A 114,589-nucleotide genomic window follows, 5' to 3' on the forward strand; every position below is an offset into this window, starting at 1 on the left:
TGTGACAAGCCCTGCTGGCTACACCTTAATTACACCCATCGGGAGAGCGCGGAATGGCTGATGTCCACGCCGCTGATCCCGGACGCCGTGCGCGACGCGCTGGGCGGCGACAGTATGCGGCCAAGAGTCAACCGGCTGGGCGACGGCACGATGATTACCTTGCGCAGCGTCAACCTGAACAGCGAATCGCGTCCCGATCAGCTGGTGGTGGTGCGCGTCTTTATTAATGAAAAGCTGATTGTTTCCACTCGCCAGCGGAAAGTTTTCGCCATCGACGAGGTGTTAACCGATCTGCAAAACGGCAATGGGCCGGTTAATGGCGGCAGCTGGCTGGTGGACGTTTGCGACGCGCTGACCGACCACACCAGCGAATTTATCGAGGATCTGCACGATAAAATCATCGAGCTGGAGGATGCGGTGGTCGATCAGCAGGTGCCGCCAAGAGGCGAACTGGCGCTTATTCGCAAACAGCTGATTATCATGCGCCGCTATATGGCGCCGCAGCGCGACGTTTTTTCACGCATCGCCAGCGAAAGGCTGCCGTGGATGAGCGACGACGACCGGCGCCGTATGCAGGATATCGCCGACAGGCTGGGACGCGGACTGGACGATCTGGACGCCAGCGTAGCCCGTACGGCGGTGCTGGCGGATGAAATCAGCACCGTGATGGCGGAAGCGATGAATCGCCGCACCTATACCATGTCGCTGCTGGCGATGGTTTTCCTGCCGACGACCTTTCTCACCGGTCTGTTCGGCGTTAACCTGGGCGGCATTCCCGGCGGTAACTGGCGCTTCGGCTTCGCCACTTTCTGCTTTTTGTTAGTGGCGCTGGTGCTGGGTGTTGCCTGGTGGTTGCGTCGGCGTAAATGGCTGTAATTGCTTGCCGTACTGCGGCGATAAAGCGCAAAAAGGGGGCATAAAGCTGATCGATATCAATAAAATCAGCAGACGGCTGGGGCAAACTCTCTTTCGCAGGTGAATGCAACGTCAAGCGATGGGCGTTGCGCTCCATATTGTCTTACTTCCTTTTTTGAATTACTGCATAGCACTTTTAATTCATACGAGCCGGCGCAAGCCGGCTTTTTTTTGCGCGTTTGCCAGCAACGGCGACGCTGCCTATGCTTAAAGTTCACTACAGGCTTAAGGAGGAAGATATGCTGTCCGACTACGTAATGGATACACCGCGAGCTTCCGACCCGGTTCCAACCGATCCCGTTCCGATTCCGGATCCGATTCCAACACCGCAGCCGATGCCCGATCCGCCGCCGGACGTGCCGGATCCCATCACCGATCCGCCGCCGCATATGTAAAGGCCAGGCCGGTTAGCACAACCGGCCTTTTTGCACGCTTGCCGAATATTTCCACCTCAGTTAAAAACCCGTATAATCCGCGACAGTCCAACGCCCAACCAGGAAACCCGCCGCCGGTTTGACCGTACGGTGCAATAAGTATTTATGAATCAGACTGATACAAGAAAAGAGACGCTCGAGTTCAACAAACTGCAAAAGCGTCTCAGAAGAAACGTCGGCAACGCCATCATTGATTACAACATGATCGAAGAGAACGACGTGGTGATGGCCTGCATGAGCGGCGGCAAAGACTCCTTCGCTATGCTGGATATTCTGCTTAATCTGCAAAAGGTTGCGCCGATAAAGTTCGACGTGGTGGCGGTCAACCTCGACCAGAAACAGCCTGGCTTTCCCGAGCATATCCTACCGGACTATTTCGAAAGCCTGAACATTCCTTACTACATCGTGGATAAAGATACTTATTCCGTAGTAAAAGAAAAAATTCCGGAAGGTAAGACCACCTGCGGGCTCTGTTCTCGACTGCGTCGCGGCACGCTTTACTCGTTCGCAGAACGCATAGGCGCCACGAAAATCGCGCTGGGCCATCATCTGGACGATATCGTGGAAACGCTGTTTCTGAATATCTTCCACGGCGCGCGCATGAAAGCGATGCCGCCTAAGCTGCGCTCCGACGATGGCCGCAACGTTGTAATTCGGCCGCTGGCCTACTGCCGCGAAAAAGATCTTATCGCCTGGTCCGAGCAGAAAAATTTCCCGATTATTCCCTGCAATCTTTGCGGCTCGCAGGAGAACCTGCAGCGTCAGGCGATTAAAGCGATGCTCGCTGAATGGGACAAAAAAGAGCCGGGCCGCGTGGAGAGCGTGTTTAAGTCGCTGCAGAACGTCAGCCCAAGCCAGCTGGCGGATCGTAACCTGTTCGACTTTGTGAACCTGCCGCTGGATCGCGAAGGCGAGAGAGAAGAGTACGCCTTTACCGAGGCGACGGTTTCCTCTACCAATATCGATAAGTCGATGTTTATCGACGTCACTAATATTTGAAAATAAGGGAAGCTTGCTTCCCTTAAATCATATCATTTTTCACTAAAGTTTTAGGCTGATTTTCCCAGCTATCGATTTCCTGTATTTACTTATTAAATAAATTTAGGTGAGGCGAAGGCGATATAAAACTCCTTATCTATTCTTGAGTAGGAAAAATTAATTCAACAATTGTGTTGTCACGCGATAAAACTTGTTATAGAAATAGATGAGTGGATATATTAATCAATGGTGATGAAAGGAAATGGATTTTTATCGCAGACCTTGGGAAAAAACCAGCGAGCAGAATAATGCTTTTGCAGGCAATACCGAGTCTCCGGCGTGGCGGTTATGGGATTTGATGACCAGAATCTACGCCAACCGCTGGATCACAAAAAATGGCAATCGGCCCAGCCAACTGTGGGAAATTCAGATTGGTGCAATGAGTCCTGAACAGCTTTCTCTGGTGGGGAAAGCCTGCATAGAGCGCTGTGCGGGTGGCAATTCCTGGCCGCCTGATTTTGCCGAATTTGTCGCGCTAGTAGCCGAGGCGGGTGGCGGTATTTCAGGATTATCTACAAAAGATATCATGAGAGAATATAATCAATGGCGAAAAGATCAATGGCGTTATACCAGCACTGAAACATTCCCATGGCGTCATCCGGTGCTTTATCATATCTGTATCGAGTTAAAACGTATCGGTATCGAACAGAAATTAACGGAAAATGAATTAAAGAAGTTGGCTGCTTCGCTTTTACAGGAATGGGAAAAAAAGATTCGTGCTGGTGGTGTAGTACCTGCTATACGCGCGCAGATCGCACCACCTGTTAATATGAATGAGTTAACACCAGCACAGATATTAATAAACGCTTACCATAAAAAGAAAAAATAACAGTCAGCGTTTTATTTCGGAACTATCGTTAACGAAGACAATATCAAGCAGCTTTAACCGCTGCCGCCTGACACAGGCAGCATGGCGACGTACGCGGCAGTAACCTTCGCCAGCGCTTTTCTGCTACACTCAGCGCCAATCCCTCCTCCGGTTTTTCAGAGAGTAATTTGTGAGCGCTTTTTCAACCCTGACTTCCCTGCCAGCCAGCCAGATCGCCAACCTTAACGAGCTGGGCTACCACACCATGACGCCCATTCAGGCGGCGTCGCTGCCCGCCATCCTCGCAGGCCGCGACGTGCGTGCGCAGGCGAAAACGGGCAGCGGCAAAACGGCCGCTTTCGGCCTGGGCGTGATGCAGCATATCGACGCCGCGCAGTTTGTTACCCAGTCGCTGGTGCTTTGCCCAACGCGCGAGCTGGCCGATCAGGTGGCCAAAGAGCTGCGTCGCCTGGCGCGTTTTACCGCCAATATCAAAATCCTGACCCTGTGCGGCGGCCAGCCGATGGGCGCCCAGCGTGACTCGCTGGTGCATGCGCCACATATCGTTGTCGGCACGCCGGGACGTATTCTCGACCACCTCAAGCGCGAAACCCTGCAGCTGGATCGTCTGGCAACGCTGGTGCTGGATGAAGCCGATCGTATGCTGGAGATGGGCTTCCGTGAAGATATCGACGCGATTGTCAGCTACACGCCGCCTGAGCGACAGACGCTGCTTTTCTCTGCCACCTGGCCGCAGGACATTGCGCAGATTAGCCAGCGTATTCAGCGCGAACCGCTGAGCGTGGAAACAGATGTCGTCAGTGATCTGCCCGCAGTAGAGCAGCGCTTCTATGAGGCTGGCGCGCGTACAAAACTGTCGGCGCTAATCGGCTTGCTTAGCGACAAACAACCTTCATCCTGCGTGGTGTTTTGCAATACCAAACGCGAGTGCGACGATATCGCTGATGCGCTGTCAGCGCAGCAGATCAGCGCGCTGGCCCTGCATGGCGACCTGGAGCAGCGTGACCGCGATCAGGTGCTGATCCGCTTCGCCAACGGCAGCTGCCGTGTGCTGGTGGCGACGGACGTCGCCGCGCGCGGTCTGGATATCAAAGCGCTGGCGATGGTGGTCAACTATCAGCTTTCATACGACCCGGAAGTACACGTACATCGCATTGGCCGCACGGCGCGCGCGGGTGCGGAAGGGACGGCGGTCAGCCTGGTGGCGCCGGACGAGATGATCCGCGCCCATGCGCTGGAGGATTTTCTGCAGCAAAAGCTGAGCTGGCACAGCGTCTCAGAGCTGACCGGCGTCGCGTCGCGTCCGCTGCCGGCGGAAATGGTGACGTTAAGCCTTGATGGCGGCCGCAAGGCGAAAATTCGTCCGGGCGATATTCTGGGCGCGCTAACGGGTGAAGCGGGGCTGAGCGGCGAGGCTATCGGTAAAATCGATCTTGCGCCGACCCAGGCCTATGTTGCTATCCGTCATGAGAGCGCTCGTCAGGTAATGAAGCAGCTGCAACAGTTAAAAATTAAAGGCAAAAACTGCCGCGCGCGGCTGCTGAAATAACAAGGACTGTGGGCGGTGAAGCTGCCGCCCGCAAAGCGCGCCGGTACGTCAAGGCGCATTTGCTACGGGTTACATGCAGGCGGCATTCTTACAAAGGCTGGATTAAAACTTCACTACTTCCGGCGGCTGCGCCAGCAGCGGTTCGGCATCCGCCATCAGCGTCTTAAAGTGCGGCTGACTGCCGTGGATCTCTACGGCCTGCGCGTCCTGCCAGGTTTCATGAAAAAGATAGACGTTGCCGTCTTCCACGCTGCGATACAAATCGTAGTGGAGACAGCCTTCTTCCGCGCGCGCCGGTTTGACGCCTGCGTTCAGCACTTTCTTCAGCTCGTCCGCTTTACCCGCTCTGGCGGTAAATTTCGCCACGATACGCACATGTTTGTCGCTCATTTCGATCTCCTTAGATAAAACCTGGTTTAATCCGGCTGCTGTGACAGTTGTCGAAGAGTGAATAATATCATGCCACAGAATAACTGGCTGTTCAGGCCTTTACCGTTTTTATTCAGCGCCGCTTCAGCATTATCGCACGCAATGACAACCAGCAACAAAGGGCGTTAGTGACAACGTCACGCTACTCAGGCTGGTCATTAAGCCAAAAACGCGCTTGATGTGACACTGTCACTGATGGAGATTACCGAATAAAAATAAGAGCAGCAGCTATTGCCATTCATTATTTTTAATTTAGTAAATATTCGTGACTGCGCTCGACCCTGATAAAAACCTGGCTTATGCTGACCCACGCCTGTCCACCTTCCGGAGTTTTTTGATGAGAGCAGCGATTTTTCTGCTGGCTGGCTGCGTGCTGCTTGCCGGCTGCAGCAGCAGCAACGACGACAACGAACCGCCCCAGCAGGCGACCAGCGCCCACGTACCGGCCAAAGTAGTGATGTCCGATCTGGCGGCCAGCGCCTGTGAAAACGCCGGCGGCACGCTGGCGCTGTCGCGTCAGCTGGACGGCAGCGCCATAGGCATGTGTCAGCTGGCTAACGGACGCCGCTGCGGCGAAAGCGCGCTCGCCAGCGGCAGCTGCGCCCGTTAGCATTCCTTAGCCGGTCAGCTCGTTATCACAGTGTTCGCCGTTTTCCAGCTGCCGCAGATTTTGCAGCGTGGTGGCGGCGATGCTGGTCAGGGCTTCCGCCGTCAGAAAAGCCTGATGGCCGGTGAACAGCACGTTATGACAGGCGGAAAGGCGACGGAAGATATCGTCCTGAATCACATCGTTGGATTTATCTTCAAAAAAGAGGTCACGCTCGTTTTCATACACATCCATACCCAGCGAGCCGATTTTCTGCATTTTTAGCGCGTCAATTGCCGCCTGCGAGTCGATAAGGCCGCCCCGGCTGGTGTTGATAATCATCACGCCGTCTTTCATCTGCTGAAAAGCCGCCATATTGAGTAAGTGGTTGTTCTCTGGCGTTAGCGGGCAGTGCAGCGAAATCACGTCGGCTTCCCGGAACAGGGTTTTGAGATCGACATAGCTGGCGCCAAGCTCCAGCGCCTGCTGGCTGGGATAGGGGTCGAAAGCCAGCAGCCGCATACCAAATCCTTTCAGAATGCGCAGCGTGGCGATGCCGATTTTACCCGTGCCGATAATGCCGGCGGTACGGCCATGCATGTTAAAGCCGATCAGGCCTTCCAGTGAGAAGTTAGCGTCGCGGGTTCGCTGATAAGCCCGGTGAATGCGGCGGTTCAGTGTCATCATCAGGCCGACAGCATGTTCAGCGACCGCCTCGGGTGAATAAGCCGGTACGCGCACAACCTTCAGACCCAGCTCTTTTGCCGCTTCCAGGTCGACATTGTTAAAGCCAGCGCAGCGCAGGGCGATAAATTTCACGCCCAGCTCCGCCAGCTCTTCCAGCACTTCGCGACTGCCATCATCGTTAACGAAAATACAGACGCCATCGCAGCCGATCGCCGTTTTCGCCGTGCGCGCGGTCAGCAGGAAATCAAAATACTCCAGCTCGAATCCATAGCTTTCGTTCACCTGCTCCAGATATTTCCGATCGTACTGTTTGGTACTGTATACCGCGAGTTTCATGCCTTTCTCCTGTATCCGTCGGTCAAAGTAAGCATAACAAGAGTTCGCCTTTAGCGAGAGTCGGCCGCTGTCTTAAAATAGCGTTCTGACAGGGTTTTTACCGGCGAAAATCTTCTCGCGACGGGCAGGACGTGCCATGATTCATGGCCTTAACTTAAAAGGGACTGAAGTCATGACCCGTGGCTGGAAGCTTTTTATCATCGCTATTGCCGCCGCCGGCATGGTGAGCGGCGCGCTGCTGCTGACGCTAAGCTGGTGGCTGCCGCGCCTGGCGGGGCTATGGCTGCCTGCTGCGACTACCGTCAGTCTGGACGGTAATCCCGGCTGGCGAGACGGCGCCGTCTGGCTGCCCGGCATTCGCTACCGCACGGGCGAGTGCGAGCTGGCCACGGCAAGCGACGTGACGCTGGGGCGACACAACGGCCGTTGGGCGCTGGGCGCGCAAGCGCTGCAGATCGACAGCGCCTGTTTCAGCCGCCTTGCAGAGAGCAGCGATCAGCCCGCCGCGCCGCGTTCGCTGGCGGAATGGCAGGCGATGCTGCCAAAGGCGGAGGTTTCGATTGGCCAGGTCAGCCTGTTGCCGTGGCAGAGCTGGTCAGGCGCTTTGCGGCTCAGCCTCGATCCGCGCCAACAGCTTGTCCGCTGGCAGGGCGAAAATCTCTCTCTGCAGGCTAAGCTGACGGGGCGACAGCTGATGCTGGAGTCGCTTTCGCTGACCGCGCCGGGAGTAGCGCAGCCCATCAGCGTCAAAGGCTCGGCTTTGCTACCGGAAATCCCCGACGCTTTACCGGACAGCGGCGCGCTGACGGCCACGCTGGAAATGGAAAACAGACCGCTTTTAGCCAGCCTGCAGTGGCAGCAAAACAGCGGGACACTCTCGATAACGCCGCAGGCTCAGCAAGAGCCGCTGCTTCTTTTGCCGTGGCAGGTCACAGCGCAGCAAATCGCCATCACTCAGGGTAAGTGGCGCTGGCCCTATGCCGCGCAGCCGCTCTCTGGCGGGGTGAGCCTGACGCTGGACGGCTGGCAGCAGGGAATGCCGGCTATGAGCGTCGCCGGTCGTCTGAATGTCCTGACGCAGGGCCGCGGCGGCAAAGGCAACGTCGTGCTGTCGCTGGGGCCAGGCCATCTGGACTGGACGCAAAGCCAGCTGCCTTTCCGCCTGACGGGCGAAAGCAAACTGGCGCAGCTGCTCTTTTTCGCCGGCATTCCCGGCGAGCTGCAGGGGCCGCTGCTCGATCCGGTACTGCGGCTGAAACCCGGCGCGCTGCTGCGCATGCGCGGGCGGCTGCTTTCGACGCTGGAAGTGGACGAAGCGCGCTGGCCGCTTTCCGGCGTCGCCGTCTCTTCAGCAGGCATAGGCGGCCGTTTACAGGCGATCCTGAGCGCACACGATGCGCAGATGGGCCGATTCCGGCTTCATCTTGACGGGCAGGCTACGGACTTCTGGCCGGATAAAGGCCGCTGGCTGTGGCGCTACTGGGGCGACGGGCTGCTGGCGCCGCTGGCAGCGAAGTGGGATGTGAAAGGACGCGGCAGCTGGCAGGATCGCCAAATTGAACTGGCCTCGCTTTCCACGGGATTCGATCGCATCCGCTATAGCGGCGTCACGGTTGAGGCGCCCAGGCTGACGCTGGCGGAGCCGGTACGCTGGCAGCACGACAGCGAGAATCCCTCTTTTGTCGGCAAATTTTCACTGAACGCCAGGCGCACCAGCTTCGATTACGGTGGCTATTTGCCGCCTGCCGAGCTGGCTCTGGAGGTCAACGGCAGCGATCCCGCTCACTTTCTCTATAGCGGCAGTCTGGCGGCCGATCCCATTGGCCCGGTACGGCTACGAGGACGCTGGGACGGCGAGCGGCTGCGCGGCCAGGCCTGGTGGCCGCAACAGTCGCTGCAAGTTTTCCAGTCGCTGCTGAGCGAAGATCTGAAAATGGCGCTTCGCGACGGCACGCTTAAAGCACAGGCGGCTTTTTCAGCGGCGGCGGGCCAGGGATTAATCGCCGGTGGTCATTGGGTGGTCAGCGACGGCGCCGTACGCACGCCGGACAACCGGATTAGCGGCATCGATTTCTCTCTGCCGTTCAGGCTGCAGGCCGACCAGTGGTACTTTGGCGCCAAAGGTCCGGTTTCGCTGCGTATCCGTCAGATACAAAACCAGTTCGCGCTACAAAATATTCACGCCGATCTGCAGGGCTGGTATCCGTGGAGCGCCGCGCGACCGCTGCGCTTAAGCAACGTCGGCGTTGAGATGCTGGGCGGCGAGCTGAGCCTGGTCAGCCTGCAGCTGCCGCAAACCGAAGCGGCCACGCTGCGGCTGAGAAATATCAGCATGAGCGAGCTGGTTACGGCCATTCAGCCGAAAAAAATCGCCATGTCCGGCCATATCAACGGCGCGCTGCCGCTGTGGCTGGAAAACTCTCCCTGGCTGGTGAAAGAGGGCTGGGTCGCCAACAATGGCCCGTTAACGCTGCGGCTGGATAAAGAGTTTGCCGACGCGCTGGCCGCCGGCAATATCGCGGCGGGCGCGGCGATGGACTGGCTGCGCTATATGGAAATTACCCGCAGTCGGGCCACGCTGAATATCGACAACAAGGGCGAAATGCACATGACGGCCCAGGTTAACGGTACCAGTCGCTTCAACGATAAGAAGCAGCGCGTTTCGTTAAACTACAGCCAGCAGGAGAATCTTTTTCAGCTCTGGCGCAGCCTGCGCTTTGGCGATAATTTGCAATCCTGGACAGAGCAGCACGCCGCGCTCTCAGCACAAGGAAATATGAAATGAAAACAGCTCTGCCGCTCCTGGTCGCGATGCTGCTCTGCGGCTGCGTGCCGCGCATTGAGGTCGCCGCGCCCAAAGAGCCGATTACCATCAATATGAACGTCAAAATCGAGCATGAGATAGAGATCAAAGCGGATAAAAACGTGCAGACCTTACTGAAAAACGGCGAGGATGCGCCGCTGCGGCAATAAAAAAAGCAGCCTGGCGGCTGCTTTTCCGGGCTGAAGCTAAGCTCAGGCGCTAACCAGCTGCTGCAGCGCGGCTTTCGCCTCTTCGCTGGCTTTGGTGGCCGCTTCCGGGCCGTAGGCCATGCCTTCGGCGAAGACGAACTGCACGTCGGTCAGGCCCAGGAAGCCCAGGAACAGCTTCAGGTAAGGCGTCAGCAGATCGCTTGGGGTATCTTTATGAATGCCGCCGCGGCTGGTGATAATAATCACTTTTTTGCCGTTGATCAGGCCTTCCGGGCCTTTTTCGGTATAGCGGAAAGTCACGCCGGCGCGGGCGATGAGGTCAAAGTAGTTTTTTAACTGCGTTGGAATATTGAAATTGTACATCGGCGCCGTAATAACTACGGTATCCACAGACTGAATCTCAGCAATCAGCTCGTCGGAAAGCGCCAGCGCTTCCTGCTGACGTGGGGTCAGAGCGGCATCGGAAGGACGCAGCGCGCCAACCAGCTCACCGTCCAGTACCGGAATCGGGTTTGCAGCCAGATCGCGGATAACAATCTCATCGCCGCCGTGCGCCGCTTTCCACTCTGCGACAAAGTGATCGGCCAGCTGGTTGGACTGCGAGTAGCCTGCAAGGATGCTCGATTTCAGTACTAAAACTTTGCTCATAATGAATTTCCTGTGTTATGCGGAGAGGTATTCGCTCAATGACTTACACTCTATTGACAAATTTGCCGCAGAGATAGCGCAATATTCTGAAGCCGGCGTTCGAATTTACTGAACAAGCTTATTGCGTCGCGGCCAAAGCTAAGTAATTGAGTGTGCTACACTACGCAAAATTTTTTCACCCATACTTTATTCTCCGCCAGCCTGCTGGCGATTAGCGAGCTCTTTTATGTCTGATACTCCCCGTTCGCCTTTGACGACGCTGCTGCCGCGCCTGGACGCGCTGATGCTCAGAGATCGTCAGCGGCTGCAAAAGCGCCTGCAGGGCGCGAAAAAAGTCAAAAATCCCGCTGCGCAGCAGGCTATCGCCGAAGAGCTGAGCAATGACATCGCCGCGGCGGAACAGCGTGTGGCCATGCGCAAAGCCGCCACGCCCGCTATTCGTTATCCGGAAAACCTGCCGGTTAGCCAGAAAAAGCAGGAGATTGCCGAAGCCATCCGCGATCATCAGGTAGTGATTGTGGCGGGCGAAACCGGCTCGGGCAAAACCACCCAGCTGCCAAAAATCTGCATGGAGCTGGGGCGCGGCATCGTCGGGCTAATCGGCCACACACAGCCGCGCCGGCTGGCGGCAAGAACCGTGGCCGATCGCATCGCGGCAGAGCTGGAAACCTCGCTCGGCGGCTGCGTCGGCTACAAGGTGCGCTTTAACGACCAGGTCAGCGAAACCACGCAGGTAAAGCTGATGACCGACGGCATCCTGCTGGCGGAGATCCAGCAGGATCGCCTGCTGATGCAGTATGACACCATCATTATCGATGAGGCGCACGAACGCAGCCTGAATATCGACTTTCTGCTGGGCTACCTGCGCGAGCTGCTGCCGCGCCGTCCCGATTTAAAAGTCATCATCACCTCGGCCACCATAGATCCGCAGCGCTTCTCACGGCACTTCCACAACGCGCCGGTAATTGAAGTCTCGGGACGCACTTATCCGGTGGAGGTGCGTTACCGACCTGTAGTGGAAGAGGCTGACGACAGCGAACGCGATCAGCTGCAGGCGATTTTCGACGCGGTAGACGAGCTGGGACAGGAGAGCCGCGGCGATATCCTGATCTTTATGAGCGGCGAAAGAGAAATCCGCGATACCGCCGACGCGCTTAACCGTCGCGATCTGCCGCACACGGAAATTCTGCCGCTTTACGCGCGCCTCTCTAATGCTGAACAGAACCGCGTCTTTCAGCCGCACAGCGGCCGACGTATCGTGCTGGCGACCAACGTGGCGGAAACCTCGCTGACCGTGCCCGGCATCAAATACGTTATCGATCCCGGCACGGCGCGTATCAGTCGCTACAGTTTCCGCACTAAGGTGCAGCGGCTGCCCATCGAGCCCATTTCTCAGGCTTCGGCCAACCAGCGTAAAGGGCGCTGCGGCCGCGTCTCCGAAGGCATCTGTATCCGGCTTTACTCGGAAGAGGATTTTCTGAGTCGGCCAGCCTTTACCGATCCGGAAATTCTGCGCACCAACCTGGCTTCGGTGATCCTGCAGATGACCGCGCTGGGCCTGGGCGATATCGCCGCGTTTCCTTTTGTGGAAGCGCCGGACAAGCGCAATATTCAGGACGGCGTTAAGCTGCTGGAAGAGCTGGGCGCAATCACGCTGGATAACGAGCGTTACAGGCTGACGCCTTCCGGCCGCACGCTGGCGCAGCTGCCGGTCGATCCGCGCCTGGCGAAAATGGTGCTGGAGGCGCAGAAATACGCCTGTACTCGTGAAGTGATGATTATCGCCGCCGCGCTTTCCATTCAGGACCCGCGCGAGCGTCCGGTCGACAGGCAGCAGGCTTCGGACGAAAAACATCGCCGTTTCGCCGATAAAGAGTCCGATTTCCTCTCCTTCGTCAATCTCTGGAACTACCTGCAGGAGCAGCAAAAAGCGCTCTCTTCCAGCCAGTTCCGTCGGCTGTGTAAAACCGATTATCTGAACTATCTGCGCGTACGCGAATGGCAGGATATCTATACGCAGCTGCGCCAGGTGGTGCGGGAACAGGGCATTCCGCTGAACAGCGAGCCGGCGGATTTCAGGGGCGTGCATACCGCGCTGCTGACCGGCTTGCTCTCCCATATCGGCCAGAAAGATGTTGAAAAGCAGGAGTATTCCGGCGCGCGTAACGCCCGCTTCTCTATTTTTCCCGGTTCCGGCCTATTTAAAAAGCCGCCGAAATGGACGATGGTCGCCGAACTGGTGGAAACCAGCCGCCTTTGGGGTCGTATCGCCGCCCGTATCGAACCGGAATGGATCGAGCCGCTGGCGCAGCATCTGATCAAACGCAGCTACAGCGAACCGCACTGGGAGAAAAGCCAGGGCGCGGTGATGGCCAGCGAAAAAGTCACTCTCTACGGCTTGCCGATCGTCGCGGCGCGCAAGGTGAACTATGGCCCGATCGATCCGGTGCTGTCGCGCGAGCTGTTTATCCGCCACGCGCTGGTTGAGGGCGACTGGCAGACGCGCCACGCCTTTTTCCGCGCCAATCTCAAACTTCGCGAAGAAGTTGAGGAGCTGGAACATAAGTCGCGCCGTCGCGATATCCTGGTGGACGACGAAACGCTGTTCGCCTTTTACGACCAGCGCATTCCGCATGAGGTTATCTCTGCCCGCCATTTCGACAGCTGGTGGAAAAAAGCGAGCCGCGAGCAGCCCGAGCTGCTTAATTTCGCTAAAGAGATGCTAATCCGCGAGGGCGCGGAGAATATCAGCAAGCTCGACTATCCCAACTTCTGGCAGCAGGGCAACCTGAAACTCAAGCTGAGCTACCAGTTTGAACCGGGCACTGACGCGGATGGCGTTACCGTCCATATTCCGCTGCCGCTGCTGAATCAGGTAGAGGAGAAAGGCTTTGAGTGGCAAATCCCCGGCGTGCGTCGGGAGCTGATCGTCGCACTGATTAAGTCGCTGCCGAAACCGTTACGCCGTAACTTTGTGCCGGCGCCCAACTATGCGGACGCCTTCCTGGCGCGCGCCACGCCGCTGGAGCTGCCGCTAATGGAGGCGCTGGAACGGGAATTCCGTCGAATGAGCGGCGTCACTATCGAACGTGAAGCCTGGCAGTGGGATCAGGTGCCCGATCATCTGAAAATGACGTTCCGCGTTGTGGACGATCGCAACCGCAAGCTGGCTGAAGGGCGCGATCTGGCCGCGCTGAAAGAGCAGCTAAAGGCCAAAGTGCAGGAAACGCTGTCGCTGGTGGCGGATGACGGGCTGGAGCAGAGCGGCCTGCATATCTGGAGCTTTGGCGATCTGCCTGACCATTTCGAACAGAAGCGCGGCAGCTACAGCGTTAAGGCCTGGCCGGCGCTGGTGGATGAAAAAGAGAGCGTGGCGATTCGCCTGTTTGATTCCGAGCACGAGCAGAAAAAAGCGATGTGGCGCGGCCAGCGCAGGCTGCTGCTGCTGAACATTCCGTCGCCGATTAAATATCTGCATGAGAAGCTGCCCAACAAAGCCAAGCTGGGGCTCTATTTCAATCCTTACGGCAAGGTGCTGGATCTGATTGATGACTGTATCGCCTGCGGCGTGGACAAGCTGATTGCGGAATATGGCGGCCCAACCTGGCGTGAAGAGGGATTCCAGCAGCTGCATGAAAAAGTGCGGGCCGAGCTGAATGAAACGGTGGTGGATATTGCGAAAAAAGTCGAGCAGATCCTGACGGCGGTGTTCAATATCAACAAGCGGCTGAAAGGGCGCGTGGACATGACCATGGCGCTGGCGCTTTCCGATATCAAGGCGCAGATGAACGGCCTTGTCTATCGCGGTTTTGTGACCGGCAACGGCTGGAAAAAGCTTGGCGATACGCTGCGCTATCTGCAGGCGATTGAGCGGCGGCTGGAAAAGCTGCCGGTCGATCCGCATAGCGATCGCGCCAGAATGGTCAAGGTCGATAAAATCCAGCAGGCGTGGCAGACGTGGTTCAACAAGCTGCCGCCGGTGCGGCGCGATGACGAGGACGTGAAAGAAATACGCTGGATGATCGAGGAGCTGCGCGTTAGCTACTTCGCACAGCAGCTTGGAACGCCTTATCCGGTGTCGGAAAAGCGCATCCAGCAGGCGATGGACGAAATTGTGGTGTAACAACCGGCCAGGGAAGGCCGGTTAACGCGCGTTATTCCTGCGCCAGCGCCTGCAGATTGTCACGAAAAGCGGTCACGGCGATAGCGCGGTTGTCCGCTTCATAACGATCTTTTGCCGCCGGTGCGGAACTCTGTACCGCGATCAGTCGCCAGCCATCGTCGCTTTTCAGCAGCAGCGGCGAACCGCTGTCTCCGGGCAGGGTATCGCACTGGTGCGACAGCACATTCTTTTGCGCCCAGCCAGTAATCAGGCAGTTGCTGTGCGAGTAGAGCGTATCAAGATGATCTTCCGGATAGCCCGCCTGGGTAACACGGCGCTGCTGCGTTTTCAGGGCGGCGGTCAGATCGCTGCGGCTGCCGTCAAACAGCGGTACCGGCGTGATACCGGACGGTGGATTGTGCAGCACAACCAGCCCGTAATCATAAGGCGCGGCTGAAGAAGGGACGATCCAGCCGTCGCCGTCAGCCTTAAGCTTTTTACCTAAAGCGGGATCGACACGCGTTTCGACATCGTGAATTTCATAGCGCCAGTCGCCGTCATGACCGATAAAACGGAGCGCGACAACTTTATCGATCTTGCCCGGCGGCGCCAGCAAACAGTGTCCGGCGGTCAGGGCTAAATGGGGAGAAATCAGGGTAGCGCTGCATAAATTGCCGCTGAGGGTTTCCAGCTGGCCTATCGCTTCCCAGGGCTGGCTGGTGGTTTCGCTTACCGGATGGCGATCGTCTTTGCCGAAAAACAGCGTTCTGACATCCTGCTCGCTTTCGGCAGCGGCGCAAAATGAAAAGGCCAAACATCCCATTAAAAATACAGCTTTCAGGCGCATGTCTCTCTCTGAATGGAGAAGTAAAACCGCAGGTGGATATAACTATAGTCGGCTGGCGGTAAAAAGGAAGTTTAATTTAAAAATCAGCAGGCTACGGCTATTAAAGATAAAATGAAAAGGCGACAACGCCGCAGATAATCATCAGGCCCAGGATAATTTCGAATAAATAGCGACGCACCATCATCCGATACTCCAGGAAAGAAACACCCGGCTGAACCGGGTGTTTGAGTTAACAATCTAAGGGACTCGCTGAAGGCGATTAAGCTTTAGGTGCAGCGGCTTTAGCCGTTTTCTTGTGGTGCACTTTCTTAGCGGCCTGAGCTTTCTGCGCTACTGGCTTAGCGGCTTTCTTGTGGTGCACTTTCTTTGCAGCCTGAGCTTTCTGCGCTACTGGCTTAGCGGCTTTCTTGTGGTGTACTTTCTTGGCAGCCTGAGCTTTCTGTGCTGCTGGCTTAGCGGCTTTCTTGTGGTGAACTTTCTTGGCAGCCTGAGCTTTCTGAGCAGCTGGTTTAGCTACTTTTTTGTGAGCTTTTTTAGCAGCCTGCGCTTTCTGTGCTGCTGGCTTAGCGGCTTTTTTGTGCTTTTTAGCCGCCTGAGCTTTCTGAGCAACTTTCTTGTGCGCCTTGTGATGTTTGGCAGCGTGCGCTGGTGCAGCGGTAGTAGCAGCAGCTGGCGCAGTAGTGGCTGGCGCGGCGGTGGTTTCAGCGGCGAAAGCAGCTGAAGAGATACCCATAGCAGCGGCTACAACCAGAGCGAATAATTTTTTCATTTCACAACCCTCAAAGTGTTATTTCATTGTCAGCCCACTGCGGGGCCGGTGAAGAGACTATAAGGGAAGGGCGTACGGCTTTCCGTGAGTGATTGGTATCGGCGTGTTACCGAATGTACAAAGCCCGTCAGGGCGACGGGCTTCCAAACATCAGTTATGCAGATAGCGGTTTTCCAGATGCTGCCGGAAATAGCGTGGATTGAGGTCTTCGCCGGTAGCGTTTTCAATCAGCTGGCGCGTGCTGAAACGGCTGCCGTGCTGCCAGATATTCTGTTTTAACCAGTCGAAGATCGGCTGTAGATTACCTTCGCGGATATCGCTGTGCACCTGTGGCAGCGCCTTTTTCACGCTGTGGAAAAGCTGCGCCGCATACATCGCGCCCAGCGTGTAGGTCGGGAAGTAGCCGAACGAACCATCCGTCCAGTGGATATCCTGCATACAGCCGTCGCGGTAGTTGCCGCTGGTATCCAGGCCCAGCAGCGCCTGCATCTTCTCCTGCCACAGCGTCGGAATATCGTCGACTTCAATCTCGCCTTCCATCAGCGCGCGCTCGATTTCATAACGCAGGATAACGTGTGCCGGATAGCTTACCTCATCAGCGTCCACGCGGATCAGGCCTGGCTTAACGCGCTGGTTCAGCGCAATAAAGTTCGCTTCTTCCAGTTCCGCACAATCGCCCATCAGCGTCCTGACCTGCGGCAGCAGCAGACTTAAAAACTCGGCGCTGCGGCCCAGCTGCTTCTCAAAAAAAAGGCTCTGCGATTCATGAATGGCGGTCGAACGCGCCAGCGCCACCGGCTGACCAGCCCACTGCTTCGGCAGATTTTGCTCGTAGCAGGCGTGGCCGGTTTCATGGATCACGCCCATCATGGCGCTGATAAATTCGTTGGCGTTATAGCGGGTAGTGATACGGACATCTTCCGGCACGCCGCCGCAGAACGGATGCGCGCTGACGTCGAGACGACCGGCGTTGAAGTCGAAATTAAGCGTCTTCATCAGCGCCAGGCCCAGCTGCTGCTGTGACTCTACGGCGAACGGGCCGACCGGCACGGCGACCGGCTGCCGCGACTGCTTCTCCACAATGCGGCTCAGCAGCGACGGCAGCCACGTTTTCAGCTCGCCGAAAGTGCTGTCCAGCTTAGCGGCGGTCATGCCCGGCTCATAAAGATCCAACAGCGCGTCGTAGCGGGAACAGCCGTTTGCCTGCGCGCGCAGTTCGGCTTCCTGACGGCTCAGCTTCACAACCTCTTTCAGATTGGCAGCGAAACCCTGCCAGTCGTTGGCGGGACGCTGCTGGCGCCAGGCATGTTCGCAGCGGGCGCCCACGATCGACTTCTCCTCGACCAGCGAGGCGGGAAGCAGGGCAGCCTGGTCATAAGCGCGGCGCATCTCCAGCAGGTTGGCGCGCTCAACGTCGTTTAACTCTTCGCCTTCGGCCTGAGCCAGCCACTGGCCGACGCTTTTATCGGTCAGGATTTCGTGGCGCAACACGCTCAGTTCGGCCAGCGCCGCGCCGCGAGCGCTGCTGCCGCCCGGCGGCATCATGGTCATCATATCCCAGCCGGCGATGGCGGAGAGATGGCCGAAGCGGGAAAGACGGGTGAAGGTTTTGGTCAGATTGGCATAGGCGGATGACATAGATATCCTTTTAGTCATGGCGCTGTCAGACAGCGCGAGGAGGCGTTAAGGGTAAATCAACCGGCCAGCAAAAGCGAACGCTTGCGCCGCCGAGCGGGCTGGCGTCGATGGTAACGGAGCCGCCGAAAGCCTGGGCCACGGAATGCACTATCGCCAGCCCGAGTCCGCAGCCGCCGGTAGCGCGATCGCGGCTGGGGTCGAGACGGACAAAAGGCTCAAAAACCCGCTCGCGCTCCGCCAGCGGAATGCCCGGCCCGTCATCTTCCACCTGTAGACAGGCGGTATTGCCATCAAACCACAGACCGACGCGCAGGCGCCGATCGGCATAGCGCAGCGCGTTGTTGACCAGATTGTCCAGCACCCGCTCCATCAGGCGCGTATCGGCGACGCCGATATTCTGGCGCTGCGGAGTATCCAGCTCAATGGTGAAGTCAGGATGCACCAGGCGGATATCCTCCAGCCGCTCGCTCAGCCACGCCGCCAGATCCAGCGACTGCAAATGCAGATCGACTTTTGGCCGGTCCAGACGCGCATAGGTCAGCAGCTCCTCTATCAGCGATTCCAGCTGGCCAATATCGCGGTTCAGCGCCGCTGCTTCGCTGTCGCTAAGGTTATCGCTCATCTCCAGCCGATAGCGCAGCCGCACCAGCGGCGTCCGCAGTTCGTGCGCGATACCGTCAATCAACTGCTTTTTGCTTACCACCAGCGTGTTGATATTGTCGGCCATCTGGTTAAACGCCACGCCAAGCCGCAGCAGGCTGGAGGCATTATCGAAGTGGATACGCTCGTCCAGATGGCCCTGGCCGAAGCGCTGCGCCGCCGACTCCAGCCGCAGCATATCTTTCCAGTGCGGCCGCATCCAGATAAAAACCGGCAGCGCCAGCGAAATACCGATAAAGGCCAGCAGCGCAATATCCAGAATGCGCATCTCATGCAGGAAAAAGAGGTAAGGGATTGGGCCGACGGCCAGCACGTAATGGCTGCGCGGAATATGCTGTAGAAAGGTGTACTCGTCATCCAGCGCGACAATACCGCCGGCGCGCAGGCGACGCATAGTCGGCGCGTCGAGCTGATATTTACTCATTGGCTCGATATGCAGCTTAAAGGAGAGGTTAAGATCCAGGTTATCGATGGTCTTGTTCCAGTCGCGCGGCGGAATTTCCCGCAGCTCGCTGCGCATCAGGTAGAGCGAGCTTTTCATCAAATCGTCCATCGATTCGCGGCCAGCGCGCTCGGCGGTGAATTTATACACCAGCCCCACCAACATCGCCATTACCAGAAAGCAGACAAACAGCAGCAGATAAAACTGGATAAACAGTTTTTTCATTCCATAGCACCGTTAAAACAGCAGGTTAGTGGGTTAACGTTCAATTTTGAGTTCCCGGACGCTGTTGCCGCTACAGGCAAGAGTCAGTGCGACGGTGAATATTGCAGCAGTACTTTAAAACACCGCCGCTTTTTCTGAATAGTTTTTCCGAAATCATCGCTTTTTTATAAAGCGATTTAAAAGGTCGCGATTTAAATATTCCGGCACCGGCAGCAACTATTCCCAGGCATGAGGCGCAAACAGATAGCCTTTATTGCGGATAGTTTTAATTCGATAAGGTTCGGTGGCGCTGTCCAGCAGTTTTTTCCGCAGGCGGGAAATCGCCACGTCGATGCTGCGATCCATACCGTCATAGCTGACGCCGCGCAGGGTTTTCAGCAGCGCGTCGCGGTTAAGAATCGAACCCGCATGGGTCGCCAGCTCCCACAGCAAATCGAAATCGGCGGTGGAAAGCGCGATATTCTCGCCGCCCAGCGTTACCTGACGATTGACCGGATCGACGGAAAGCGTGCCGAAGCGCAGCGCTTTTTGCCCGCTGACGGCTGGCGCGATCGCCGCATCCTCGCCGCCGTTCGCCGCGGCCTGACGCAGATGTAGCCTCAAACGGGCGAGCAGAACGGCGGGCGGCGTGGTTTTCAGGATATAGTCATTGGCGCCCATTTCCAGCGACAGGATATGATTCATATCGCTGTCCAGCGAAGTCAGCAGCACAATTGGGCCAGACCAGCTCTGGCTGGCGCGCAGATCGCGACACAGCGTCATGCCGTCTTTGCCCGGCAGCATAATATCCAGCATCACCAAATCCGGCTTCTCGGCGGCGATGGTCGCCTCGGCGCGATCGCCACGGCTTTCAACGACAACTTCAATATCATGACGATTCAGATAGGCGGCGATTAATTCGCCCACGTCCCGATCGTCCTCAACGAATACGATTTTATTCATAGCGACATTTTTTAACGAAGGAATAACAAGATTACCCAATGTTTACGCTGACTACTATAAGTCAGGGCTAAATAACTCTCGATGTATAGTATAAATGGCGTAAAATATGCCATTATATTCGGCAGGGTTGTTGCCCGCCGGCGCGTCGCGTCGATTAACGGAGAAAGGAGAGAAAAGGGTGTCTGATAAAGAGCTGGCTATAACAGGAGCGGAAAGCCCTGTCTGCCTGAATTATATCGATTTTCTCGCGGCTTCCTGTAAAAAACGCTGGAGCTTCGTCGACGCTATATACGGCGTTATGCCCATCTTTGGCATGGTAACAAAAAACTCGCCCGATCTGCCCGGCGCGCCTTCGGAAAGGCTGAAAGCGCTGGCGCTGCAAATTATCTCCACCCAGGTCAGCGACGAGATAAATATCGCCCGATTGATAACCCTGGCTGAACAACAGCAGATAGAACGCTTTGAAATTCTGCTGCCTTATCCGCTCTCGGAACAGCAGCTTGCGGCCATCCGCGAAGAGTACGTCAAGCCGCTGTCGCTGGAGCAGCATGACGACCGCTTAACGATCGCCATGCCCGCGCTTTCGCACTAGCGCAGCAGCAGCCACATGGCCGGCGCGCTGCCTGCAATCAGCACGCCCATCGCTATTTTTTCCAGTTTATTCAGATAGCCTTCTCCCCGCCCGTTGCGGCGCGCCCACATAAACAGCAGCATGCCAGGTGCGTAAAGCACCACGGAAAGCAGCAGATGGAGCGGCCCGGAAGCGTAAAGCAGCCACAGACCATAGGCGCTGGCGCCCACGGCCACCGCCAGCGCTACGGGTTTTCGCTGCGCGCGCGCAATCTTAAACAGATAGGCGCCAACCAGGAAATAGGGCACCAGCACCATTTCGGAAGCAATAGTCAGCAGCGTGTTGTAATCGGAACCGGTCAGCCAGATCAGAATCAGACAGGCCTGCACGCTTAAATTAGTAAGCCAGAGCGAGGCGGAAGGCGCGCCGCGCGCGTTTTGCCTGGCCAGAGAACGTGGGAACGTCCCGTTTCCTGCCGCCAGCATAGGTACTTCCGCCGCCATAATCGTCCAGCTGAGATAGGCGCCGCTTACGGAAACAATCAGCCCCAGCGCGATAACCATATCCCCCCAGGAGCCGATCAAATGGTTCAGCAGGCCCGCCATCGAGGGATTGCGCATCTCTGCCAGCTCGGCGCGCGGCACGATGCCAAGAGAAAGCAGCGTCACCAGCAGATAAACCAGCAGCGCGGCGCTCACCGCCAGCAGCGTGGCGCGGCCCACATCCTTTTTGTTCCTTGCGCGCGCGGAAACCACCACCGCGCCTTCCACGCCGATAAACACCCAAAGCGTAATCAGCATGGTGTTTTTCACCTGCTCCCAAACCGGTACGCCCAGCTCAAGGCCGGAAAAATCGAAGCGAAAACGGTCGAGATGAAAGGCGGCGATCGCCAGCACGATAAACAGCCCCAGCGGCACCAGCTTGCCCAGCGTCGCGACAAGATTGATGCCTGCCGCCGTCTGTACGCCGCGCAGCACCAGCCAGTGCACCAGCCACAGCAGCACGGAAGCGCCGAGCACGGCCTGCCAGGTATTGCCGTCGCCAAACACCACGTGGCCCGGAGAGTCGGTAAAAAAGCTGAGGGCGGAAAAGACGATCACCAGATAGGAGACATTGGCGATCACCGCGCACAGCCAGTAGCCCCAGGCGGAGCAAAAGCCGACCAGCTCGCCGAAGCCGGCGCGAGCGTAAGTATAGATGCCGCCGTCCAGCTCGGGTTTAAGGCGGGTCAGCAGCAGCAGCGCCAGCGACAGCATAATAATGCCGACGCCGGTGATCGCCCAGCCAGCCAGCAGCGCCGCCGGGCCAGCCACGGCGGCCATATTCTGCGGCAGGCTAAAGACGCCGGCGCCCAGCATAGAACTCAGTACCAGCGCCGTCAGGGCGGTAAGACCTAATTTTTTGTCCAAAAATACATCCCGGGAACAGAATAAAAAACGCCATCAGGATGAATAGTTCGCGATTTATACGCCTTGAGCGGCTAAACCTGGAAAGCTCTCCTGAAACCGGCGGCGATTTTACGGAGAGGTTTTGCGAGATGCAATGCGCATGACGGTGAAAAGTGCTTGAGTATGCAAATTATGTTGGGAAGTTATGCAGGCAGCACGGCGGGCGAAGAGAATAAGGATGATTTATAATCTGCTGAATTGATGATTCCATGCTGTTAACAAAGGCGCAAAAAGCATCAATGACTGGCTACGTCTGAACCGCGCCTTCCGTGGCGCGGTTTGACCGCTGTTACTTAAACAGGTCTGCGGAGATGGTCAGGTTGCCACCGCTCTGGTTAGACCACTGGCGAGTGATGTGGTAATACTTCGCGCCTTTCTCGATAGCGGCGCGGCCTACGGCTTCGGAGATCTCCGTTGGCGTGCCGAAGTGGCCAGTAAAGGTTACGCTGTCGAAGGGCTGCATCTGCGCGGCGGTGATGGCGTTAACTTCCTGCACGCTTTTGCCTTCCGGCGTGCGCACGGTATAGCGCTGGCCGGTAGAAGACTGCGTCTCAAAGAAACGGCCAACGTTGTTGCTTGGCGTTTCGGAAGAGGCCACGCCCGGGATCTGCACATTTTTCGCCGCTGCGCCGCCCGCCGCTACCGCCGCTTTGCCCGCCTGTGAATCGGCCGGGATCAGATCTGGCGACTGCACCTTGCGCTCTTTGGCATCCGCCTTATAGATATAGGCGGTAATATACTGGTTGCCGCCGCTGTTAGCGTCAATCTGGCGGATAATAAAGAAGGAAGCCGCGCCTTTCTCTTTCGCTTTTTTGGTGATGGCGTCGTTAACATCCGGCTGGCTGTGATAGAAACCACTGATGGAAACCGTGTCAAACGGTTCCAGACGATAGGCTTCCGGTTTGGAGAGCTCGCGCACGCCGTTAATGATGCGATCCTGCTTTTTCGGCGCCGGCGGCGCGTCGTCGTGGTAGATATCCGCGACCACACGCCAGTTACCGCCGTTATTATTGCTGTCGTTGATGCTTTGCACGTAAAAAGCTTTTGCGCCCAGCTCGTCGGCACGTTTTGAGATCGCGTCGTTGGCCTCGCCGATAGCGTTAAAACGGCCGGTCACGCTGATGCGATCGAAAGGCTTCAGCGCGGCCGCTTTCTCCGGAGTCAGTTCCTGGGCCGCGGAAGCGGAAAGTGAGGTAAGCGACAACAGGGCTGATGCCAGAATGGTAATCTTCAGCTTCATAAAAATAATCCTTCGCCTTGCGCAAAAATAATGAGTACGAAAACGTGCTGGACTCTTGATGTGTAACAGATTAGCTCCCGATTATTGCATGTAATAATACATCCTGTCTCAGCCATTTTCAGCCTGACGGCAGCCTCATTGACAGCGGTAGCGGTATGAGTATTACAAAAATGTTAAATTGGGCCGTCGGCACAGGCTTTATCACTTAAGGCACTAAATCTTATCGTTTTAACAGTTAATTAACTGTTAAACAGCGCCTTTTGACGCGCTGGCTTTTCTGTTTTCCTCTTTGTCCTTAGCAGATTATACGCGGGGCATAGCGAGATAAGCGTGTAAAATCGCGTTTTTGCCGCCTGGGCCGGACTTTTCAGATATAAAAAAGTAAAACGTCCTGCTGATAGCTGGCGTGAGAACGCTATTTTCAGTAGTTTATAGGGCGTTTGCAGTAAAACCGGCGGCGCGCAGCAGACGGGCCGCCGCAGAAAAAAGATCGTCTTACCTCTGATGAAAGGGAACACTATGCTGATTGGAATTACCAAAGAGCGGTTGCCCAACGAAGCGCGAGTCGCCGCCACGCCGAAAACGGTTGAGCAGCTGCTGGCGCTGGGCTTTAGCGTCGCTGTCGAACAGGGCGCGGGCAAATTAGCCAGCTTTGACGACGCCGCCTACGCTGCGGCGGGCGCAGCGCTGGTCGATACCGCCGCCGTCTGGCAAGCCGATATCGTGCTGAAGGTCAATGCGCCGACGGATGACGAAATCGCGCAGACCCGCGAGGGCAGCACGCTGGTCAGCTTTATCTGGCCTGCGCAGAATCCGGCGCTGCTGGAGAAGCTGGCGGCGCGCAAGGTAACCGTGCTCTCTATGGACGCGGTGCCGCGTATCTCACGCGCGCAGTCGCTGGATGCGCTCAGCTCTATGGCCAATATCGCGGGCTATCGCGCCATCGTCGAGGCGGCGCATGAGTTCGGTCGCTTCTTTACCGGTCAGATCACCGCTGCGGGCAAGGTGCCACCAGCCAAAGTTATGGTGATTGGCGCGGGCGTAGCTGGCCTGGCCGCTATCGGCGCGGCGGGCAGTCTTGGCGCCATCGTGCGCGCTTTCGATACCCGCCCGGAAGTCAAAGAGCAGGTGCAGAGCATGGGCGCGGAATTCCTTGAACTTGATTTCGAGGAAGAAGCGGGCAGCGGCGATGGCTACGCCAAAGTGATGTCCGAAGCCTTTATCAAGGCAGAGATGGCGCTGTTCGCCGCGCAGGCGAAAGAGGTGGATATCATCGTCACCACCGCGCTCATTCCTGGCAAGCCAGCGCCAAAACTGATCACCGCAGAGATGGTAGCTTCCATGAAGCCGGGCAGCGTCATTGTCGACCTGGCGGCGCAGACCGGCGGCAACTGCGAGCTGACCGTAGCGGATCAAATCACCACCACGGAAAACGGCGTAAAAATTATCGGCTATACCGATCTGCCGAGCCGTTTGCCGACGCAATCCTCCCAGCTTTACGGCACCAATCTGGTTAACCTGCTTAAGCTGCTGTGCAAAGAGAAAAACGGCGAAATCGCTATCGACTTCGAAGACGTGGTCGTTCGCGGCGTAACCGTGGTGCGCGAAGGCGAAATCACCTGGCCTGCGCCGCCGATTCAGGTTTCCGCTGCGCCGAAAGCGGCGCCGGCTGCGGCTAAAGCGCCGGAGAAAGTCGAAGCAAAACCCGCTTCGCCCTGGCGTAAGTACGCGCTGTTCGCCCTGGCTATCGTGCTGTTCGGCTGGCTTGCCAACGTGGCGCCGCCCGCTTTTCTGACCCACTTTACCGTGTTCGCGCTCTCCTGCGTGGTGGGTTACTACGTGGTATGGAACGTCAGTCACTCTCTGCACACGCCGCTGATGTCGGTCACCAACGCTATTTCCGGCATCATCGTGGTTGGCGCAGTGCTGCAAATGGGACACGGCGGGTGGATAAGCTTCTTCTCCTTTATTGCCGTGCTGATTGCCAGCATCAATATATTTGGTGGTTTCACCGTGACTCAGCGCATGCTGAAAATGTTTCGTAAGAACTAAGGGGTAATCAATGTCTGGCGGATTAGTGACTGCAGCATACATTGTTGCCGCAATTCTTTTTATTTTCAGCCTGGCCGGGCTGTCAAAACATGAAACCTCCAAACAGGGCAACCTGTTCGGCATCAGCGGCATGGCGATTGCGCTGCTGGCGACCATGATGGGCCCCGACAGCAGCAGCGTTGGCTGGGTGCTGCTGGCGATGGTGATCGGCGGCGCAATCGGCATTCGACTGGCGAAAAAAGTCGAAATGACCGGAATGCCGGAGCTGGTGGCGGTGCTGCACAGCTTCGTTGGTCTGGCGGCGGTACTGGTGGGCTTTAACAGCTTTATCGACCATGCGCCGGGTATGGACGCGGTAATGGAAAATATCCATCTGACCGAGGTCTTTATCGGCATCTTTATCGGCGCGGTGACCTTCTCGGGCTCGCTGGTCGCCTGGGGCAAGCTGTGCGGAAAGATCTCTTCCAAACCGCTGGCGCTGCCGCATCGTCATCGCCTTAACCTGCTGGCATTAGTGGTATCGCTCTGCCTGCTGATTATTTTTGTGCGCACCGACAGCACCGGTCTGCAGGTCTTCTCGCTGCTGCTGATGACTATCATCGCGCTGGCGTTCGGCTGGCATCTGGTGGCCTCAATCGGCGGTGCGGATATGCCGGTCGTGGTTTCGATGCTCAACTCCTATTCGGGCTGGGCGGCAGCGGCGGCGGGCTTTATGCTCAGCAACGACCTGCTGATCGTCACCGGCGCGCTGGTCGGCTCCAGCGGCGCCATTCTCTCTTACATTATGTGTAAGGCGATGAACCGCTCTTTTATCAGCGTTATCGCGGGCGGCTTCGGCACCGACAGCAGTTCAACCGGCGAAGAGGTCGAGCAGGGCGAATACCGCGAGATCGACGTCCAGGGCACGGCGGAGCTGCTGAAAAACTCCCGCAGCGTCATCATCACGCCGGGCTACGGCATGGCGGTGGCACAGGCGCAGTATCCGGTGGCGGAAATCACCGAGAAGCTGCGCGCGCAGGGGATTAAAGTGCGTTTCGGCATTCATCCTGTAGCCGGTCGTCTGCCAGGCCATATGAACGTGCTGCTGGCGGAAGCGCGCGTGCCTTACGATATCGTGCTGGAAATGGACGAGATTAATGATGATTTCAGCGATACCGATACCGTGCTGGTGATAGGCGCCAACGATACCGTCAACCCGGCGGCGCAGGAAGATCCGCGCAGCCCGATTGCGGGGATGCCGGTGCTGGAAGTGTGGAAGGCGCAGAACGTGGTGGTGTTTAAGCGTTCAATGAATACCGGCTATGCTGGCGTGCAGAACCCGCTGTTCTTCCGCGAAAATACCCAGATGCTGTTCGGCGATGCGAAAGCGACCGTCGATGGAATCCTGAAAGCGCTGTAAGAGTGAATAAAACAAGGCCGGGAACTCCCGGCCTTTCTGCTTTAAACCTTCAGAAAATGACAATCAGTCCTCTTCATCATCATCCAGCGCAACCGGCGAGGTGAAGCCTTCCGGCTTAATCGCCAGCAGATCGCAGCGCAGATGATCGATAACCTGTTCCGCAGTATTGCCAAGAAAAGCCGCCGAAAGACCGGTACGACCGATAGTGCCCAGCACCACCACGCCCGCGTCCAGCCGCTCTGCCAGATCCGGGATAACCTCTTCAGGCAGACCTTTCTCTACGTGGGTAAACTTCTCGTCGATGCTGAAACTCTGCCGCAGGGCCTTCATCGCCAGCAGATGTTGACCGCGAATGGCGTCGTTATAGACGCTGGGATCAAAGTCTGGCAGCTCAATGGCGATATTGACGGGCGTGATGGGATAGGCGCCGACCAGATGCACCTCGGTATGGTTAACCTGTTCCGCCAGCTCCAGCGTCTCTTTAACCAGCCGGGTATTCAACGGGTCGTGATGCGGCTCTTCGCTGGCAAGGTTCACCGCCACCACGGCTTTGCCGCCTTCCGGCCAGGGCTGATCCTTGACCATCCAAACCGGGCAGGGACACTTGCGCAGCAGATGCCAGTCGGTTGGCGTAAAGACCACCGACTGCAGCCGATCGTGTTGATGGGTCATCTTGAGCAGCAGATCGTAGCCGCCATCCAGCACCTCCTGAATAATCGCCTCATAGGGCCGATTATGCCAGACCACCTTGATATCGATTTTTACGCCGGCGGCCAGATAGGCTTTCGCCTGCTCGCGGATCCATTCTGTGCGCTGGCTGATTACGCCTTTGCGCATGGTTACGCGCTCGTCGGGCGACAGCAACGTCGTCATTTCATAGGAAAAATCATAGATGGGCAGAAAGGCCGTGATCTGGCCACCGAGGCGCTGATTAAGATAGACAGCACGGCGCAGCGCTGGCTGGTCGTCCTGTTGCGCGTCGATCGCCACGAGAATGTTTTGATACTTAGCCATAACGGGTTCTCCATACGCTGGTTATCTTAAAAGATAGCCCAATCATGATGGGGAAAGAAAGAAAAAGTTATAGCCAGATCAATATTATAACAAATGAAAGCCTTACGATGGCCGGCCCGGTCGCCAGTGGTTTAAAAACGGAGAAAAGCAGGGAGAAGGGAGCAGAGAAAACGCCCGATAGCGGCATCGCGAGCGGAAGGAAAAAGCCGGATCGGCAGGCCGATCCGGCGTGGCATCAGGCGATCGCGCGGCTCTGACCGGCCAGCTGCGACAGCACCTCATGATTTTCGATGGTAATATATTTGCCTTTCACCGCCAGCATGCCGCTTTTCTGAAAGCGGCCCAGCAGACGGCTGATGGTTTCCACCGTCAGGCCAAGATAGTTCCCGATATCGCCGCGCGTCATGGTCAGGCGGAACTCACGCTGGGAGAAGCCGCGTTCGCCAAAGCGGCGTGACAGGCCGTAAATAAAGGCCGCCAGCCGCTCTTCCGCGTTTTTCTTCGACAGCAGCAGGATCATCTCCTGATCGCCTTTGATTTCGCCGCTCATCAATCGCATCATCTGCTGGCGCAGGCTGGGCATTTTGCCGGAGAGATCGTCGAGCGTTTCAAAAGGAATTTCGCAGACCATCGCGGTCTCCAGCGCCTGAGAGAAGCTGGGATGTTGACCGCCGCTGATGGCGTCGAAGCCCACCAAATCGCCCGCCAGGTGAAAACCAGTGATCTGTTCATCACCCTGTTCGGTGATGGTATAGCTCTTAATGGTCCCGGAACGAATGGCGTACAGTGATTTCAGCTCGTCGCCCGCTTTAAACAGCGTTTGCCCTTTTTGAATGGGCTTTTTCCGCTCGATGATATTATCCAGCTGATCGAGTTCGTGCTCGTTCAGCGTGAAAGGAATACAGAGCTGGCTAATGCTGCAATCCTGACAGTGAATCGCACAACCGCCAGACTGAATACGTCTGTTGATAACACGCTTTTCCGGGATCATAGTGTTGGCTCGAGTGATTATTGATTGAGGTCAATTTTAACATTTTTTGCTCAGCAAAGGGAACTCATCAATGCCTTTTTAGCCACATAAAAAACAGGGATGTCACTTCTGGTGACCTCCCGTTTAAAAAAGCGTCAAAAGTTAAATCCGGGATTTATCCGGCTCCGCAACCTTTACACCATAGCGATTAACCTTGTTTTCAGCGCTTTTTCTGGAAGGTTGTTCTACCTGAATAATCAGGGTCAGCGCGCCGGCGAACAGGTAGAGCGCGGTATAGGTCCAGACCACGCCTTTGATATCAAAAAAGGGCAGAACCAGCGAGGCGATAGCGGGCGCCAGGAAATTACTCAGCCCGGCGGAAAGGTTATAGATCGAGATGGCGGCGCCCTTGTGCTTCGGCTCCAGCACCGGGAAAACGGCGGTCATGGGAACAAAAGCGGCGACCGTAATGCCCAGCATGACGGCAGGCACCAGCGCCATCCAGAAGTTATGGCCAAAGGTTACCGGCAGATAATAGAAGGCCAGGCTTGAAAGCGCGCAGCCCAGGCAGCCAAACCAGCGCACCTGACGGATCCAGCCAATATACTCGCCCAGCACGCCCCACATAATGTTGGTGAAGATAGTGACGAAAAAGAATACCGCCCAGATTTGCAGCCACTCCGACATGGTAAAGCCCAGCCGGCCAACGAACAGCATCGGCATAATCACGGCAAAACCGAACAGCGACAGCGTATTGATAATACGGATCAGGCAGGCCAGGAAAATATTGCGATTGGTGAAAAGGATCGTTACCGCCCGCGACAGTTCGGTCAGCTTTTCACGGTTGGAGAGATGCGCTTTTTCGCTTTCGCCGCCGACGTTGCGCAGCAGGAACATGGCCATCAGTCCGCCAGCCGCTACCCAGGCGATAGCAAACCATAAGGTGCCGGTTTCGCCGAGCCACGGAATGGTAAAGCTGGGCAGATAGCTGCCGACGCAGCCGATGCCCACCGAGTACATCGCCCAGAACCAGCCCATAGCCGAGGAGAGCTGATGCTTAGGCACGTTCTGTACTACCAGCATCACAAAAGAGTAGATAAACAGCGGATAGGCAAGGCCGCGAATGCCATAGAACAGCAGCATCAGCGGATAGTTGCGCAGCCCCAGACCCAGCGTCATAAACAGAATATGCATTACCACCCACAGCAGAAAGCCGATACGCATCGCGCGCTGCGGCGTAATGATCTCCGCCACCACGCCAGAGCTCCAGGCAGCCAGCGCCGCGGCGGCGCCGTAGAGCGTAAAGACCAGCGCGGACTGCGCGGGCGAGAAGCCGAGGTCGGTAATATGTTTTGATAAAAAGGCCATTTCAAAACCGTCTCCGCTCATAAAGACGGCGATGGCGATATAGCCCCAAATCAAAGACACAGGCAGGCCGAACCAGTTATTGGCTGATTTCATCATATATCCTCTCAGGCGTACGGATGGCGAACGCTCAGCGCGTCCGCGTCACTGTTCAGAAACCGGCGGCGCGGGCATCGCGCTGCTGTTGATAGAGCAGGCGGAAATGGTCAAGCCGCCTTTGCAGAAGGTGATGACGGCGGGCGTCAGGCAGATAGCGTCTCAGCACTGCGGGCTTGCGGCAAACTTCTGCCGGATCGCCGCCATCGGCCAGCCAGCCCAGTCGAGCCGCGCCCAGCGCGCCGCCCGCTTCACCGCCCTGGTGGGTAACGATCGGCAAATCCAGCGTATCGGCAATCAGCTGCGCCCAGAAGGCGCTGCGCGCGCCGCCGCCGGTCAGCGAGCAGCTTTCCAGCGCCGTGCCCGCGTCCTGCAGCGCTTTCAGTCCGTCAGCAATGCCGAAAGCGACGCCTTCCAGCACGCTGTAGCCCAGCGCCGCGTGGCCGGTAGCATGCGTCAGACGATAAAAAGCGCCGGTCGCCTGCGGATCGTTATGCGGCGTGCGCTCGCCGGAAAGGTAAGGCAAAAACAGCGGGCCGCTCAGCTGTTCTGTCTCGTCCATCGCCGCTACATCGGCCAGCAGTACGGTTTCAGTCACGTTCAACAGCTCACACAGCCAGCGCAGACTGGAGGCCGCCGTCAGCATCACGCTCATCTGATGCCAGCGGTCGGGCAGTGCGTGACAAAAAGCGTGGACGGCGGAAGCAGGCGCGGGCCGAAAACGATCGTTAACCGCAAACAATACGCCAGAAGTGCCAAGCGAAATAAAAGCGTCGCCGGGGTCTACCGCGCCCAGCCCAACGGCGCTGGCCGCGTTATCGCCGCCGCCGCCCGCTATCGTGATGCCTTCCTGCAGGCCCCAGCGCTGTGCGACGGCCGCCAGCAGCCTGCCGGCAGGCTGAGCACCTTCCGTCAGCCGCGGCATCTGGTCGCGATTCAGACCGCAGGCCGCCAGTAAATTATCCGACCAGTCACGCTTCGCTACATCCAGCCATAGCGTACCCGCCGCGTCGGACATCTCGCTGATTTTCTCGCCGCACAGCTGCCAGCGCAGGTAATCTTTCGGCAGCAGTACGCTTTTGACTCTGGAAAACAGCTCGGGCTCATGCCGGGCTACCCACAACAGCTTCGGCGCGGTAAAGCCGGGCATGGCGAGATTGCCTGCCACGCTGTGCAGCTCTGGCGCGCGAGCGGTCAGTTCCTCGCATTCAGCGGCGCTGCGTGTGTCGTTCCACAAAATGCACGGACGCAGCACTTTATCCGTGCTATCCATCAGCACCGCGCCGTGCATCTGGCCGGAAAGTCCGATAGCGCGAATTTGACGCCAGCGTTGGCCCAGCTGTGGGCGCAGCTCTGCAATCGCCTGCTCCAGCGCCAGCCACCAGTTTTGCGGATCTTGCTCCGCGTAGTGAGGCTGCGGCCGCTGGACGCTGAGTCTGGCGCCGCTAACGGCCAGGATGTCGCCCGCGTCGTCGATCACCAGCGTTTTGATCTCCGATGTGCCCAGATCGATGCCAAGATACATTGCGGTCTCCTTACTCGCTGACCGGTTGCGGAACGTTGGCCCATTCGCCGAGCGCGGCGACTCTTTCCGTTAGCAGCGTGGCGAAAGCGGCATCGTAGGCAAGTGGTCCGAACAGGGTTTCATCGGCGGCAAAACGGGCCAGCGCGTCGGGCTTTTCCATAATGTCGTGCCAGCTTTCCGGCTCCAGCGCGCCATCCTGATAAGCATAAGGAAGCTCACCGCGATGCCAGCGCTGCAAAAACAGGAAGAACAGCGCGGGTAAAAGAGCCGTTGCGCGAGGCGTTTCGCCGCGTGCATAGCACTCCGTCAGCGTTGGGGTAATAAATCCCGGAATTTTGGACAGGCCATCCGCCGCGACCCGCTGGTTGGTATCACAGATATAGGGATTAGCGAAACGCGCCAGCACCACGTCGCGGTAGGCCTGCAGGTCAAGCGGGCTGGGCGACAGCGAAGGAATAACATCCTGGGTGACATATTCCCAGGCCATCTCTTTTATCACCTGCGTCTGCGTGCTCTGATGAATAAAACGCTGTCCGACCAGCGTACCCGCCCAGGCGATGCAGCTGTGGCTGGCGTTAAGAATACGGATTTTCGCCTCTTCCCAAGGCAGCACGGAGTCCACCAGCGTCACGCCAGCCTTCTCCAGCGCTGGCCGACCAGCGGCAAAATTATCTTCCACCACCCACTGAATAAAGGCTTCGCCCATCACAGGCGCGCGATCGGCAAAACCGGTGGCGGCCAGTACGCGTGGCGCGATATCCGCCGTCGGACGCGGCGTAATGCGGTCTACCATAGTGTTGGGCGAGGTGGTTTGCTGTGTTACCCAGGCCAGCAGCCTGGCGTCATCGCATAACCGCAAAAAGGCGAGAAATCCCTCACGGAAACGCTCGCCGTTATGGCGCAGATTATCGCAGTTAAGCAGCGTGACCGGCTGGCCGTGCGCCGTCACGCGCGCCTGGAGTACGCGGCGTAACGCACCGTAGATTGTGCGCGCTTCGCCGCGCAAATCCGCCTGAATATCGGGATGACGAGGATCGAGGCGGTGATCGCTGTCCAGGTAATAGCCACTTTCGGTAACGGTAAAGCTGATAACCCGCGTGGCGTCGTCTGCGCCGCGTGTAACCATCGCCCGGAGTTCAGCATCCCAGGGAACAATATGTTTAATCGAGGTGATTTTTTCATACTCGCGTTCGCCTTCCGGCGTTACCGTTTCCAGCACGTATTTGCCGTTTTGCTGCGCCAGCGCGTCAAGTAAAGGCACCGCATCGTCGCGGATGTTGCTGAGCGCGATCTCCCAGCGCGGGGTGTCCAGCTGTAACAGACGATGCAGGTACCAGGCCTGATGAGCGCGATGAAAGGAACCCGCGCCGATGTGCAGCCAGACAGAGGGGGAAGCAGCGTTCATCTTACTCTCCTGTAATTGGGCTTTTGCTCTCTTGTTGAGCTTTTGCTTGATTGTGTTACAGCCTGGTGAAATTCTTGCCTGACGTCTGCGGGAGAGATCACAAAATTTGCTTTTGCCCGATAATCGGGCAATTATTCATTCAGTGACAGGAGAGCGAAAGAGAACCATGAGCAAGCATGACAGAAAGCTGGATCTGGCGGCCCGGGCCGCCTGGATGTATTACGTGGCGGGAGAAACCCAGCAGGATATAGCTGAAAAGCTGGGCGTATCGCGCCAGGTGGCGCAACGGCTGGTGGCGCTGGCTTCCGAGCAAGGTCTGGTCAGCGTTACGGTGAATCACGCCGTGGCGGAGTGTATGACGCTGGCGCAGCAGCTGCAGGAGAAGTTTGGCCTGCGGCTTTGTCAGGTAGTGCCTTCAGCAGGGGTTGAATCGGCCGGCCTGCAGCAGATGATCGCCGTTGCCGGCGCGGAAGTGATGGCGCAAATGCTGAAAAACGAGCGGCCGCAGATTGTCGCCGTGGGTTCGGGCAGAACGCTGCGCGCCACCATCGGCGAGCTGCCGGAACTGGACAGGCCGCAGCACAGCTGCGTTTCACTGATTGGCGCTATCGCCAGCGACGGCTCCTGTACCCGCTACGACGTGCCGCTGTGGATGGCGGAAAAAACGCAGGGGCGTTATTTCATCCTGCCGGCGCCGCTCTATGCCGACAGCGCGCAGGATCGCGAGCTGTGGTGCAACCATCGCATCTATCGCACGGTAACGGAGAAAGCCGCCCAGGCGGACGTGATGTTTGTCGGCATCGGTCAGGTCGCGCCGGGCTGCCCGCTGAACGCGGATGGCTTTATCAGCGACGCGGAGGTCGACGCGCTGCTTGCCGATCGCGTGGCTGCGGAGATGATCGGCCATTTTATCAGTGAGAAGGGCGAAAGAGCGGCAAGCGAGCTGGATAGTCGCCTGACCAGCGTTCCGCTTACACCCCACAGCCAGCGTAACATTATCGCTTTTGCGGGCGGCAGCGAAAAACAGCGGGCTATCGCCGCCGTGCTGCGTGGCGGCTGGATAAGCGGCCTGGTGACGGATGAAGCGAGCGCCCGTTTCGCGCTGGCTCAGGCGGGATGAATCTTTGCCAGCGCGCCCCGGTGAAGATACCATTAGGCTATCCTTAATTGTGGCCACCGGGGGATCTGTATCATGAGCTTTAACGACGAAGACCTGTTTAAAGACGCGATGGAAGACGTCACGCCGCTCAAGGATTGCAGCAATATACTTTGGTTGAAATCCCCCTCAACCAAATCGCCTCGGCAGCGCCAGGAAGAGCAGCAGCTGGATAACCCGCTGACCAGCGGTTTTCTGAGCGTCATCCCTCGTGAAACGCCGCTGGAATACAGAGCGGAAGGGGTTCAGCAGGGCGTGCTGGACAAGCTGCGGCTGGGCAAATATCAGATTGACGCCAGCCTCAATCTGCTGCGCCAGCCGGTGGAGATCTGCCGTCAGTCGCTCTACAGCTTTATGCTGGAGGCGGAACGGCACAACTACCGTAATCTGTTGATCGTGCATGGTAAAGGCAAAGAGGATGAGTCACACGCTAATATCGTGCGCAGCTATCTGGCGCGCTGGCTGCAGCAGTTTGATCAGGTTCAGGCATATTGCAACGCTCAGCCGCATCATGGCGGCAGCGGCGCCTGTTATGTCGGCCTGCGCAAAAGCGAGCAGGCGCGGCTGGAAAACCGCGAGAGGCATGCGAAACGCAGTCGTTAGCCTGAATGGGATTTGCGGATGGTCGCCATCAGCAGTTCAGCGCTGCGGCTAACGGGTACGCCGGTGCGGGTAATAATGCCGACCGGCTCGCCCGGGCCATGCGAGGCGATGGGCAGCGCGGCCAGCGCATTATGAAGCAGGTCGTCTTTAATGGCGCCGGAAGGCACGAACCAGACGTAGTTATAGCGCAGCGCCAGTTGACGGGCGAGGGAAGTGGCAGAGGTTTCCACCAGCGTATCCGGCAGGTGGCAGCCGTGCGTTTTCAGCATGGCGTCAGCGATGCGGCGCGGCGCAGTGCCTTCCGGCGAAATCACCACAGGCCAGTTCATGGCGCGGGAAAGCGTGACGTTGTCACTTAAAAGCGGATGGTCGGGCCGCACCACCAGCCGCAGAGATTCCAGAAACAGCAGCTCGTAAGTCAGCCCGGTCATCATCTCTGTTTCAGCCATACGGCCAATGCCTACTTCAAACTCGCCCGCTCTTAGTCCCGCCAACAGCACGTTATTGTGCAGCGTGGCGACCTGTACCAGCGTTCTGGGCTGCTGCTGCTGAAAACGTTCCAGAATCGAGGGCAGCATACCCAGCGCGACCGTGGTAAGCACGCCGATACGCAGTAAAGCCGGATCGCGGGTAGCAACAGGCGTAAGCGACTGGCCCGCATGGTTGAGCGCGTCCAGTATACGGACTGCATGGGTCAAAAACTGTTCGCCTGCCGTGGTCAGCTGTGCGCCAAGACGACCCCTTTCAAAAAGTCGGGCGCCGGCCATCTCCTCCAGTTCATTCAGCGTCTTTGAGAGCGCCGGCTGGCTGAGCGACAGCACTTCCGCGGCGCGCCCCAGCGTACCCTGCTGAGCCACGGCGACGAAAGTATGTAAATGGCGCAGGCGAATGCGCTGATTAAACAGGTAATTTTTTTCCATAACTGCAGCGTAGTCAGCTGGGCGGCGCACAGGCAAGCAGCTTGTTGCAATATTGTTAACCTTATTGCAAAATTTCATTAACAAAAGCCCGCTTTTTCCTCTCTTTTTGTCGCGCCGAATGAAAAGCCCTGATAATTTTGCTGATAAAAGCCCCTTTTTTCCCTGCGGATGCTGGCCTTTTCAGAGGAAATCGCTACAGAAAAGCGCGCAATTCGCTGGGTGAAACGTATAACTTTCCGTTATGATAGCCGACACTTTTTTACCGGAACCGACGCCGGCCCGTTTGGGACAGGCTGGCCATGGAGCGTTATCGTGGAAAGTAGTGTTGCGACAGATGTTCGCGCCCTGATTAACGAAGGCAGCGTCACCCGCTATCAACAGCGCATTATTGCCCTTTGCTTCGCCGTCGTGGCGATGGACGGCATGGATATAGCCCTGATGGGCTTTATCGCGCCTGCGCTTAAAGTGTCGTGGGGCGTCACAACTCAACAGCTGGGCGCTATTATCAGCGCGGCGCTGATCGGCCTGGCGCTGGGCGCGCTGTTCGCCGGGCCGCTTGCCGATCGTTTCGGCCGCCGGGTGATTATTATCAGCAGCGTCTTTTTCTTTGGCCTGTGGACGCTGGCAACCGCTTTTTCGCAAAACGCCGAACAGATGATGCTGTTCCGCTTTTTAACCGGCTTAGGCCTGGGCGCGGCGATGCCGAATGTCGGCACGCTGGTGGCGGAATACTCTCCGGAGCGCAAGCGCGCATTTATTATCACTATCGTCTTTTGCGGCTTTACCTTTGGCGCGGCGGGCGGCGGTTTTGCCGCCTCCTGGCTGATCCCCAATTATGGCTGGCACGCGGTGCTGGTGCTGGGCGGCCTGCTGCCGCTGCTGATAGTGCCGTTGCTGCTGAAATGGCTGCCGGAATCGCTGCGTTTTCTGCTGTCGCGCCACGCGCCCGCAGAGCGCATCCGGCAAATCGTCGAGAAAATGGCGCCGGGCCAGGTTGGGCTGGGCAGCCAGTTTGCCATGTCGGAAAAAGCGCAGCGCGAAGGCGCGGTAAAGCTGGTGCTGACCCGTCCTTATCTCACCGGCAGCGTGCTGCTGTGGGGCAGCTATTTTATGGGGCTGTTCCTGGTTTATCTGATCGGTAGCTGGCTGCCGTCGCTGGTTAAAGATATGGGTATGACGGTGACCCAGGCTGCGCTGGTCACCGCGATGTATCAGGCTGGCGGCACCCTGGGCTCGCTGTTTGCCGGCTGGATGATGGATCGCTTCAACGCCAACCTGGCGCTTGCCGCCATCTATTTTACCGGCGCCATCGCCACGGTGGCGATTGGCTATGCGCCGGCGCATACGCTGATTTTAAGCCTCGTCGCCTTTAGCAGCGGCTTCTGCCTGAACGGCGCCAATACCGGCATGAACGCGCTTTCGGCCAGCTATTATCCCACGCGCGCGCGCGCCACGGGTTCCAGCTGGATGCACGGCGTAGGCCGCATGGGCGCTATACTCAGCGCTTTTGCCGGCGCGCAGATGCTGTCGATGGGCTGGCATATCACGGAAGTTTTCTCCAGCCTGGCAATCCCCGCCGTGCTGACCTCGCTTATGCTGCTGGCGAAATACCGTTTCGGCTACCAGCGCAGCGAAGAGTAGCGTTAAAGCCCGCTCGCTACCTCTCGCGAGCGCTGTAAATTTCCCCTTACGAACGGGAAGCCATGACGCTTCCCAGTCCGCAATTCTGCTACATCATCAGCCAAAAAACCAGGGCCGATGTTTATGCTAACCTTCTGTTTTTAAAGTCTGTTGCAACCACCTTATAGTCATTATTGTTAAGCTAACGTAAGCATTTTCTGTAAATAAGGCCGCCTGTTGGACTTTGCCGTAGCGCTTGCAAATAATAGTGAGCAGATTACTCAGGACGCAGCGATGAAAAACGAACGCTTGATAAGGATAAAGACGGCGGAAGGGACACTGTGCGGTACGCTGGATAAGGAGGTTTTTGTGTTCAGGGGCATTCCCTACGCTGCGCCACCGACGGGCGCTCGCCGCTGGCAGCCGCCGAAGCCGGTGACGCCGTGGCAGGGTGAGCGCGACGCGACGGCATGGGGCGCGGCCAGCTGGCAGAATCGCCAGTACTGCATGGCGGTCGGCGGCGGCGATCCGGGCGCTTTTAGCGAGGATTGTCTCTACCTGAACGTCTGGACGCCGGAAACCGAGCCGGCCGGGCCGATGCCGGTTATGGTCTGGATCCACGGCGGCGGCTTCACTATCGGCGCCGCAGGCCTGGCGCCCTATATCGGTCGGCCTCTTGCTTCTCAGGGCGTGGTGGTAGTGACCCTGAACTATCGCCTCGGCCATCTTGGCTTTTTCGCTCATCCGGCGCTGGATAAAGAGTATGCGCCGGGCGAGGTCGTCAACAACTTCGCGCTGCTGGATCAAATCGCGGCGCTGCAGTGGGTGCAGCGTAATATCGCCGCGTTTGGCGGTAATCCGCATAACGTCACTATTTTTGGCGAATCCTCCGGCGCGCGCAGCGTGCTCTCGCTTTTTTCCTCGCCGCTCTCTGCCGGACTGTTTCATAAAGGTATCGCTCAGAGCGCCTACGCGCTGCCCGATATTCCTCGCGAGAAAGCGCTGGCGAACGGCGAAAAGCTGGCCCGTCATTTTAATTTGCCCGACGCCACGGCAGAGCAGCTGCGCTCGTTGCCTGCGGACGCCTTCTGGCCGCTGGAAAGCTCCCTGGCCAACGGCCCGGTAGCGATAGCCGGCGACAGAGTACTGCCACAGCCGATGCTGACGGTCTTCAACAATGCCGCCCAGCATAAGCTGCCGCTGATGATCGGCAGCAACAGCGACGAAGCGAGCGTGCTCAGCTATTTTGGCGTGGACCCCGCGCTGATTATCAAACAGCTGCGCGAGACGCAGCGCCTGGGTCTGCGGCTGAAAATGATCCGCCTGCTTTATGACGGGCTCTACGATGACGACAAGCTGGGCAGGCAGGTCGCGCGCGACATGACCTTTACCGCTATGGGCTATATCGCCGCGCTGTCGCAGTGCCGCAACGGCGTGCCGGTCTGGCGCTATTACTTCGACTATGTATCAGAAAATTCGCGCGATCTCTATCCCGACGGCACCTGGCACGGCAACGAGATCCCCTATACCCTGAACACGCTCGACGAGCTGTCGGAACAGATGGGCGATCGGCCTTTCACTGACAGCGATCGCGAATTCGCCCGCAAGGTCAGCGGCTACTGGCTCAACTTCGCCCGTCATGCCAGCATCTTTTCGCACCGGCTGGAAGGGGAAACCGACTGGCCCGCCTGGCGGCCCGGCACGGATGTATTGATGCGCCTGGGCGACAAAGGCCCGATCCTGAAGCTGGAGAAAAACTTTATGCGCCGGCGTATGCAGCTGTTTCGCCTGCTGATGAAAGGTATGGTCAGGTTACGCGAATAATTTTTTAACATAGTCGTTATCTGATTATAACGGCCCGCAATAATAAAAACAGAGGCGCAGCAAGGACTTAACCCGGCGAATTGACTTCTAACTTAATGAATAAAAAGAAATAACTACTCATGCTTTTATCGTGCGTGCCGATAATCCCTGTCAGGCGTCCACCACTCAGGACGAGCACACGGGTTTTTACATCGTTACGGAGTAGTTATGAATTTGCTAAAAGACTTTACCATCCGCAGCGTAATGCTGTGGATACTCGGGCTGTTCTGTCTGTTGTGGACGGCGGTGGGTATCTATAGCGTCTGCGCGCTGAACTCGCTGGGCAAGGGCAATGAGGTCGATCGTCAGCTGGTAAACCAGATGACCACCTTAAGTAAAGGCAACGACCAGTATTTCCGCTTTATCACTCGCCTGACGCGCGCAGTGGAGTCCCGTCAGGCAGGCAGCCCGACCGCTGCCGCCGATATGGCTTCCGTGCAGAAAGCGCTGGATAACATGGCAAAGCTGCTGAACGATTTTAAAGCTGAAGCGCCGGGCCCAATGGAGCCAGGCTATGCCGCCGCGGTGATCGCCAGCTGGCAGAAGCTGCTGGATGAGGGCGTGCTGCCGCAGATGCGTCTGGCCCAGCAGCCGACGCTGGACGATTTTCGCCGTCATGCCGCCAGCGTTACGCCGCCGCTGAGCCGCGCTTTCGGCGCCAGCCTGGATAAGTTTAACGTTGCCGCCGGCGAAAAACTGGATGTCACCAGAGTCACCGTGGATCATCTGACCGATATGACTAAAATGATCATCGTGCTGGCGGTTATTGCCGGTCTGCTGATCCTGCTGTTCACCGATCGTTACCTGGTTAAAATGCTGGTTCGTCCGCTCGACGGCATGCGCGAGCACTTTCGCCGCATCGCTGAAGGCGATCTGAGCCATCCGCTGGAAGATATCGGCCGCAACTGCGTCGGTAAACTGGTGCCGCTGCTGCGCGCCATGCAGGACAGCCTGCGTGACGCGGTCAGCGCTATCCGCAGCGGTACGGACAATATCTATCGCGGCGCGACGGAAATTTCTTCCGGCAACAACGATCTCTCTTCACGTACTGAACAGCAGGCCGCCGCGCTGGAAGAAACCGCCGCGAGTATGGAGCAGCTGACGGCTACCGTAAAATTCAACGCCGACAACGCGCGTCAGGCCAGCGATCTGGCACAGAGCGCTTCGACGACGGCCAGCAAAGGCGGCAAGCTGGTGAAGGATGTGGTTGATACCATGCAGGGCATCTCCGGCAGCTCGCGCAAGATCGCCGAGATTACCAGCGTCATCAACAGTATCGCTTTCCAGACTAATATCCTGGCGCTGAACGCGGCCGTGGAAGCAGCGCGCGCAGGCGAGCAGGGTCGCGGTTTTGCCGTGGTAGCCAGCGAAGTGCGTAATCTGGCCCAGCGCAGCGCCGGCGCGGCCAAAGAGATTGAAACCTTGATTGCTGACTCCGTCACTCGCGTCAATCAGGGCTCGAAGCTGGTTGGCGAAGCCGGAAGCACTATGGACGAGATGCTGCAGGCGGTAGCGGAAGTGGTGGAGATCATGAAGCAGATCGCCTCCGCGTCGGAAGAGCAGAGCAAAGGCATTTCGCAGATCGGCACCGCCATTACCGAAATGGACAGCGTGACGCAGCAGAACGCATCGCTGGTTGAGGAAGTTTCCACGGCGGCCAGCGCGCTGGAGCGTCAGACCGAAGAGCTGACGCTCTCCGTGTCTAAGTTCCGTCTTTCAGCAGGTCAGGCCGCGTCGCCTTCGTATGTTAAAAGCGCGCCGGTAAGCGCGCGGCCGCTGGCGGCAAAAGCCAGCGCCGACGACTGGGTCTCTTTCTGATTTCGTTCACCTTAAGGTACAGGCTCTTTGAGCCTGCACCTTCGCAGTACGCTCTGGCGCCCTGAACGGGCGCTTTTTTTACGCCTGAATAGCGGCCAGCAGGCAGAGCTGCTCCGCTACCTGATAAGATTTCACGAAAGAGGAGACGGGCAGAAATTCAAATCGTGAGTGGAAGTTGTGCGCGCCGGTAAAAAAGTTAGGCGTTAACAATCCCTTTGCCGAGAGCGCCGCGCCATCCGTTCCACCCCGCATCGGCGTCACTTTCGCCGGAATAGCCAGCTTTTCCAGCGCGGCGAACAGCAGATCGATCGCTCGTCGATCTTCACCAATAGCATTGCTGATATTGCTGTAAATATCGTTAAGCTTTACCTCGACCTTACCGGTTGGATACTGCCCGGCGATCAGCGCAGCGACCTCATTAATCTGCTGTTTACGCTGCCCGAAACTCTGCAGGTCAAAATCACGGATTGAAGCTTTCATCCGAGCTTCGCTGGCATTGGCCGTCAGCTCGTTAAACCAGATATAGCCTTCACGGCCGGCGGTATGCTCCGGCGTCTGCTGCCGGTCGAAATGGCTGATAAAATCCCAGGCCATCAGCAAAGGGTTGACCAGCACGCCTTTGCCCGACATCGGATGGGCCGGCACGCCGGTAAAACGGATCTCCGCCGCCGCCGCGTTAAAGTTCTCAAACACGACTTCGCCCAGCTCGCAGCAGTCGATGGTATAGGCGAAATCCACCTTAAAACGCTTTTCCAGATCCAGCGCTTTGGCGCCGCGCAGGCCGATCTCTTCGTCGGGCACGAAGGCCACCACGATATCGCCATGCGCTGCCGACGCCCTGAGGTTTTCCAGCAGCGTCATCACCACGGTGACGGCGGCCTTGTTATCGGCGCCCAGCACGCTGGTGCCGTCGCTGAAAATAATCTCCTGGTCTTTATAGGGCAAGATTTCCGGATGTTCGTCCACACGCAGCCAGATAGCCTGTTCGCGGTTGAGACAAAGATCCTCACCGGTAAAGCGTAATATCTGCGGGTGAATTTGCGGCGAAAGTCCCACATCTACGGTGTCGATATGGGTAATAAAACCAATGCGCGGCGCGCCAGGCATGTTGCCGGGCAGCACGGCGGTCACGGTCGCGTGGTCGTCCACGACCACATCCTGTAGCCGCAGCACGCGCAGCTCTTCCGCCAGCAAATTAGCCAGCTCCTGCTGACCAGGCGTGCTGGGCAGGCTGGTTGCGGCGGCGTCGCTTTGACTGGTAACGGCAAGGTAGCGGAAAAAACGGTGGGTTAGCTGGCTGGCCAGTTGCTGAGACATAAACTTTCCTGTTAACGGCAGTGAAGGGGAAAAGGGCCGTCCGGCCCCCTGATCAGCAGACGCCGAAGTCGCCATCCTCATGGTAGAGATTGACCGAGCTGGCGGGCACCTCGATCTCTTTCTTCTCGGCGTCATCCACTCTGGCACAGTAGAGCGTTTCGCCTTTCACCTGCAGTACCAGCATCTTTGGGCCGCCGGTTTTACTCTGTACGATATCATCGGGTTTAAACATGGTTTTCTCCTCTCGACTCTTATCTATTAATGGTCAGCGAATGAGCATTTGCAAGCGTACGGCCAGCAAAGTGCCGGAAACTCACTATACTCTCTATTCACCATAAGCAAACGGGAGGATATTGATGACTATTCATAAGAAAGGTCAGGCACACTGGGAAGGCGATATCAAGAAAGGTAAGGGCACCATCAGCACCGAAAGCGGCGCGCTGAAAGAGCAGCCTTACGGTTTCAACACCCGCTTTGAAGGTCAGCCCGGCACCAACCCGGAAGAGCTGATCGGCGCGGCGCACGCCGCCTGCTTCTCTATGGCGCTCTCGCTGATGCTGGGAAATGAAGGTCTGACGCCGGAAAGCATCGACACCACGGCGGACGTTTCGCTGGATAAAGTCGGCGAAGGGTTCAAAATTACTAAAATCGCGCTGCAGAGCCAGATTAAACTGCCCGGCGCCGACAGCGCTAAATTTGATGAAATCATCAATAAAGCCAAAGCGGGCTGTCCGGTTTCGCAGCTGATGAATGCGGAAATCACTCTGGATTATAAACTGAATTAATCCGCTCTTATTCTGCCCTGCCATTCGGCAGGGTATTGACGCTTTCTCTTACTTACCTGTTAGATCTTCCGACTCTATTCGCCTGCAGAGGTCTGAAAATTCCGGTCTGTTATCTCTTCTGGCATCTTATCTATCCCCTGGATTCATTTCTTTTGCCAATCTTTAATCCCAATATAGCCTTAATTGTTTTTATATGATGCTAATAAGGAAAACGGTTTGATAAACCCGATTTTCTCGTCAGCAAAAGAGTAAAAATTCCAGCACCTCTATAAGTAAAAGTAATATCTGGTTGATTAAAAAAGGTTCCTTTTGCTATTTCACGCAAACAGGGTTAATAGTGATGGCTGATAAGTTTTTAGCAGGGCTGAATGATAATGGCAGGTATAACGGCAATAACAGAGATGTAATCTAACCAAAGGGGAAGGCAATGAAGCAAAGGGGAGTAAAAAGTATTATCGCTATGGCCTTGCTGGCGGCGGCAACGGGCGCTACGGCGAAAACGCTGGTGTTCTGCTCGGAAGGCTCACCGGAAAATTTTAATCCGCAGCTCTATACCTCGGGCACCAGCGTCGACGCCAGCGCCGCACCCATCTATAATCGGCTGGTGGATTTTAAGCCGGGCACCACGGAATTAGTGCCGAGCCTGGCGGAGCGCTGGGATATCAGTCCGGACGGCACCGTTTATACTTTCCATTTGCGTAAGGGCGTTAAGTTTCAAAGCAATCGTTATTTTCGGCCCACGCGCGACTTCGGCGCTGACGATGTCATCTTCTCGTTTATGCGGCAGAAAGATCCGCAGCACCCCTACCACAACGTTTCCGGCGGCACCTATGCTAACTTCGACAGCCTTGAGTTCGCCTCGCTGATTAAGAGTATCGAAAAGCTGGACGAGCATACCGTGCGCTTTACCCTGGCGCACGCCGAAGCGCCTTTTCTGGCGGATTTAGCCTGGTATTTCGCGTCGATTCTGCCTGCTGAATATGCCGATGCGATGCTAAAAGCGGGCACGCCGGAAAAAGTCGACAGCGATCCGATCGGCACCGGGCCTTTTATGCTGGCGCAGTATCAGAAAGATTCACGCATTCTCTATCGCGCCTTTCCCGACTACTGGCAGGGCAAAGCGAAGCTGGATCGGCTGGTGTTCTCCATTACCCCGGACGCTTCGGTGCGCCTGGCCAAGCTGAGCAAAAACGAATGCCAGGTGATGCCTTTCCCAAATCCGGCGGATCTGCCGAGGATGCGCGCGGATAAAAACATTACGCTGATGCAGAAATCGGGGCTGAATACCGGTTTCCTGGCCTTCAATACGCAGAAAGCGCCAACCGACAAGGTGCAGGTACGCCAGGCGTTGGCGATGGCTATTAATAAAAAGGCTATTATCGACGCCGTTTTTCAGGGCACCGGCACCGTGGCGAAAAATCTGCTGCCGCCCGATGTCTGGAGCGCCGCCAGCGATCTGCAGGATTACGCTTACGATCCAGCGCGGGCCAAAGCGCTGCTGAAAGAAGCGGGGATCGCGCCAGGCGCTACTATAGATCTGTGGGCGATGCCCGTGCAGCGGCCCTATAACCCTAACGCCCGCCGTATGGCGGAGATGATTCAGGCCGACTGGCAAAAAATAGGGATTAACGCCCGCATCGTCACCTATGAATGGGGCGAATATCTCCAGCGCGTGAAGAGCGGCGAGCATCAGGCGGCGCTGATGGGCTGGACCACCGCGACCGGCGATCCCGATAACTTTTTCGGCCCGCTGTTCAGCTGCACCGCGGCGGAGGGCGGTTCCAATTCGTCTAAGTGGTGCTATAAACCGTTCGACACGCTGATTACCGAGGCGCGCGCCGAACAGGATCACCAAAAGCGCGTCGTGCTTTATCGTCAGGCGCAGCAGATGATGCATGACCAGATGCCGGCGGTGATGATTGCGCACTCCACGATTTTCGAGCCGGTGCGCAAAGAGGTCACGGGCTATGAGATCGATCCCTTTGGCAAACATCTCTTCTGGCAGGTCGATCTGAAATAGCCTGTTAACCGATTACGGCGGAGAAGCACCGATTTTTAGCTGGCGCTCTCCGTCATGTTGGCCAACTCCTCACAGACGAAAGCAAGAAAAAGGTTCAGCGCCGCCGAGCGCTGACGGCCCGTTACCGTCTGTATCTGCAATGTGCGCTGGGTCAGCTGGTCGATACCCAAAGAACGCAGCGCAAGATCTTTTTCGCCGAGCTGTAACAGCACGGTAAAGCGGCTGCACAGCGTTATCGCCAGCGGGTTTTGCTGCAGAAACGCGTAGAGCGTGCTGAAATTATTGCAGGTCAACACTGGCTCAATCAGCGTGCCGCTCATCTGACAGGAGAGATCGAACAGCTGGCGCACCGTAGTCGCGCGGTCTGGCAGCGCCATCGGCCAGGCAGAGAGATCCTGTAGACGAATCGGCTTTTCTGCCAGCGGATGCGTTTTACGCATCACCATCAGCACCGGTGCAGGCCACGAACCCAATACCTCCACGCCGCGCTCCGGATGCAGGCTGAACTGAAAGGCGACATCGCATTCGCCCTGGCGCAGAATATCCGCCACTTCTTCAACGCTGCCCACGGTAAGCGTAAAGCTCACTGCCGGATTAAGCTGGCGAAACCGCGAGCAAAGCCCTGGCAGCAGGCTGAACGCCAGACCATCGGGACAGGCAATGCGCAGCGCCGTTCGCCGCACCGCTTTCAGTCCCTTAATCTCCGCACGAGCCTGTTCCATAGCCAGCATGCTGCGCCTGACATGGCTCTCAAAAATCCTTCCCGCGTCGTTAAGGATCATGCCGCGTGGGTGCCGTTCAAACAGCGGCACGCCGACTTCCGCCTCCAGCCGCTGGATCTGGCGGCTGATAGCCGAAACCGCCACAAATAGCTGCTGGCTGGCGGCACTCAGCGAACCCGTCGTGGCCACGGCAAGAAAATAACGAACTTCCGGACTTAGCATAGCGCTGCCTCTTATTGGTGCATGCCGCCTGATTGTGCAGAAAAGGTTTGCTATTAAAGCAAAGCTGGTTTGATATTTTTATCATTGTGGCAAAGCGGGATTTTAGCTTAGATGGAGGCGATAACAATATAAATCAGCACACACAGGGCGACTTATGACTATCGATCGGCTTTTAGCGCAGACCGCGGCATGGTTTGACAGCGGAGAGTTTAAACAGACACTGGCGAGACGCGTGGCGATTCGTTCCGAAAGCCAGCGCGAAGATCGCGACGCGGAAATTCAGCGCTATCTGCATCAGGAAATCGCGCCAGCTATGCAGGCGTTGGGTTTTGAGCTGAGGCCGATCGACAATCCTCAGGCGCCGCTGCGTCCTTTTCTGCTGGCATCGCGCATTGAAGACGCCGCTTTGCCAACGCTGCTCTGTTATGGGCACGGCGACGTGGTGTTTGGCGACGATGAAAACTGGCGTGAAGGGCTGACTCCCTGGCAGCTGACGGAAGAGGGCGATCGCTGGTATGGCCGAGGCAGCGCCGATAATAAAGGCCAGCATTCAGTGAATATCGCCGCGCTGGAGCAGGTTTTTCAGGCTCGCGGCGGCAGGCTGGGCTTTAACTGCAAATTTCTGTTTGAGATGGGCGAAGAAATCAGCTCGCCCGGACTGGCGCAGATTTGCCGCGACAACCAGGCATTACTGAGTGCGGATATTTTTATCGCCTCTGATGGCCCGAGGCTAAGCGCCGAAAGGCCGACGCTGTTTCTTGGCTCTCGCGGCGCGGTGAACGTGCAGCTGAGCATCAACGCCCGCGATCGCGACTATCACTCCGGCAACTGGGGCGGCCTGCTCAGCAATCCGGGCACCCAGCTGGCGAACGCTTTCGCTTCGCTGGTCAATCAACATGGCCAGCTACAGGTCGCCGCGCTAAAGCCGCCGGCGCTGACGGAAGAGGTGCGTGAAATCCTTAGCGACATTAGCGTGCAGCAGAGCGAGCAAGGGCCGCAGCTCGATCCGCACTGGGGCGAAGCGGGACTGACGCCGACCGAGCGGCTTTACGGCTGGAACACGCTGGAGCTGCTGTCGTTTCTGACCGGCAATCCGGCGCGGCCAATGAATGCCATTCCGGGCAGCGCTACGGCGGTTTGCCAGCTGCGTTTTGTGGTTGGCACCGACTGGGAAAATATTGAACATCATCTGCGCGAGCATCTTGCTGCCAGAGGCTTTGGCCAGGTTGAGGTGAAGCTGTTGCGCGGTTCACCGGCAACCCGGCTCGATCCACGTAGTCCGCTGGTAGGCTGGGCGCTGGAAGCGATGCGCCAGGTCAGCGGCAAAAAGCCTGCGCTGCTGCTGAACCTGGGCGGCTCGCTGCCGAACGACGTCTTCGCGCATATCCTCAACCTGCCGACGCTGTGGGTTCCGCACTCTTATCCCGCCTGCGGCCAGCACGCCGTGGATGAACACATGCTGCAATCTATCGCGCGCGAAGGATTATTGATGATGACGCGGCTGCTGTGGGATCTGGGTGAAAAGGGCGACGAACTGATCGCCGGCCACCGTCGTTTTCAGCAGCAAAGAGGAGCGGCGCAATGAGCACGTTAATTGAGCGGCAAAGTGCGGCTGGCGTCGCAGCGCCTAATCTTTATAAAACGCTGTTCGCCACCTGTATCGGCAACGCGCTGGAGTGGTTCGACATCGCGGTATACGGCTTCTTCGCCAGCTATATAGCGCACGCCTTTTTTCCAACGGCGGATCCGGCGGTGTCGCTGCTGCTGACCTTCGGCAGTTTCGGCGTCTCCTTTCTTATTCGCCCGCTTGGCGCGGTGGTGCTGGGCGCTTACGCCGATCGAGTGGGCCGTAAAAAAGCGCTGCTGCTTTCCATTTCGCTGATGATGCTGGGCGGCGCAATTATCGTGCTGATGCCTGCTTACGCCACCATCGGTCTGGCCGCGCCCGTGCTGGTACTGGTGGCGCGGCTGATTCAGGGCTTTTCGGCGGGCGGCGAGTTCGGCAGCTCGACGGCTTTTCTGGTGGAGCATTTTCCGGAGCGCCGCGCTTTTATCGCCAGCTGGCAATTTGCGACCCAGGGCGCCAGCACGCTGATGGCTTCGGCTTTCGGTCTTGGGCTGACCCACTTTTTGAGCGAGGAACAAATTGAGAGCTGGGGCTGGCGCATTCCTTTTGCTTTCGGCCTGCTGATTGGCCCGGTCGGGCTCTATATTCGTCGCCATCTGCACGAGCCGGAGAGCTTCAGCCGGGGCGAAAAAGTACGCTCGCCGCTCAGGCTGCTTGTCGGCCAGCAGAAAAACCTGATGCTGTTGGCGATGGGCCTGATGATTATTTCAACGGGCATCAACTACATGCTTAACTATGTGCCGACCTATGCCACTAAAAACCTGCATCTTTCCGGTACGGCGGCCTTCAGCGCCACGCTGCTGGCGGGCATTATTCTGACGGTCGTAACGCCGCTGATGGGGCTTTGGGCGGAAAAAATTGGCCGCGGGCCGCTGATGTGGGGATCGCTGGCGCTGCTGCTGCTGACCATCTATCCGGCCTTCGCACTGGTGGTCAACCAGCCGACCGCGGCCAGGCTGCTGATACTGGTTGGCTGGCTGGCGCTGTTGAAATCGGTCTACTTTTCCGTCGTACCTTCGATGATGGCCGATCTCTTTCCCGTGACCACGCGCGCCAGCGGCATGGCCATTAGTTACAACGTTGCTGTAACCCTGTTTGGCGGGTTCGCGCCGCTGATCTGTACGTTACTGATTAGCGCAACCGGAACCAGCCTGGCACCGGGCTGGTATCTGATTGCGCTGGCGCTTTGCAGCAGCTGGGCGCTGCTGAAAAGTCAAAGCAGGTTACAGGCGAAGTAACCTTTCGTCGCCGAAAGGTAAAGGCCGCGCCGGTAACGACGCGGCCTGGCCTGCTTTAGCGTGCCTGCAGATAAACCACGTGCGTTTGCAGATACTCTTCCAGGCCATGACGACCGTCCGCGCCGCCAATACCCGATTTACGCCAGCCCGCATGGAAACCCTGCATCGCCTCAAAATTCTCACGGTTGACGTAGGTTTCGCCAAACTTCAGTTTTTTCAGCGCCTGCATGGTGGTATTAAGGCTCTCGGTAAAAATCGAGGAGGTCAGGCCATATTCGCTGTCGTTAGCCAGCTCAATCGCCTCGTCCAGCGTGCTGAAGCGGATAACCGGCAGGACAGGGCCGAAAGTTTCTTCCTGCACGATCGCCATCTCCTGACGCACATTGGTAAGCAGCGTCGGCTCGAAGAAAAATCCGCGTGCGCCTTGCCGTTTGCCGCCGGTGACCAGGGTCGCGCCCTGTTGCAGGGCGAAAGCGACCTTGTGTTCAAGACGCGCCAGCGCGTCGGCCGAGATCAGCGGCCCCATATCCAGCGTATTGTCCTGCGCCGGATCGCCGCAGGTCACCGCGTTAAAGGCCTCAGTCAGTCGGCGTACCACCTCATCATACACGTCGTCCTGGACATAGAGGCGCTCCGTGCAGTTGCAGACCTGGCCGCTGTTAATCATGCGTGAAGCCACAATCGCCTTCACCGCCAGATCCAAATTGGCGTCGTTCATGACGATGGCTGGCGCTTTGCCGCCCAGCTCCAGCGCAACCTTGGTCACATTTTTCGCCGCCGCTTCCAGCGTGGCGATGCCGGCGTTGACGCTGCCGGTCAGGCTCACCATGCCGACATCCGGGCTGGCGGCTAAAGCCTGTCCCACTTCCGGCCCGTAGCCGGTCACCAGGTTGAACACGCCGGGCGGCAGGCCGACTTCCTCAACGATTTCAGCAAACACTATCGCGTTTTCCGGCGTCAGCTCGCTGGGCTTGATCACGATGGTATTGCCGGTTATCAGCGCCGGAGCGGCTTTGCGGGCGATCAGAAAGAAAGGGAAGTTCCAGGGTAAAATTCCGCTGGTCACGCCGATCGCTTTCTTAAAAACCATGATGGTTTCGTCTACGCGATCGCTTTGCACGATTTCACCCTCATAGCGGCGCGCCCATTCGGCCATATAGTCAAGATAGTCTGCGGTGAAAAGCACTTCGGTCTGCGCCAGCTGCTGCGTTTTGCCGCCTTCCGCTACGATGATCGCGGAGAGTTCCGCTTCCCGGCGGCGAATGCCTTCTGCAATCCGACGCAGCCAGCGACCACGTTCGACGGCGGGCAGCGCTTCCCACGCCGGCTGGGCGATTTTGGCGGCAGCGATGGCGCGATCGGCGTCCTCTTTCGTTCCCTGCGGGATCTGGCACAGCAGCGCTTCCGTTGCCGGATTGATAACGTCAATCCAGCGATCGCTGCGGTTTTCAACAAACTGACCGTTAATAAAACAATGATGCTGGCGCGTCACAGGCGGCTCCTTAGTGAAGAATAAATTGTTTTTTAGTTAACGTGATGTTGCTTTTAGGTTGGCGTAATGAAAACAATAACGCCTTTCTGCCAGCGCCATGCAGGATATGAACATGGCAAAAAAACAAAGGATTTCGGTCAGGACGCATCTGAAAAACAATAGTTTACAGGAAATTACAGGCGCTTGCGGTCGCCGGGAGAGGAGAAACGCTATCTGTGATCGCGGACAGGATAAGGTGCTGAATTTTGCCACTTTCACCGCGGACCAGGCAGCCAGCCTAAGGTGCGGGCGGAAGCAACCTTCGTAGACTCAGCCTACCGGGAATCTTACCCTCCTACGAAGGAAAACAATAATGAGCCAACTTATCTTTTCAGGCATTTTCTGGCATCTGGTCGGTGCCGCCAGTGCCGCCTGCTTCTACGCGCCGTTTAAAAAAGTGCGCCACTGGTCGTGGGAAACCATGTGGTCAGTCGGCGGGATCATGTCGTGGCTTATTCTGCCCTGGACGGTCAGCGCGCTGCTGCTGCCTGACTTCTGGGCTTTTTATGGGTCATTCTCATTCTCGCAGCTGCTGCCGGTCTTTCTGTTCGGCGCAATGTGGGGGATCGGCAATATCAACTATGGCCTGACCATGCGCTATCTCGGCATGTCGATGGGTATTGGTATCGCCATCGGCGTAACGCTGGTGGTCGGGACGCTGATGACGCCGTTGCTGCAGGGACGCTTCGTCGAGCTGTTCAGCTCCACCGGCGGCAGGCTGACGCTGCTGGGCGTGCTGGTCGCCGTAGCCGGCGTCGCCATCGTTTCACGCGCGGGACTGTTGAAAGAGCGGGCGATGGGCATTTCGGCAGAAGAGTTCAACCTGAAAAAAGGGCTGGTGCTGGCGATATTCTGCGGCGTCTTTTCCGCCGGCATGTCGTTTGCCATGAACGCCGCCAGGCCTATGCAGGATGCCGCGCTGGCGCTGGGCGTCAATCCGCTTTATGCCGCGTTGCCCAGCTATGTGGTGATCATGGGCGGCGGCGCGCTGGTTAACCTGGGCTACTGCTTTATTCGTCTGGCGACCCAGTCAAATCTGTCCGTCAAAGCGGATCTCTCCGTGGCGAAGCCGCTGTTAATCAGCAACCTGCTGCTGGCGCTGCTGGGCGGCACCATGTGGTATCTGCAGTTCTTCTTCTACGCCTGGGGACACGCCCGTATTCCGGCGCAGTATGATTTCATCAGCTGGATGCTGCATATGAGTTTCTACGTGCTTTGCGGCGGCATTGTCGGCCTGGTGCTGAAAGAGTGGAAGAACGTCGGCAAACGTCCGGTCAGCGTGCTGTGCGGCGGCTGTCTGGTAATCATACTCGCCGCCAATATCGTCGGGCTGGGAATGGTTTCCTGATGATAAAGCCACAGGGACGTGGCTATAGCGCGGCGGCTTTTAGCTGGCTGTGCTGCTCAAAGCGCTGGCGAAAGGCGCTTGGCGTCATCCCGGTTTCACGGGTAAACGCCACCGAGAAATAGTTGCTGTCCTCAAAGCCGCACAGAGCCGCCACGTCGCCAATTAGCGAAGGCGTACTGCGCAGCAGGAATTTCGCCTTACACATGCGCAGCTGCCGAATATACTGGCCTGGCGTCATGCCCGTCTGCTGGCGAAAAAGCTGCTTCAGCGCGCGCTCGGAAAGTTGATGCTGCCGACAAAAGTCGGTGAGATCGAAGTGAGCGAGCTGTCCCTGAATCGCCGACATCAGCAGATCCAGCTGTTCTCCTTCCGGCAGCTGCCACGCTTCGTCCGCCGCGTAGCGGTGACGCTGCAAAATCAGCACCAGCTGCAGAAACAGCGCTTCCGTCAGCTGACGCGACAGGCGGTCGCTTTTGGCGCTCTCCTGAGCCAGCTGCTGAATCACATTGCGCGCCAGCGCCATGCCGCGCGTGGTCAGCCGCCAGGCTTTTTGCTCCTGCGGTAAAAAGTTCGACCAGTCCAGGCCGAGTCGAAAGCGTTCCGGGCAGTAGATAATATTATCCAGCACCAGCTCGTTCACCGACTCATAGCTGTGGCAATCTTCCGGGCTGACGTAGAAAAGATCGCCGCAGGTCACCAGCCAGGGATGATCGTTCATGACATGCAGCCCGTTGCCGCGCCAGACGATCACCAGCTCGTTGAATTCATGAATATGGGGTGGAAACGATTGTTGAGGCGCACGGTCGGCAATGGCGACCGGCATCAGGTCGGATGGAAGATAGTCGGCTTTCGCCAGACGAAGTGGCTCGCTCACGGTTCACCTCACAGGTCAGTTTGCCTGATGGTACGCGGAGAAAAGCCAAATTCACGCTTAAATAGCGTGGAAAAGTGATTGCTGTCACCAAATCCGCAGTGGTAAGCGATATCGGTAATTCGCATTTCACTGTGGCGTAACAAATGCCGCGCCTGCAGTAGGCGCAGCCGGTTGAGATAGCGCTGCGGCGTGCTGCCGGTATGCTGTTTCAACTGACGGTGCAGCGTGCGCAGCGAAAGCGAAAAGCGATCCGCCAGCGCATCCCAGTCCACCTCTTCGCTGTAGTGTTCAGCCAGCCAGTCCAGCAGGCCGCGCATCCTTCCGCCCTGATCGTCTCCCGGCTCTTCGCTGCAGCCGCGGCGCAGCAGTACCAGTAGCTGCATAAAATGCAGCTCTTGCTCAGCGCGAGTCTCCAGCCGCGCCGGATCGGTCGGCGCCTGTAGCTCTTTAATCAACGCTTTCGCCTGCTCCATTACCCTGGTGCTGATCCGCCAGTGCGAAGGGTAGTTGCCGTCTTTCTCCTGCGGCAAAAGGTGCTGGAAATTGGTGATAAAGCGAAACGCTTCCGGGCCGCGATAGAGCACGTTGGTGAGGATCAGACTCTCTGTCTTTTCATACAGATGGCGATCGTGATCGCGAACGAAGCAGACGCAGCCGCCGCAGAGCGTGCGCGGCTCGCCGTTAAAGACGTGTACGCCGACGCCCTGTTCCACCAGCACGATTTCATGGAAATCCTCGTGGTGATGTTCAGGAAAAGCGCTCTGCGGTATACGGGGTTCGATAGCGACGGGCGCGCCGCCGCCTGGGAAAAAGTCCACGCTTTGCAAAAGGGTCATCATGCTGTCTCCTGGGCCGACTCAGCAGCAAGTCTACTGCCGCCGCCCGCTTTTCCGCCTTGATTTTTTGACAGGAAACCTCGGCAAAGCCGCTTGTTTTTCAAGAATATGCGGAAAGAAAACGGGAATTGCGCCTTGCGTCACATCGGCTTTTATTCTGCCTCCTGGCAAGAAATGTGAGCTGCTTCACGTTCACCTTTGTTCTGTTGCCAGCGGGCTATAGCGGCTGGCACTGTCAGGAAGGTGCCAAAAACAGCGGCTTCTAGACTAGTGGCACTATACAGACAGGAAGCCAATAGCCATGAGCATGCAAAATTGTGTTGCCGTTGACCTGGGCGCATCCAGCGGACGCGTGATGCTGGCCCGTTTTAACCCGCAAAATGGCGAACTGACGCTGGAAGAGGTCGCCCGCTGCGTAAATAACCTGGTCGTCAGGGAAGAGCGGCAATGCTGGGATGTGGACGCGCTGGAAGCGTTTATCCTTGATTCGCTGGCAAAGCTGCAGCAGCAGAATATTGTGCCGGACAGTATCGGTATCGATACCTGGGGCGTGGATTACGTGCTGCTGGACGAGCAGGGCGAGCGCATCGGCCTGCCGGTTTCCTACCGTGACGATCGCACCTGGGGCATCATGCAGAAAGCCTGCGCCGAACTGGGCCGCGAAACGATCTATCAGCGCACCGCGATTCAGTTTTTGCCTTTCAATACGCTTTATCAGCTGCGCGCGCTGTGCGCAGGGCAGCCTGAATGGCTGAAAGACGTTCGCCACGCTCTGCTGATCCCGGACTACTTTCACTACCGTCTGACCGGCAAGCTCAACTGGGAATACACCAACGCCACTACCACCCAACTGCTGAACAGCCGCAGCGGCGACTGGGATCGCGAGCTGCTGGCCTGGACAGGCGCCAGTCCGGCCTGGTTCGGCAAGCCTTCTGTGCCCGGCACCAAAGTGGGCGACTGGCAAACCGGCGCGGGCCTCTCCGTGCCGGTCATCGCCGTCGCCACGCACGATACGGCCAGCGCCGTGCTTGCCGCGCCGTTGAATAAAGAAAATGTCGCCTGGCTCAGCTCCGGCACCTGGTCGCTGATGGGCTTCGAAAGCCGACAGCCTTACAACAACGCCGAAGCGCTGGCGGCCAATATCACCAATGAAGGCGGCGCGGAAGGGCGCTACCGCGTATTGAAAAACATTATGGGCCTGTGGCTGCTGCAGCGCGTCTGCCGCGAGCTGGCGATAACCGATCTCACCGCGCTGGTTAAAGAGGCGGAAGCGGAGCCATCCTGCCGCTCGCTAATCAATCCCAACGACGACCGCTTTATCAACCCGGTCAATATGGTGCGCGAAATCCAGGACGCCTGCGCCGGACAAGGTATGCCGACGCCCGCAACGGCCGCGGCGCTCGCCCGCACTATTTTCGACAGCCTGGCGCTCTATTACCGCTTTGTACTGGAAGAGCTCTCGGCAGTACGCGGCGCGCCGTTCAGCCAGCTGCATATCGTCGGCGGCGGCTGTCAGAATCCGCTGTTGAACCAGCTTTGCGCCAACGCCTGCGGCATTCCGGTTATCGCCGGGCCGGTGGAAGCCTCCACGCTTGGCAACATTGGCAGCCAGCTTATTGCCCACGGCAGCGTCAGGGACGTCGCCCATTTCCGACAGCTGGTCGCACAGAATTTCCCGTTAACCACTTTTACCCCACAGGTCAGCGACGCCTACAGCCGCCACTGGGCGCTATTTCAGTCACTGACACATTCGGCTAAGGAGCTATGCGTATGACCCGAGCAATTGAGCAGGCATTTGAACTGGCGAGATCGCGCTTTGCAGAACATGGCGTGGACGTTGACGCCGCACTGGCGCAGCTGGATAAGCTGCCAATCTCAATGCACTGCTGGCAGGGCGACGACGTTCGCGGTTTTGAAAATCCTCAGGGCGCGCTGACCGGCGGCATCCAGGCGACCGGTAACTATCCCGGCAGAGCCACGACGCCTGCGGAACTGCGTGCCGATCTGGAACAGGCGCTGTCGCTGATCCCTGGCCCAAAAAGACTGAACCTGCACGCGATCTATCTGGAGAGCGACAGCCCGGTCGAGCGCAGCGAAATCAAGCCGCAGCACTTCGCCAACTGGGTGGAATGGGCGAAAGCGAATAATCTGGGTCTGGATTTCAACCCTTCCTGCTTCTCGCATCCGCTAAGCGAAAACGGCTTTACCCTGGCGAGCGCCAACAAGGAGATCCGCGATTTCTGGATTGAGCACTGCAAAGCCAGCCGTAAAATCTCCGCTTACTTCGGCGAGCAGCTGAACACGCCTTCCATTATGAACATCTGGATCCCGGATGGCATGAAAGATCTGCCGATCGACCGTTTTGCGCCGCGCGAGCGCCTGATGAACTCGCTGGACGAGATCATCAGCGAAAAACTGAACCCGGCGCACCATATCGACGCGGTCGAGAGCAAGCTCTTCGGCATCGGCGCGGAAAGCTATACCGTCGGCTCCAACGAGTTCTGCCTGGGCTATGCCGCCAGCCGCCAGACGGCGCTGACGCTGGATGCCGGCCATTTCCATCCAACGGAAGTGATCTCCGACAAGATCTCCACCGCGATGCTCTATGTGCCGCGCCTGCTGCTGCACGTCAGCCGTCCGGTACGCTGGGACAGCGATCACGTCGTGCTGCTGGATGATGAAACTCAGGCTATCGCGCATGAAATTGTGCGTCAGCGCCTGTTTGACAAGGTGCATATCGGCCTCGACTTCTTCGACGCCTCCATCAACCGTATCGCCGCCTGGGTTATCGGCACGCGCAACGCCAAAAAAGCGCTGCTGCGCGCGCTGCTGGAGCCGGTGGACAACCTGAAAAAGCTGGAGCTGGATGGCGACTACACTGCGCGCCTGGCCCTGCTGGAAGAACAGAAATCGCTGCCGTGGCAGGCCGTTTGGGAAGCTTACTGCGCGCGCCACGACGTACCTGCGGGAGCCAGCTGGCTTGACAGCGTCCGCCACTATGAACAACAAACTCTCAGCAAACGTTAAGGATGCAATATGCAACACATTCTGACTTCATGGTTCGTCCAGGGAATGGTCAAAGCCACCACTGATATGTGGCTGAAAGGGTGGGACGAGCGCAACGGCGGCAACGTCAGTTATCGTCTGCTTGATGAAGAAGTCCAGCCGTTTGCCCAGGATTTTTACCGCGAGCCGCGCACGGTTGAGCTGACTCAGCCGGTGCCGGATCTGGCTAACTGCTGGTTTATCGTCACCGGTTCCGGCAAGTTTTTCCGCAACGTGCAGCTCGATCCGGCCGACTGCCTGGTGCTGCTGCGGGTCAGCGCGGATGGCCGCGCCTACAGCATCTATTGGGGCCTGAGCAACGGCGGCCTGCCGACCTCCGAGCTGGCTTCGCACTTTCAGTCGCACAGCGTGCGCATGAAGGCGACCAACGGCGCGGATCGCGTGATTATGCACTGTCACGCCACCAACTTTATGTCGCTGAGCTACGTGGTTGAGCTGGACTCCGCTAAATTCACTCGTCTGCTGTGGGAAGGCAGCACCGAATGTCTGGTCGTCTTCCCGGACGGCGTGGGCATCGTGCCGTGGATGGTGCCGGGCACGGACGAAATCGGCGACGCGACGGCTAAGCAAATGGCGTCGCACAGCCTGGTGATGTGGCCTTTCCACGGCATCTTCGGCGCCGGCCCAACGCTGGACGAAACCTTCGGCCTGATCGATACGGCGGAAAAATCGTCTGAGGTAGTGGTGAAAGTGTTGTCGATGGGTGGAATGCGTCAGAGCATCACCACAGAAGAGCTGATCGCGCTGGGCAAACGCTTCAACGTCAAGCCGTGGCAGGCTGCGCTGGAAGCAAGGCATGACCATGTTGCGTAAGGCTTTTGTGATGCAGGTTCATCCTGATAAGCATCAGGAGTATGAGCAGCGCCACAATCCCATCTGGCCGGAGCTGGCGCAGACGCTGAAAGAGCACGGCGCGCATCACTACAGCATCTTTCTGGACGCCTCGCGCAACCTGCTGTTTGCGGTGGTCGAGATCGAATCGGAAGAGCGCTGGAACGCGGTGGCGCAAACGGAAGTTTGTCAGCGCTGGTGGCGATCAATGAGCGAGCTGATGCCGTCCAACGCGGACTTCAGCCCGGTCAGCGAAGAGCTGAAACCGGTATTTTACCTGGCATAAATTAAAAGGCTCATCGTTTGATGAGCCTTTCGCTTTTAATTGATTCTTAGCTGCGGATAACGCTTCATGCTCCAGGCGCACCAGGCCAGCGAAACGAGGCCGATAGCGCCGCCCGCGTAACCAATATGCGCCATACCCAGATGCAAACTCACCTGATTGCCCAGCAGCGCGCCGCCGCCAATACCCAGATTATAAATGCCGGACATCAGCGACATCGCCACGTCGGTAGCGTCCGGCGCCAGCGTCAGCACTCTGACCTGCACCGCCAGGCCGATAATCATCATCGCCATCCCCCAGATAACGCAAAGCGTGGCGATAGCTACGGTATGGCTGGCGGCGAAAAACAGCGCCAGCATACAGGCGGAAACCAGCGTAATTGCGCCTAACAGGAAAGTAGCCGGAAACTTATTGCCCAGCGAGCTGAACAAAACGCTGCCGATAATGCCCGCCGCGCCAAACAGCAGCAGGAGCAGCGTGGTGAAATTACCGCCCATCGACGCTACCACCTGCAGGAAGGGTTCGATATAGCTGTAGGCCGTATAGTGCGCCGTTACGATAATCACGATCAGCAGATAAAGCGAAACCAGAGCAGGGCGCCGGAACAGCATCGGTACGCTTTTCAGCGAGCCGGTATGTTCGCTGGGCAGCTTCGGCAGCAGTTTAGCCAGCGTCAGCATCGTCACCAGCGCCACTACGCCGATAACGGCAAACGTAATGCGCCAGCCAAGATATTGCCCAATCAGACGGCCAATCGGCAGGCCAAGCACCATCGCCAGCGCGGTTCCCGTCGCCAGCATACTCAGCGCCTGAGTCTTTTTACCTGGCGGCGCCACGCGGATCGCCAGCGAGGCGGTGATCGACCAGAAAATAGCGTGCGACAGCGCGATGCCGATACGCGAAGCGACCAGCACGGTAAAGTTCCAGGCGAAAGCGGAGAGCGCGTGACTGGCGATAAACAGCACAAAAATGGCAATCAGCAGAAAGCGCCGCTCGGTCTGCCGCGTCAGTAACATCATCGGCAGCGACATCAGCGCCACTATCCAGGCGTAAATCGTCAGCATCAGACCAACCTGCGCGGTAGGCATGGCAAAGCTGGCGGCGATATCGGAGAGAAGGCCAACCGGCGCGAATTCGGTGGTGTTGAAAATAAACGCGGCGATGGCCAGCATAACGACGCGTAGCCAGGCGGTCTTACGGGAAACGGTAATTGATTGCATCAGATTTAAGGACTTATTGGTGAATTAATCTCGCGTAAAGCGAAAACAGAAAAGTGCTCATATTGTGTTTTATTTATCCGACAGATGACATCGAAAAAATGCTGTTGTCGTGTAAATCAGCATAATCGGCGTATCGGGCGGGCTGTTTGCCGCATGACCGCCTTGATGATTGATTTAACGACGAAAAATCTGTCGGCCGATGAGTATAGTCAGAATTGAGGGATGCGCCAGGTCGGGATAAAGGCAAAAGCGGCGGCGCTTCGGCCCAGGGCGGCGGCCGCTGGCGGCTAAAGCATCTCCGGACGAAACAGGGAGCGGCGGCTGACGTGTTTTCCGGAAAGCATAAATTCGCCGTCGCCGCAGTAGTGCACCGTTTCCGGTTTTTTCGGTGAAGGCGCGACGTGTGCTTTTACCACTTCGAAAACAAAAAAATTCAGGCTGTCGACCAGCGCATCTTCAAAAAGGCGACATTCAAAACTGGCGTGGCACTCCGCTATCATCGGCGCGCTAACGTTACTGGCGGGCTGCGGCGTCAGGGAAAACTCCGCGAATTTATCGATCTCCTCTCCGCTGCAGTTACCAATGGCGACTACCGTATCCAGCAGTCCTGAAGTCGGCAGATTAATCACGCACTCCCGACTTTCCTTAATCAGCCGATGGCTATGGTTGCCGACGGAAATCATGCAGCCGATTAGCGAAGGCGAAAATTCCAGCACGGTATGCCAGCCCAGCGTCATAATATCGCGCTCGTTAGCCAGCGCTGAAGAGATCAGCATTACCGGGCCAGGCTCAAAAAAATGGCGCACGTTGGCCACGGGAAAATCAGCTTTTTTCATTAGCGTCATTTTTTGCTCCAGTGAAAACGGGTAACAACTTTTACATAATCTTTAGTGTAATTGCTGCAGGAAGTTCAGCACTTTGCCTGCCGTTGCGCTACCCTGGAGAGAGGCACGCTTTCACTACACTGAATAAGGAGTTCGTTATGAATCAACGTCCCGCAGTGGCCGTCCTGGGCTTGGGCGCAATGGGTCACGCCTTCGCCGCGAACCTGCTGAAAAACGGTTTTGCCGTCAGCGGCTGGAACCGTACCCGAGCGCGAGGCGAAGATTTGCAAAGCGCAGGGCTGCGGCTGACGGAAAAACCGGCTGAGGCGGTCAAAGAGGCCGAAGTGGTTATCTCCATGCTGGCGGACGCGCAGATCACCGAAGAAGTCCTGCAAAAGGCGCTATCCAGCCTGAAGCAGGGGGCGATTGTGATCCAGATGGGAACTATCGGCGTGGAATCCACGGAAAAGCTGATAGCGCTGTTTCGTCAGGATCGGCCGGATGTGGTGCTGCTGGACGCGCCGGTTTCCGGCACCAAAGCGCCAGCGGAAAACGCGCAAATTTTGGTGCTTGCCAGCGGCGATCGTGAAAAAGCGCAGGCCGCCGAGCCGGTTTTCGCTGCCATCTCGAAAGGGGTTAAATGGCTTGGCGAAGCGGGTGCGGCTTCGCGTATGAAGCTGGTGGTCAACGCCTGGCTTATCTCTTTGGTACAGGGACTGGCGGAAAGCACCCAAATGGCTAAAGAGTTCGGCTTCACCTCAGAGCAGTTCTGGGATGTACTGGATGGCGGCCCGCTGGCCGCGCCCTACGCTAAAGCGAAGCTGGGCATGATTGAAGAGGGCAGCTACGAGCCGCAAATGCAGCTTACCTGGGCGCTGAAAGATGCTCGTCTGGCGCTGGCTGCAGCAAAGCAGAGCCGTCTGCCAGGCCTGAACACTATTGCCGATCTCTGGCAGCAGGCAGTTGACGCGGGCTACGGTGAGAAGGATCTGGCGGTGATTTATCGCTATCTGCAGGAAAACAGGTAGCTTTCTGGTGAGAACAGAGGGAATAATCCCTCTGTTATTCAGGGTTATAGCGTAAATAGCAGGAACTGCTTAACAGCTTTCTTCTAAGATGCAACACTATTTGATATATTAATTCATTATCAGTTTTTTATTTGATTGATTTAAATGCTTTTTAAATCGCCGCCGACGCGGTGAAGCACACAAAAGCAAGGATCTGAACATGCTTGATATTCGTTTTCCTACGGCTTTACAAATGGTGCTCTGCATAGCCCAGGCGGAGCGGGAAGGTAAACGCAGCACCAGCAAAATTTTGGCGATGGGACTGGAAGCCAACCCCAGCTTCGTCCGCAAAATGATGGTACCGCTGACTCGAGACGGCATTATCGTCTCCACGCTGGGACGTACAGGCACTATCCGACTGGGGCGTCCGGCGGATGAGATTACGCTTTGCGATATCTATACCTCGGTACTGGAAGATAAACCGTTGCTGGCGGGGCGTCCGGAAGTGCCGGCGCGCTGCCTGGTCAGCGCCAATACCTGCTGGTTCTTTAAAGAGCTGGCGCACGAGGCCGAACAGGCATCGCTTAGCGTGCTGGCGAAACGTACGGTAGCCGATGCGCTGCGGGAAATTTACGAGCGCGACCGCCGTTACCCTGAAGGCAGCTGTGAAGCGATGAAAAATCGCGAAAGCGCCGAATCCTGATCGCATTAACCCCATAGAAAGCCGGGCCAGGTTGCCCGGTTTTTTTGTGGCCGCGATAAAGCAGCACCGCTTTCACCACTCTTTAGTCTGCCTTGCCGGCCGGTTCTGAGCAGCCTCAGTGAAATCGTGTTACTACTAAAAATTACCAGTCAGCAAAACCTTATATCAGTTAACGTCCCCAATCCCTAAAAGCCGCTGCGCCTCACAAAACTTCCCCTTTTTGCGCTTTAATCATCACCAAAAAATGCTGCCTGATGTACGATAAGCAATACTTAACCATTTTAAGTTCAGGGATAATGACATTGATATGGAAATCATTGGCGATAATACAACCGTTACCAGCCTGAAGCCTAAAACCAAAATTGTTTACTGTCGCGGCGAACCTCACAAATACTGGCATCACGGCAATACGGTAATATTTTTCCGGGCGCAGCAGTGCTCGTTATGGACGAACAGCCCTTATCAGAAAAGCCCGCTCGACGGACAGGTTTACAGTCAGCGTTTTGTGGCTGTTAAGCTGTTTCTGGTGCCTTCATTGAATAACGAGTGTCTGCAATCCACGGGCGAGCATCAGGCAGCGTTTATTCAGTGTCTGAATCCGGCCAGCCGGGCAAAAACTTTTCCGCAGCATACGAATCCGACACTGAACGGCATCGGTACCGATCCTCGCAGTCATTCGATGGCGCATCGCTATTTGCCCTATATCCATAATCAGGTGCTGGAACTGGCCGATCCCTCGCTGGAGATGGACAGAAAAGAGATGAGGGATATGTTCCGCAAGATTGTTGAGGGGAACGCACCTAACTGTAGTCCGGATGAGGTTAAGCGTAACCGGGAATTCCTGGCGCTTCAGGATATGCTGCCGGTTACGTTAAGCCGAATGCAGGCCGAGGTAACCGGAAAAAATGCTTTGCTCCGCTTTGCGGCGGTCACGGAGGAAGAAGTTGAACTCTCTCAGTAAAGCCGTCGTTATCGCTTCCGCTATGATATGGCTTTGCGGGTGTGATAAGCGGCCCGATCGGACGCTTTCACCTCCGGCGGAGGCTAAATGGGTAAACGTCACTTTTCGCGTGCCGGAGGGAATAATGCTTCAGCCTGCAGAGTTGCTCTATCGGTCGGTGCGGTGCAAGGCGGTCAGTTATAACTCCAGTAACGAACCTTATGATGTTCCCGGCTATAACAATGTTGAGCAGCCATTCAGTTCGCAGCAGGGGAGCGATCTCCGGCAGCTGCGCGTGGCCGTAGACGGTGGCGGCTCATGCCAGTGGCAGCTGAAATCGTTACGGGTAAGCTTCAGGATTGCCGCTGACAATCCGCTGGCGAAAGGCGAAGAGGTGATCAATACCAGCTATATTTTTGATTTTGGCAAGTATGGGCTTAGTGACGGCTACGGCACAGGAAAAGCCATAGCGTTTAGCGGTGAGCGCCTGGATTTAAATACAGAATTTTTTCCGATAATATTTAATCATCTCAACAACACCAGCAGTCTGAAGTTTTTTGGTGGAGATACCGCATCTGAAAAGTGGAGCAGAAGGTTTCGACTGAACAATATCCAACATATTGTGATTGAGCCTGTCGTTCACCTGAGGCAAGTCGTCATAATAAATCCGCCCGAACATCCGCCCGGAAATTTGATCGCGACTTATCCCGATGGCAGCAGGGAAGAAATACCTGACATTTCCCCTGATTATGACCGGCTGCGGTCACTAAAAAGCCAGGCCTCTGCCCGAAATTGAAAAGGGGAATTAACTGTGGCGCGCGACAGCGGTTCGTGAAGACGTGGCTAAAGTGCCGCCGCCTTTAAACTCCTGCAAGGAAAGGTTGGCCAAATCTTTGTTTTCGCCTGCCTGAAGACTGTTCCAAACGGCCAGATTTCGCTTCTCTGAAGGCCATTTTCTCTGTCTTAAGCCCGCAGCGCCTCTCTCTGCCAACATCGTCCAATCGCATTTAATGCAACAATTATACTTGCATTAATCGGCTTACTGCTTTACCGTTACTAAATGCACTAATTAAAGTTACCTTTTACCCCGCCCGGCGGAAGAGGTCAACACTAACAGCAGACTAAAATTCTAAGGGGAAGACAATGAGCCATGATGATTTTATCAGCGACCTGGTCACGTGGATTGATACGCATATCGAAGGCAAAATGGACCTGGACACCGTAGCCCGTCGGGCAGGCTACTCCAAATGGCACCTGCAGCGTATGTTCAAGCAGCATACCGGCCATGCCTTGGGCGAATATATCCGCGCGCGTCGCCTGAAAAAATCCGCCGAGCGTCTGGCAAAGGGCGGCGAGCCGATCCTGGACGTGGCGATCTCATTTGGCTTTGATTCCCAGCAGTCGTTTAACCGCAGCTTCAAACGCCAGTTCGGCCAGTCGCCGGGCGCGTGGCGTCGTCAGGTGCAGGTCAGCGCCTGATCGCTTTCAGTGGCGGGCGTAGCGGCCCGCCGTGACCTTCCGTTCGCTCACTTTCTTTTAGCCGCCGTCACCCATCCTGATAAACTTCGCCTCACCGTAAACGCAAAACAGAACAGCAAAGCCGTGAAGGATTGTATACTGTCTGAATTATAATGCTTTTTGACTGATGACAGACAGGAATCCCCATGGAGACACGGAACCTCACCAAACGACAGCTTTGCGAAGCCGCCAGCTATCTGCTGGTTTTTATCGCGCTGATGCTGATTTTTCCTTTACGTCTGCTGCCGTGCTTTCTGGCCGGCTTTATCGTTTATGAAACCATTCTGGCGCTGACGCCGTGGGTTGAGCGCCTGGTGAAAGGGCCGCTGGCGCGCTGGATCACCATTTTCTTTCTGACCGTCCTGATTTTACTGGCGCTGGCCGGCGGCATCACCAAGCTAATCGGCTTTTTGCTGCACGACTTCCACAGTCCGGCCGCTTTTCATGCCGCCGCCAGCAAGCTGCTGGAAGACGCGCAGGATACGCTGTCGCCGGTGGTCACCCGCTATTTGCCTGCCGATATCGATGAGCTGCAGCATCAGGTGATCGCCTGGCTGCGTGAGCACCTGGTTGTGGTGCAAAACCTGGGACGTATCGCCGCGCATACGCTGGCCACCATGCTAATCGGTATGCTGTTGGGCGCCATTATCTCTCTGCGCGTCACCAGCAGCGACAACGCCGACGCGCCGCTGACTCAGGCGCTGTTTAAACGCCTGACGCTGCTGGCCGCTTCATTTCACGACGTGGTTTTCGCGCAGATCAAAGTTTCGCTGGTCAATACGCTGCTGACCTGCGGCTTTCTGTTCGGCGTGTTGCCGCTATTTGGCCTGCATTTTCCGTTCGCCAAAACCGTTATCGTGCTGACCTTTATTGCCGGGCTGCTGCCGGTGATCGGCAACCTGATCTCCAACACGGTGATAGTGCTGATTGGGCTTTCTATCTCGCTGCAAGCGGCACTGATCGCGCTGGTTTTCCTGATCCTGGTACATAAGCTGGAATATTTTATTAACGCGCGCATCTTTGGCACCCGGATCAACGCCAAAACCTGGGAAATCCTGCTGGCGATGCTGGTTTTCGAGTCCGCTTTCGGCCTGGCGGGCGTGGTTGCCGCGCCGGTGTTCTATGCCTACCTGAAAAGCGAACTTCGCCACGCGCGCCTGATTTAGGCCTTGCCCGGCGGTAAAGTTCGTCTGCCAGACTGCCGATAACGCTTCCTGAAGAACCGGAAATAATTTCCGGTTTTTCTTTTTCAGGACGTACGCGTTAACCAGATGTCGGAACTGCTTTTCGATTAGCGCGCGGCGAAGTAAGATCGCGCGCTATGAACAGAAAATTCCTTTTCGCGGCTCTGCTTGCCGTCATGGCCGTCATAGCCGCGCTGCGACTTGCTAATCCGCCATCCTCCTCTTCAACTGGCATCGCGGCGCTGACTCAGCCTCAGCGCGTGGCGGACTACCTTCATCAACATCATCAGCTCCCGGCTTACTATCTCAACAAGCAGCAGGCGAGAAGCCAGGGCTGGAATCCCGCTAAAGGCGATTTGTGCGCGGCGCTGCCGGGCAGAGCGATTGGCGGCGATCGCTTCGGCAACCGTGAAAAGCAGCTGCCGGTCGCGGCCGGGCGGCGCTGGTTTGAAGCCGATGTTAATTTCCGCTGTGGGCATCGTGGCGGCGAGCGGCTGCTCTACTCCAGCGACGGGCTGATTTACCTGACGCAGGATCACTATCGCCATATGCAACAGCTCTACTGACATGAACCAGATTCACTTCGATTTCCGGCATATCGCCGACGAAAAGGCATTTTACCGGCAGTTTGCCGATAAGTTTGCTATTGAGATGGCTTTCGGCGCCAATCTGGATGCGTTATGGGACGCGCTGACCGGCATGATCGAGCTGCCCGCAAGGGTAACGCTGCACCATCTGAACAGCCATAAAGATAAAGCGCGATTTCAGGCAATCCTGGAGGTGCTGCAGGAAGCGGAAATCGCTACGGCGGGAGAATTCCGCGTGCGCCTGGTCGATTAACCTTCTGTTTTTATAGCAGCACGGCGGCAGAAGCTGACCATTTTCATGCCCGGGCGCGGGAAACGGGTCCCCACGGACGGGTTTCCCGCGTCCGTGTTCCGATCTGCCTCTGCTGCTGTGCCACTGGTTTAAACGCCAACAGGTGCAGCTCGCGCTTATCAACTGGCCAGCTGCTTCAGGATAGCCGCCAGCTGCTGACGATGCTCGTCGTCAATCTCGCGAGCGGCGGAGTAGCCGGCGTTGAGCAGAATGGTTTCGTTCAGCGCCACCAGCCAGTCATAAATATACCAGGCCGCATAGTTGTTGGGTTTCAGCGACAGCCTGGTCAAGCGCTGCGTCGGCCCCAGGCTGGCGGCCTGGCTTTCCGGACGGGCGAAAATCTTCTGCCCGCGGTTGATTTTACTCTCCGGGCGCTCGGCTTCAGGAAGATGCTGGAAACCCAGCCAGGCGACAAAATCGCCCAGCACGCTCAGGGCGCGGGAAACCTGACGGTCGGCCAGCAGCTCGGCCGGCGTATTGGCCGCATCCTGATCGGCCAGGATTTTAACCAGCGCCTCTTCGATATTCAGCCGAATGCTGGCGGTGGTCAGCTCTTCCGTCAGCATCTCCAGCGTGGGTTTGGCTATCCCCAGCAGCTCCAGCAGCGCCGCCTCTTCAGGCAGCTGGGCCAGCAAATTGATCCAGTAGCGGTAAACCTGCTGCGCAAAACCCGTTTCGGCTTCTTCTTCTGGCGTCGCATCGTGGTTAGTCGACAACACGGGCAATGGCTCGTCGCTCAGTAGATCGATGCTGATGCCGATGCCAAAAGGATCCTCTTCCGTCAGCGCATACTCATCGTGGCTGCGACGCTCGGCCGGATGCTGCTGCTGCATAAACAGGTGGCGCAGCGTTTCGCGCGTTGGCAGCAGGCGCTCCAGCAGCTCGCCGTGAACGCCGGTTCTGGCCTGCAAGGCTTTCAGCAGGCTTTCCGCAACGCGCAGGCGCGCCTGCGGCTCCTCTTTTTCCGCTGCCAGATACCAGCGGCCCAGCAAGTTATCGCTCAGCTCGCGGCGGATCTCGTTAAGCTGCTCCTGCAGCCGCGCCATTTTGCTTTCGCGTTTGATCTCGCTGGTCAGCCAGCCCGCCATGCGCTTAACGCCTTTATCATCCATTGCCAGCATGGTTCCCCAGCTGTCGCCCGGATTGCCGACAAAGCGCTGCACGGCGGCATCATGATTCTGACCCTGGGTGACGCGCTGGTCGAAAGGCGTCAGCGCCCAAATCAGGCCGGGCTTGCGGCCGTTGCGCGCCTGGCTTTGCGTTTGCTTAACCCAGTTATCCAGAGCACGACCCACAACGCGGGCATCAGCACGCTGACCCGCAGCGTTGCAAACCATCAGCAGATCGACATCCTGCCGCTCGGCGGCGCGCGTCAGCAGAAAAGGGCGCTTGGCGGCGGTAAAGGCGAGCGCCAGCTCGTGCGCGGCATCGTCCGGTAGCACCGACGGCGCTTCAAAACCGGGATAGTCAAGCAGATCGACCTGTTCAAACAGGCTTTCGCGCGGCGCGCTGAACAACGGCAGCAGCACCTCGCGGCTGAGCAGGTTCAGCTCGCCCAGCGCCAGCGTAACCGGCTTCAGGCTGCGGCCATTATGCTGCGGCACCACCTGAATCACGCGATCCGCCGAGGCGTTGAAGTAACGCAGACCGCTACTGTTAAGCACGCTCAGGCCGGGATCGTCCACCGTGCCGATCGGCGCCAGCACGCGGCGCGTATTGGAAAGATGATGCAGAACGTGTGCCAGCTGGCGATAAAGCGCGGAAAGCTCGCGATCTTCATTCCACAACAGCGAAAAGAGACGCGCACGGTCGTCCACGCCTAAAAAAGGCGCCAGCTCGACGGCCTGAGGCCAGAAATGGCTTTCCAGCGCTTTGCTGCGGCAAAGCTGCGCGCTGTTCAGACGCTGCCACAGCGCCACCACATTGGTGCTGCTCATCCCTTCCACCGGCTGCGGCTGACGGAACACGGCGACGCTTTTCATTCGCTCGGCAATCTGCTGCTCGTCCAGCGTCGGCTGGCCGCTGCGTTTCGCCTGTAAATCGGCCAGCACGCCAACAATCTCCTCTTCGCTCATCAGCGACAGCTGCACCGGCCATTCATGATCCGTGCTTACCTGACGGCCGCTAAAGCGCATCACCATAGTGGCGCTCTGCTGCTGCGGATTGAGCCGGGCATAGTCAAAATTGGCGCTGCCGAGCGCCAGCTCCATGCGGCCTTTTTCGCTGGCGGCCAGCGCGGCGATAAGCCAGGCTTTTCCCGCCTGCGCCAGACCGAAAAAGCCGATGGCGCACTCCTGGCCCGACGCTTCAATCAGGCGAGTCGCTTTGTTATGCTGGGACTGTAGCCTGACGCTAAGGCGATCGGCTTCCATCTCCAGGCGCGGCGCGCTCTTCCTGGCGCTCTCCAGCCAGAGCAGAGACTGGTCGATTCCCTTCACCACGCTCTCCAGTTTTTTACCAAACTGGCTCGAAGGCTTTGGCTTTAACGCTTTCATTTTTTATATACGCTCCCACTGTCAATCCAGTAATGGGTCATTCCCGAGCCGCTGCTGGCCAGAGTATTAAGTTTCAGTCGCAGATGCTCCAGCGGTACCTGGCTGCCGTCGTCCAGCGTCGCCTCGGCGATCTCAAAACGTTCCGGGCCAAACTCGCCGCTGGTTTTCGCTACGGCCAGCTTAATCTTCAGCACCTTGTCGCCGGCGACGCTGCGGGCCAGCTGTGGATCGGCGATCGACAGCGTATAAAGCGGCGAAGCGGGCCAGCGATCGTTATCCAGCTGGCGGAATCCCAGCGTCAGCGCGCCGCGTACCTGAAAACGCTCGCGGGGGTCCAGACGGAACTTGTCGTCATCCAGGTCGATATCGGCATACCAGACGTTTTCCGCGCTGAGGCTGCCGTTGCCATCCAGCATCCCCAGATAGCGGATGGTAGAATAGGGCTGGAAATCGCCCGCTTTAAACCAGAAATTCGCCAGCCGCAGATCCAACGACAGCAGACAAAGCATCGCGCCGACCGCTGCGGTGGATTTCGGGTTCTCAATGCGGCCCTGTTTATTAAAAGGATACCAGTCGTTGGTGTGATAGCCGTCCAGGGAGAGGATCCGGCTTACCGGCAGCGGCTGCAGATGACGAAACAGCGCCTGCACGCCAGGAAAACGCGAAGGGCGGCCGGTCAGCAGCAGCACGTCGCAATCGTAAACGGCGACCACTTCCGCCATTGAACGCAGGCTCTGGGTGATATTCATACGCGGCGACAGAAACTCGGCGTGCAGCTTGCCAAGCTTAACCACCAGCGGCACGCGTAAAATATCAAACGCTTCCGCTTCGTTCGGCAGCTCGCGCTGGATCTCGCGATTGATATAGTCGAGCAATTTTTGCGTTGGCGGCTGGGCCAGCAGCTCGCCGAAGCGCGCTTCCAGTTCGGCGTTCAGTTCCAGCGGATCGAACCGCTCATAGGCTTCCAGAATAGCCTGGCCGGCCGGAATGAAAATTTGCAGCGTAATCTGCTGGCGCAGCGTCGAATGACCGTCAAGCCGGCCTTCATGGCCGAACAGCCGCGTCATCACGCCTTCCGGGTTGATCATGCCGGCTTCTTTAAACGCCTGCTGTAGCGCAGGCAACACGTAGAGCTGGATAACATCCAGCAGAATATCGTCGCCAGCCAGCTTGAAGCCTTCGCGAAACAGCAGGCGTGGCATAATTTTCACATTGTTGCCGACGCCGTCGTCCAGACGATATTGGGTAATCGCCAGATCGGTGGTGCCGCCGCCGATATCAATCGAGGCGATGCGTAGCGTTTTGCCCACCGGCTCGTCGGGCGCGCGAACGCGATCCGGCCGCGCCATGCTGACGAAGAACGCCTCGGCGCGGCCGCCAAAGTTCACCTGGGTTTCGTTATAGAGATAAACCATCTGGCCACAGGTCGCTTCATCCCACTCCATCTGCACTTCCGGCACCGGCACGCTGCTTTTCGCTTTGTCTTTGGCGCTGGTAAAATCTTCGTCTGCCGGATGCCAGCCCATCGCTTTCCAGATCAGCGCGATCGCTTCCAGCATACGGCGACGGAAAATTTCGCGCTCCGGCTTGGGCATTGCGGAAGGCAGCGTCAGGATAATATTGCGTAGCTGACGCGGCGCGCTGCTGTGCAGCATCTTCTGACGCTGCGCCGGGCTGTTCATCTGCAGCAGCGCCTGCGCCAGCAGCTCGCCCAGCATAAAGGTCATTACCGAGCTGCGGCTGTACTGCGGCGAAAACACCGGCAGACGCTCTTCCAGCGGCTGATTGTAAAGCGGCTCGCCTTCATCATTGACCAGATTGGTCAGCGGCGCGGCGGTCGCCAGCGGCTCCAGCGCGGCGTTGCCCGGCGTGCGGCTGAAGCGCCAGCCTGGCGTATAGGCTTCCTCGTCCCAGAGATAGCGGCGCGGACTGGAGATACCGGTCGCGCCTTCCGTGCCCAGACGCTGCAGCGCCAGGTTGCTCGCCTCGCGACCAACGCGAGTGATGGAAGGCCAGATAAACGCGTCGTCGCGTCCGCTCTCCACGGAAAAATTCTGTTTGCCGAAATTCGCCTGAGCGAACTCCACGCGGCTCTCGAACAGCTCGTTATAAACGCGATGCGGCGCGCCCAAATCCCGCAGATGCAGCTCATAGGTATGTTTCAGGCCGTTATGGTCGTCCACATGATCTTCCACCATGATGCCGCAGGTATGAGAGTTGCCGACATCCAGGATCAGATCCACCGGAATCGCCGGTTCCTGCAGCGTGGCGGCGCTGATCTTCAGCTCCGGCAGCGCCAGCTGGTGGCCAAGCATATGCAGGATATTCAGATAGTGCGCCTGATACTCGAACTCGCGCAGCGCGGTGCGGATGTTAACCTGAGGGCGCTGCTCAACGGCGGCGGCCTGCTGGCTGAATACTTCGCGCAGCCAGCCGTCAATCCAGGTGTGATCGAGAAACTCGCCCAGCTCGTTGCTGCGGTACGCCAGCGCGAAGCTGACGCCGTTTTTAACGTCGCTCTCTACCAGCGCCAGCGACTCATCTTCGCCTTCCGGCCAGGTGCGGGTTTCAAAAGCCAGGCAGATACGATGGGTTTTACCGTTCTGATCGGGCTTATCCAGCGCGACAATCTGCACGCGCGCCCAGTTGTCCGGGCCGCCGATAAAAGTGCGCGGCGGGTTGAAGCGGAAGAAGGGCAGCGGCAGCCAGACGCCGTTGAGCAGCTTCAGCGACTGCTCCAGCGGGAAGCTGAACTCCGGCTTGACCACTTCCGGCATGCCGCCCACGGCGATCGGCAGCAGATATTTGCCGCTCTGCGCATTGAAATTCAGGCGCAGCAGCGGGCCGTTGGCGGTCTGGCGGACAAATTTGCCCGGTAAATCGTTTTCCGGATCCGGCGTCAGGGCGAAATCCAGGAACTGAATGCCGCTGTTCTGCACAAGCGTCATGTTCGGTTTGAAATCTGCGGTCGCCAGCATCATTTTTTACTCTCGCGCTTCATCGTCATCGGTAATACGGTCTCGGCATCATACTGGCCGCTACAGGCGGCGGCGGTGCCTTCGGCGCCCTGAACGCAGGTCAGCTCTGGCATACGGTAGCGTGAGCCGTCGCTGCATTTTGCTCGGGTGCGGCTGTTGATCACCAGGTTGCCGGATTTCATCACGCCCGCGTAGACATCCACGCGGCAGACGGTGCCGTCGCCCTGGGTCATTTGCGCCAGGCCTTTGCCGTTGCGCAGCTGATAACGCAGCACCGGCGGCTTGCCGGTCAGCGGCGTTTCAATGCCGACAATGACGCGCCAGTTGCCGTTAAGGAAGCGGGTAGAGCCAAGCTTCACCGCGTCGGCAGGCAGCACCAGATCGTCTTTACCCGCAGGAATGGCCGGCGGCTGTTCAACCACGGCGGACGGTGCGGCTTTAGCCGGGGCTGGCGCAGGCGTCTGCGCAACGTCGGCAACGCCCGCAGGCGCTGTCGGCAGCGTGACGGCTGGCTGTGTGGCAACAGGCTGATTGCTGCTCTTCGCCTCAGCGGTCTGATTAACTGGCGGCGCGCTTTTTTCAGGTTCGGCAGGCGCGGGCTGAGCTTCGCTGGCGACGTGCTGCTGCGGCGCGGTGGCTGGCGGTGGCGAAGCGAGATAGTTTTTCATTTGCATGCCGAAAATGGCCAATAGTACGGCCGCAGGCGCTATCCAGCCGTAGCGCAGCAGATTGCGCTTCACGGCGCTGTTAGCCGGCGCGGCAGGTTTGCTTGGAGAATCGGATTCTGCCTCCGGCACGGATTCTGCCTGATAAGCGGCAATAGCTGGCGGAACGCTGGTCGGCGGCGGCGTGTTTACCACTGGCGCAGCCTCAACAGCCGGCGCGGCGCTGACCGGCGTTACGCTTGCGGCTGACAATGCTGGAACCGCAGCAACCGGCGGCGCGGCGGCGGTCATTTTCGACAGCGTCAGCGGCGGTTCTTCTTCGGTAGCGCGCAGGCAATCCAGCGGATCCATCTGGCCTTTTTTCTCCAGGCTGACAAAGCCCCAAAAGGTCAGAACGGGTTTACCGCCCACCAGATAGACAAAGTTCTGATCGGGAAACTGAATCGCTTTGGCCAGCAGCGCGCCAAACAGCTTCTGGCTGTTCTTTTCCGAGCGCTGCGCGCGTTGGCACAGGTCGGCCACCGCCTGCTGGCAGGCGACAAGCTGATTCAGCGCGTGCGCGCGTGCGCTGTCGCTGGCGGCAGCCCAGGAGATTACCTTGCCGGAAACGGGGGAATACCAGTCCAGACGGTCGCCGGCGTCGTTAGGTTGAGGAATGGCCAGGCAATCAGCGATCTGCTGCTGCTTGCGCAGGCGCAGCGTCTCGCGCAGCTGTAGAGCCGAAAGATAAACGGGCTGGCCGTTTTCGCCGAGAGGCAGAACCGCATCGAGGCTTCCGCTGCGTAAAAATAGTTTAGCCACGCAAAGACCTTTTTTAGTCAGGATTCAATAAGTTTTAATCCAAATTTCTATTTACTGTAGTCGAGTGGACTTAAATCAAATGCGGAAATAAGAGGGTAAAGCGCGTTTTACTCAGCTTATGAGATAAACAAAACTCAGGAACAGCCTAATTTCTAAAGGAAATCGCTGAAAAAAGCAGCGCTGATTGCAGCGATAGGCGCAAGCTGGATGAATCTTTGCCGCGAACTGCCGATAACGATTTTGTGACGAATACCATAAATATGACAAAAGGTTACAACATGCCCGGCACCATTAAATCAACACTATTTTCCCGACTGAACGCTTCCGCCAGCCATCCACGCGCTACGCTCAGCTCGCTGAGCGACGCTATCGCCATGATCGAATTTACGCCCGATGGCCATATTCTGACCGCTAACAACTTGTTTCTGGAAAAGATGGGCTACAGCCTGAGCGAAGTGATCGGGCAGCATCATCGGATGTTTTGCACGCAAGATCTGCTGCGCTCCCCGGAATACCAACACTTCTGGCAGCGGCTGGCGCGAGGCGAAAACTTCAGCGACAAATTTTTGCGGCTGGCTAAGCACAGTCGCCCCGTGTGGCTGGAGGCTAACTATGTGCCGGTGCGGGATCGTCGCGGACGCGTAATTAAAATCGTCAAGCTCGCTTCCGATATTACCGAACGCGTGCAGGACGCGCAGGAGCAGCGGGCGATGACCAACGCTATCAGCCGTTCGATGGCGGTGATCGCGTTCAATCTTAAAGGCGAAGTGCTGCGCGCCAACGGTAACTTTTTAAAAACCACCGGCTACAGTCAGGAACAGATTGTCGGCAGACACCATCGGATGTTCTGCGCGCCAGAAGTCTATAACAGCCGGGAATACAGCGAATTCTGGCAGAAGCTGCAAAGAGGGGATTTTGTCGCGGGCCAGTTTCCACGCGTCAACAGCCGCGGCGAAACAATCTGGCTGCGGGCGACCTACAACCCGATTTTCGACGCCAATAACCAGCTGTACGAAGTGGTGAAATTCGCCACCGACGTTACCGCGCAGGTAGAGAAAAACCAGCAGGAGCGCGAGGCGGTCGAACATGCCTGGAAAGCGGCTCTGGAAACCAGCGAGAATACACGGCTTGGCGTCACCGTGATTGAAAGCAGCGTTGGCCGCATGAACGAAATCGCCAGCGAGCTGCATAAAGTTTCCAATGATATTAACGGGCTAAGCTCGCAGTCGGCGCAGATTGGCGTCATTGTAGAAACCATTCGCTCTATTGCCAACCAGACCAATCTGCTGGCGTTGAACGCCGCTGTCGAGGCGGCAAGAGCGGGTACGCATGGCCGCAGCTTCGCCGTGGTGGCCAACGAAGTGCGCAGCCTGGCGGCCAACATCAACAGCGCCAGCCAGGAGATCGCGGGCGTGGTAGAGCGCAATCAGCAGCTGGCGCAGCTGGCGCAAAAAAACATTACCGCCAACCTGGCGCGCGCTGACAGCGGCGTCGCTCTGGTGCGGGAAGCGGGCGACGTCATCCTGAATATTCAGAACAACTCCGGTCAGGTAGTGGAAGCCATCACCAACGTCACTCAGCATCTGACGAAATAGCGCTGGCGGCGAAATAGCCTTATCGCTGCGCGATTCGTCAACTTTTACATCCTGATACACTCGACGCGGGTAATGACTCAATTCGCTTCCTGGCCGTCCCGACAGCTTTGCTAAACTTCAGGACGTTAACGGAACCAGAGGAAGAGAGAATGAAAATCAAAAGCTATGCAGCAATGGAAGCCGGTAAGGCGCTGGAGCTGTATGAGTATGAGGCGCCGGAACTGAGCGCTGAGGAAGTGGAAGTCGAAGTGGAATATTGCGGCGTCTGTCACTCCGATCTCTCGATGATTGACAATGAATGGGGCATTTCGCGCTATCCGACCATCGCCGGTCATGAAGTGATTGGTCGCGTTTCGGCGCTTGGCGAAGCGGCGAAAAGCAAAGGCCTGACTATTGGCCAGCGTGTGGGCATCGGCTGGACGGCGAAAAGCTGTCAGCACTGCGACGCCTGCATCAACGGTGAACAGGTCAACTGCGAGCAGGGCTCCGTTCCAACTATTCTGAACAACGGCGGTTTTGCCGAGAAGCTGCGCGCCGACTGGCAGTGGGTAATCCCGCTGCCGGAAAATCTGGACGCGGCGACCGCTGGCCCGCTGCTGTGCGGCGGTATTACCGTGTTTAAACCGCTGCTGATGAGCAACATTACCGCGACCAGTCGCGTTGGCGTAATCGGTATCGGTGGCCTGGGCCATATCGCGATCAAAATTCTGCGCGCGATGGGCGCGGAAGTAGTGGCTTTCAGCTCCACGCCGGACAAGAAACAGTCCATCCTGGAAATGGGCGCGGACGAAGTGGTCAACAGCCGCGATGCGGAAGCGCTGAAAAGTCAGGCGGGTCGTTTCGATCTGATTATCAGCACCGTAGCGGTAGATCTGGACTGGAAACCCTATTTCGACGCGCTGGCGCCGCAGGGCAAGTTCCACACCGTAGGCGCGGTGCTGAAGCCGTTCGAAGTCTCCGCTTTCCAGCTGATTATGGGCGATAAAGCGTTGACCGGTTCCTCCACCGGCTCGCCAGGCCAGCTGCGTTCGCTGCTGAAGCTGGCTTCCCGCCGCGATATCGCGCCGCGCGTAGAGTATTTCCCGATGTCAAAAATCAACGAAGCGCTGGATCATGTGCGCGCCGGTAAAGCTAATTACCGTGTGGTGCTGAAAGCGGATTTCTGATGCGGCAAGAGCACAGGTAACAAGCAAAACGGCGACCTTTCGGGTCGCCGTTTTTTTTTCGCCGATTGGCTGCGATTCAGCCCTGACCGGCATCCGTTTCGGTGAAGGCGGGTTTTTTCAGGGCGGTAGAGTAGGCGACCTGCTTGACCTTGTCCGGCGAAGTAGTAACTTTCACGGCCGGAATGGTCACGCGGCCAAAGCCGAGCAGGGTAGGGACATAGCCGCCAACCTGATGCTCACCGGCGGGCAGATGCAGCTGCAGGCTCTGGCCGCGGATCAGCGCGCCCGCGTCTTTGCCGTCTACGGTCACGTACACGGCGGAGCCGTCATCCGTGCGGCTGGTGACGTGAGAGACATTAACCAGCGTCGGACCGGTAGAGAAATCATCTGCCGAAACCTGAGTAGGTTTGAAAAAGTTAGCGGCGGATGCGGTGATCGACGATGTGGCCGGTTCGTCTTTCTTGTGGCTGCTACAGCCGGTCAGCGCGATGGCGGCTACTGCGGCGGCCAGGGTGAAACGACAGATCATTATACCTCACTCTTTTTTGCGGCATTTATTGCGTTATTTTAGCCGCTGTCGCTTGCCGAAAACAGTCAGGCGTCCTCTTAAAATGGCTCCTGTTACCTTTATTTACGCTAACCGTACAAGGAACAGACGGTTGCTGCCGATTCGCCGCGCGCAGCGGAGTAAAGAGCTGGCCGCATCGAAGCGTATAGAGAAACAGTAAGCTATTTTAGTTACATCATACTAATATAAGTTGATTTATTCTCCTCACCTGAACATTATCAAACTCATCGTCCAGCAGGAAAAACTGGCCTGACCGTAACGCTGTACCTACATTCAGAGAAAAGGCATATCGGAATATATGACTGAAAATTCAGAATTATCCTGCCAAACGGCAGGAGAAGGGCCGCTGGTCGTATTGCTGCATGGCCTGTTAATGAGCGGCGAAAGCTGGCGGCAATCCGGGCTGATCTCTGTGCTCAGCCAGCATTATTGTGTTGCCTGTCCCGATCTGCCCGGGCATGGAAATAGCGTAAAGAGTTCAGAAGCGGGGCGATATAGTCTACGAGAAATGGCCGCTGACGTTATTGCCGTTATCGATAGATTGGGATACGAAAGGGCGCATATCATCGGCTATTCCGCAGGCGGCTGGCTGGCGACAGGGCTGCTTGAATTTTACCCGCAGCGGCTTTCATCCTTGATTATCGGCGGCTGGGATGTGGTTAACGGCCTGCCGCAGGGGACGCACGGCAGGCTGAGCTTTGCCGATTTCATGGCCTATGCGCAAGAAACGGCGCCTGAAATGGCTGCCAGCGTGACGGAACAGAATAAGCCTGGCCTTAGCGCTTTCTTCTCGTCCCTTAGTCAGCCGCAGCAGGTGGCGGCGAGTTTAAAGCAAAGAGAAATACCCACGCTTTTTTGGGCAGGCCGCAAAGATTACTGTTATCCGGCAGTGGCCAGCTGGGCCGCCGATAACGATTTTCCGCTGCTGACCGCCGAAGGCGATCATCTCGCCGCCATGCTGCAACCTGACGTCCGTGTCAGAGAAGCGCTCTGTCGATTTATAGCGGATGCGCAAGGCGTTCGCAGCCTCACCCAATAACCTTGTTTCTTCCCGCCAGCGGGGCAATGACTATCTGCAGCAGACTTAGCGCTATCAGCAGCAGCAGCGGAATTGACCAGCTGGCGAAATGCTGATGCAGCATACCGAAAACCAGCGGCCCCAGCGCCGCCAGCCCGTAGCCCACGCACTGCGCCATTCCTGAAAGCCGTGCGGCCTGACGATGATCGACCGATCTCAGACCAAACAGCGAAAGGCAAATCACCATCGAAGCGCCAGCGCCCAGCCCGGCGATAATCAGCCACAGCGCGGCCAGTGCAGGGAGCAGATAAAGGCCGCACAGCCCGCTAAAAATGGCCAGCGAAGCCAGCAGGCCGACAGCGCGCTGATCGGAGAACCGCTTCAGCGCCAGCATACAGGCGAGGTTGGCGGCAACCGCCACAATCTGATAGAGAAACAGCAGCCAGCCAGCAGTAGCCTGGCTAAATCCATGCGCTTCGGCCCAGGGCGTAAACCAGGCGATCAGGGTATAGAAGGCCAGCGACTGCAACCCCATAAACAGCGATACCTGCCAGCCCAGCGCGGCGCGCCAGGGCGAGCAGTGTGTCGACACCGCAGCGTGATGAGAATCGGAACGCTGACGGGAGCGCTTCAGCAGCGGCAGCCAGGCCGCCAGCGTCATTACCGCCGGGATCAGCCAGACGCCGAGCGAGAGAAACCAGCCGGCATCGGTAAGCTGCGCCAGCGGCACCGCCACGCCGGAAGCCAGGCTGGCGGTAACGGCCATTACGCAGGCGTAAAGGCCGATATAGCGGGCGGTGTGATGGGTGAAATCCCGCTTAATCAGCGGCGGCAGCAGCACGTTGGCGGCCGCGATGCCGCCGCTAAGGATAGTCGTGCCCAGCCACAGCGCCGGGCCGCTACCGGAAATCCGCAGCGCGGAACCCAGCGCGATCAGCCAGACCGCGCCCCATAGCGTTTTCTCCAGCCCAAAGCGGTTGCCCAGCCACGACGCGGGCGGCGCCAGCAGGGCAAACATCATTAGCGGGATAAAATTCAGCAGCCCGGCGGCGGTCGCCGTCAGACCAAAAGTCAGGCGGATATCTTCCAGGATCGGCCCGGTCGCCGTTAGCGGCGCACGCAGACAGGCGGCGGTGAGTAATAAAACGGTGAGAAAATAGCCGGAACCGGCGCAAAACGAGCGTATTGGCATGATCGACCTTGCAAAAAGAGCAGGCAAAGCCCGCAGATTATGCGTTGGTTGACGTTAACGCTTACGCAGCGAAGCCTGGCTTCGCTGTCTGGCCGTTATGTTAACGGCAGTAGCGGGACACTGTAAAGCTGCGCCTTTGGCAACCCTTCGATTTGTAAGACTTTTAAGGACGTTTACCGTTGGGTTACAAAATCCTGAAAAGTTCATTAATAATCTTTTACACGGCAAATAAAAAAAATTATAGTTCTCATTCGCATTTATAGATGGCCGTATCAAAGCGCGCACAGCCTGATGAGAGCCTCTGTGAAAGGCGTCGTACACAACATCGTATCAACGTGGCAGAACGGCACAGGTCGTTCATATATAATGAAAAAAATAGAGGTAAAGATGTTTTTTGCTCAGCGTGTTACCAGGGGAAACCGCCAGCGCGGCGGCGCAGAAGGATTGACCGCTTCTTATTCTGCCGTTGCCGCATTGGTGGCAGTGGCCTTACAGATACCGTACGCCACGGCGGCGGAAACCGCTAAAGAGCAGACGCTGACGGTCAGCACCTCGGCCGACAGCGCCACCGATACCTCAGCCACGGACTATAGCGTCCCCGTTACCTCTTCCGGCACCAAAATGCCGATGGTTGCGCGCGATATCCCGCAGTCGGTCAGTATTATCAGCAAGCAGCGCATGCAGGATCAGCAGCTGCAGTCGCTGGGCGACGTGTTAAATAACACCACCGGGATTTCCCAAAACGTAGCGGATATGGATCGTCGCACCTATTACTCGCGCGGTTTCCTGATCGACAACTATATGGTTGACGGTATTCCGACCGTTTTCGAAAGCCGCTGGAACCTGGGCGACTCCCAGACGGATTCTGCGCTGTACGAGCGTATTGAGGTAGTGCGCGGCGCCACCGGCCTGATGACCGGCGCGGGCAATCCTTCCGCTGCGGTTAACATGGTACGTAAGCATGCGGACAGCAAAGAGTTTACCGGCGACGTTACCGCCACTTACGGTAGCTGGAACAAGCAGCGTTACGTGGCCGATCTCTCTACGCCGCTGAGCGAATCCGGCAACGTGCGTGGCCGTCTGGTGGCGGGTTATCAGGACAATGACAGCTTCGTTGAGCGCTACAGCGCCGAAAAGAAATTTATCTATGGCGTGGTGGACGCGGATCTGACCGACTACACCACGCTTTCCGTCGGTTATGAATATCAGGAAACCAACGCCGACAGCCCAACCTGGAGCGGCGTGCCGCGCTGGCATACCGACGGCTCGGCCACAAATTATCGTCGCGGCTTTAATACTGCGCCCGACTGGGCCTACGTCGATAAAGAGAGCAAAAAGGCTTTCGTTACCCTGAAGCAGCGTTTTGACAACGGCTGGATGCTGACGCTGAACGGCACCCACAACGAAACTTTCCTCAACAGCCGCCAGCTCTATATCGACGGTTTCTTCGATAAAAACACCGGCGCGGGCGTCTCCTCTTATGCGGACTACCCGGTTGTCGGCGGCACCGGCTATAACACCGGCAAGCGCAAGGTTGATTCTGTAGACACCTTCGCCAGCGGCCCCTATGAACTTTTTGGTCGCCAGCACGAGCTGATGGCCGGCGTCAGCTACAGCAAACAGAAAAACACCTATTACAGCGCTTTCGACAATATCTCTTCCGAGTCGCTGGGCGATTTCAACAGCTACAACGGCCAGTATCCGGAAACGGACTGGAGCGAACGCACGCTTTCTCAGGAAGACGTCACCCGGCAGAAATCCGCCTATGTGGCGACCCGTATCTCGCTGGCCGATCCGCTGCATCTGATCCTGGGCGCGCGCTATACGCGCTGGAGCACCAATACGCTCACCGAGGATATGGAGAAGAACAACATTACGCCTTACGGCGGCCTGATTTATGACATCAACGAAAACTGGTCGGCCTACGGCAGCTACACCTCGGTGTTCCAGCCACAGACTTACCGCGATATCAACGGCAGCTATCTGGCGCCGGTTATCGGCAAGAATTATGAAACGGGCCTGAAGTCCGACTGGTTCAACAGCCGCCTGACGACCTCGCTGACGCTGTTCCGCACCGAGCTGGATAACGTGGCGCAGAGCACCGGCCAGATCATTCCGGGCACGACCGATACCGCTTACGTCGGCAAGTCCGGTACCGTCAGTCGCGGGATTGAATTCGAAGTCAACGGCGCGCTGACCGATAACTGGCAGATGACCGTCGGCGGCACGCGCTATATTGCGGAAGAGCGCAACGGCGAAGCGGTGAATCCTGAGCAGCCGCGCACCACGCTGAAGCTGTTCAGCAGCTATCGTCTGCCGATGCTGCAACAGCTGACGCTTGGCGGCGGCGTCAACTGGCAAACGCATGTCTGGCAGGATGTCAGCGCGCCGGAAGGCAACGGCACCTGGCACGCGGAGCAGGGCAGCTACGCGCTGGTAAATCTGTTTGGTCGTTACGAAGTGACAAAGCAGCTGACGCTGCAGGCGAATATCAATAACCTGTTCGACAAAGAGTACGATACCAGCGTCAACCAATACATCGTTTACGGCGAACCGCGTAACTTCTCACTGACCGCCAGCTATAAGTTCTGATGGTCTTTCAATAGAAATAGCGCCTGCGGGCGCTATTTTTTTGTCTATAAAAAGGCCGGAGCATGTCCGGCCTTTTACTGCCCTGGCTTGACTCAGAAAGCGTAAGAAAGGTTCACCTCATAGTTACGCGGCGCGCCGTAAACCACGGAATCGCTCAGCCACGTCGTATAGGTGCGATCGAAAAGATTATTGACGTTAGCCTGCACCGCCAGCTGCTTTGTCACCTGATAGCGGGCAAACAGGTTTGCCAGCGGATAGCTGCTCTGATAAAGGCGTTTGCTTTCGCCGTCTGGGCCGGTCGCGTCCTGGAACGTCCGGTTTTGCCAGTTCACGCCGCCGCCGACCGTAAGCTGTTGTAGCGCAGGTATGCGATAGCGGGTAAAGAGCTTCAGCTGCGTTTGCGGCATCTGGCTGTTGTAGCGGCCCGAAGAATCGGTGGCCACAAAGCGCGTCGCGCCGAAAGTCATCTGCAGATTATCCGTCACCGCGCCGTTCAGCTCAAACTCCGCGCCTTTGCTGACCGCGCCTTTAGTGGCGACATAAGCCTGTTCGCTGGAATTATTAACGTAATTATCGCCGTCTGTTTCGGCGGCGTTCTCCTGCTCAATGCGGAACACGGCGAAAGTCGCGGTCAGGCGACCGTCGTCCCAGGCCGATTTCAGGCCGGTTTCATAATTTTTGCCGGTGACCGGCGACAGATAAGCGCCGCTTTTCGTGCGGTAGGTCTGCGGCTGGAAGATCGAGGTATAGCTGGCATAAGCTGACCAGGTATCATTAATGTCATACACCAGCCCGCCGTAAGGCGTGATGTTATTCTTTTTGACGTCGCCGCTGCTGCCCATCGTGCTCCATTGCGTATAGCGCGCGCCGACTATCAGCGACAGCGGATCGGCCAGCGAGAAACGGGCGGCGCTATAGAGGGCTTTCTGCCGCACCACGTCATCGGCGTTCTGATACCAGTCGCCCCATTCAGGCTCATCTACGTTGCCATCCCAACCGTTGTGAAAGCTGCCGATTTGGCCTTCATCATAAGGGCCATCCGCGCTGTAAGTGACATTGTGCTGACGGCTGTAGCTGACGCCCGCCACCAGCTCGTGCTGGCGGCCAAACAGGTCAAACGGGCCGCTGGCGTAGCTGTCGATAGAATCGACCTTGCGCTTGCCTCTGTCCTGGCTGCCGAAACCGAGCGTGCCTTCGCCCGTTTCTTCGTCCGGCCATTGCTGTAAATACAGCAATTTATCGTTAAACGTCTCTTCCGCATGAGTGCCATTCACGCGCAGCAGCCAGCCGTTATCGAAATTATGGTTGAGACTGGCGAAAACCTTACGCGAGTTAACGTTATAGCGCGTCCAGTCCGCCGCCGTGCTGGTGCTGCGATCGTAATGGGTGCGCGTACCGTTACTGTACCAGGTCGGCAGGCCGCCCCAGGTAGGATTGCCGGTATTGGTTTGCTGGTAGTCATAGCCGAGGGAAACCGTAGTTTTATCGGTCAGATCGGCATCGATGACGCCGTAGATAAACTTTTTCGTCTTGTGGTAGCGATCCAGCCAGCTGTCCTGATCCTGATAGCCCGCCACCACGCGACCGCGCACGCTGCCGGACTCGTTCAGCGGGCCGGCAACGTCGAGCGCGTAGCGCTGCTTGTTCCAGCTGCCGTAGCTGGCCGAAACATTGCCGGTAAAAGTTTTGCTGTCGGCCTGTTTACGCACCATATTAACCGAAGCGGCAGGACTGCCCGCGCCGGTCATCAGGCCGGTCGCGCCGCGAACCACTTCAATACGGTCATAAATAGCGGTATCTTCCGCCGCGTCGCCGAAGTTCCAGGTATCGCTGACCGAGGTCGGGATATCGTCATAGGTAAAGCTGCTAATCTGGAAGCCGCGGGAGAAATAAGAGGAGCGTTCGCTGTCGATATTTTCAGAGGCGATGCCGGTAGTATTCTCCAGTACCTCGCTAACCGACTGTAAATTCTGATCCTGCATACGCTGCTTCGTCACCACGCTGAGCGACTGCGGCACATCGCGCGGGGTCATCAGCATTTTGGTGCCGGCGCGCGTGGTTTTCGCGCTGTAGTCCTGCTGTTCGCTGATAGTCTCATCGACCGGCGTCGCGTCGACCACCATATTCTGTTCACTGCTGTCAGCGGCCTGAACCGGATTAAACTGCGCATGGATCGCCAGCGCCAGCAGCGAAAGGGTAAAAGTTCTTATGGGCGCGCGCGCGCCATTTTCCCTGCGGTTGAAAGCCATAGAATTCTCATCAGGTGGTAAGCCACTGTTTTTTATTATCCTGTAAGGACACGCATTCACCGCACCCCGACCGCCGGGAAAGGGCAGTCAGGGATGCAATGAGAATGTTAATGATAATTATTTGCTTTTCTGGAGTCTCTAAGCGAAGCGGCGAGAAAATGTAACAAGTTATTAATAATTTTGGAAACAGCTGTCCGTAGCCCGTTTCGCCAGCTCTGTAGATTTACATCTCTTTTGCTAATGCGTATGATTCTCATTCTTTTTATCGGCTAACCGACTTATTTATCCATTGATGGAGTCCTGCATGAAATCATTTAGTCCGCGTAAGGCTGCTCTTGCGGTCGTTGCTGCCTTCAGTCTGGCTGCCTGCCAGGCGCCGGCAAAAAAACCAGAAGCGCCTGTACAAACTGCCGCAGCGACGAAGCCGGATACCGCCCAGCGCGAGTTGGGCGATGGATTGTATGAGATGGCCTGGACGCCGAAAGCACTCTACGTTGCCAGCGCGCAATCCTTTAAAAACGTCAACGGCGGACTGCTCTATCGTCTGGACCCGGCTACGCTGGCAACCACCGGCGAAACCCATACCGATCTGAAAAACTTTGGCATGGCGGTCGATCCGGACGGCAGCGTCTTCTACACCACCAATTCGCTGGACGGCGCTATCGCCAAAGTCGACGCGGAAAGCGGCAAAGTGCTGCAGCGTTTAAAGTTCAGCGAGAAGGGCAAAGACGGCTATCCGTATGGCGCGCGTGAAATCTTCTGGCACGAAGGCAAGCTCTACGTCGGCGGCGTGGGCGATCCGGGCGTGATCTGGGTGGTGGACGCGAAAACCTTCAAACTCAGCAAAACCATTAAAAACGCCGGTAAATGGGTAACGGGCATCATTTATTCACCGGTTACCGATCGCCTCTACGCGGCAAACGGCGGCGGCGAAGTGCTGGTCATCAACCCGCGCACGCAGAAAATCGAGAAGCGCTGGAGTGCGGGCGACGGCAAAGAGTATCTGCTGCTGAACCTGGCGGAAGATCCGGCGACCGGCCGTCTGTTTGTCACCGACAACTCCAAAGCGAAAACCACGCTGGTGTTTGACGAGCGCAGCGGTAAAGTGATCAAGCGCATCGACGGTGACGCACTGGGCATCAAGTTCAACGCGAAGAGCAACGAACTTTATATCAGCCAGCGCGAATCGAAGAAGGTACTGCAGCTGGACGCCACCAGCTACGCGGTGAAAAAGAGCTGGTCGTTTGCCAGCAGCCCGAACAGCCTGCTGGTTTCCCCGGACGGAGAGACGCTTTTCGTCACGCTCAAGCAGGAATTCAATAAAGACGATTCCACCAAAGGCAAAGACAGCATTGTGCGCATCTCGCTGAAATAAGCGGCAAAGAAGAAAGCCCCACGTTAAACGTGGGGTGAAACTGCACTTTCAGCACAGGCTAAAGGCATTGTATATAGCGCAACGGGTTAATAATAAACAGAAGAATTACTTGCTAAAGTAACGCTGTTATTTAACAGATAATAAAACGTCTGCCAGGCCAGATAAAATATAAGTTTCGGATTTGCAATATACCCTGTAGCCAGCCTGAAATGGATTTTTTTGTGATCGTGGCTATGAAGTTATTCACTATCACATTTTTACTATAGACTTGCCTGCAAACATTTTGTTAACTCTTCAAATGGATTGATCTCACAAGGAGAGTAACAATGGCATGGATTTACAACGTCATGCTCAAGACCTTTAAACATAACGGTGAATACCTGTTCAGCGCGCAGTATGCCGGCGCTCCGGGCTATAAGGATAACCCTGAGTATGAATGCCTGCGCAATAAAGGTCCGCTGCCTCGCGGAAAATACAGGATTGTGGGTATGCCGTTCACTCATGAAAAAGCGGGTGAGTTTACGCTACGGCTGGAGCCGGATAAAGGTAACAGCATGTGTGGCCGCGGTGGCTTTTTGATTTATGGTGACAGTAAAAGAGAACCCGGTACGGCGTCAAATGGCTGTATTATATTGTTCCGGAAGTTTCGTGAAAGGATATGGGACTCCAAAGACAGGGAGATTATCGTTGAATGAAATATTTTCTTTTTCCTTTAATTATCGTCAGTACCTGTACATTTGCGGCGCAGGTGTTAGACAATAACTGCAAGTCTCCCATATCAAGCACTGGTATGGTACTGATGGATAAAATGCGTGAAGATATGCATGTTGATACTAAAAGCATACCACCCGAAAACATTACAACGCAATTGCTATTCAATGAACCTGTCACTGACATTTTATCCGACTATTACGCAAGGGAAAGTTACAATACTGAGGGGATTATAACTCAGGAAAAATACAAAAAGATATATTCACAGTTCAACCCAAGAAACCTCATAATCAAGTTTACGGTTAAAAATAAGCAGGGAAAAGAAGATGTTTTTCTTGTCTCAACTATTGCCAATGACTATGAGTGTAATATTGAGTTTAATGGTTATATTATCGTTAAGCGTGAATTCTGACCCTGTTGAGCGCCTGAAATTAACCCCACGTTAAACGTGGGGTTTCATTTTATTTATAGCGATCCGTTAAACCTGCGCCATACCGCCGTCGACAAACAGCTCGGTCGCGTTGATAAAGCTGGCGGCATCCGAGGCGAGAAAAGCCACCGCTTTGCCAATCTCTTCCGGCTCGCCTAAACGACCCAACGGCACCTGCGCGGCCAGATAGTCAAACAGGCCCTGACGTTCTTCCTCGCTCACCAGCTCGCCTAACCCTGGCGTTTTAACCGGGCCAGGGCTGACCACATTGACGCGGATGCCGCGCTCTTTCAGATCCAGCGACCAGGAGCGGGCAAAGTTGCGCACCGCCGCTTTGCTGGCGCTGTAGACGCTAAAGCCAGCCGTGCCCTGGATGGAGGTCGTGGAAGCGGTCAGGATCACCGATGCGCCGTCGCTCAGCAGCGGCAGAGCCTTCTGTACGGTAAACAGCACGCCGCGCACATTAGTGCCGAAAATGCGGTCAAAATGCTCTTCGGTGATGGCGCCCAGCGGCAGCATATCGCCGCCGCCCGCATTGGCGAAGAGGATATCCAGCCGGCCCGCTTTCTCGGCGATGGCGGCGTAAACCGCATCCAGATCGGTCAGCACGGAGGCGTCGGCCCGAATGCCCGTTGCCGCAGCGCCTACGGTCGCGACGGCGGCATCCAGTTCGGCCTGACGGCGACCGGTAATAAAGACGCGCGCGCCCTGAGCCGCCAGTTCCTGTGCGGCCGCCAGGCCGATTCCTGAAGTACCGCCGGTGATTAATGCGATTTTGTTATGCAGTATGCTCATGGTCTTCTCCGCTGTTTTTAAGTGTTGGCCCGGTCTGACCGGGCATGTATTCACTGTAGCGCCGGGCGTTTTATTGATAAATCCTGTAAAATGAAAATGACTATCCACACACAGGAATAATCGGGGCAAAGATGGACCAACTTATGGCTATACGCGCTTTTGCCCGCGTGGTGGAAGCGGGCAATTTCACCCGCGCGGCGGATTCGCTGGCCATGCCGAACGCGACGCTGAGCAAGCTGGTGCAGGAGCTGGAAGCGCACCTCGGCATCCGTCTGCTGCAGCGCACCACGCGGCGCGTCACCGTGACGCCGGAAGGGCGCGAATATTATGAAAAAACCGCGCGGCTGCTGAAGGATCTGGAAGATATCGACAGCTCCTTCTCCGCTATTCGCGGCCAGCCGCATGGCCATCTGCGTATCGATGTGGGCGGCTCGACGGCGCGCGACGTGCTGATCCCGGCGCTGCCGGAATTTATGGCGCGCTATCCCGATATTCGTATCGACCTGGGCGTGTCGGATCGCGCTGTCGATCTGATCGGCGACAGCGTGGACTGCGTGATCCGCGGCGGCCCGCTGGCGGATTCCTCACTGGTTGCCCGCAAAATCGGCCAGGCGACATTAATTACCTGCGCCACGCCGCGCTATCTGAAGCTGTACGGTGTGCCTGCCAGCCCGCAGGAGCTGAGCAATGGTCACCGGCTGGTTAGCTATCTTTCGTCCGACAGCGGCAGAGCTTTTCCCTTCCGCTTTGAACGACAGGGCGAAAAAACGGAAATCAAAACGCCGCACCGGCTCGGCGTTAATGAAAGCAACGCGCATCTGGCGGCGGCGCTGGCGGGGCTGGGCATCATCCAGACCTTTACCTATGCGGCGCGCGAGGCGCTGCAAAGCGGGCAGCTTCAGGAGATCCTGCAGCCCTGGCGCCCGGCGCCTTATCCTTTTCACGTGGTTTATCCGCACAATCGGCACGTCACGCATCGCCTGCGCGTTTTTATCGACTGGCTGTCAGAAGCGTTTCCGGCACGCGTGAGCGCGGCAATGGATTGAGTCTCTGCATAGTTGAAGGGAATTAAATAATAAAGTGGAAAGTCAGAAATTTGCCGGGGATATATAAAGGACTGCTTTAGTTTTTCTAAACGATAACAGCCAGATAGCTGATTAATTAACCGATGCCTGCCGGTTTCCCGGCAGGCCGACCGTTAACGGGAAGCGGAATCCGGCTCTGAAATAATGCGATGGCGCTGCGCCTTTTGCGATTCGCTCTGGATGCGGTTCAGTACGTCGCCTTCATGTTCGGCGTCGTCGCTGCCATAAACATATTCATGGCCGCTCATCAGCGCGTACCAGGCACGTTCGGCCACTTCAGCCGGTTTGGTCGGCTGGCTGGCGCCCACTTTGGTATTGGCCTGGCCGGCGTTCTTAAAGAAGTTGGTTTCCGTTGCGCCGGGCATAAGCAGCGTCATAGTCAGGCCGCTGCCTTTCAGCTCGTTGCGGATCGCCCAGAAAAAAGAGTTCACGAAAGCTTTGCTGGCGCCATAGATCGCTTCAAAAGGAATCGGCGAAGTGCCGGAAACGGAAGAGGTCATCAGCACATGACCGCGCTGCCGTTCAATCATCGCCGGCAGAAAAATTTTCGCCATATGCACATAAGAATCGACATTCAGACGGATCAGCTGCAGTTCTTTCTCCAGCTCCGTGCCGCCGATAAAGCGGCCGCCCAGGCCCTGTCCGGCATTGATCACCAGCGCATCGATAGCCAGTCCGGCTTTATCAACGCGCTGCTTCAGGTTTTCAATCTCTTCATAACGGCTTAAATCCGCGCTGAAGGCGTGAACCTGCGTACCAAAGCCGCGCAGTTCGTCGCAGGCTTTATTTAACTTCTCTTCATTACGCGCCACCGCCACGATATCGTAACTGTTCTTCGCGAAAATTTTCGCCAGCTCAAAGCCAATGCCGTTGGAAGCCCCGGTAATAAACGCAATCTTATTGCTCATCGTCGATCCTCTTTTCATGATTAGTGACCCGTTAACCGTAGCACCGCTAAAAAGGATGGCGATCGGCGGATAAAACGCCTTCCATTTAATTTATTAAATATCAATAATTTAGGTTTGTTGAGCCTGGCTCAATGCCGGGTTGAGCTAAATAAAAGCTTCTGCTGCGGGGATTCTGAAAAAAGCGTGTGGAAATCCTTAAGTGTCGCAAATCTATGTTTTAATCAGCGCTGGTTTATTGTTCCCTCAAGGAGAAATGCCTGTGTCAAAAGCGTTGCTGATTATCGATATGCAGAAGTTCGTTACCGAAAGAATCGCTCAGGGCATCGGGCATTATCCTGACAACGCCATTGAAAATATGCAGCAGCTGCTTGCTCTGTTTCGGCGCAGAGGCGAACCGGTTGTTCATATACGTCACCATACGCCAGCGCCTGATTCGCCGCTGCATCAGCTTTCGCCGCTGTTTCCGGCTCTTGCCGAATGCGAAGCGCTGCCCGACGAGGCGCTGTTCCTGAAAACCACGTCATCGGCATTCAGCTCTACGGATTTGCTTGCCTGGCTGCACGCTAAAGCGCTGACGGAGATAACGGTAATCGGCGCGGTTGCCGGATTCTGCGTGAACTCCACCGTAAGAGCGGGTGCGGATGCGGGTCTGCGTATGACGGTAGTGCAGGATGCGGTGCTTAGTTTTGCGCTGCCTGAACAGCAAATGACGGCGAAAACGCTGCACGAGGTGACGCTGGCGCTGCTGGCGGCTGGTTTCAGCAACGTCGTCACTACCGGGTCGCTGCTAAGCTGAACGCTGGCAACAGCCTGTTTTAACAGGTATAACAAACAGTTCCTACCGTCGGCCAGAGAGAAAAGATGACCATCAGTATTGAAACGCCATTGCTTTATTCACAGCCGCTGAGCGCGCTAAACCGCTGTCACGTCTGGCTGAAAATGGAATCCTCGCAGCCAAGCGGCTCCTTTAAACTGCGTAGCGCCGGGCACGCCTGCCAACACTATGCAGAGCAGGGCGCGAAAGGGTTCGTCAGCTCCTCCGGCGGCAACGCGGGCATCGCCGTTGCCTACAGCGGGCGCAAGCTGAATCTGCCGGTCACTGTCGTGGTGCCGGAAACCACCTCGGCCAGAGCCAGACAGCTGATTGAGCAGCAGGGCGCAAAGCTTATCGTGCACGGCAAAATCTGGGCGGAAGCCAACGAGCTGGCGCTCGCAATGGCTTCAGAAGAGATCGTGTATATCCATCCGTTTGATAACCCGCTGCTGTGGGATGGCATCAGCGAACTGGTGGATGAAGTGGTTGCGCAGCAGGTTAAACCCGACGCGGTGCTGCTTAGCGTCGGCGGCGGCAGTCTGCTTTCGGGCGTGGCGCAGGGACTGGAAAAGCATGGGCTGGCGCAGACGCCGATCTATGCGGCGGAAACCTTTGGCACCGGCTCGCTGAACGCCGCTATCAAGGCGGACAGGCTGGTCAGGCTGGAGAAACTCAGCGGTATCGCCACCACGCTGGCCGCCAGCCAGGTCTGCGAAAACGCGTTTAATGTCAGCAAAAAACATGACGTGCGCAGCCATCTGGTCACGGATGAAGAGGCGGTCGCAGCCTGTAAGGCCTTTCTGAACGATCACCGCACGCTGGTCGAACCGGCCTGCGGCGCGGCGCTGGCGCTGCTGTATGGCCAAAAGGCAACCTTTAAACCTGATGACAACCTGCTGGTCATTGTCTGCGGCGGCGCATCGGTCACTTATGAAGATTTGCTGAAATAATGCTAAGGGCCGCCGTCAGGCGGCCTTTAGCATCAGGCATGGGGATCTTTCTCGCCCAAAAACCAGTACCACAGCGGGATTGCCAGCAGGCCGGTAAACACCATCGAATAGACCGCGATCATAAACAGCTGCGGCGCCAGCATGCCCGCTGACCAGTTGTGCAGCGGAATATGATATTCGTCGATAGCGCCGCCAATCATCACTTTCGACATCACCGTCAGGGCGATAACCAGCACCACGACCAGCGCGGCGATAAACTGCTTTGTCTCTTTTCGCTTCATAATCCGTTTCCACTGCCGAATAGTGCGCCGCAGTATAGCAATTTAAGACGGCGCGGCCTGAAACCTCTGCTGAAAAAAGTCGCGGATGGCTGCAAAAACCGGATAGCGGTTCTTTTCCAGCATCATCCTGTGCGTGGCTTTGCCGATCTTTTGCGTACGGAGCCGGTTCCCGTGCATATTGCCTGACCGGAAAATCGCCAGCCGTTTGCCGCACGAATTTAGTCAACGCGACGCCTTCGCCCCTCTTTTTTTAATACAAAACGGCTACGAAACGGAATTAGTAAAGTTTAAACGCCGCGTTTGCATTAGAATCGCGACCTTAACGTCATCTATTAAGCAGGGAAATTATGAGGGAGAGTTCGTTAGCCCGCCAGCGACCTTCGGTCTGGTGGGGCGCGATGATTATCTGCGGCACCGTCGTCGGCGCGGGCATGTTTACGCTGCCCGTGGTGATGGCGGGCGCGTGGTATGGCTGGTCGTTGCTGATTCTGATGGTCAGCTGGATCTGCATGCTGTTGACCGGGCTGCTGTTTGTGCAGGCCAGCCAGCACTATCCGCTGGGCGCCGGGTTCGATACCATCACGCGCGATTTGCTGGGGCGAGGCTGGGCGGCCGTCAACGGCCTGAGTATTCTGTTTGTGCTCGGTATTCTCACCTATGCCTATATTTCTGCCAGCGGGCCGGTCTACCAGAGTTCTTTGAACCGCGCCGGGCTGCACTTGTCGGTAGCGGAGGCCAAAATCGGCCTGACGCTTTGCGTCGCGGTGGTGGTCTGGCTGGGAACCAAAGGCGTGAGCCGCCTGATGACCTTTTGCGTGCTGGCGAAAATTTTGCTGCTGGTGACGCTTTTTGGCGGCCTGCTGACGCAGCTGAGTCCGTCCACGCTGCTGAACAGCGGCGCGACAGAGCAATCCTACTGGCCTTACACGCTGGCAGTGCTGCCGTTCTGCCTCGCCTCTTTTGGCTATCACGGTAATATCAGCGGACTGATTAGCTACTATATTGGCGATAAAAAGCAGGTTAACCGCGCGCTGATGCTGGGCACCTTTATGTCGCTGGTGATCTACCTGTTCTGGATGACCGGCACAATGGGCAATCTGCCGCGTCACTCTTTTCCGGCGATTATCGACGCGGGCGGCGACATCGAGGCGCTGATGGCGGCGCTGCGTCACTATCTTCACGTCAGCGCGGTAGCGCTGCTGATGGATATCTTTTCCCATTTCGCGGTGATCTGCTCCTTCCTGGGCGTAACGGCTGGCCTGTTTGATTTTATCGCCGACAGGCTGCAGATGGCGGATACGCGCTGGGGTCGTTGCAAAACCGCCTGCCTGACCTTTCTGCCCGCGTTGGGCGCTTCGCTCTGGCTGCCGAACGGCTTTATCGCCGCCATTGGCTTCGCCGGCCTGTTCGCCACGCTGTGGGCGGTGATCGTGCCTGCGTTGCTGGCGCGCAAGGCGCAGCAGAAATTTCCTGAAGCGACAACCGGCGTCGGCAGACAAAACGTCGCGATTGTCGTCGTGATGATTTTTGGCGCGCTGAACGTGCTGGCGTGGACGCTAAGCTGGCTGGGCTGGCTGCCCGTTTTTCACGGCTAACTCTGCATGTAGACAACAGGCCCGGCTTATCGCCGGGCTTTTTTATCAGTGATGCAGCATCTCATCGACCACCTGAGCATTGCTCATCTGCCAGGGGTAATAAGTCGGCCAGTTGTCCATCTCGCTCAACAGCGCTTCCTGCGAGGTGTTGCCCATAAAAATATGGAAATGGGCAGATTTGCGTGGCGCTATGGTATGGTCGCTAAACTGCACATATTTTGGCGCCTTGCTGCTGGCGTCGTCGCACTCAAAAAGATAGCGCACGCCTTTTTTGCCTGAGGTGTAGGTCAGGATCCTGTAACCGGCGTTGCGATAGTGGCAGCGGCTGGTTTGTTCGCCACGGGAAAATTCCATCACGTTGTTTTCAATCGCAATCTTATCAATATCGCTGGCGTAGCCCTGGCGATAGTACGCCTTCCATTGCGCGAAACTTTTGCTGTGGTCTTTTTCGGCTTTCTTGCGCAGAACCGGATCCAGCTCGCCGCTGCTCAGCAGGGGATAAACGGACTGCCAGATGCCGTCCCAGTCCGACAGATCTCTCTCTTTAACGGCCTTGTCGTCAAATACGCCTTCTGCCGCCTGCTGCTCGGCTGCGCTGAGAGGCTTGCCGTGATGAGCATGGGCGAAAGCCTGACCGCTAATCAGCAGTGCAGCCAGCGTCAGTGCAAAGGTATGTCGTTTAACAGCCAAGATGTAACCCTCCATGAGAATAAGTTTCTGGATGTTATAACATAACAAACGCGACGGCAATCGCTGTTGTTACAGCAGAGCCAAAGGGTTCAGTACCAAAAGAGCGGGATATGATGAAAGGTAGGTGACGGGAAGGAGGATTCTGATAGCGAAAAGGCCGCTTGCCTGCGGCCCGTTCAGCTTTACTGCGCGTTCTTTTCGGAAAGCTCGGCGGTCATATGGACGCCGTTATTGAAATTGGCTTCGGTGATACGGTAAGAAGCGCCTGCTGCCTGAGCTTTAGCGAAGATCTGCGCTTCCGCCGCGTCCAGCGTGCTGGCACAGGCGGTGACGGTTTGCGCAAAGCTGGCGGAAGAGATCAGCGAAAGCGCGGTAATAACAACTAATTTTTTGATGGTTTTCATGCTTATTTCCTTTCTGAAGTGAGTGTTTTATAGGGCGACATGCCCGAATGAAAGGAATAATATGCCTGTAAGTGGGCAAGGGAAAGCTGAGGGTTTTGTTGAAGTTAATCAAATAAAATGAACAAGAGGGCCGGCAAGCCCGGCTCTTCGTTAGCAATTAATCATTTTTCGGCCAGTTTGCCAGTACGCGCTGGCGAACGGCTTCAGGATAGCCCTGATCGAAAGAGGCGTGGCGATGGCGAACGGTCTGCAGCGTATCGAACACGACTTTCGGGCCTTTGCCTTCAACATATTCCCGTTCTTCATAACACTGCGGCAGACGAATAACGCGCTGATCTTCGAATACTGCGCGGCGGCCGATTGGATGAACGCGGGTTGCCAGCACCCAGGCTACAATTCAGGGTAAAGTTTGTTATCAAACTGTTTGTGTTCAAACTATTTGTTTTAACTGCGGGAGTCAAGACGCACTATGAAGCAGGATGACCTTATCCAGGCCGCGCCTTTGTGGCCGCGCGGCGACAGCGCGCTGATGCACCTTGTACGACGCGCCGGTCAATATTCGACGTTGTGCTGGTCGCAATCGGTGGATACCGGTTTGTCCGCGGTGCAGTACGCGGTGCTGGTGGTGCTGGCGGAAGACGGACGTTGCGATCAGCAAACGCTGGGCAGTCGCGCCGGGTTCGATAAGGCGACCGGCACCTACATCATCGAACGCATGCGCAAAAACTGTTTGCTGACCGTGGTGACCGACAGCGCCAACCGCCGTCGCAAGCTGGTTTCCCTGACGGCGGAAGGCGAGGCGATGCTGCAAAAAATGGTCGAGCAGGCGAAACGTGCGGAAAAAACCATCGCCGCCAGCCTGAATGCGCAGGAGGTTGCCGACCTCAAACGTTTACTGAGCAAGCTGAGCGGAGTACAGGAGCCTGATGAGCCAGTTTCATCCGCCGATCGCTGAAGATCGCGCCGGGCCGCGGCCCGATCTCACCATCGGCTTTTTGCTGATGAATAAATTTACCCTGGCTTCGGTGGCCGGGCTGGTGGAATCGCTGCGCTTTGCCGACGCGTCGCACCTGATCGCCTGGTTTCGTAAACAGTATGGCGAAACGACCAGCCTGTTCCGCAAGCGCCGCAGGGAAGTCGAGCGGCTGATGAAGGGGTGACAAAAAGGGCCGAACCGGCCCTTAATTCAGCTCTTACCGGTGTGGGGCGTTATTCCGGCGCATCCTTTCGGCAGTACCGTACGCCGCACGCCGGATAACCGTATTTTGATCCGCAATAGCTTCAGCTTTCACCCCGACGGGCGTCCACGGGAAAAATACCTGCGGCAATATAGCGAAACGCATCGTAAATCCTTTGAACGGCGCTTTCCCATGCTGCCTGACGTCGGTTTTGACTACTCCTGGAGCGGCGCAATCTGCCTGTCGGAAAATCATGAAGGCTTCTTCGGCAAGCTGGCGCCCAACGTCTACGGCGCGCTGTGCTGCAACGGGTTGGGGATTACGCGGGGTACGGCTTCCGGCAAGCTGCTGGCGGATATGATCGCAGGCGAGCGCAACGAGCTGATCGACTTTCTGCTGGCGTCGCCTGGCCCCAACAGAACGCCGCCGCAGCCGTTTTTGTCCGTCGGCGTTAACTCCACGCTGAAATGGGGTCAGTACAAGGCCGGGCTGGAAGTCTGAGGAGAACGGCGCCGGAGCAGGGCGAAGGTGACAACGTCACGGCCGACGCTATTTTGACTCCGAAGCGCGGCAGAGATAGAAAATCAAAAAGAGACCTGGCGCGCTTTCCACTTCGAGCGCGCTGTAGGTGTAGTGATGAATCTTTCCCTGGCGATCGATAATCGCCTTATTGCCCGTGCCGAACTTACTGACGTCCTGCCGATGCCACATTGCGTTAAAAGCTTCGCTGCGTTCGGCAAGATCTTTTATCACCCGCTCGAACTCTTCCGCGTAATTGCTGGCGGCGTAATAGGTGCGAAAAGCGGCGAGGGTATGTTGCGCCGCCTGATCCCACTGATGAATAATCTGCCTATAGTCGTCGTTGATAAACATCAGCTTCAGCGAGTTGCGGTCGTGTTCGGCAATAGTCGACCAGTCAAAAATTTGCGCTTTAGCCGCTTCGTTCCAGTAGAGAATATCCATATTGGCACGTCGAATAAAAGCCGGATGCGGCGACAGCGCATCCACCATGACTTTAACCTCATGCGGTATCGCGCCTGGTTTTGGCCGATCTTTCGCGCCGAAAATCAGCGCCTCAAGATAATCCTGCTCGGTCGTGGAAAGCTGTAGCACCTTGCCGATGCGCTGCAGCGCGGCGGGTGAGATACTGATATCGCGTCCTTGCTCAAGCCAGGTATACCAGCTGACGCTGACGGCGGCGAGCTGCGCCACTTCTTCCCGCCGCAGGCCTTTTACCCGACGCTGCTGCACCGGGAAACCAAAATCTTCAGGATTAAGCCGCGAACGATGATGCGTCAGGAAGTTTTTCACATCCTCGTTGCGCATTATTTGCGCTCCAGGGTATGAGTGCCGGTCATAGGATAATTCGCCCCATTTTTTATTCTGCCATTGCGAAATAGTATGGCCGCCAGATTAAGTTATCTCGCAGGAGTAAAGCAAAATTATGTCGGTTCACTCTTTGCCGGAACGGCGCGCAGCAGAACAGCCGGAAGGCAGTACGCTCGCTATCATGCTGACCGGTATTATCACGCTGGTCGCCGTGATGGGCATTGGCCGCTTTTCATTGACGCCGCAAATCCCGTTAATGATTGGCGATGGTTATCTCTCGCTCTCCAGCGCCGGTATTCTGGCGGCAATGAATTATATCGGTTATTTACTGGGCGCTATTCACGTCAGCAAATTAAAAAATAATCATGCCGCGTATTTAAAAGCGGGGCTGACGGCAACGGTATTGGTTACGCTGTTATCCGCCGTAACGGGCAATTTTGCGCTGCAGTGCCTGTTTCGCTTTATTTCCGGCGTGGGCGGCGCATGGGCGCTGATTATCGTGACCTCCTGGACGCAGCTGGTGCTGGCAGGCAGGCAGGCGCCGAAACGCTCTGCGGCGGTATTTACCGGGCCGGGCATTGGCATCGCTTTAACCGGCGTGCTGGCCTGGGCGATGGCCTGTGCGGACTTTAACTCTTCGCAGGCGTGGCTGATCTACGGTATTGCGGCGACCGTCGCCGCCGCCGTGATTTTCAACCGGTTGCCGAAAACCCTGGCTTCCGCCAGCGGTTCAGCGAAACCTGCGCCGCTGAATCGCAATCTGAAGTTTTTGCTGGCGGCCTATACTCTGGCGGGCTTCGGCTACATTCTTCCCGCTACTTTTCTGTCGCAAATGGCGCACGGCATCTTTACGCATGGTCACCAGGCGGCGCTATTCTGGCCACTGTTCGGGCTGGCCGCCGTGGCGGGCGTGCTGCTCGTGATCGCTTTCGCCGCCCGTATCGCTACCCGGCCAGCGTTAGCGGCGGCGATGATAATGCAGGGAGTTGGCGTCGCCAGCGTCGTCTTTTTTCACGATGCAAAAGGTCTGCTTATCGCCACGCTGCTGACCGGGCTGGGTTTTCTGTCGATTATGCAGCTTTCGATGCGGCTGGCGCGTGAGGTTTCCAGCGGGGCGGTGGCGCGAACGGTAGCGGTGCTCACTTCGGGCTACGCAACGGGGCAGCTTATCGGCCCACTGGTTTCCTCGGTCAGCGTAACGCTGTTTCACTCGCTGCAACCGGCGTTGCTGTTGGCGGCGGCGGGACTGGCGCTGGGTGGAGTAGTTGTGCTGAGCGGTATTAAACAGGAATGATTAACGGGCCGCTTTAAAAGCGGCCTTTTTTAAGCGGCTGTTGGCAGAGTTCCGCCGCCACTTCGTCCAGTTCACGATCGTAGCTGGCGCGCTCGCCCGCACTTAAAAAGCCCTGTTTTTTCACAAAACCGTTAGCGTCCTGGCGTATCCGCGCCACGCGACGCCAGAGCTTATCCGCCTGGGCCTGAGACAGGCTGCGCGCTTTGCGGGCGTTGCCAATATCGGCCTGCAGAATATCGGCACGTACGGCAATATGCGCCTGACGCGGATCGCTAATCGCGCCGCCGGTTTCGCCTTCGACGTGGCGCTGGGTTTTCAAATCGCAACCCGGATAGTCCGGCGCTTTCAGCGCGGCGTCCGCTAACAAAGGCAGCAGGGAAAGCGTGGCAGCCAGCAAAATCTTCATCAATCACCTGTCTTAACAGCCAGAAAAACAGGGATTTTAGCGGGCGACGAAAATTTTGCTACTTAAGTTTTAATCAGCGTAATGGAAACGCCGTTACCGCTCCTGTCTGGCAGCCCGCTACAGCTTGCAGAGAGGTAATTTGCGTTTTACAGATTCGCGTAGCCTGTCAGGGTAGGCAAGCCCGCATTCTGTTCTGATTTGGCGATCTTTTTCTTTACTCTTCAATGCTACCTTGTCAGCTTATCGCGCTAACAAATAAAACAGGTTATCTGACAATGCATATCCTTACCCTGACCGGCTCGCCCTTTGAGACAGGACGCCAGCTGGGCGAATTTGGCCGCGAGGCTTATCAGCAAAAAATCCGCGCAACCGCGCTGTGGCGCATGACAAGCGAGCTGCAGGCTTCCACAAGCTGCGTGGCGATGCGCGAGCTGGTTGAGCACCATTTTCCGCTGATCTGGCAGGAGCTGGAAGGGCTGGCGGCAGGCCTGGAGGCGCCGATCGCAGAGGTTTTCGCCTGGAACTGTCGCGGCGATCTGGTACGTTCCACTTCTGACGGCTGCACCACGGTGGCGACGCTGACCGCTGACGGCGCCATAGTCGCCCACAACGAAGATGGTTTTCCCCAGCTGCGCGGCGACTGCGCGTTGGCGCACGTCCGGCCTGAGGATGGCGTAGCCTTTAGCTGTTTCGTCTATCCCGGCTCGCTTTGCGGCCACACTTTTGCGGTGAACGAGTTTGGCATCGTCAATACCGTCAATAATATCCGTGCGGCGGATCGTCCTTCAGGTTTGCCGCGTCAGGTGCTGGCGCGCGCGGCGCTTAACGCCACTACCCTTGATGAAGCGATTGCTGTTTTAACAACGTTGCCAAGATGCGGCGCGTTTCACCATACGCTGGCACAGGCGGGAGACGAACGCCTCTTTAGCGTGGAAGCGACCGGCAACGCCAGCTCTGTTCTGCCCCTAAGCCAGCCTTATGGCCACGCCAACCATCTGATCCATTCGCGCCTTGCGGCACAGGCGCAGGTGATTACCGGCAGTTCAGCCGCACGTCAGCAGCGTCTGGCGCAGCTGCTGGAAAAGGGCGGTTTTGATGCCGACGGCGCGATCGCGATGCTTTCCGATAGCCACAACGAGGCGCTGCCGCTTTACCGCCAGGCGCCAGACGATCCGGACGAAGAGAACACGCTGGCGACAGCCTGCTTTGTTCTGACCCGACAGGAAGTGCTCTGGCAGGTGTTCTGCACCGACCGCCATTTACCAGAGCATAAGGGAAGCGTCACCAGATAAAATCCTCATTCGCCTTTAGGCACAGGCGCGTTTAACTTGCCTGGTATCCCCAGCGCTGTCGTGCGGCAGTGCTGCCACTCTATTACGCCGGTACCGCGCGCAATGCGCTGTTCCGCGATATGCAGACACAGGAGTGGCAGGCAGTCATCGACACGAATATGAACTCGCTGTTTGTTACCCGACAGGTTATCGAAGACATGATGGCGCGCGGTTGGGGGGAGAATAATCAATATCTCTTCGCTTTATGCGTTGCCAGCGGTTTCGGGAGCGCGGCGAGTCATCCGATGGCGAAGCCGCGCCAGCTCTTTTTTCGGCAGGCGGGTGGCCTTCAGGACAACATCGAAAGGAATGCCCATCTTGAGCAGGCTGCGCGCCACTTCCAGTTTTCCTTTGGCGCGGCCTTTCTCTATACCTTTTTCCAGGCCTTTCTTCATACCTCTTTGCTCAAGCTGTTCTGCAATGGTCATCAGTTCATCCTTATGCTGTGGCACTCGCTGTGCCAGTTCACGTAGAAAAGCGTCCATATCGGGGGTTTCTCCCGCCCGTACCAGATAGTTTATCAAGGTGGAAAATTGCTGTCCTGTGATCCGCGTCGTTTTTAGCAGTGACGCCAGTTTTTTCGGCAGGGAGGCCAGGTCGCAGCTACGGATATGTTTTTGCAGCAGCGTTAACGGCGCCATTCTGCGGTGGCGCATAATTTCATCATCAGGAATAAGCGTGATGTCGATCAGTGGAAAAGCTTTGCCATAAAGCTGCGCGGCCAGCGCAGGATCGTCGAAATTATCCAGCCATCGGGTGGAAAAAGGCCAGGGCTTGCGGCCGGTATAGAAGAGTATTGGGATCACCAGCGGCAGCTTTTTATAGCCCGACTCCAGATGGCGCTGCATGGTGGCCACCGCATAGCGGAGCAGTCGGAAAGCCATATGGCTGTCCGGCGTCGACTGATGTTCAATCAGGACATAGACAGCGCCGCGACCCGTTCGTGTCTGCAGGCTGTAAAGCACGTCGCAAAAACTGGGGCGCAGCTCTTCTGAAATAAAGCTTCCTGACGCCAGTTTCAACGTGCTGAGATCGCAGGCTGCCAGCAGCGTTGCAGGCAGATGCAGCCTGATAAAATCCCGCGCCGTCGCGGTATGCGTTAAAAATTTTCTGAACACCGCATCGTGCGGCGTAGCCAGGTTTTTTCTGCCTTGCGGCGCGCCTGCCTTCATCGTTACCTCCCTGTTCCTGGCGTTCCGGCAACGCTTATCCAGCCTGACTTAATAGCTGGCGGAAGATTGCCTGGTTATCTTTTTCATGCTTTCGGGTAACCTTATTCTTTTTCTTTGTGGCGTCAATGCCGCTGGGGGCATTTTATTAAACTTAATTTAATGATGGGGCAGGGATCGAAAATAAATGAACAAGCCTGAAAAAATAACTATCCCTTTGCGATACTTCTTCGGAAATTAATATAAAGCAGGAGTGCATATTGAAAAAAAGGCTCAGGGTAGCTTTAATTGGGCGATAAAAGACCGCCAGCACTGCGGCACGCTATTTTACTCAGGCATCCGTGCTGATACGGCGTTTCTTTTTGTTTTCCAGCGCTACGCCCAAATGTTGTGGGCGTAACATCGTTATCGCGGCTAAAATGACGTGAGCCATTTTAGCTGGTGGGCTGAAAGGCGGGTTATACCCGCCATGCTCAGGCTTTTTCCGGCGCGAAGCGGGTTAAAAATAGCGTTATCAGGCAGATCGCAATGCCGGCCAGAAAGGTCGATTGCGACCCCCAGAAGTCCCATAGCACTCCCGCGCCCAGGCTTGCCAGCAACAGAGCCACGCCGCTGATCAGGCTGAATATACCAAAAGCGGTGCCGCGCAGATCGGCTGGCGCAGTGCGAGCAATCATCGCATTGAGCAAACCCTGAGTAATGCCCATATGCACGCCCCAGAGCGCGACGCCTGCGATGATCCCTTGCCAGCTTTGACTTAGCGCCAGCACGCCGTCGGCGACAATAAGCACGCCAAGACCCAGCTGCAACAAACGTCGATGGCTGACACGGTCGGAAAGCTGGCCAAACGGGTAGGCGACAAACGAATAGACCAGGTTCATCGCCACCATCACCAGGGGGATCAAGGCCAGCGGGATCGCCACCTGCTGAGCGCGCAGCACCAGAAAAGCCTCGCTGAAGCGGGCCAGCGTAAACAGGCCGCCCAGACCAATAACCCACCAACAGTCCGCGCCAAGCCGCCTGAGGTTTTCCCTGGTCACAGGATTCTGACGGCGGTGTGCAACCAGCGCCTGCGGCTCTTTCAGGCCAAAAAAGAGCAGGGCGACGGCAAGGAACGCCGGGATGACCGCCACCCAATAAATGGCGCGAAAGTTGTTATGCCATAGCAGCATCAGCCCGACGGCAAGCAGCGGCCCAAGAAACGCACCGATGGTATCCAGCGTCTGACGCAGACCATAGGCCGCTCCGCGAATATCTGGCGGCGTGACATCCGCAACCAGCGCGTCACGTGGCGCGCCGCGGATCCCTTTACCCAGGCGGTCGACCATCCGGGCGCTAAAAATCATGCCTGACGAGGAGGCAAGCGCAAAGAAAGGTTTGCTGAGCGCACCCAGCCCATATCCCAACACCGCCAGCCCTTTACGCTTGCCGATGTAGTCGCTGATCACACCAGAAAAAACCTTTACAATCAGCGCAGTGGCTTCTGCCAGTCCCTCAATCAGACCAATAATCATCACGGGCGTACCCAGCACGGTAGCCATAAATAACGGCAGCAGGCTGTGTATCATCTCGGATGAAATATCCATCAGCAGGCTGACAAAGCCGATAATCCATACGCCTGTCGGGATTCTGCGAAGTATGGCGAAGTTCGAAGACATAACACGGTTCCTTGAGGTTTGTTCCTGAAGCGACGATTGAACAATAAGTTACGTCATTTGCAACTGCAAATGCAGACGATTAATGAGTTTCTGGCCGCAACGCTGGTAGAAATGTTTTCCCGGTTATGAAACTATTCTGACCGTGTGTTCCCGACAGTCAGTTGGGACAGAGATTGCAGAGGAAAATACATGAATGACGTGCCGCTAAAATACTATGACATCGTAGATGAGTATTCGATTGACGCCGCCGCGCCGGTAAGCGAGCAGGAAAAGGAAGGGCTGGCGCGCTATTTTCAGCTGCTGCTGACTCGCCTGACGAATAATGAAGAGATCAGCGAAGAAGCGCAGAAAGAGATGGCAAACGAAGCGGGCATTAATGAGCAGCGTATTGACGACATCGCCACGTTTCTGAATCAGTGGGGTAATGAGTAGCGTGCCGCTGCGGATGTCGTCGACCGAACTTGCCGGGCTGTTTTTGGCTAAGCGCCGAAGCTTTGTGGAATGGAGCCTGTTGCAAGCACCGTAAGAGTCTGAGGCTAACGATGAATCAGGATGCGGCCAGTTAGGAAGCGACTGGGCGATCTGGTTGCCGAGCGCGTCCTGATGACTTTGATTAGCTTCAGTAGAAACGCCACTGCGGAAATCTTCTAGTGACGGAAATCGTCACTTAGCCCTGGTGGGCATAGAAATTTGCCTCTGGATCATCTCTTTAATATCGGTGCGCATAATGTATATTATGTTAAATAATAGTCATTGGCACGTTCCAGCGGTTAAACAGCACGGTCGACTCGGAGCTCGTGTTCGTCTGGTCCGTCCCTTCCTGGGCCTTGATACGGGAATTCTCTTCACGAGCATACTTTTGCCAGCATCACGAGGCTATCTGCATTGCTGGTAACGTCGTATATCACCAACGATTAAACGTTTTCAGCGGACTTTACTCTTCCTGAGGCATTACCGGCATCAGGCCCACTTTTTCGCATTCAGACAGAATAAAAGTTTTCACCTTTTCTTCTTCTGATGGCAGCATTAAAAACGTTTCCGTTTTTCCTCCAAAGCTTTCTCCTGCACGATAAAGAAGATGCGAAAAATTCTTTAAAACCACCTGCTCAACTTTATAAACATCTTTCATAGCTCCGGTTACCTCCAGAATTGTGCGCGTTTCATGGTTGTTAAAGCGGTTGCGCACCTGTTGACTGGTTATACCAATTTTTTGCAAAAGCCCTTCCGGCAGCGTTATTTCTATAAAATAGAGGCGCCCGATCGCGTTAGCCAGTTGAGGATTTTTTTCAAAAGATTTTTCGCTGAAGCGACCGCATTGCGGCTTATAGACGACAGCTTCTTCCAGTGACATCAATTTTGTTCTGGCGATTAACCCGGGCAAGGTTAATTTGTAAGCTTCGGCCACTTCCTTCAGGGTGTTATAACAGACCCCGTCAAGCTCATAGCGCTCCAGTCCAGGCAAAGGTTGAAGGCCGAGACAAACTTCAAGCGGCAACCCCTGTTTCCTACGCCCCGTATAGGTCGATAAAGGCGTTTTACCGATTTTCTCCCAGGCATTCATTGCGCTGCGGTACTCAATGGAATTGATCACTACCCTGGCAGAGATTTCCTTACTAACTGCCTGCGTTGCGCTCAAGCCATTTATCGTGATCCGGTTGTAAACCAACCCTTCAGAGAGATGATAAGCCCTTGCAAGAGCAGCAATGTTCTTGTAGGCAATACCTTCCACTACATATTCTTTTATCTCGCGTGCTTGTCTGCTGGCATAAGCCTTTTTTTGAGATAGTAATGTATCACTGCTGACAGGATCGAGCCCTACAGCCTGTCTGGCTGAAGCATTCCTGTTTATTCTGTCCAGGATGGTATTATAAGGGACGTTATATTTTTTGGCCGCCTCTTTTAAGGTAATTTGCTGACCTTCCAGCGTTAAGGTTCTGGATTTCTTATTTTTACGTCCGTCTGTTTTTACAATAACGTCAAAAGCATGTTCAGGCTTCCAGCCCATTTTCAGGCGAGTACGTACGGTATTAAGTGAGATCGCGGGCTGCAGCTGTTGATAGGCATGGGTTGTATTGTCATAGGTTACTCCCTGAATTATTAGCGGATTACCCCTTTTTACTCGCTCCGGTTTTGTTTTTTCTTTTACTTCCCTCACCTTACCGTAGAAAATTTCTTTGTCGCTCCAGTCTTGATGGGCGCGCTTTACTGCCGCATTATAAGAAATGCCAGCAGCCTCAGCCAATGCTCTAAGAGTGGAGAAAGTTTTGCCATCAACCTTATATTCCCTGCTGATGTTTTTATTTTTTTTCTTCATTAACGCATCGTCAAGACTCCATCCCATTTTTAAACGCGTAGCAACAACAGAATAAGGAATTTTTGCATCTGAATTTTCTTTAACCAACGCGGACAGGCTGGAATAGGTTTTATTTTTGTAGATAATTTTTTTAGCCATGTTAAACACCAGAAGCAGTATTAATAAATTATATCTAATTATATCCTTTGCCTGCAGCCTTTCCCTCCTTTTTTTGCTATGCCAATCATTGTTCGATCCTCTGTTCTTCCTTACATATCAGACTGACTTTTAACTAAAGGTTTTCTTATCAGTGCCGATGAGTATAGCCGTAACCAAAATTTCTATTTAAAGGACTGTTAATGAACAATAATTTGCGCGCTTCACTCGTCTGTACCGCTTTCATTATGGCAGGCTGCGCCGATAATAAACCTTCACCACCAACAGAAAAAATGGTGCAATCCGCTACGGTTAAAGCCGATAACCAATCGCAGTTACTCATACAGGGTTGGTACGATCTCGAAACCTCAACAACACGCCCTTCAGACACCCAACTGCGGTATATAACGCCTGGCGACACCACGAAAACGGCCGCGCTAAAAACCTTTCAGTTTATTGCCATGACGCTGGCTGGCGGCGGTCAGGTGCAGTCTTTCAGCAAAGATCAGCTTAAAGGCCATGAGGTGAGCGGTTTGATAAATCCTTCATTGGACTGGCTGACGCCGCGCGTTAGCGCCATATTCAAAGCGGAAATGGAAAAGTTACCGGTGAAAAACTATGAAGCGCCAATAGTGATCAAACCTCTGGTATGGAAGCTGACCTACAAAAACCTGGCAGGCGGCGACGATAACTATCAGTTTGCCATGCTGACTACCCTGAGCCGGTTGGGCAAGGATAAGGAAGGTAAGGAACGCTATAAAGCTATTGAATGTTCCGCGCAAAAAGTGGATGTCCGGGAATATACCTTGCCGGAATGGCAGGCCAATAATTACGAAAAGGTCACTAAAATATCGCAAGAAATTATGGATAACTGTCTGAAAAAACTAGCGGACGAGGCAAACAGTTTTCTTTTTTAAACACGAGGTTTAGGGAGACAGTTCTCACAAGCGGAACAATTAAGTGAAAGAGCAATACTGCCTGGGCCTTTACTGTTAACTGCAACAGGAACCGCTATTTTAGAAACATCCGCTCAAACTTTCTTGCGTGTTGCCGATATTTGATTACAGGGGGCATCTGCCCGCCGTTTTTATACATCAGGAAAATTACCAAAACAGAAAACCCGGCCTGAGCACCTGAGTGCCTGAAGAGAAGCTGCCTTCGCCCTGTCTGACGAAGCGTTAAGCCTCCCGCCAGGGGAAAATGCGGCGTCATACCTGACCGCTGAGTACTCGTTTGCCGGGCCAGAAGCGCCTTGCAGCGAAATTATTGCGATCGTAAAACTTCCTGAGGTTGATATGTTTGGTGCGAAAAAATCGAGTCTTTCCCTGCCCTTGTCCCGAGGCAACGCTATTGTTAAGGATATCAATGCGATTAAGCAGCATGTGGCATGGATTGAATTTCTGCCCGACGGAGAAATTCTCAGCGCCAATCAGCAGTTTCTTGAAGTAACCGGCTATGAGCTGAGTGAAATTCAGGGCAAGCACCACCGCATTTTCTGCGATCCGGCCTACGTTCGCTCATCCGACTATAACCGTTTCTGGCAAACGCTGGCAGCGGGCGAATCCGTTACAGGCATTTTTGAACGCTTCAACAAACAGCATCAACGCTTCTACCTTAGCGCCACCTACTTTCCCGTTTGCGATGACAATGGCAGCGTTTACAAGGTAATTAAAATTGCCTCCGATATTACCGAGCGCCATCAGGAACTGGAGCAGAAAGAAGCGGTAATCGCCGCGCTGGATCGCTCTATGGCGGTGATTGAATTTACAACAGACGGCAAAATCATTACTGCGAACAATAATTTTCTGCAGCATATGGGCTATGCGCTGCCTGATATCGTTGGTCAGCATCATCGTATCTTCTGCTATGACACCTTCTATCGGGAAAACCCCGATTTCTGGCTGAAAATCGCCAAAGGCCAACATTTTGTCGGTCGCTTTGAGCGTAAAACCGCCGGCGGCGAACGTATCTGGCTTGAAGCCAGCTATAACCCGATTTATGACGCCGACGGCAAAGTCTGCAAGGTGATTAAAATCGCTTCGGATATTACTGCCCGCGTCGAAGCGGCAAAACGCGTGGCGGATATTGCGGTGACCACTTCGGAACAAACTTCGCAAATTACCCATAACGCTAACGAAGTGCTGGATGAAACCGTGCGCAACTCCGGTCAGGTGGCCATTAAGGTCAATGCCGCCAATGAGATCGGCACGCAGCTTAACGCCTCGGCGAAAAGCATCAGTGAGGTAGTCGATACCATCAATATGATCGCCTCGCAGACCAATATCCTGGCGCTAAACGCCGCCATTGAGTCCGCTCGCGCTGGCGAAGCTGGCCGTGGCTTCAGCGTGGTGGCCGCCGAGGTTCGCCGTCTGGCCGCTTCCACCGCCAGCGCCACACAGAAAATCACCTCGGTGGTCGACGTCAATACGCAGCTGATTAAGCAGATGTATGACGAGCTGGACGCGGTAAAACAGTTTGTGGTGACCGAGCAGGATAAAATCAGCGAGCTTTCCCGCAGCCTGCGCGAGATCAACAGCGGCGTGCATCAATTCGTTAGCGTAATCCATCGGCTGGATGTGTAGCGCGGACTTCCCTGCTCTCTTTTACTTTGTCCGGGCACTGTTGGTGCATCCCTGCACCACCAGCGCCCGGACAAGGTGATAATTGTTAAAATAATTTATGCTTTTCCCTGGATGTGCTGACTCATGCACGTTTGTTCATATTGCGCGGTTAAAGGCTTTTCGATAATTACACAGTATTAACAAAAAGTTGCCGTCAGCAACCTGGCATAGTTACTGCATTCTCCCTGGTGACATCAATTAAAAAGGAGAATGTTTGATGAATTTTATGCCAAACGATAACAAGGTCGTGGACAGCAAACGCCGTAGCTTGCTGAAGCTTTCCGGCATGCTGATGGGAAGCGCGGCGGTCGCTACAGGTTTGAGTAAACCCGCTTTCGCCGTCGCGCCGACGGGTGCAGCAACATTTACCCCGCCTGGAGCCGACAATCCCATCCGCATCAACTTCAATGAAAATGCGCTTGGCATGTCGCCCAAAGCGCAGGCCGCCGCACGCAACGCCGTAGCGAAAGCCCATCGCTACGCCAAAGCGGAGATTACCGCGCTGGGGCAAAAAGTCGCTGAATATCATCAGATCTCGCCTTCGTCAATCCTGCTGACCGCGGGCTCGTCCGAAGGCATTCGCGCGGCGGTAGAAGCCTGGTCACCGCTGGGATCGCAGCTGGTCATTCCTGAGCTGACCTATGGCGACGGCGAGCATTTTGCCAATATCGCCGGAATGAAAGTCACTAAGGTGAAAGCGCTGGCCAACTGGGCGTTTGATATCGCAGGCATGAAAGCGGCGGTCGCCAGCCATAGCGGCCCTTCACTGGTTTATCTGGTTAATCCCAATAATCCTACAGGCACGATTACCCCCGCCGATCTTATTGAGCCCTGGATTAAGAGCAAGCCCGCCAATACGATGTTTATCGTGGACGAAGCCTATGCCGAGTTTGTTAACGACAAACGCTTCCGTTCCGTTTCGCCGCTGATAGCTCAGGGCATGGATAACGTCATATTGCTGAAAACTTTTTCCAAAATTCACGCCATGGCGGGTATGCGGGTTGGCTATGCGGTGGCGCATCCAAACGCCATCGCCCTGCTGGAAAGGCATGTTGCCGGAGAAAAAATCAATTTTTGCGGCGTGGACGCGGCGCTGGCCTCTATGAACGATCCCGCTTTTATCGCTTACAGTAAAAAAAGTAACGACCTGTCACGTCAGATCCTGCTTAAAGCCCTGGACGAACTGCAGCTGCCTTATTTGCCTTCAGAAGGTAACTTTGTTTTCCACCAGCTGAAAACGCCGCTGAAAGATTACCAGCAGCATATGGCTGACGCTAACGTACTGGTTGGCCGTGCTTTTCCACCCGCTGATAACTGGTGCCGAATTTCCCTGGGGACGCCGCAGGAAATGCAGTGGGTCGCCGATACCCTGCGGCAGTTTCGGAACAAGGGTTGGGTATAGTCGCTGAAGGATAATTGCTGCACCGGAGAAGTGCTTCTGAAAAAAGCAGGCTGCCTTTAAGGTGAATAATTCTCCCGTGTCGCAACGCGCGGGTGAGATAAGGCATTACGCTGATAACAGTCAGCCAAAGAGTGACTGACTATCTTCTTTCCTTCATCGCAGGGTGCCAGCCAGGGATTAGCATGAATGGCGGCATCCTGAGTTTCTGTCTTTACTGGACTGTTGCTGGCTGTGTCGGCGCCGATTAAATCCGGCCATCCAGCCGGATCCAGCGCCGTCCGGCGAAAACGGTCATGGCGATAATTGTCGCTCCCGCTGCCATATGCATGGCGAAATCAATCATATGCAGATGCGTTTCATGACAGAGCGACAGCAGCAGCGACGACATAAAGGCGATGCCGCAGCCGGCCAGCGCCAGGCTTCTGCCCGGATAGAGCGCGCGGGAGCGGCGCAGCGCCGTAATGGAGATCGCCACCATCGGCAGGCTGGCGGAGAGCATAAACAGATAGCAGTGAATCCCTTCGCCAAACTCTCCGGCACCCGCAGGCGCTCCGGCAAAAGTCATATTGCTCAGGTTCAGCCCCAGCCAGCACAGCGCCAGTAGCGCCAGCCACTTCAGCCGCAGAGGTTGTCTGCCGGCCAGGCTCAGCGTGAAGGAGCCCGCTATCGCGCCACTGCCAAGCATAAAGGCGAGCAGCAGCGCCAGCAGCGCGGAAAGCGCGCCAGGTTGCGACCAGTCGGTAAACCGGCCGTGCAGCGCCCAGCTGCTGATGGCGCCGCAGGGCAGCACCAGCAGAATCCAGGCGGCCACGCGCCAGCCGACGGGCCAGAGTCGTTTTACCGGCGTGGCCGAGCCGCTTAGTTGATCGATAAACCGATCATGATTTCTCATGATTGCCGTTTCCCAATTTACGAAGGTTGAGCATCGCACGATGCAAAAGTGATTTTACGGCGGACACCGACAGATTCGTTTCGGCGGCGGCCTGCGCCAGGCTCTGCTCGCGCAGGTGCACCGATTCCACAATCTCGCGCTGTCTGACAGGCAGGCTTTGCAGATAGCCATTAAGCTCCTGAGGATCTTCCGCTGGCGAATATTCTGCCGCCTGAAGATTCAGCAACTCCTCATCCGGCACTTCCTGATATCTGCCGCGCTGTCGCAAGGCGTCAATCGCTCTTGCTGAGGTGATAGCCGCGACCCACGGCAGAATGGGCCGCTGCGGATCGTAGGTGTGACGCACGCGATGGATAGCCAACAGCGTTTCCTGAATCACGTCTTCCACCAGCGCCTCATCGGCTACTTTTTTGCGGGCGAAAGCACGAATGGCCGGCACCATAGCTTTAAGCAGCTGATTATAGGCGGCCCGATCGCCAGCCTGCGCGCGAGCCATCAGTGCAGGCCATCGCTGCGTCTCAGCCGCTGGCATCAAGCGTCCCGCGCGTGTCAGCTATCTGATCGAACGCCATAAAATCCACTCAAGATTTTTTCCCGTTTTCCGTGGCGCGATCCAGCGCCGAGATAACAATGTTGGGCGTCAGTACCTGCGGCAGTACCACAGGTTTGCCGCCGTCCGCCGGATAAACCACATAAAGCGGCAGGCCGCCGCGGCCAAAATCGCTGAGCGCCTGCTCGACGTCGGGATTATAGTTAGTGGAATCCGCGACCATATAGATGGTATCGGTACGCGCCATTGCCGCTTTCACCGCCTGAGTTGACAGCGAGGTGCGATCGTTAACCTGGCAGGTAATACACCAGGATGCGGTAAAGTTTACCAGAATCGGCTTACCCTGCCCTTTAATCGCCTCGACATTCTGTGGCGTCCAGGCGACGGCGGCAGCCTGCGAAGCTTCCGCTTTATCGGCTACAGGCGCGGCTGCTTTAAGGTTGATCAGCGGCGGCACCGCCAGCAGCAGAAACGCCACGGTGGCCAGATGCAGTGCCAGATGTCCTTTGCCCATCATCCGGCGCTTTTGCGCCATGCCGTAGAGCCAGGCGGCAAAGCTCAGCAGCAGACAGCAGGCCAGAATCGCCGCCAGCGCCATTGAGCCAGCCTGACGCTCCAGTACCCAAATCAGCCAGCCCACCGCGCCAAGCATAGGAAACGCCAGACCGTGCTTCAGCGTATTCATCCATGCGCCGGGCGCGGGCAACACGTTTGCCAGCACCGGGAAAAACGAAATCAGCGTGAACGGCGCGGCAAAGCCCAGCGCCAGCGAGAAAAATATTATCAGGCTGACCGCCGGCGGCTGCGTCAATGCGTAGCCGACCGCGCTGGCCATAAAGGGCGCGCTGCACGGCGTCGCCACGATAATCGCCAACGCACCGGTCAGCGCAGAGCCGGTAAGACCGCCGCGATCGCCGCCCATCCCGCCGACTCGCTGCACGCTCAGACCAACTTCAAACAGGCCGAAGAGATTAAGGGCCGAGCCAAGCATGACCAGGATCAGCAGCGCAATCACCAGCGGCGACTGCAGCTGGAAACCCCAGCCAACCGAGGAGCCGCCAGCCCGCGCCAGCAGCAATATCCCCACCAGCGCCATCATAGTAACCACCACGCCCAGCAGAAACGCCACGCCTTCGGCTCGGGCCTGCGCTGGCCGATCGTGATGACGGAGCAGGCTCAGCGCCTTCAGGGAGATCACCGGAAACACGCACGGCATCAGATTCAGGATCAGGCCGCCCAGAAAGGCGGCGGCGATAGCAGTCAGCATGATAAACCTCGTTATGCCGGATTGGCCTGGCGATATTTTTTCACCGCGTCCATCGCTTTCTGGATGTGCGCCTGCGGATTTTTATCGGTATAGCTGAGCAGGATTTTGCCATCCGGCGCGATCACGTAAGAAGTGCGATCGGAGTAGGTTTTCCCTTTCATCTCCAGCGTGTTCTTATATTCGGTCGCCACCTTTGCACCCGGATCGGCCGCGACGGTGAATTTGTCCCGGCATTCAAGCTGGGAGAATTTAGCAATCTGATCGGTATTGCCTGCGGTCACGCCAATCACCGTCGCGCCCTGCTGTTTGAACTCGTCGGTGGCTTCGGCAAACGCATGGGCTTCCAGCGTACAGCCCGCACTGAACGCCGCCGGGAAGAAATAGAGCACTACCGGCCCTTTCTGCAGCGCCTGCTCAAGGGAAAAGGTGGTGGATTTCCCGGCCAGCGCGGCATCGAGCTTAAAGTCCGGGGCTTTTTCGCCTGCAGAGAGCGCGGCGAAGGCGCTGGTCATAGGTAGCGTCAGGGCCAGCAGCGTGGCGGCGGTCAGGGCTTTCAGATTTTTCATACGCGTTTCCTTTTTCAAGCGACAGGGTTTAGAGCTTTAATCACAGTTTCGCTACAGAGACGGGAAAAGTTTCGCCGCGATGAAAAAAAATTTGCGGCGCGCCTGCTCAGGCCTTAGCCAGCCAATAACAGCAGAGCTGCTACCCTTTGCTTCACTCCCTGCGCCGCAGGCGTAGGCAAACAGCATGGATTTTGCACAGAGAGATTATGAAGCCATCACAAGATAAAAGAGTCAGCGCTGACGTCAGCGTCCACGGCGCCAGAACCCATAACCTGAAGGAGGTGTCGCTGGCGTTTCCTCGCGATGCCATCGTGGTTTTTACCGGCGTTTCCGGCTCCGGCAAATCCTCGCTCGCCTTCGATACGATCTACGCCGAAGCGCAGCGCCGATATCTGGAATCCGTCGCGCCTAATGTGCGTCACCTGATCGAGCAGGCGCCGGTGCCGGACGTGGATAATATTGACGGCTTGCCGCCAGCGGTGGCTTTGCAGCAGAGCCGCGCCGGCGCTCAGGAACGGTCAACGGTAGGCAGCCTGACGCGTATCGCCGTGACGCTGCGCCTGCTGTTCTCGCGGGCGGGCGAGCGGCCTGCCGGCACCCCGTTTATGCCTGCCGAATCCTTCTCGCCCAATAATCCTCAGGGCGCCTGTCCTGCCTGCCAGGGAACCGGTCGATGCCATCAGGTCAAAGACGAGGCGCTGGTGCCTGACGATTCGCTGAGTATTCGCGAAGGCGCGATAGCGAGCTGGCCCTACGGCTGGCAGGCGAAAAATCTGCGCACCATCCTCGAAATGCTGGGATATGACGTGGACGCGCCCTGGAAAACCTTAGGCAAAAAAGAGCGCGACTGGATACTCTTTACCGATGAGCGCCCTTCCGTGCCGGTCTTCGAGGGAATGACCCTCGCCCAACAGAAGGCGGCGCTGGCGGCAGGCCGGAAACCCGATTACAACGGCACCTATACCAGCGCCAGAGCGGACGTGCTGCAAAGCTATGCCGGAGGAAAAGAGTCCGTCAAAAAGCGGCTGGCGCCTTTCGTCGCCGTCACGTCTTGCCCGCTATGCCACGGGAAAAAGCTTAACCCGGACGCCCTTGCCTTTACCTTCGCCGGTTATGATATCGCCGAAATCAGCGAGCTGACCCTTACCCGGCTAAAGGCGTTGCTTCTGCCCTGTGCGCAGGGAGCGTCACCGCTGCTGCCGCGGGAAACGGCGTTAAGAGAAGCCGTGATCAGAATGACGGGCGATATCTGCGAAAGACTCGAGCAGCTTGAGATGCTGGGGCTGGGGCATCTCTCTCTCGGCCGGCAAACCACCATGCTCTCTTCGGGCGAGCTGCAGCGGATACGCCTGGCTACTCAGCTTATCTCCAGACTGTTTGGCGTGCTGTACGTGCTGGACGAACCCTCAGCCGGTTTGCATCCGCAGGATGTACAGGCGCTGCTGGTCGCGTTGCGTTCGCTGATTGCCGCCGGTAACTCACTGGCGATTGTCGAGCACAACCTTGACGTTATAGCCGAAGCCGACTGGCTGATTGAGGTCGGGCCTGGCCCCGGCCATCAGGGAGGCGAAATCGTCTATAACGGCGTTCCGCAAGGACTGGAAAAAGTGACGGCGTCACGCACGGCGCCCTATCTGTTCAGCAAGGCGCGTGAAGGTCTGCGAATGCGCCGCACGCCTGAAAGCTGGCTCAAACTGGAACAGGTTAGCTGCAATACGCTCTCACTGCCTGAAGTCGCTTTCCCGCTGGAAAGCATGACCGTTATTACGGGCGTCTCAGGCGCGGGAAAATCGACGCTGTTGACCCGTGTGCTGCCAGGGCTGCTTGAACGGCTGGATAAAACGCCCGATGACGAAGAGACATCTGAAGAGGACGAAGCGCTGGAAGTGCGAGGCAAAATCGTCGCCGGCGGCGATGGGCTTAACAGGCTGATCCGCATTGACCAGCGCCCTATCGGGCGAACGCCGCGCTCTAACCTGGCGACCTATACCGGATTTTTCGACACGGTTCGCAAGCTGTTTGCCGAAACCGACGAGGCGAAGCAAAGAGGCTACAACGCGAGTCGATTCTCCTTTAACCTGCCCGCCGGACGCTGTGCCGCCTGTGAAGGACAAGGGCAAATCACCATCGAATTGATGTTTATGCCGGCGGTAAGCGCGCCCTGTACGGCCTGCGGCGGCGCGCGCTACAACGATGAGACGCTGAAGGTCAAATGGCGGGAGAAAACCATTGCCGACGTGCTCGACCTGACGGTAGAGGAAGGCACGGACGTTTTCGCGGGCAATGACACCATTCAGCGCTCGCTAACCGCGCTGATCTCACTGGGCCTGGGCTATCTGAAACTGGGCCAGCCCGCGACGGAGCTCTCCGGCGGCGAATGCCAGCGCATTAAGCTGGCCTGGGAGTTACAGCGTACCCAGCGCGGCAACACGCTTTATCTGCTGGATGAGCCTTCCTCAGGTCTGCACCCTTCCGATACGGATAAGCTGATGGGCGTGCTGGATCGGCTGGTTCAACGAGGCGATACCGTCATTATGGCGGAGCACGATATGCGTATCGCTGCGGAAGCCGACTGGGTGATCGACCTGGGGCCAGGTTCGGGTAGCGACGGCGGTAAAATCGTGGCGGCCGGAAAACCGGAAGAGGTCAGCCAGGCGAAGCGGAGCACTACCGCCCGTTATCTTGCCAGCCAGCTGGCGAAAAGGATCGCCGATGCGCGGTAATCGCTAAGCGTGACTGAACGGGAGAAGAAAAATGCGGTTCTTCTCCCGTCACAGAGCAAAGGATCAGATCAGCGCCCAAACCAGCCAGGTGAGCGCAAAGCCGGTCAGACCCATGACGGTGGTCAGCATCGTCCAGGTTTTCAGGCCGTCGCCTACCGACAGGCCCAGATAGCGTGTGACCACCCAGAAACCGGCGTCGTTAACGTGCGACAGGCCCAGCCCGCCAAAACAGGCGGCCAGCGTCACCAGAACCCGCTGCATATCGCCCGCACCCGCCACTGCCGAGGTCAGCAGCCCGCTGGTGGTAA

General features: G+C 56.6%; 103 protein-coding genes (2 of these 103 cut by a window edge). 56 read left to right on the plus strand and 47 right to left on the minus strand.

Features of this window, described 5'->3' with window-relative positions; all coding sequences use genetic code 11:
- From zntB to dbpA, 5 genes are all read left to right on the plus strand, one after another.
- Nucleotides 1-876 carry the 3' portion of a zinc transporter ZntB gene (gene zntB / locus MKZ79_RS04075; RefSeq protein WP_336140321.1) on the plus strand. The gene continues 108 nt to the left of window position 1, outside the view, so the window shows 876 of its 984 coding nt (coding positions 109-984); its start codon lies beyond the left edge, outside the window; the stop codon is at nt 874-876.
- 278 nt (nt 877-1,154) lie between these two features.
- Entirely contained in the window at nt 1,155-1,310 is a 156-nt protein-coding gene (gene ynaL, locus MKZ79_RS04080) for a proline-rich small protein YnaL (protein WP_336140322.1), read from the plus strand.
- 144 nt (nt 1,311-1,454) lie between these two features.
- The gene (gene ttcA, locus MKZ79_RS04085) at nt 1,455-2,348 is read left to right on the plus strand and encodes a tRNA 2-thiocytidine(32) synthetase TtcA (protein ID WP_336140323.1); all 894 of its coding nucleotides are present in this window, start codon (nt 1,455-1,457) and stop codon (nt 2,346-2,348) included.
- A gap of 241 nt (nt 2,349-2,589) precedes the next feature.
- Complete coding sequence (locus tag MKZ79_RS04090; protein WP_336140324.1) at nt 2,590-3,216, plus strand: replication protein P; 627 nt, start codon at nt 2,590-2,592, stop codon at nt 3,214-3,216.
- Between the two features lie 169 nt (nt 3,217-3,385).
- Entirely contained in the window at nt 3,386-4,765 is a 1,380-nt protein-coding gene (gene dbpA / locus MKZ79_RS04095; RefSeq protein ID WP_336140325.1) for an ATP-dependent RNA helicase DbpA, read from the plus strand.
- Nucleotides 4,766-4,867: 102 nt separating this feature from the next.
- On the opposite strand, the gene MKZ79_RS04100 is transcribed toward dbpA, so the two are convergent.
- On the minus strand, nt 4,868-5,155 hold the full coding sequence (locus MKZ79_RS04100; protein ID WP_336140326.1) for a putative quinol monooxygenase: 288 nt from the start codon (nt 5,153-5,155) through the stop codon (nt 4,868-4,870).
- Nucleotides 5,156-5,531: 376 nt separating this feature from the next.
- On the opposite strand from MKZ79_RS04100, the gene MKZ79_RS04105 reads away from it, so the two are divergent.
- A complete protein-coding gene (locus tag MKZ79_RS04105) occupies nt 5,532-5,804 on the plus strand; it encodes a putative hemolysin (RefSeq protein WP_336140327.1) in 273 nt (90 codons plus the stop codon).
- 6 nt (nt 5,805-5,810) lie between these two features.
- On the opposite strand, the gene MKZ79_RS04110 is transcribed toward MKZ79_RS04105, so the two are convergent.
- Complete coding sequence (locus MKZ79_RS04110; RefSeq protein WP_336140328.1) at nt 5,811-6,803, minus strand: 2-hydroxyacid dehydrogenase; 993 nt, start codon at nt 6,801-6,803, stop codon at nt 5,811-5,813.
- Between the two features lie 172 nt (nt 6,804-6,975).
- Between MKZ79_RS04110 and MKZ79_RS04115 the strand changes: the two genes are divergently transcribed.
- Both MKZ79_RS04115 and MKZ79_RS04120 read left to right on the plus strand, forming a co-directional pair.
- The gene (locus MKZ79_RS04115) at nt 6,976-9,588 is read left to right on the plus strand and encodes a YdbH family protein (protein WP_336141340.1); all 2,613 of its coding nucleotides are present in this window, start codon (nt 6,976-6,978) and stop codon (nt 9,586-9,588) included.
- Complete coding sequence (locus tag MKZ79_RS04120) at nt 9,585-9,776, plus strand: YnbE family lipoprotein (RefSeq protein ID WP_336140329.1); 192 nt, start codon at nt 9,585-9,587, stop codon at nt 9,774-9,776. Before MKZ79_RS04115 ends, MKZ79_RS04120 begins: the two co-directional genes overlap by 4 nt.
- 42 nt (nt 9,777-9,818) lie before the next feature.
- Here the strand turns inward: MKZ79_RS04120 and MKZ79_RS04125 are convergent, their stop codons facing one another.
- Nucleotides 9,819-10,424 (minus strand): FMN-dependent NADH-azoreductase, encoded by a 606-nt coding sequence (locus MKZ79_RS04125; RefSeq protein ID WP_336140330.1) that lies wholly within the window; start codon nt 10,422-10,424, stop codon nt 9,819-9,821.
- Between the two features lie 226 nt (nt 10,425-10,650).
- Between MKZ79_RS04125 and hrpA the strand changes: the two genes are divergently transcribed.
- Nucleotides 10,651-14,547 (plus strand): ATP-dependent RNA helicase HrpA, encoded by a 3,897-nt coding sequence (gene hrpA / locus MKZ79_RS04130; protein WP_336140331.1) that lies wholly within the window; start codon nt 10,651-10,653, stop codon nt 14,545-14,547.
- 31 nt (nt 14,548-14,578) lie between these two features.
- Here hrpA and MKZ79_RS04135 read toward each other — a convergent pair whose 3' ends face one another.
- From MKZ79_RS04135 to rstA, 5 genes are all read right to left on the minus strand, one after another.
- The gene (locus MKZ79_RS04135; RefSeq protein ID WP_336140332.1) at nt 14,579-15,373 is read right to left on the minus strand and encodes a trypsin-like serine peptidase; all 795 of its coding nucleotides are present in this window, start codon (nt 15,371-15,373) and stop codon (nt 14,579-14,581) included.
- A gap of 259 nt (nt 15,374-15,632) precedes the next feature.
- Nucleotides 15,633-16,142, minus strand: coding sequence for an acid resistance repetitive basic protein Asr (gene asr / locus MKZ79_RS04140; RefSeq protein WP_336140333.1), 510 nt, complete (start codon nt 16,140-16,142; stop codon nt 15,633-15,635).
- 150 nt (nt 16,143-16,292) lie between these two features.
- Nucleotides 16,293-17,780, minus strand: coding sequence for a carboxypeptidase M32 (locus MKZ79_RS04145; RefSeq protein WP_336140334.1), 1,488 nt, complete (start codon nt 17,778-17,780; stop codon nt 16,293-16,295).
- A gap of 25 nt (nt 17,781-17,805) precedes the next feature.
- Nucleotides 17,806-19,107 (minus strand): two-component system sensor histidine kinase RstB, encoded by a 1,302-nt coding sequence (gene rstB / locus MKZ79_RS04150; protein ID WP_336140335.1) that lies wholly within the window; start codon nt 19,105-19,107, stop codon nt 17,806-17,808.
- A 216-nt stretch (nt 19,108-19,323) separates the two neighbouring features.
- Nucleotides 19,324-20,049: a two-component system response regulator RstA gene (rstA, locus tag MKZ79_RS04155; protein ID WP_336140336.1), complete on the minus strand. Its 726-nt coding sequence runs from the start codon at nt 20,047-20,049 to the stop codon at nt 19,324-19,326.
- A gap of 178 nt (nt 20,050-20,227) precedes the next feature.
- On the opposite strand from rstA, the gene MKZ79_RS04160 reads away from it, so the two are divergent.
- Entirely contained in the window at nt 20,228-20,641 is a 414-nt protein-coding gene (locus tag MKZ79_RS04160) for a hypothetical protein (protein ID WP_336140337.1), read from the plus strand.
- On the opposite strand, the gene MKZ79_RS04165 is transcribed toward MKZ79_RS04160, so the two are convergent.
- On the minus strand, nt 20,638-22,029 hold the full coding sequence (locus tag MKZ79_RS04165; RefSeq protein ID WP_336140338.1) for an amino acid permease: 1,392 nt from the start codon (nt 22,027-22,029) through the stop codon (nt 20,638-20,640). The genes MKZ79_RS04160 and MKZ79_RS04165 overlap by 4 nt on opposite strands.
- 328 nt (nt 22,030-22,357) lie before the next feature.
- Nucleotides 22,358-23,308, minus strand: a complete 951-nt coding sequence (gene ydgH / locus MKZ79_RS04170) for a DUF1471 family protein YdgH (RefSeq protein WP_336140339.1) — start codon at nt 23,306-23,308, stop codon at nt 22,358-22,360.
- Nucleotides 23,309-23,827: 519 nt separating this feature from the next.
- On the opposite strand from ydgH, the gene pntA reads away from it, so the two are divergent.
- Complete coding sequence (gene pntA / locus MKZ79_RS04175) at nt 23,828-25,360, plus strand: Re/Si-specific NAD(P)(+) transhydrogenase subunit alpha (protein ID WP_336140340.1); 1,533 nt, start codon at nt 23,828-23,830, stop codon at nt 25,358-25,360.
- A gap of 10 nt (nt 25,361-25,370) precedes the next feature.
- The gene (gene pntB, locus MKZ79_RS04180; RefSeq protein ID WP_336140341.1) at nt 25,371-26,759 is read left to right on the plus strand and encodes a Re/Si-specific NAD(P)(+) transhydrogenase subunit beta; all 1,389 of its coding nucleotides are present in this window, start codon (nt 25,371-25,373) and stop codon (nt 26,757-26,759) included.
- A gap of 63 nt (nt 26,760-26,822) precedes the next feature.
- Here pntB and uspE read toward each other — a convergent pair whose 3' ends face one another.
- Nucleotides 26,823-27,773, minus strand: coding sequence for a universal stress protein UspE (uspE, locus tag MKZ79_RS04185; protein ID WP_336140342.1), 951 nt, complete (start codon nt 27,771-27,773; stop codon nt 26,823-26,825).
- 44 nt (nt 27,774-27,817) lie between these two features.
- Between uspE and MKZ79_RS04190 the strand changes: the two genes are divergently transcribed.
- Nucleotides 27,818-28,030: a hypothetical protein gene (locus tag MKZ79_RS04190; RefSeq protein WP_336140343.1), complete on the plus strand. Its 213-nt coding sequence runs from the start codon at nt 27,818-27,820 to the stop codon at nt 28,028-28,030.
- On the opposite strand, the gene MKZ79_RS04195 is transcribed toward MKZ79_RS04190, so the two are convergent.
- The 4 genes from MKZ79_RS04195 to dalD form a co-directional block, all read right to left on the minus strand.
- A complete protein-coding gene (locus MKZ79_RS04195; protein WP_125287641.1) occupies nt 28,009-28,764 on the minus strand; it encodes an FNR family transcription factor in 756 nt (251 codons plus the stop codon). The two genes, MKZ79_RS04190 and MKZ79_RS04195, sit on opposite strands and share 22 nt — an antisense overlap.
- 141 nt (nt 28,765-28,905) lie before the next feature.
- Nucleotides 28,906-30,204: an MFS transporter gene (locus MKZ79_RS04200; RefSeq protein ID WP_336140344.1), complete on the minus strand. Its 1,299-nt coding sequence runs from the start codon at nt 30,202-30,204 to the stop codon at nt 28,906-28,908.
- Nucleotides 30,205-30,259: 55 nt separating this feature from the next.
- On the minus strand, nt 30,260-31,729 hold the full coding sequence (gene xylB, locus MKZ79_RS04205; protein WP_336140345.1) for a xylulokinase: 1,470 nt from the start codon (nt 31,727-31,729) through the stop codon (nt 30,260-30,262).
- A 10-nt stretch (nt 31,730-31,739) separates the two neighbouring features.
- A complete protein-coding gene (gene dalD / locus MKZ79_RS04210; protein ID WP_336140346.1) occupies nt 31,740-33,134 on the minus strand; it encodes a D-arabinitol 4-dehydrogenase in 1,395 nt (464 codons plus the stop codon).
- 166 nt (nt 33,135-33,300) lie between these two features.
- Between dalD and MKZ79_RS04215 the strand changes: the two genes are divergently transcribed.
- Both MKZ79_RS04215 and smrA read left to right on the plus strand, forming a co-directional pair.
- Nucleotides 33,301-34,254: a sugar-binding transcriptional regulator gene (locus tag MKZ79_RS04215; protein ID WP_336140347.1), complete on the plus strand. Its 954-nt coding sequence runs from the start codon at nt 33,301-33,303 to the stop codon at nt 34,252-34,254.
- A 72-nt stretch (nt 34,255-34,326) separates the two neighbouring features.
- Nucleotides 34,327-34,893 (plus strand): DNA endonuclease SmrA, encoded by a 567-nt coding sequence (gene smrA, locus MKZ79_RS04220; RefSeq protein ID WP_336140348.1) that lies wholly within the window; start codon nt 34,327-34,329, stop codon nt 34,891-34,893.
- On the opposite strand, the gene MKZ79_RS04225 is transcribed toward smrA, so the two are convergent.
- Nucleotides 34,890-35,813: a LysR substrate-binding domain-containing protein gene (locus MKZ79_RS04225; RefSeq protein WP_336140349.1), complete on the minus strand. Its 924-nt coding sequence runs from the start codon at nt 35,811-35,813 to the stop codon at nt 34,890-34,892. The two genes, smrA and MKZ79_RS04225, sit on opposite strands and share 4 nt — an antisense overlap.
- Before the next feature lie 312 nt (nt 35,814-36,125).
- Between MKZ79_RS04225 and MKZ79_RS04230 the strand changes: the two genes are divergently transcribed.
- From MKZ79_RS04230 to MKZ79_RS04240, 3 genes are all read left to right on the plus strand, one after another.
- Entirely contained in the window at nt 36,126-37,454 is a 1,329-nt protein-coding gene (locus MKZ79_RS04230; RefSeq protein WP_336140350.1) for an MFS transporter, read from the plus strand.
- A 273-nt stretch (nt 37,455-37,727) separates the two neighbouring features.
- Nucleotides 37,728-39,257 (plus strand): carboxylesterase/lipase family protein, encoded by a 1,530-nt coding sequence (locus MKZ79_RS04235; RefSeq protein ID WP_336140351.1) that lies wholly within the window; start codon nt 37,728-37,730, stop codon nt 39,255-39,257.
- 207 nt (nt 39,258-39,464) lie between these two features.
- Nucleotides 39,465-41,114 carry a methyl-accepting chemotaxis protein gene (locus MKZ79_RS04240; protein ID WP_336140352.1) on the plus strand — a complete coding sequence of 550 codons (1,650 nt, stop codon included), beginning with the start codon at nt 39,465-39,467 and terminating at the stop codon, nt 41,112-41,114.
- Between the two features lie 78 nt (nt 41,115-41,192).
- Here MKZ79_RS04240 and pepT read toward each other — a convergent pair whose 3' ends face one another.
- Nucleotides 41,193-42,431 (minus strand): peptidase T, encoded by a 1,239-nt coding sequence (pepT, locus tag MKZ79_RS04245; RefSeq protein WP_336140353.1) that lies wholly within the window; start codon nt 42,429-42,431, stop codon nt 41,193-41,195.
- Nucleotides 42,432-42,483: 52 nt separating this feature from the next.
- The gene (locus tag MKZ79_RS04250) at nt 42,484-42,663 is read right to left on the minus strand and encodes a DUF2158 domain-containing protein (RefSeq protein ID WP_336140355.1); all 180 of its coding nucleotides are present in this window, start codon (nt 42,661-42,663) and stop codon (nt 42,484-42,486) included.
- 124 nt (nt 42,664-42,787) lie between these two features.
- Between MKZ79_RS04250 and MKZ79_RS04255 the strand changes: the two genes are divergently transcribed.
- Both MKZ79_RS04255 and MKZ79_RS04260 read left to right on the plus strand, forming a co-directional pair.
- A complete protein-coding gene (locus tag MKZ79_RS04255; protein ID WP_336140356.1) occupies nt 42,788-43,216 on the plus strand; it encodes an OsmC family protein in 429 nt (142 codons plus the stop codon).
- 460 nt (nt 43,217-43,676) lie between these two features.
- Entirely contained in the window at nt 43,677-45,236 is a 1,560-nt protein-coding gene (locus tag MKZ79_RS04260) for an ABC transporter substrate-binding protein (protein WP_442897136.1), read from the plus strand.
- A 35-nt stretch (nt 45,237-45,271) separates the two neighbouring features.
- Here the strand turns inward: MKZ79_RS04260 and MKZ79_RS04265 are convergent, their stop codons facing one another.
- Complete coding sequence (locus MKZ79_RS04265) at nt 45,272-46,180, minus strand: LysR family transcriptional regulator (RefSeq protein WP_336140358.1); 909 nt, start codon at nt 46,178-46,180, stop codon at nt 45,272-45,274.
- Nucleotides 46,181-46,334: 154 nt separating this feature from the next.
- Between MKZ79_RS04265 and MKZ79_RS04270 the strand changes: the two genes are divergently transcribed.
- Nucleotides 46,335-47,765 carry a M20 family metallopeptidase gene (locus MKZ79_RS04270; RefSeq protein ID WP_336140359.1) on the plus strand — a complete coding sequence of 477 codons (1,431 nt, stop codon included), beginning with the start codon at nt 46,335-46,337 and terminating at the stop codon, nt 47,763-47,765.
- A complete protein-coding gene (locus MKZ79_RS04275; RefSeq protein WP_336140360.1) occupies nt 47,762-49,045 on the plus strand; it encodes an MFS transporter in 1,284 nt (427 codons plus the stop codon). Before MKZ79_RS04270 ends, MKZ79_RS04275 begins: the two co-directional genes overlap by 4 nt.
- Before the next feature lie 55 nt (nt 49,046-49,100).
- Here MKZ79_RS04275 and aldA read toward each other — a convergent pair whose 3' ends face one another.
- A complete protein-coding gene (gene aldA / locus MKZ79_RS04280; protein WP_336140362.1) occupies nt 49,101-50,537 on the minus strand; it encodes an aldehyde dehydrogenase in 1,437 nt (478 codons plus the stop codon).
- A 352-nt stretch (nt 50,538-50,889) separates the two neighbouring features.
- Between aldA and rhaT the strand changes: the two genes are divergently transcribed.
- On the plus strand, nt 50,890-51,924 hold the full coding sequence (rhaT, locus tag MKZ79_RS04285; protein ID WP_336140363.1) for an L-rhamnose/proton symporter RhaT: 1,035 nt from the start codon (nt 50,890-50,892) through the stop codon (nt 51,922-51,924).
- Between the two features lie 22 nt (nt 51,925-51,946).
- On the opposite strand, the gene rhaR is transcribed toward rhaT, so the two are convergent.
- Entirely contained in the window at nt 51,947-52,798 is an 852-nt protein-coding gene (rhaR, locus tag MKZ79_RS04290; protein ID WP_336140365.1) for an HTH-type transcriptional activator RhaR, read from the minus strand.
- An 8-nt stretch (nt 52,799-52,806) separates the two neighbouring features.
- Nucleotides 52,807-53,634, minus strand: coding sequence for an HTH-type transcriptional activator RhaS (rhaS, locus tag MKZ79_RS04295; RefSeq protein WP_336141341.1), 828 nt, complete (start codon nt 53,632-53,634; stop codon nt 52,807-52,809).
- A gap of 301 nt (nt 53,635-53,935) precedes the next feature.
- On the opposite strand from rhaS, the gene rhaB reads away from it, so the two are divergent.
- The 4 genes from rhaB to rhaM are packed head-to-tail and all read left to right on the plus strand — an operon-like array spanning nt 53,936 to nt 57,817.
- Entirely contained in the window at nt 53,936-55,408 is a 1,473-nt protein-coding gene (gene rhaB, locus MKZ79_RS04300) for a rhamnulokinase (RefSeq protein WP_336140366.1), read from the plus strand.
- A complete protein-coding gene (locus tag MKZ79_RS04305; RefSeq protein WP_336140368.1) occupies nt 55,405-56,661 on the plus strand; it encodes an L-rhamnose isomerase in 1,257 nt (418 codons plus the stop codon). The genes rhaB and MKZ79_RS04305 overlap by 4 nt, the downstream gene beginning before the upstream one ends.
- Before the next feature lie 9 nt (nt 56,662-56,670).
- Nucleotides 56,671-57,513, plus strand: a complete 843-nt coding sequence (gene rhaD, locus MKZ79_RS04310) for a rhamnulose-1-phosphate aldolase (RefSeq protein WP_336140369.1) — start codon at nt 56,671-56,673, stop codon at nt 57,511-57,513.
- Nucleotides 57,503-57,817: an L-rhamnose mutarotase gene (gene rhaM, locus MKZ79_RS04315; protein ID WP_336141342.1), complete on the plus strand. Its 315-nt coding sequence runs from the start codon at nt 57,503-57,505 to the stop codon at nt 57,815-57,817. Before rhaD ends, rhaM begins: the two co-directional genes overlap by 11 nt.
- 35 nt (nt 57,818-57,852) lie before the next feature.
- Here rhaM and MKZ79_RS04320 read toward each other — a convergent pair whose 3' ends face one another.
- Both MKZ79_RS04320 and MKZ79_RS04325 read right to left on the minus strand, forming a co-directional pair.
- Nucleotides 57,853-59,034: a sugar transporter gene (locus MKZ79_RS04320; RefSeq protein ID WP_336140370.1), complete on the minus strand. Its 1,182-nt coding sequence runs from the start codon at nt 59,032-59,034 to the stop codon at nt 57,853-57,855.
- Between the two features lie 287 nt (nt 59,035-59,321).
- Nucleotides 59,322-59,870, minus strand: a complete 549-nt coding sequence (locus MKZ79_RS04325; RefSeq protein WP_336141343.1) for a flavin reductase family protein — start codon at nt 59,868-59,870, stop codon at nt 59,322-59,324.
- A 146-nt stretch (nt 59,871-60,016) separates the two neighbouring features.
- Between MKZ79_RS04325 and MKZ79_RS04330 the strand changes: the two genes are divergently transcribed.
- From MKZ79_RS04330 to MKZ79_RS04365, 8 genes are all read left to right on the plus strand, one after another.
- Nucleotides 60,017-60,886 (plus strand): NAD(P)-dependent oxidoreductase, encoded by an 870-nt coding sequence (locus MKZ79_RS04330; protein WP_336140371.1) that lies wholly within the window; start codon nt 60,017-60,019, stop codon nt 60,884-60,886.
- 199 nt (nt 60,887-61,085) lie between these two features.
- Nucleotides 61,086-61,568, plus strand: coding sequence for an RrF2 family transcriptional regulator (locus tag MKZ79_RS04335; protein ID WP_336140372.1), 483 nt, complete (start codon nt 61,086-61,088; stop codon nt 61,566-61,568).
- A gap of 307 nt (nt 61,569-61,875) precedes the next feature.
- Complete coding sequence (locus MKZ79_RS04340; protein WP_336140373.1) at nt 61,876-62,529, plus strand: hypothetical protein; 654 nt, start codon at nt 61,876-61,878, stop codon at nt 62,527-62,529.
- 124 nt (nt 62,530-62,653) lie between these two features.
- Nucleotides 62,654-63,304 (plus strand): hypothetical protein, encoded by a 651-nt coding sequence (locus MKZ79_RS04345; RefSeq protein WP_336140374.1) that lies wholly within the window; start codon nt 62,654-62,656, stop codon nt 63,302-63,304.
- Between the two features lie 347 nt (nt 63,305-63,651).
- Entirely contained in the window at nt 63,652-63,987 is a 336-nt protein-coding gene (locus tag MKZ79_RS04350; RefSeq protein WP_246759499.1) for a helix-turn-helix domain-containing protein, read from the plus strand.
- A gap of 185 nt (nt 63,988-64,172) precedes the next feature.
- The gene (locus tag MKZ79_RS04355) at nt 64,173-65,192 is read left to right on the plus strand and encodes an AI-2E family transporter (RefSeq protein WP_336140375.1); all 1,020 of its coding nucleotides are present in this window, start codon (nt 64,173-64,175) and stop codon (nt 65,190-65,192) included.
- Between the two features lie 155 nt (nt 65,193-65,347).
- On the plus strand, nt 65,348-65,776 hold the full coding sequence (locus MKZ79_RS04360) for a ribonuclease domain-containing protein (protein WP_336140376.1): 429 nt from the start codon (nt 65,348-65,350) through the stop codon (nt 65,774-65,776).
- 1 nt (nt 65,777) lies between these two features.
- On the plus strand, nt 65,778-66,050 hold the full coding sequence (locus tag MKZ79_RS04365; protein ID WP_336140377.1) for a barstar family protein: 273 nt from the start codon (nt 65,778-65,780) through the stop codon (nt 66,048-66,050).
- A gap of 158 nt (nt 66,051-66,208) precedes the next feature.
- Here MKZ79_RS04365 and MKZ79_RS04370 read toward each other — a convergent pair whose 3' ends face one another.
- From MKZ79_RS04370 to MKZ79_RS04380, 3 genes are read right to left on the minus strand one after another with little or no spacing between them, the layout of a single operon-like run.
- The gene (locus MKZ79_RS04370) at nt 66,209-68,584 is read right to left on the minus strand and encodes a virulence factor SrfC family protein (RefSeq protein ID WP_336140379.1); all 2,376 of its coding nucleotides are present in this window, start codon (nt 68,582-68,584) and stop codon (nt 66,209-66,211) included.
- The gene (locus MKZ79_RS04375) at nt 68,581-71,562 is read right to left on the minus strand and encodes a virulence factor SrfB (protein WP_336141344.1); all 2,982 of its coding nucleotides are present in this window, start codon (nt 71,560-71,562) and stop codon (nt 68,581-68,583) included. The genes MKZ79_RS04370 and MKZ79_RS04375 overlap by 4 nt, the downstream gene beginning before the upstream one ends.
- Entirely contained in the window at nt 71,562-73,028 is a 1,467-nt protein-coding gene (locus MKZ79_RS04380; protein ID WP_336140380.1) for an SrfA family protein, read from the minus strand. The genes MKZ79_RS04375 and MKZ79_RS04380 overlap by 1 nt, the downstream gene beginning before the upstream one ends.
- A 278-nt stretch (nt 73,029-73,306) precedes the next feature.
- Between MKZ79_RS04380 and MKZ79_RS04385 the strand changes: the two genes are divergently transcribed.
- On the plus strand, nt 73,307-74,623 hold the full coding sequence (locus tag MKZ79_RS04385; RefSeq protein WP_336141345.1) for a methyl-accepting chemotaxis protein: 1,317 nt from the start codon (nt 73,307-73,309) through the stop codon (nt 74,621-74,623).
- 149 nt (nt 74,624-74,772) lie between these two features.
- A complete protein-coding gene (ahr, locus tag MKZ79_RS04390) occupies nt 74,773-75,789 on the plus strand; it encodes an NADPH-dependent aldehyde reductase Ahr (RefSeq protein WP_336140381.1) in 1,017 nt (338 codons plus the stop codon).
- A 76-nt stretch (nt 75,790-75,865) separates the two neighbouring features.
- On the opposite strand, the gene MKZ79_RS04395 is transcribed toward ahr, so the two are convergent.
- Nucleotides 75,866-76,318: a hypothetical protein gene (locus MKZ79_RS04395; protein ID WP_336140382.1), complete on the minus strand. Its 453-nt coding sequence runs from the start codon at nt 76,316-76,318 to the stop codon at nt 75,866-75,868.
- 337 nt (nt 76,319-76,655) lie between these two features.
- On the opposite strand from MKZ79_RS04395, the gene MKZ79_RS04400 reads away from it, so the two are divergent.
- Nucleotides 76,656-77,396 carry an alpha/beta fold hydrolase gene (locus tag MKZ79_RS04400; protein ID WP_336140383.1) on the plus strand — a complete coding sequence of 247 codons (741 nt, stop codon included), beginning with the start codon at nt 76,656-76,658 and terminating at the stop codon, nt 77,394-77,396.
- Here the strand turns inward: MKZ79_RS04400 and MKZ79_RS04405 are convergent.
- Nucleotides 77,386-78,567, minus strand: coding sequence for a CynX/NimT family MFS transporter (locus MKZ79_RS04405; protein WP_336140384.1), 1,182 nt, complete (start codon nt 78,565-78,567; stop codon nt 77,386-77,388). The genes MKZ79_RS04400 and MKZ79_RS04405 overlap by 11 nt on opposite strands.
- Before the next feature lie 387 nt (nt 78,568-78,954).
- On the opposite strand from MKZ79_RS04405, the gene fhuE (MKZ79_RS04410) reads away from it, so the two are divergent.
- On the plus strand, nt 78,955-81,159 hold the full coding sequence (gene fhuE, locus MKZ79_RS04410; RefSeq protein WP_336140385.1) for a ferric-rhodotorulic acid/ferric-coprogen receptor FhuE: 2,205 nt from the start codon (nt 78,955-78,957) through the stop codon (nt 81,157-81,159).
- Between the two features lie 92 nt (nt 81,160-81,251).
- On the opposite strand, the gene fhuE (MKZ79_RS04415) is transcribed toward fhuE (MKZ79_RS04410), so the two are convergent.
- On the minus strand, nt 81,252-83,408 hold the full coding sequence (gene fhuE / locus MKZ79_RS04415) for a ferric-rhodotorulic acid/ferric-coprogen receptor FhuE (protein WP_336140386.1): 2,157 nt from the start codon (nt 83,406-83,408) through the stop codon (nt 81,252-81,254).
- Between the two features lie 304 nt (nt 83,409-83,712).
- On the opposite strand from fhuE (MKZ79_RS04415), the gene MKZ79_RS04420 reads away from it, so the two are divergent.
- From MKZ79_RS04420 to MKZ79_RS04430, 3 genes are all read left to right on the plus strand, one after another.
- On the plus strand, nt 83,713-84,783 hold the full coding sequence (locus tag MKZ79_RS04420) for a YncE family protein (protein WP_336140388.1): 1,071 nt from the start codon (nt 83,713-83,715) through the stop codon (nt 84,781-84,783).
- A 326-nt stretch (nt 84,784-85,109) separates the two neighbouring features.
- Nucleotides 85,110-85,478 (plus strand): tlde1 domain-containing protein, encoded by a 369-nt coding sequence (locus tag MKZ79_RS04425; RefSeq protein WP_336140389.1) that lies wholly within the window; start codon nt 85,110-85,112, stop codon nt 85,476-85,478.
- Nucleotides 85,475-85,906, plus strand: coding sequence for a hypothetical protein (locus tag MKZ79_RS04430; protein WP_336140390.1), 432 nt, complete (start codon nt 85,475-85,477; stop codon nt 85,904-85,906). Before MKZ79_RS04425 ends, MKZ79_RS04430 begins: the two co-directional genes overlap by 4 nt.
- A gap of 66 nt (nt 85,907-85,972) precedes the next feature.
- On the opposite strand, the gene MKZ79_RS04435 is transcribed toward MKZ79_RS04430, so the two are convergent.
- Complete coding sequence (locus MKZ79_RS04435) at nt 85,973-86,719, minus strand: SDR family oxidoreductase (RefSeq protein ID WP_336140391.1); 747 nt, start codon at nt 86,717-86,719, stop codon at nt 85,973-85,975.
- 131 nt (nt 86,720-86,850) lie between these two features.
- Between MKZ79_RS04435 and MKZ79_RS04440 the strand changes: the two genes are divergently transcribed.
- A complete protein-coding gene (locus MKZ79_RS04440; protein ID WP_336140392.1) occupies nt 86,851-87,765 on the plus strand; it encodes a LysR family transcriptional regulator in 915 nt (304 codons plus the stop codon).
- 152 nt (nt 87,766-87,917) lie between these two features.
- Here MKZ79_RS04440 and MKZ79_RS04445 read toward each other — a convergent pair whose 3' ends face one another.
- Nucleotides 87,918-88,712, minus strand: a complete 795-nt coding sequence (locus MKZ79_RS04445) for an SDR family NAD(P)-dependent oxidoreductase (protein WP_336140393.1) — start codon at nt 88,710-88,712, stop codon at nt 87,918-87,920.
- Nucleotides 88,713-88,971: 259 nt separating this feature from the next.
- Here MKZ79_RS04445 and MKZ79_RS04450 point away from each other — a divergent pair, with 259 nt between their 5' ends.
- Together MKZ79_RS04450 and MKZ79_RS04455 are read left to right on the plus strand one after the other, a co-directional pair.
- Nucleotides 88,972-89,508, plus strand: coding sequence for an isochorismatase family protein (locus MKZ79_RS04450; RefSeq protein ID WP_336140394.1), 537 nt, complete (start codon nt 88,972-88,974; stop codon nt 89,506-89,508).
- Between the two features lie 65 nt (nt 89,509-89,573).
- On the plus strand, nt 89,574-90,476 hold the full coding sequence (locus tag MKZ79_RS04455) for a pyridoxal-phosphate dependent enzyme (protein WP_336140395.1): 903 nt from the start codon (nt 89,574-89,576) through the stop codon (nt 90,474-90,476).
- 32 nt (nt 90,477-90,508) lie between these two features.
- On the opposite strand, the gene MKZ79_RS04460 is transcribed toward MKZ79_RS04455, so the two are convergent.
- On the minus strand, nt 90,509-90,757 hold the full coding sequence (locus MKZ79_RS04460) for a DUF2534 family protein (RefSeq protein WP_336140396.1): 249 nt from the start codon (nt 90,755-90,757) through the stop codon (nt 90,509-90,511).
- 347 nt (nt 90,758-91,104) lie between these two features.
- On the opposite strand from MKZ79_RS04460, the gene MKZ79_RS04465 reads away from it, so the two are divergent.
- The gene (locus MKZ79_RS04465; RefSeq protein WP_336140397.1) at nt 91,105-92,352 is read left to right on the plus strand and encodes an aromatic amino acid transporter; all 1,248 of its coding nucleotides are present in this window, start codon (nt 91,105-91,107) and stop codon (nt 92,350-92,352) included.
- Between the two features lie 45 nt (nt 92,353-92,397).
- On the opposite strand, the gene zinT is transcribed toward MKZ79_RS04465, so the two are convergent.
- The 3 genes from zinT to MKZ79_RS04480 all read right to left on the minus strand — a co-directional run bounded on the left by zinT (nt 92,398) and on the right by MKZ79_RS04480 (nt 93,831).
- Nucleotides 92,398-93,042: a metal-binding protein ZinT gene (zinT, locus tag MKZ79_RS04470; protein WP_336140398.1), complete on the minus strand. Its 645-nt coding sequence runs from the start codon at nt 93,040-93,042 to the stop codon at nt 92,398-92,400.
- 182 nt (nt 93,043-93,224) lie between these two features.
- Nucleotides 93,225-93,446 carry a DUF1471 domain-containing protein gene (locus tag MKZ79_RS04475; protein ID WP_336140399.1) on the minus strand — a complete coding sequence of 74 codons (222 nt, stop codon included), beginning with the start codon at nt 93,444-93,446 and terminating at the stop codon, nt 93,225-93,227.
- A gap of 157 nt (nt 93,447-93,603) precedes the next feature.
- Entirely contained in the window at nt 93,604-93,831 is a 228-nt protein-coding gene (locus tag MKZ79_RS04480; protein WP_336140400.1) for a hypothetical protein, read from the minus strand.
- 84 nt (nt 93,832-93,915) lie between these two features.
- Here MKZ79_RS04480 and MKZ79_RS04485 point away from each other — a divergent pair, with 84 nt between their 5' ends.
- The 3 genes from MKZ79_RS04485 to MKZ79_RS04495 are packed head-to-tail and all read left to right on the plus strand — an operon-like array spanning nt 93,916 to nt 95,125.
- Complete coding sequence (locus tag MKZ79_RS04485; RefSeq protein ID WP_336140401.1) at nt 93,916-94,401, plus strand: MarR family winged helix-turn-helix transcriptional regulator; 486 nt, start codon at nt 93,916-93,918, stop codon at nt 94,399-94,401.
- Nucleotides 94,373-94,606: a hypothetical protein gene (locus tag MKZ79_RS04490; protein WP_336140402.1), complete on the plus strand. Its 234-nt coding sequence runs from the start codon at nt 94,373-94,375 to the stop codon at nt 94,604-94,606. The genes MKZ79_RS04485 and MKZ79_RS04490 overlap by 29 nt, the downstream gene beginning before the upstream one ends.
- A gap of 39 nt (nt 94,607-94,645) precedes the next feature.
- The gene (locus tag MKZ79_RS04495) at nt 94,646-95,125 is read left to right on the plus strand and encodes an NAD(P)/FAD-dependent oxidoreductase (RefSeq protein ID WP_336140403.1); all 480 of its coding nucleotides are present in this window, start codon (nt 94,646-94,648) and stop codon (nt 95,123-95,125) included.
- 48 nt (nt 95,126-95,173) lie between these two features.
- On the opposite strand, the gene MKZ79_RS04500 is transcribed toward MKZ79_RS04495, so the two are convergent.
- Nucleotides 95,174-95,950 (minus strand): helix-turn-helix transcriptional regulator, encoded by a 777-nt coding sequence (locus MKZ79_RS04500; protein WP_336140404.1) that lies wholly within the window; start codon nt 95,948-95,950, stop codon nt 95,174-95,176.
- A gap of 118 nt (nt 95,951-96,068) precedes the next feature.
- Here MKZ79_RS04500 and MKZ79_RS04505 point away from each other — a divergent pair, with 118 nt between their 5' ends.
- The gene (locus MKZ79_RS04505; protein ID WP_336140405.1) at nt 96,069-97,247 is read left to right on the plus strand and encodes a YbfB/YjiJ family MFS transporter; all 1,179 of its coding nucleotides are present in this window, start codon (nt 96,069-96,071) and stop codon (nt 97,245-97,247) included.
- A gap of 13 nt (nt 97,248-97,260) precedes the next feature.
- Here the strand turns inward: MKZ79_RS04505 and MKZ79_RS04510 are convergent, their stop codons facing one another.
- On the minus strand, nt 97,261-97,653 hold the full coding sequence (locus MKZ79_RS04510; RefSeq protein ID WP_336140406.1) for a hypothetical protein: 393 nt from the start codon (nt 97,651-97,653) through the stop codon (nt 97,261-97,263).
- A gap of 275 nt (nt 97,654-97,928) precedes the next feature.
- Between MKZ79_RS04510 and MKZ79_RS04515 the strand changes: the two genes are divergently transcribed.
- On the plus strand, nt 97,929-98,945 hold the full coding sequence (locus MKZ79_RS04515; RefSeq protein WP_336140407.1) for a C45 family peptidase: 1,017 nt from the start codon (nt 97,929-97,931) through the stop codon (nt 98,943-98,945).
- Between the two features lie 5 nt (nt 98,946-98,950).
- Here MKZ79_RS04515 and MKZ79_RS04520 read toward each other — a convergent pair whose 3' ends face one another.
- From MKZ79_RS04520 to MKZ79_RS04530, 3 genes are all read right to left on the minus strand, one after another.
- Entirely contained in the window at nt 98,951-99,175 is a 225-nt protein-coding gene (locus MKZ79_RS04520) for a hypothetical protein (RefSeq protein ID WP_336140408.1), read from the minus strand.
- 12 nt (nt 99,176-99,187) lie between these two features.
- Nucleotides 99,188-100,156: an Rpn family recombination-promoting nuclease/putative transposase gene (locus tag MKZ79_RS04525; RefSeq protein ID WP_336140409.1), complete on the minus strand. Its 969-nt coding sequence runs from the start codon at nt 100,154-100,156 to the stop codon at nt 99,188-99,190.
- Nucleotides 100,157-100,626: 470 nt separating this feature from the next.
- Nucleotides 100,627-101,811, minus strand: coding sequence for an MFS transporter (locus tag MKZ79_RS04530; RefSeq protein WP_336140410.1), 1,185 nt, complete (start codon nt 101,809-101,811; stop codon nt 100,627-100,629).
- Between the two features lie 189 nt (nt 101,812-102,000).
- Between MKZ79_RS04530 and MKZ79_RS04535 the strand changes: the two genes are divergently transcribed.
- On the plus strand, nt 102,001-102,243 hold the full coding sequence (locus tag MKZ79_RS04535; protein WP_336140411.1) for a YmjA family protein: 243 nt from the start codon (nt 102,001-102,003) through the stop codon (nt 102,241-102,243).
- Between the two features lie 502 nt (nt 102,244-102,745).
- On the opposite strand, the gene MKZ79_RS04540 is transcribed toward MKZ79_RS04535, so the two are convergent.
- Nucleotides 102,746-104,263, minus strand: a complete 1,518-nt coding sequence (locus MKZ79_RS04540) for a helix-turn-helix domain-containing protein (protein ID WP_336140412.1) — start codon at nt 104,261-104,263, stop codon at nt 102,746-102,748.
- Between the two features lie 200 nt (nt 104,264-104,463).
- Here MKZ79_RS04540 and MKZ79_RS04545 point away from each other — a divergent pair, with 200 nt between their 5' ends.
- The 3 genes from MKZ79_RS04545 to MKZ79_RS04555 all read left to right on the plus strand — a co-directional run bounded on the left by MKZ79_RS04545 (nt 104,464) and on the right by MKZ79_RS04555 (nt 108,283).
- Entirely contained in the window at nt 104,464-105,177 is a 714-nt protein-coding gene (locus tag MKZ79_RS04545) for a hypothetical protein (protein ID WP_336140413.1), read from the plus strand.
- Between the two features lie 378 nt (nt 105,178-105,555).
- Nucleotides 105,556-106,842 (plus strand): methyl-accepting chemotaxis protein, encoded by a 1,287-nt coding sequence (locus MKZ79_RS04550; RefSeq protein ID WP_336140414.1) that lies wholly within the window; start codon nt 105,556-105,558, stop codon nt 106,840-106,842.
- A 256-nt stretch (nt 106,843-107,098) separates the two neighbouring features.
- Nucleotides 107,099-108,283 (plus strand): pyridoxal phosphate-dependent aminotransferase, encoded by a 1,185-nt coding sequence (locus tag MKZ79_RS04555; protein ID WP_336140415.1) that lies wholly within the window; start codon nt 107,099-107,101, stop codon nt 108,281-108,283.
- Nucleotides 108,284-108,527: 244 nt separating this feature from the next.
- Here the strand turns inward: MKZ79_RS04555 and MKZ79_RS04560 are convergent, their stop codons facing one another.
- The 4 genes from MKZ79_RS04560 to MKZ79_RS04575 are packed head-to-tail and all read right to left on the minus strand — an operon-like array spanning nt 108,528 to nt 111,558.
- Entirely contained in the window at nt 108,528-109,175 is a 648-nt protein-coding gene (locus MKZ79_RS04560; RefSeq protein WP_336140416.1) for a DUF1109 domain-containing protein, read from the minus strand.
- Nucleotides 109,162-109,707: a sigma-70 family RNA polymerase sigma factor gene (locus MKZ79_RS04565; RefSeq protein WP_336140417.1), complete on the minus strand. Its 546-nt coding sequence runs from the start codon at nt 109,705-109,707 to the stop codon at nt 109,162-109,164. The genes MKZ79_RS04560 and MKZ79_RS04565 overlap by 14 nt, the downstream gene beginning before the upstream one ends.
- Nucleotides 109,708-109,756: 49 nt before the next feature.
- Nucleotides 109,757-110,992 (minus strand): protein-disulfide reductase DsbD family protein, encoded by a 1,236-nt coding sequence (locus MKZ79_RS04570; protein ID WP_336140418.1) that lies wholly within the window; start codon nt 110,990-110,992, stop codon nt 109,757-109,759.
- A gap of 11 nt (nt 110,993-111,003) precedes the next feature.
- The gene (locus tag MKZ79_RS04575; RefSeq protein ID WP_336140419.1) at nt 111,004-111,558 is read right to left on the minus strand and encodes a peroxiredoxin; all 555 of its coding nucleotides are present in this window, start codon (nt 111,556-111,558) and stop codon (nt 111,004-111,006) included.
- 206 nt (nt 111,559-111,764) lie between these two features.
- On the opposite strand from MKZ79_RS04575, the gene MKZ79_RS04580 reads away from it, so the two are divergent.
- The gene (locus MKZ79_RS04580; protein ID WP_336140420.1) at nt 111,765-114,281 is read left to right on the plus strand and encodes an excinuclease ABC subunit UvrA; all 2,517 of its coding nucleotides are present in this window, start codon (nt 111,765-111,767) and stop codon (nt 114,279-114,281) included.
- Between the two features lie 63 nt (nt 114,282-114,344).
- Here the strand turns inward: MKZ79_RS04580 and MKZ79_RS04585 are convergent, their stop codons facing one another.
- On the minus strand, nt 114,345-114,589 hold the 3' end of the coding sequence (locus tag MKZ79_RS04585; RefSeq protein WP_336140421.1) for a GntP family transporter. 1,111 nt of this gene lie beyond the right edge of the window; 245 of the gene's 1,356 nt are visible here — the last part of the coding sequence; the start codon falls outside the window, past its right edge; its stop codon occupies nt 114,345-114,347.

It is taken from the genome of Erwinia sp. CGal63 (assembly GCF_037026505.1).
GTDB lineage: Bacteria > Pseudomonadota > Gammaproteobacteria > Enterobacterales > Enterobacteriaceae > Erwinia.

Coding starts and splice junctions, on each gene's coding strand:
- MKZ79_RS04540 (WP_336140412.1), bottom strand. CDS start 104,263: ATGGCTAAAAAAATTATCTACAAAAATAAAACCTATTCCAGCCTGTCC.
- MKZ79_RS04120 (WP_336140329.1), top strand. CDS start 9,585: ATGAAAACAGCTCTGCCGCTCCTGGTCGCGATGCTGCTCTGCGGCTGC.
- MKZ79_RS04475 (WP_336140399.1), bottom strand. CDS start 93,446: ATGAAAACCATCAAAAAATTAGTTGTTATTACCGCGCTTTCGCTGATC.
- MKZ79_RS04090 (WP_336140324.1), top strand. CDS start 2,590: ATGGATTTTTATCGCAGACCTTGGGAAAAAACCAGCGAGCAGAATAAT.
- MKZ79_RS04535 (WP_336140411.1), top strand. CDS start 102,001: ATGAATGACGTGCCGCTAAAATACTATGACATCGTAGATGAGTATTCG.
- MKZ79_RS04550 (WP_336140414.1), top strand. CDS start 105,556: ATGTTTGGTGCGAAAAAATCGAGTCTTTCCCTGCCCTTGTCCCGAGGC.
- MKZ79_RS04420 (WP_336140388.1), top strand. CDS start 83,713: ATGAAATCATTTAGTCCGCGTAAGGCTGCTCTTGCGGTCGTTGCTGCC.
- MKZ79_RS04580 (WP_336140420.1), top strand. CDS start 111,765: ATGAAGCCATCACAAGATAAAAGAGTCAGCGCTGACGTCAGCGTCCAC.
- MKZ79_RS04340 (WP_336140373.1), top strand. CDS start 61,876: ATGGAAATCATTGGCGATAATACAACCGTTACCAGCCTGAAGCCTAAA.
- MKZ79_RS04270 (WP_336140359.1), top strand. CDS start 46,335: ATGACTATCGATCGGCTTTTAGCGCAGACCGCGGCATGGTTTGACAGC.
- rhaD (WP_336140369.1), top strand. CDS start 56,671: ATGCAACACATTCTGACTTCATGGTTCGTCCAGGGAATGGTCAAAGCC.
- MKZ79_RS04385 (WP_336141345.1), top strand. CDS start 73,307: ATGCCCGGCACCATTAAATCAACACTATTTTCCCGACTGAACGCTTCC.
- MKZ79_RS04560 (WP_336140416.1), bottom strand. CDS start 109,175: ATGAGAAATCATGATCGGTTTATCGATCAACTAAGCGGCTCGGCCACG.
- MKZ79_RS04320 (WP_336140370.1), bottom strand. CDS start 59,034: ATGCAATCAATTACCGTTTCCCGTAAGACCGCCTGGCTACGCGTCGTT.
- MKZ79_RS04115 (WP_336141340.1), top strand. CDS start 6,976: ATGACCCGTGGCTGGAAGCTTTTTATCATCGCTATTGCCGCCGCCGGC.
- MKZ79_RS04335 (WP_336140372.1), top strand. CDS start 61,086: ATGCTTGATATTCGTTTTCCTACGGCTTTACAAATGGTGCTCTGCATA.
- asr (WP_336140333.1), bottom strand. CDS start 16,142: ATGAAAAAATTATTCGCTCTGGTTGTAGCCGCTGCTATGGGTATCTCT.
- pepT (WP_336140353.1), bottom strand. CDS start 42,431: ATGTCTCAGCAACTGGCCAGCCAGCTAACCCACCGTTTTTTCCGCTAC.
- MKZ79_RS04565 (WP_336140417.1), bottom strand. CDS start 109,707: ATGCCAGCGGCTGAGACGCAGCGATGGCCTGCACTGATGGCTCGCGCG.
- rstB (WP_336140335.1), bottom strand. CDS start 19,107: ATGAAAAAACTGTTTATCCAGTTTTATCTGCTGCTGTTTGTCTGCTTT.
- MKZ79_RS04455 (WP_336140395.1), top strand. CDS start 89,574: ATGACCATCAGTATTGAAACGCCATTGCTTTATTCACAGCCGCTGAGC.
- MKZ79_RS04365 (WP_336140377.1), top strand. CDS start 65,778: ATGAACCAGATTCACTTCGATTTCCGGCATATCGCCGACGAAAAGGCA.
- MKZ79_RS04370 (WP_336140379.1), bottom strand. CDS start 68,584: ATGAAAGCGTTAAAGCCAAAGCCTTCGAGCCAGTTTGGTAAAAAACTG.
- MKZ79_RS04145 (WP_336140334.1), bottom strand. CDS start 17,780: ATGTCATCCGCCTATGCCAATCTGACCAAAACCTTCACCCGTCTTTCC.
- MKZ79_RS04350 (WP_246759499.1), top strand. CDS start 63,652: ATGAGCCATGATGATTTTATCAGCGACCTGGTCACGTGGATTGATACG.
- MKZ79_RS04190 (WP_336140343.1), top strand. CDS start 27,818: ATGATGGGGAAAGAAAGAAAAAGTTATAGCCAGATCAATATTATAACA.
- MKZ79_RS04530 (WP_336140410.1), bottom strand. CDS start 101,811: ATGTCTTCGAACTTCGCCATACTTCGCAGAATCCCGACAGGCGTATGG.
- MKZ79_RS04255 (WP_336140356.1), top strand. CDS start 42,788: ATGACTATTCATAAGAAAGGTCAGGCACACTGGGAAGGCGATATCAAG.
- MKZ79_RS04225 (WP_336140349.1), bottom strand. CDS start 35,813: ATGGAAAAAAATTACCTGTTTAATCAGCGCATTCGCCTGCGCCATTTA.
- rstA (WP_336140336.1), bottom strand. CDS start 20,049: ATGAATAAAATCGTATTCGTTGAGGACGATCGGGACGTGGGCGAATTA.
- MKZ79_RS04110 (WP_336140328.1), bottom strand. CDS start 6,803: ATGAAACTCGCGGTATACAGTACCAAACAGTACGATCGGAAATATCTG.
- smrA (WP_336140348.1), top strand. CDS start 34,327: ATGAGCTTTAACGACGAAGACCTGTTTAAAGACGCGATGGAAGACGTC.
- MKZ79_RS04570 (WP_336140418.1), bottom strand. CDS start 110,992: ATGCTGACTGCTATCGCCGCCGCCTTTCTGGGCGGCCTGATCCTGAAT.
- ydgH (WP_336140339.1), bottom strand. CDS start 23,308: ATGAAGCTGAAGATTACCATTCTGGCATCAGCCCTGTTGTCGCTTACC.
- pntA (WP_336140340.1), top strand. CDS start 23,828: ATGCTGATTGGAATTACCAAAGAGCGGTTGCCCAACGAAGCGCGAGTC.
- MKZ79_RS04425 (WP_336140389.1), top strand. CDS start 85,110: ATGGCATGGATTTACAACGTCATGCTCAAGACCTTTAAACATAACGGT.
- MKZ79_RS04485 (WP_336140401.1), top strand. CDS start 93,916: ATGAAGCAGGATGACCTTATCCAGGCCGCGCCTTTGTGGCCGCGCGGC.
- MKZ79_RS04215 (WP_336140347.1), top strand. CDS start 33,301: ATGAGCAAGCATGACAGAAAGCTGGATCTGGCGGCCCGGGCCGCCTGG.
- MKZ79_RS04490 (WP_336140402.1), top strand. CDS start 94,373: ATGAGCCAGTTTCATCCGCCGATCGCTGAAGATCGCGCCGGGCCGCGG.
- MKZ79_RS04400 (WP_336140383.1), top strand. CDS start 76,656: ATGACTGAAAATTCAGAATTATCCTGCCAAACGGCAGGAGAAGGGCCG.
- MKZ79_RS04275 (WP_336140360.1), top strand. CDS start 47,762: ATGAGCACGTTAATTGAGCGGCAAAGTGCGGCTGGCGTCGCAGCGCCT.
- MKZ79_RS04305 (WP_336140368.1), top strand. CDS start 55,405: ATGACCCGAGCAATTGAGCAGGCATTTGAACTGGCGAGATCGCGCTTT.
- MKZ79_RS04510 (WP_336140406.1), bottom strand. CDS start 97,653: ATGAAGATTTTGCTGGCTGCCACGCTTTCCCTGCTGCCTTTGTTAGCG.
- MKZ79_RS04505 (WP_336140405.1), top strand. CDS start 96,069: ATGTCGGTTCACTCTTTGCCGGAACGGCGCGCAGCAGAACAGCCGGAA.
- MKZ79_RS04435 (WP_336140391.1), bottom strand. CDS start 86,719: ATGAGCATACTGCATAACAAAATCGCATTAATCACCGGCGGTACTTCA.
- MKZ79_RS04375 (WP_336141344.1), bottom strand. CDS start 71,562: ATGCTGGCGACCGCAGATTTCAAACCGAACATGACGCTTGTGCAGAAC.
- MKZ79_RS04125 (WP_336140330.1), bottom strand. CDS start 10,424: ATGAGCAAAGTTTTAGTACTGAAATCGAGCATCCTTGCAGGCTACTCG.
- rhaB (WP_336140366.1), top strand. CDS start 53,936: ATGAGCATGCAAAATTGTGTTGCCGTTGACCTGGGCGCATCCAGCGGA.
- MKZ79_RS04440 (WP_336140392.1), top strand. CDS start 86,851: ATGGACCAACTTATGGCTATACGCGCTTTTGCCCGCGTGGTGGAAGCG.
- MKZ79_RS04395 (WP_336140382.1), bottom strand. CDS start 76,318: ATGATCTGTCGTTTCACCCTGGCCGCCGCAGTAGCCGCCATCGCGCTG.
- fhuE (WP_336140385.1), top strand. CDS start 78,955: ATGTTTTTTGCTCAGCGTGTTACCAGGGGAAACCGCCAGCGCGGCGGC.
- MKZ79_RS04515 (WP_336140407.1), top strand. CDS start 97,929: ATGCATATCCTTACCCTGACCGGCTCGCCCTTTGAGACAGGACGCCAG.
- uspE (WP_336140342.1), bottom strand. CDS start 27,773: ATGGCTAAGTATCAAAACATTCTCGTGGCGATCGACGCGCAACAGGAC.
- MKZ79_RS04525 (WP_336140409.1), bottom strand. CDS start 100,156: ATGAAGGCAGGCGCGCCGCAAGGCAGAAAAAACCTGGCTACGCCGCAC.
- MKZ79_RS04430 (WP_336140390.1), top strand. CDS start 85,475: ATGAAATATTTTCTTTTTCCTTTAATTATCGTCAGTACCTGTACATTT.
- MKZ79_RS04500 (WP_336140404.1), bottom strand. CDS start 95,950: ATGCGCAACGAGGATGTGAAAAACTTCCTGACGCATCATCGTTCGCGG.
- MKZ79_RS04360 (WP_336140376.1), top strand. CDS start 65,348: ATGAACAGAAAATTCCTTTTCGCGGCTCTGCTTGCCGTCATGGCCGTC.
- fhuE (WP_336140386.1), bottom strand. CDS start 83,408: ATGGCTTTCAACCGCAGGGAAAATGGCGCGCGCGCGCCCATAAGAACT.
- MKZ79_RS04460 (WP_336140396.1), bottom strand. CDS start 90,757: ATGAAGCGAAAAGAGACAAAGCAGTTTATCGCCGCGCTGGTCGTGGTG.
- ynaL (WP_336140322.1), top strand. CDS start 1,155: ATGCTGTCCGACTACGTAATGGATACACCGCGAGCTTCCGACCCGGTT.
- ahr (WP_336140381.1), top strand. CDS start 74,773: ATGAAAATCAAAAGCTATGCAGCAATGGAAGCCGGTAAGGCGCTGGAG.
- MKZ79_RS04330 (WP_336140371.1), top strand. CDS start 60,017: ATGAATCAACGTCCCGCAGTGGCCGTCCTGGGCTTGGGCGCAATGGGT.
- rhaM (WP_336141342.1), top strand. CDS start 57,503: ATGTTGCGTAAGGCTTTTGTGATGCAGGTTCATCCTGATAAGCATCAG.
- rhaT (WP_336140363.1), top strand. CDS start 50,890: ATGAGCCAACTTATCTTTTCAGGCATTTTCTGGCATCTGGTCGGTGCC.
- MKZ79_RS04325 (WP_336141343.1), bottom strand. CDS start 59,870: ATGAAAAAAGCTGATTTTCCCGTGGCCAACGTGCGCCATTTTTTTGAG.
- MKZ79_RS04250 (WP_336140355.1), bottom strand. CDS start 42,663: ATGTTTAAACCCGATGATATCGTACAGAGTAAAACCGGCGGCCCAAAG.
- xylB (WP_336140345.1), bottom strand. CDS start 31,729: ATGTATCTTGGCATCGATCTGGGCACATCGGAGATCAAAACGCTGGTG.
- MKZ79_RS04105 (WP_336140327.1), top strand. CDS start 5,532: ATGAGAGCAGCGATTTTTCTGCTGGCTGGCTGCGTGCTGCTTGCCGGC.
- MKZ79_RS04405 (WP_336140384.1), bottom strand. CDS start 78,567: ATGCCAATACGCTCGTTTTGCGCCGGTTCCGGCTATTTTCTCACCGTT.
- MKZ79_RS04235 (WP_336140351.1), top strand. CDS start 37,728: ATGAAAAACGAACGCTTGATAAGGATAAAGACGGCGGAAGGGACACTG.
- MKZ79_RS04260 (WP_442897136.1), top strand. CDS start 43,677: ATGGCCTTGCTGGCGGCGGCAACGGGCGCTACGGCGAAAACGCTGGTG.
- MKZ79_RS04555 (WP_336140415.1), top strand. CDS start 107,099: ATGAATTTTATGCCAAACGATAACAAGGTCGTGGACAGCAAACGCCGT.
- pntB (WP_336140341.1), top strand. CDS start 25,371: ATGTCTGGCGGATTAGTGACTGCAGCATACATTGTTGCCGCAATTCTT.
- MKZ79_RS04355 (WP_336140375.1), top strand. CDS start 64,173: ATGGAGACACGGAACCTCACCAAACGACAGCTTTGCGAAGCCGCCAGC.
- MKZ79_RS04575 (WP_336140419.1), bottom strand. CDS start 111,558: ATGAAAAATCTGAAAGCCCTGACCGCCGCCACGCTGCTGGCCCTGACG.
- MKZ79_RS04195 (WP_125287641.1), bottom strand. CDS start 28,764: ATGATCCCGGAAAAGCGTGTTATCAACAGACGTATTCAGTCTGGCGGT.
- MKZ79_RS04445 (WP_336140393.1), bottom strand. CDS start 88,712: ATGAGCAATAAGATTGCGTTTATTACCGGGGCTTCCAACGGCATTGGC.
- hrpA (WP_336140331.1), top strand. CDS start 10,651: ATGTCTGATACTCCCCGTTCGCCTTTGACGACGCTGCTGCCGCGCCTG.
- MKZ79_RS04345 (WP_336140374.1), top strand. CDS start 62,654: ATGCTTCAGCCTGCAGAGTTGCTCTATCGGTCGGTGCGGTGCAAGGCG.
- MKZ79_RS04200 (WP_336140344.1), bottom strand. CDS start 30,204: ATGAAATCAGCCAATAACTGGTTCGGCCTGCCTGTGTCTTTGATTTGG.
- rhaS (WP_336141341.1), bottom strand. CDS start 53,634: ATGACCCTTTTGCAAAGCGTGGACTTTTTCCCAGGCGGCGGCGCGCCC.
- MKZ79_RS04100 (WP_336140326.1), bottom strand. CDS start 5,155: ATGAGCGACAAACATGTGCGTATCGTGGCGAAATTTACCGCCAGAGCG.
- dalD (WP_336140346.1), bottom strand. CDS start 33,134: ATGAACGCTGCTTCCCCCTCTGTCTGGCTGCACATCGGCGCGGGTTCC.
- MKZ79_RS04240 (WP_336140352.1), top strand. CDS start 39,465: ATGAATTTGCTAAAAGACTTTACCATCCGCAGCGTAATGCTGTGGATA.
- MKZ79_RS04545 (WP_336140413.1), top strand. CDS start 104,464: ATGAACAATAATTTGCGCGCTTCACTCGTCTGTACCGCTTTCATTATG.
- ttcA (WP_336140323.1), top strand. CDS start 1,455: ATGAATCAGACTGATACAAGAAAAGAGACGCTCGAGTTCAACAAACTG.
- MKZ79_RS04265 (WP_336140358.1), bottom strand. CDS start 46,180: ATGCTAAGTCCGGAAGTTCGTTATTTTCTTGCCGTGGCCACGACGGGT.
- MKZ79_RS04135 (WP_336140332.1), bottom strand. CDS start 15,373: ATGCGCCTGAAAGCTGTATTTTTAATGGGATGTTTGGCCTTTTCATTT.
- MKZ79_RS04465 (WP_336140397.1), top strand. CDS start 91,105: ATGAGGGAGAGTTCGTTAGCCCGCCAGCGACCTTCGGTCTGGTGGGGC.